A 99,106-nucleotide genomic window follows, 5' to 3' on the forward strand; every position below is an offset into this window, starting at 1 on the left:
GTCACTGCTTTACAAACACAAATGTACATAACAGCCTACTCCTGAAAATCGCCGTTATCTTAATCTAATTAAGAACAATTATCAATACTGCTATAAAAAACCACCGCAAGTGGCTGTTGCAGCAATAAAAAAAGCGAAACAGTCTGCACTATTTCGCATTTTTGAGACTTGCAACTATGGGATTTGTCGTAAAAAACCACCTGTACAGTGGCCTTCCAATCAAATCTTAGTGGCTGCTATCTTCTTCCATCGCTTCGAGCAGGGTTTCCTGCAGTTCGACCGGAGAAATCACGATGCCTGGTTCATCCGCATGCGGGAATACCGCGATGGACAGCTCATCACCGTCTAAACCAGAAGTCCATTTGTCGAGCCAGGTGCTGATATCAACGGCCTGCGCTGAGCAATTGGCCCAATCGCCTTCAATCCACAGCTGCGCCACTTCGGCATGTGGCCACACCGGAATACAACGCTCATCTTCAGCCGTAACCAGGACAAAACCTTCTTCATCGGTCAGGATCCAGATCTTTTCCAAATCAGCTACTGCGGTAATAAAATAATCGTAACGCTGTTCAGCGTCCAATTGGGTCACTTTTTTCAGTTCGTCCGCAGACAGGGTGTATTCCATAATTTTACCTTTCACTTGGTTATTGGTATACCCGTCATCCTTGAAGATGCGGGGTTGTTGGCCGCCTTCGCTCACCCCAGTCGCATAGAACAGCTATGCTCCTGGGGATTCGTTCAGTTGCCGCCTACCCGCATCGTCAATGATTTTGGGTATATACCCGTCATCCTTGAAGATGCGGGGTTGTTGCCATCTCTCGTCCGCCCTGGTCACATAGATAGCTATGCTCCCAGGGACGCACTCATTCGGCGCCTACCCGCATCTTCAATGATTTTGGGTATAGATATCCGCTATGATGACCCAAACTCTGAATTTCGCCTAGTCCTTTGTGCTGCGGACTAAGGCTTTAACCGCACTGGCACCTGGCTATAACAAATATCCAGCGCACCATTGCCTTTGTGTTTAAAGAATTCATTACCGCGTGCACGGCGCTGTGCCAGAGCGTCGATAAAAGCCGGGCTACTGGTGTCCTGCCATTGCAACGCTAAACGGGCACTTTCGGGTAAATCACTGCCGAGTGTAGCGCTGACAATCTTACTCCGTGCCTTCACATCAGCAATGATACCGCCGGTCTGTGCCGGACCATAGTTGACGCCGTTTAACAGCTCAGCGCCCCACACGACTTTGGCAAACACCGACATATTCTGATCCAAATGCCTTGGTGCCTGACCACGCATCAAAGCAAAATCGGTGGTGCCACTATCGGCATTGGTGTCGCGCGCCAGATTGACGGTCAATGGGCAACTCAGCAGCCATTCCTGACCGCTGTCACGACCGACCGCAAATCCCTGATTAAAACCTGTTTCAGCAGCAAACATTTCCGGTTTTTGCACTAAGGTATAGCGATCGGCGGCTTTTACCGGCCAGCTAAATTCGGCTTTAACCCCAGGCCAGTTTTGGTTGGTGAGTGTTGGGTGTTTTTCATCTTCCGGTAAACCAGCTTGTAGCACAAATTGATCAATCACCCGGTAAAACGTCAGCCCCTGATAAAAACCAGCCCGCACTAATTGCCGGAAACGCTCCGTGTGACGTGGTGCAAACTGATCGGCCAGTTTAAACACCACAGTGCCATGCTCCAATTGCAGATACACCAGTTCCGATTGCGGTAGATCCAGCCACACTTCGTTTACAGCGACTTTTGCTGCGACTTCGGCAGCATTCACCTGACATATCCAACAGAAACCCGCCGTTAGCCAGGATAATTTACTTACCAACTTCATCCGTTAAGTTCCTTGTTGAAAAACCAAATTGAACATTACTGTGCGCAACAAACATTTCGTATCAATCAGTGCGCATCAAACGGCTGGCATCGGCAGCAACTGATCGGCAGCCAGCAATAACACCGCATAACGGCCACCTTTGGCGATAAACACCATCAGTACAAACAACGACAAGCGCATCCGCATCACACCGGCGACGATGGTCAGCGGATCACCAACCACCGGTAATGCGCTGAGTAACAAGGCCGGCGTGCCAAAACGGCCAAACCAGTGCTCAGCGCGCGCCATTTGTGGCGGTTTCACCGGAAACCATTTGCGGTCCGAAAAACGCAGCGCCTGTGAGCCTAACCACCAATTCACACAAGATCCCAACACATTGCCAAAAGTGGCGACCACCCAAAGCAAAAGCGGGGTAAACCCGTGCCACCACATGCCCGCCATCACCACTTCTGAACTGCCTGGCAGTATAGTTGCTGAGGTAAATGCGCTGGCCAACAGCAATAGCCAGGGCCAGAAAAACCAGTCCGTCATCTGTTACACCAACAACATCAACACAAAACGGATCCAGAATGCCCAGAGCACCACACAGCTGATTAAAAACAGATTAAAGCGGCGTCGCACGTGGTTCGAAGTAATATGCACGATGCTATGTAACAAGCGCAGTGCTATATAAAGCGCACCAAGCAGCACAAACACCAGATCGGCCAGTTGAAAGTGCAGGACAAATAACACGCCAAACATAAACAACATCGGCATCTGGAACTGATTGTCGAAATTGCGGCTGGCGGTGATCACCCCTTCATTGGCGCCGGCCAAATCCATGGTCCGAAAAGCGCCCAAACTAATTTCTTTATTTCTGGCCGCACTAAAACGCCGGCGCCCCATAATCACCATAATGACGCTGATTAACAGCACCTCCGCCACCACGGTTAACACTAAAAGTTTATCCACAATCTGCCCTCCTTCTATTTGTGATCTCAGAGTAATGCATTCAGCCCCCTGACTCCACCCCAAACTGTATATGGCGCGCTAGCTGCTGAAAGGTCGACCAGCCACTTCTGTAATGGCAGAGCATCCGGTTATACTGTGGCCTTTGCTAATTTCTGCGGACATACCATGGCACAGTTGTATTTTTATTATTCGGCGATGAATGCCGGCAAATCCACGGCCTTATTACAAAGTGCCTATAACTATCAGGAACGTGGCATGAACGCGGCTATTTTTACCGCGGCGCTGGACGATAGGTACGGTATTGGTAAAGTCAGTTCGCGGATTGGTCTGGCGATGGATGCCCTGTTATTTGACGCAGATTTGAATTTCCTGACGAAGTGCCAGGACTTAAAACACCAAGGACGGCTCGATTGTGTGCTGATTGACGAAGCGCAGTTTTTGTCAAAAGCGCAGGTACGTCAGCTCACCGATGTGGTTGATAACTTACATGTGCCGGTGCTGGCGTTTGGCTTACGGACAGATTTTTTGGGCGAAACCTTTGCCGGCAGCCAGGCGCTGTTAGCCTGGGCCGATAAACTGATTGAACTGAAAACGATTTGTCACTGCGGCCGTAAAGCCAACTTTGTGGTCAGGCTGGATCAGGATGGCCATGCCTCAACGGCAGGTTCGCAGGTGCAAATTGGCGGCAATGACACATACGTTTCGATGTGCCGCAACCACTTTAAACAGCTGGTGTGGCAACCTTCGGACCCGGATAACAGTATTTAAAGTTGTTTAACTGGCACGCACGACCGCCGGTACTTCACTGACCGGCTTAAATACCGGCCGCACCGGGCTGGGATTTTTATCCAGGTTTTTGTCGGCAGTTTTATGTCCGGCATCGACCAAATCGCTGATTGGACTGCTGTGATTAAAGCCTGTCGGCGCTTCGGTGATCAGCTTCACTATTTGCGCCACGGCGAAGTTTTCGCAGTGGTGTTCAAGCTGACGTAGTAACTCGGACATTTCTTTCCACGACATCGATACTTCATCGGCAGCCATAATCCGCGGATGGGCGGTTTGGCGCACGTTTTCACCGATCAGCAGCTCTTCATACAATTTTTCGCCTGGTCGTAAACCAGAAAAACAAATTTCAATGTCACCTTCCGGGTGTTGCTGATCTTTCACTTCCAGCCCCATCAGATGCACCATCCGGCGCGCTAAATCAGCAATACGCACCGGCTCGCCCATATCCAATACAAACACATCACCGCCCTTGCCCATGGCGCCCGCTTGAATCACCAACTGGGCCGCTTCCGGGATGGTCATAAAATACCGGATAATTTCCGGGTGGGTCACCGTCAGCGGGCCACCATTGCGAATTTGCTCACGAAATAACGGTACCACCGAACCAGACGAGCCCAGCACATTACCAAAACGCACCATACAAAAACGGGTGTGATGCTGACGCGTCGACAAGCCTTGTAATACCAGCTCTGCCAGACGTTTCGACGCGCCCATAATATTAGTTGGCCGCACCGCTTTATCGGTTGAAATCAGCACAAAAGTTTCAACACCGGCCGCAATGGCCGCTTCAGCAGCACACCAGGTGCCAAACACGTTATTGCTGACGCCTTCGACAATATTGTATTCAACCAGCGGCACATGTTTATACGCCGCAGCATGGTACACGGTTTGTACCTTAAAGCTCTGCATCACTGCTTGTACCCTGGCTTGTTTTTGCACGTTGCCAAGAATAGGTTTTAACTTTACATCGACACCAAGCTCTTGAATATAAGCAGCTAATTCTTGCTCAATGCTATATAGCGCAAATTCTGATGCTTCAAATAGCACCAGCATCGTCGGTTCGTATTGGACGATTTGGCGACATAATTCCGAGCCAATCGAGCCACCGGCACCGCTGACCATCACCACTTTTTCTTTAATATTGGCGTGCATCAGTTTTAATTTTGGTGCCACCGGATCACGGCCAAGCAAGTCTTCAATTTTGACATCTTGTAATTCATCAATCCGCATCGAGCCATCAACAATATCGCTCATGCCCGGCACTGTTTGTACCGGAATTGGTAAATTATCTAAGGATTCAAGCACTTCACGACGCCGTGCCCGACTGGCAGATGGCATCGCCAATAAAATACGGCTGACATTTTTTGATTTTACGATAGCAGCAATTTGTGCCGGGCTACCAACATGCATGCCAAGAATGGTTGAGCGTTGTAAGGTTGCATCGTCATCGACAAAGGCCACAGGATGAAATTGTTCGCCGTTCAAAAGTGCCTGCGCCAACTGCCGACCAGAAGAACCGGCCCCATAAATCAGCACCCGTTGTTTATGACCATTGTGCCGCTGGAATAAAAACATCCGCGCCACCAAACGTAAACCACCGCTGGTCACCAACGCCAGAATGGCATACACGAACACCAGATTGCCTTTATCGGCAATACCAACCAACTGAAATAACATCACCAGGATCATCGCGTTACTCAGAATACCCGCCAGCACAGCACCAAGCGCATGTTGCCCGATATAGCGAATAACCGCGCGGTATAACCCTAATTTGGTGAAAGCCAGAATCGTCGCTGGAACAGATAGCAGAAAAATTGGGAAGGTTTGCAGCAATGCCGCGAGAGGAATTTCCTGTGTAACGTAAACAGCAACCAACATTGAAAATGTTAAAAATCCAACATCAGCAATTACTGAAATTGCACGTTTGGCATAACGTGGCAAAGACAAAAGCCATTCAAGCATGCATTAAACTCCCAGGTTCCGTGTTGATGACAAGCTGAAGACAACGGAAAGCGTTGCTAGTATAACGGATAACGCCATTGTTACACCATCGAATGCTACAGTCTGTCACTTAACCTTATCTGAACTTGATTTCAAACCATTCGCAACTGCAATAACGACTTGTTGCCACAATTGCACGCTTTGGTCTTGGTAAAATTTGATAGCGGTTTGCGCTTCGACTGCTTTCGCCAAAGTATTTGAACTTAAAAATAAAGCTTCCAGCTGCACCGCGTCAACATCTGGCTGCAACAAACAATCCGCCTGTTGATATTCGCCGAACAAGGCTTCGTATTTATGGCTCCAACTGGTACCCAGGCAAGAGATGCCGGAAGACAAAGCACTGACACAACCGTGGAACCGCGAACAAACCACCAGTTTACTGCTGGCAATCCAGCCTTTCACTTGACGCGGATCCGGCTCGTTGATCACCCGCAGTGGCGGCTGAAATTTACTGGCAATCAACTGACAGATGTCGGCATCTGCTGCACCTTCATGGTTCAGTAACACCGGCTCAAGTTGCTGGCTGAAGGCTGTATGCACCGCTAATTCCAACACCCGCAGATAATTGGCCTGCCATTGCTGATTGCGATTTTTTTTACTCACCATTGCCGCGTTCGGAATGATCAGGCACAGCGGTTTTTCTGGCAATTGCTCCGGCAATAGCGGCTTCACCAGATTGGTAAAATCAGCAAACTGCTGCAGGTTTGCTCTATCGCCCAACAATGAATGCAGATGCTGAAAACTGGCATCGTCGCGCGGGCAGACCAGCCAGGCCGCTGGTAAAGCAGCTTGCAGCTGCAGTCGTTCACGCTGCCCGGTAAAAGGACCAAAGGCCTGAGGTAACAATACATAACCTTTTTGATGGCGCTGCAGTCTTAAGATTTCATCGGTCAACACCTTGATGTTACGGCCACCCCATTGGTCACCATAAGCAAAACCAGACGCATCCAACACCCAGTCGATATCCACTTCAAACACCACACCAAGCCAATGGCGCAGGAAACTGCGCAAACGCTTCGGCAGCCAGTAACTCAGTGCATTAAAATCGTAGCCCCGAAACCGTAACGGTAATTTTTGCAAGGCACCTAATAATGCGCGTGCCTGATAAGGCGAGTTTTTATTCGGCGCCAATGCAATCTGCGCTTGTGGCCAGTGTTGCTGAATTTGCGCTAAACAAGCATGCAGCATCAACTCAGCACCTTTGTTGACGAACTGCACCCCACGAATTTCGATAATCAACCGCTTGATTCCTTGTCTGACTTACTCGTTTTAAATTCTAGTTTTTAGTGACAACTGGTTTTTGTGGATCCGGCTGCAATAACAACTCAGCCGGTTTTTTCTGCGAATAGGCAATACCACCATTGGGATCCGCATAGCCATAAGCAATCAGCATCACCGGACGTTGATAAGGTTGTAATTGCAGCCGTGTTGCCATTTTTTGTTCGCGGCTTTCAATGTCCGGCCAGTTAATCGGACAACTCGCTAAACCTAAAGTATCCAGCGCCAACATCAGCTGCATACTGGCAAGTGCTGCATCAATGTAAATGACGTGCCGGTCGCGTTCTTCCGGGTAAGCACTTAAATCCCCGACCACCACCAATAACGAAGGAATATTCTCCGAAAAACCGGTGGTGCCCATAGCGAAATCTGCCACTTCCGCAGCCGTTTGCGGGTCGTCCAGATGAACAAAATAATAAGGCTGACGGTTGCAGGCAGAAGGCGCCAGACTGGCAGCTTCGATCGCTTGTTGTACCAGCGATGGCTCAACCGGCTGTGATAAAAACCAACGCACGGAACGGCGTCTTTTAAACAGTTGTAGTAAAGCATCGTAGCCAACTCCGGCGGTCGGCAAATTTTCATAGGTGTAAGGAACTGATGCCGGCAAACTAAGCTGTGCTAAACGCGCTACGGCCACCGGGCTGAAGTCGGTAAATTGTTGCCTGGCTTTGTCAATCAACGGCTTACTGCCGACAATGGCGAAATACTCACTGAGCACTGCAAAAGCCCACTTGAGTTCGGCTAAGTCCAGCATGGTGACTTTGTGACAAAACTCAACCACAGTCTCCAGAATATAGTCTTCGGCAAACACTGCCCGCCGTGGCTGCATAATCAAGCCTTTTTCCAGGCGGTGAATATTACGGCGCAGCAAAATACTGCTGCTCGCTTGTTCAGACAACGACTGTTGGTAAGCTAAACGACCTTTGAGGACTGCATGTTGTTCGCGGCGAAAGCTGGCAGAAAAGAAGGTGTAATAAAGGCTGCTGGTGAATGGGGAGAAGGCACAGAACCCAGATACAATGAGTTTAAATTTACGGATTTGTTGTTTAATCATCAACTTTTGGCTGACTGATAACCCAGCAGCAATTTTACGAAGGAGCATAAGAAGCCTTGAACAGTGGACTGCCAACAAGCCATTTATTCAGTCCGGGAAAAACAAACATCAGGGAATCACTGACACTCTCGAATAACAAATGAAATCTCTGGTTACAATTAAAGCCGGACTTTATGGTAATGCGAGCCCAGATCGCCACTCTTTTTATCACCAACCATGCTCATTTGGATGTCGGTTATGGGTCCATCCGACGGTGAACAACCGATGATGCCGAATGGCACAAGCTATTTCACGATGGCTTTAACTTTCAAGACAGTTTGTACTAAATTCAGGATAAAAAAAAGCTCAACAAGTAGTCTGTTGAGCTTATAAATGAAATTGAATCTAGTCCACGGTTATAATATCGAATTCTGTCGAAAATAGCTGCAATTATTTTGCAGAATTAGTAAGTTTTAACCAACTAAATCTGCTGTAAAAACGCAAGCTATATAACTGAACTGACTAAAAATAATCGCTTCACTTTATGTAAAAAAAACGGACCCGAAGGTCCGTTTTTGGAACACTAACTAATTACTTAGTTTGAACTTTAGAATCGTTGTTAACGATTGCGCGTTCACGTGAACCAGCGTCTACGTATGCAGAGTAAACAGTTACTGAATCTTCTGGAGCGTTCGTTACGATACGCAGAGAAGCTTTACCGTTAGTCAGACCAGCAGCGCCAACTGCAGTGCGAACTGCACCAGCGATTGAAGTTACTGAATTTGCAGTAGCAGTACCAACTTTCAGGTTAGTAACCAGAGCAGTACCGTCTTCACCCCATACGTCAACGTAGATATCGCCAGCTACTGAAGAGCTGTTGGTTACGTTGATGATTTGGCCATACTGAACTGTGTTCAGAGTACCGAATACCATGTATGGAACGTTTACAGTTGAGCCGTTCAGAGTCCAAGAACCGCCTGACTTAGTCAGTACAACAGTACCAGCAGGAGCTGTGTGAGCAACAGTTGCTTCAACAGCATATGAACCTGGGTTCAGAGTAACCAGAGATTTAGCTGGAGCAGCAGCAGAAACGTTTGCAGTCACAGTTACAGCAACCGGAGTAGCAGCAACTGGAGTGTCAGTGAACGTCAAAGTACGCAGGTCTGTAGACAGCGCTTTAGCAGTAATAGCTGAACCGCCAGCAACAGCTAACTGAGCCAATTCTGGAGCAGAAATTGTGCCGTTTGCATCTTGGTCAACCCAAGTGAAATCGCCAGTTACTTTATACTTGATAGTGCTACCAACCAGAGTAGCAGCTAAAGTATAAGTATCGTTGTTAGTAGGAGTGATGGTTAAAACGTCAGCACGTGGAGTAACACCGCTGAACAATTTACGATCTTCGTTTACATCTACTTCAGCGTCAAACGGAGTAGTTGCTACAGAGAACTGTTCTTTAACAACCAACAGCTTACCAGTGTTAGTTGTTGCAGCGTCTAATACGTCGTTAGCAATAGTTTTTGCTGCATAAGTTACGTTAACAGCTTTGCTTGCTGCAACAGAAGCTTTAGTCAGCACAACACCAGCTAAACGAATAGAACCGTCGATAGTTGTAGGAACTACAGCCTGGTCGATTGCTGTAACGCGGAAACTTACGCTGTTAGCAGTACGGTTCAGGTAACCTAAAGTGATACCAGCTGACAGGTCTGGAGCGCCAGCTAAACCAACTAAAGTTGGGTTTGCACCAGTCAGAACAACTTCACCACCAGTGAAAGTGAAAGTGATAACGTCGTTTAAAGAGTATTCAGCTTTTAACTGAACATCTAAAGCTGCCAGAGAGATAGAAGTTGCACCAGCAACACCCTGTGCAGAGTAGTTAGTCTCTGGGTTTGGAACAACAGCAGCAATAGCGTTACCAGCTGCAGCAGCCAGAGCCAAAGCTACTAAAGATTTTGTAAAGATTGTTTTCATTAGAACTTTCTCCAATTTCATGAAATTGAAACATCTGGCATCGTGCCTTAGCTTCTTTTTTAGTTAAGAAACTGGGGCTAACCAATTTCCTCGTGACATTCTATTACCGTGACAACTTTTGTCAACGGTAAATTTTTAAAAAATCTCAGGAAAATAACAGCTAATTGCTGTTTTTTTCATCGGGCAACTGTAGAAGCTCCAGGCCACTTGCCAGTTTATTCCGTACATTTTGCCATTGACTGGTATTGTCAATGACGCGTGGCGTAATCAACAATAACAGTTCTGTTTTCGTTGTGGAATCTTTTTGTGATTTGAATAGGTTACCAATAATTGGCAAATCGCCTAAAAGTGGTACTTTCGTTTCAGAACGGTTGATATTTTCTGACATCAGGCCGCCGAGTAAAATGGTCTGACCGCTTTGTGCTATCACTTCGGTTTTTAATGTCCGTTCAAAAATGGCCGGGTTGGTTGTCGCTGAAGAAAGCTCGGCGTCCCCGGAAATACTTTGATCAATTTCCATTACGACCAACCCTTGGGCACTAATCGAAGGTGTGACCGAAAGTTCGATACCTGTGCGGCGATAGCCCTGACTATTAACCTGACGTACTTCGTTCGGGTCTAACGGGTTCGATGTGGTTGCAGTCACTATAGGAAGGTCAGTGCCCACGGCAATAGTTGCAGTAACACCATCACGCACTACAATTGACGGACTACTTAATACATTGACCCGGCCATCCTTTTGCGTCAGCTGACCTAATATTTTATCCACTCCGGCCGCATCGCTATAACTAAAGGAAGTACCACCAATCTCGGCTAACCCAAAAGCACCAATATCCCCCAGATTAAACCGGCCGTTTTTTAAAGCAAATTCAATGCCCATCGCAAATTCATCGGTTAACGTGACTTCAGCAATGGTCGCTTCGAGGATAATTTGTTTTGGCATGGTATCGAGGCGTTGAATCATCGGTAACAAGCTTTGGTAATCTTTGCCTGATGTATAAAAAATTAAAGCGTTCGCGCGTTCATCGACCGTCATCCGGACGTTTTCATTCTGGGCGGAACTAACACCGGGCTTGCCTGTTGTCGCCGCAGCGCCAGTACGGATATTGGATGCGTTGCCAGCATTGGCTTCAGGTGTTTCCGACATTGCAGAGCTGGTATCACGACGTTGATTGACCTGCTCATTTTCCTGCCCCAGCAATGAAGCCACCGATTGGCCTAAATCTGAGGCCCGGGCATACCGCGGGTAAAACATAAAATACTGTTTGTCGGTGCCCTGACTAGGCTTATCCAGCTGCGCCGCCCAATAATTGACGCGTTCGACGTAAATTTTATCGGCAGCAAACATGGCGATAGCACCAATTTGTTCAATTGGGATCAATACCAAATTGCGGTTACCTGGCTTGTTGATATCAACCGGCAACCCTTCACTCGCCAGTAACTCGGCAATTTTTTTACTGAAATCTTCGGCGGTAATATAAGTTAAACGGAGTAAACCGACATGTCGGCCGCGCACTGATGGGTTATCCAACATATTTAACAGTTCAATTGCCCGTAAAATATCGTTGCGCTCACCGGTAATATAATATGCACTCTGACCATCAGCAGGCATCACCTGGGTATTGCTTAAATCGCGGATGGTGCGTTCGATCGACAGATCCTGATTATATAACACCGGCACTAACTGGGTAATTTGTCCTGGCACATTCGGTACATCAGCCGGGTTACGACCGTATCCCAGCACCGAAGATCCAGGTTTGCTGGCATCTTTTGGATGGATAAAGTACACATTGTCTTTCAGCGAAACTGCGATATTGCGACTGGCCAATAACTCAGAAATCAACACAAACAGTTGCCGGGGACTCACCGCTTCCTGCACATTCAGGCTCAGGGGGTCGCTCAGATTGGCGATACCATCGGCAATCACGTAGTTTACTTTTAATAACTCACCAAATACCGTATGGATCAGCTCGTCGCCGGCCATCGCATCAACGGCGATAGTCAGCTCCCCTAAATTACTAAAGCGGGACGACAAATCGAGCTGGCTTTGTAACCGCTGCCGTTGATTGGCTAATGGCGTAAGTTGCTGATACCCGGATTGCGTCAATTGGCTCTGCTCAGCAGCCGCTAACTCAGGCTCTGTCGCCGTGATGTCCGAGGCTCCTGATATTTTGGCCGCAGGAATTTTTACCGGACCGGTCGCGGTGGCGCAAGAAGCGAGTACCGATAAAGCCAGTAGTGACAGACTGGTGTGTTTAACAAATATCTTCATAAAAAACCTACTGTTAAGGAGCCACTGCAGGTGGCTGCTTTTTCTCAAATAAGCGTAAAGTGACAGTCGCATCACCTTGTTGGATAGTGACAGAGCTGCGATCAATGGCAACAACAGATAATTCGGTATTCCCCTGAGCAAGCCCCCAATGCTGCAGCTTGCCACTGACAGTAGCGGCTGCTGGCTGCACTGCTAAGATGGCGTAATATTGCTGCTTGTTCTGGTAAATCGCATAAAGCCCCAGGTAATAATCGCCCAGTTGTTTGGCATCAACTGGCTTGTTGCTGGTTGCATGTTGTTGATCGTCGGCAGGACCTGCCTGCTGATAGCTTTGTAACTGACTGATCAATTGTGCCGGCACCACAGGTGCTTGCTGAACCTCAGGTAACGAAGCTGGCTGCCAGGCTTTGTCCAGATGCGGCAAAGGCGACCAGACACGCAGCCAGAGGTCAACCACGGCAATCAGCATGGCTATGGCCAGCCAGATGTAATGCCCCGCTTGTAACTGGAATCGATTCATTGCGCGGACTCCAACTGATAAAGCACATCAATCGTCAATTGCTGCTCGGCCTGATTGTCCATCTTAAGCCCCCCGCTCTGATTGATTTGACTCGCTTCAATACTCGCGCTTGGGAAACGTTGTTGTAAGGTAATACCTGCAAGCGCCAGTTGATGCAATTTCCCGCTCAGCCGCAATTGGATCCTGCCGATCTGAAAACCAGCGGCAGCAAATTCCCGTTCGCCAACCCAGTCGAATAATTCAACTTTCACTTGCTGCTGCTCAAACAACAGCTGCCAGCTGTTTTGTGTCTGCAGCGCCATCGCCTGGGCATTTTCGGCGACAGGCAGCTGTTGTTTTAAATCGGCTAACCGTTGTTGTAAGGTGGTTAAATCCTGATGAAGCGGTTCGGCAATTTGTTGTAATGCAAATACCTTGGCCAGTCGCTGGTTGCTGATGCTGAGTTCGTCAAGCTTGGCCGATTGTCCTTGATACCAGGGTTGAACCACAAACTTCAGCAGCAACAGCAATCCGAGAACTGCCAACAATAATGGCTTATTTTTCAGCATCGGCAGCTCCGGCAGTAAGTGTCACCTGAATATGGAACTGCTCTAACTCATTTGCTCTGCGGGTTGGTGCTGCAAACACAGCGGCTGCAACGCCCGGAGTTTTCTGTAAGTTGCTCAGAACATCTGTGGCACGGACAGCGGTACCACGCAATTGCAATTGTAAGCCCTGCTGCTCCACCACCGACAAATTTACATTCGCCCCAACTAACGCGGTAATCAACTGCCAAACCGGTGCGATCATCGTCGTGTTTTGCTGCTGAGTGGCCACTGCTGAGATTTGGGTGGTAAGTTGTTGATGTTGTTGCTGCGCAGATAACAGTTCATCCATCTGCGGGCCTAAAGCATCAATATCAGCTTGCCGTTCGGTCAGTTGCCAGTTGACTAACCAGCTACTCGTCAATAAATGTAATACCAGCACCAGCGCAGGGATCGCCAACAGCGGGCGCCAGTCAGGTAGCACATGCGCAATTTTTGCCTGGTAAAAGAGTGCAGCGAGTTGTTTCGCTGACAACTTTTTTAGCCCCTGAACATACAAGCCCGCCAGAGCGGTCGCAGGCAGATCAACATGCGGCACCGTCTCTGACACCCCTTGCGCCAGACGAAACATGGCTAAGTTTTGTACCAAAGCGTTGGGGCGCTGTGAAATAACGCCTTGCGCGCCACAAAAGATAAACCAATCAGGTGCAGTCTGAATTTGCATCGTCGCCGGCCATTCAGTGCGCGACAACGCTAATAACAAAGATTCAGGCAGCAAAAAACAAGGGTGTTGCAAAGCATCGAGCAAGCTTTGATCAAACACATAACTGGTAACACGCCGCTGATTATGCTCCGCTTGAGCAATCAGATGCAGTGCATGCGATGGATAATCTTGCTGTAGTACAGCACGCAAGTCGTTGGCATCAACAATTGGATAATACCTTTGGTATTCTGCGTACAACGACCGGGGGATAATCCGGAACAAACCGATGGCAGGGTTTGACGCACCCGGTTGCCAGCTACCATTGCTATAGTGTAAAGCGGTACAGAATGTAGTGCTTTGGATACCAACAAATCGGGCCACAAACCAGTGACTCCATTTTTGCCAGACATTAAATGAAGGTTCAGGGACTGACGGAGAGGTCTGCATAACTGTTTTTATAATAATCCCAAAATTGAAGTGGTTGTTCCGCTGTAGGTTCCAAATTTACGGAAAACTGCCGCGAAAGCTTAACACCGTTTCGATCGACTGTGAAGCGCAGCTGCAGGCCCTTGCTGGTGGTGAAACCGACAAATTCATCTTGTTCGATACCGGTTAACTGGCTAAATCGGTCCGGGGTTAAGGTGCCTTTGTCACGCTCTGCTAATACCTGTTTTAATTGTACCGGGTCGATATAATACCGAAGCATTTGTTCCGGCATCGCATACAGGTTTTGATATTTTTTGGGGAACAAAGTGATATAAGGTGAAATTTTTTCGATCAAATCAGGCGTAAACCCTTTAATTACACGAAGCTCGGAAACATCCTGAATCGTACTGTTACGCACTATGACTGACGTAGTATAATCAGCTTGTTCGGCGCCACCAAAACGGGTCTCGTCGTCGCTATCCTGCCAGTCGTCGATGGCTGCGACTAAACTACGAGCCAATACGTCGTCATTCGTGATCCCCTGCAACATGGGGAGTAATCCTGCTGGCGACAACAACGATTGCAAGCCACTGGTATCTTCTATTTGCACTCTGGCTTCGCCAAATAGAAATTCGGCATTGTCAAACGACCAGCGTTTTGGCAGTTCCATGGCACCATCAATGTAACGACGGCGGTGGTGCGTCAGCAGGGCAAACAAGGTTTCAGCTTCAACACTATTGAGCATGGCAGTCGCTTCGGCACGGGCTATTGCAAGCTCAGCCAGTTTGACATGGCGTTGTGCAGATGCATGAATTGCCAGCAACATCACCATCAAAATAGCGCTGAGCAGTAGCACCTGTAATAACGCTATGCCCTGATTTATCGAATATTTCATATAAAATCCTGGCTTTGATCTGAACGCTTTAGCAATGACTGGGTTCGTTCGGCGACCGGCAATTGCCAGTTAAAACCTGACAAATTTATAGAAACAAGAATAGGGTGAGTACGCTGTATCAGAGCGTCATGCTCTGGCAACCATTGATAATTAATTTTAAGAACGTTGCCGGCGTCATCAATCCGCTGATTGATGTCCAATGCTGATTCGGTGTAATACGCAAATTCAATGGATAATTGATCTTCCGACACCACCAGGCGATGGGCAAATGGTAATTGCTGTTGCGCCCTGACTAACGGCGCTTCAGCCAGGGATGCTTCTTCATACACCAACTGATATTTACCGTCAGGTCGGATTTCCTTAAAAACCCGGATGACAGCGGGTGCGCCGGGATTAAACACAGGGGCCACTGTCACAGCGGTGAAACCTTCAGTACGGCCAAGAAAATAGAAGCTCTGCTGCTGATTTGACATCACCATATACGGTACTATGCCGTGCAGCGCAGTCGAGACCAAATCATAACGACGCAACTGTTGAAAACCGCTGTCAATCTTGCTCAGATTGCGTTGCCACTGGGCTTGATAAAGCTGATAGCCGTACATTGCCGTCGCCAATACCACCAGCAGGATACTGGTCGCGATCAGCAATTCGACCAGGGTAAAGCCGGCTGCTACTCGGCGAATGCGTTTTGTGCTGTCCATGCCAGTTCCTTGTATGACAGCTGCCGTTGTTGGTTGTCCAACGACAAGGTCAGATTGACCTGATAGAGCCGATATCGTGGCTGATAAGTTGTTGCCAACATTGTTTCTGGGTCGATAATATTTGGTGGTGATGCAAAAAGTTGACTGGTCGCTTGCCATTGATAACTGATCCCGGAAAAAGCACCGTCGCCATGCAAGTTTTCCAACGGATTACTGCGAATTTGCGTTCTGATGGTATCCATAATCAATGGCAGCGGCGCCAGCATGTTGACGACATTTGCGGCCTTTTCGCTACTTTGGCGCGCAGTTTTGAAACTGACGGCAGTCAAAGCAAGTACTGCAAACATAATCACTGCCGCGATTAAAACTTCAATTAAGGTAAAACCACGGTTATTGCGCTGCATAGCCATCAGACAGACTGGGAAGTTTAAGTTCAAGGGCCCGCTTACCAGCCTGTACATTTAACAATGTCGCTGAATAAGCGCCGGTTTTATTGATTACCAGCTGCTGCGGTGGAAAAAACAACTGCTCAAAGTGCAGTTGCTGTTCGCCAGGCTGAACGTTCAACATTTTTCCATCAAACTTTAATGTAATGACAGTGCCACGGAAAAATGCCCGTTGCGACTGCTGCTGCAGTAAATCTTCGACTTGTTTCAGTTCCGCAATACGTTGACTCCGGCTTAACTGCTCTGCCCCAAGTGGCCCCACCAGCGCCATCACCGCGCCCATCACCGCGATCACCACCAACAGCTCGATCAGCGTAAAGCCCCGGCGTGGCATGGTTAAATACCAACGTCAGTGGTGCCGGTGATGCTGAGCATCATAATCACCACCACGCCACCAACGATGCCGCCCATCACCACGATCAGCAGCGGTTCTAGCAGGCTGGTCATCCGGGTAACCCAGGACGAGAACTCGCGTTGGCTACGTTCGGCGATTTCGCGGAAAATCCGCGTTAATTCACCACTTTCTTCGCCAACCGCCAACAAGGATGCAAAAAAATCCGGATACAACAAAGTTTGACGTAACGCCCCACTCAGCGCATCACCCCGTTTAATTTTATTGATCGCAATTTCCAGCTCGCGCCGCACCAGCGAATTTTTAATATTGCCACACGACAACATCAGCGCTTGATCAACCGAAACTCCGGCATTGAGCATCATCGCCAAACCGCTGTTAAAACGGATCCGCTCGACCAGCACCACGGCTTGTTTGAGCACCGGCAAATTCAACTGCCATTTTTGAAAAGAGTGTTGGAATTCAGGTTTTTGCAGTGCATGCTTCAGCAAAAATACCCCGCCGATGATCGCACCAAGCAAATACCATTGATACTGCCGCATCCAGGCCGAACTGCTTAACAACAGCTGGGTATACACTGGTAAATCTGTTTTGCCCTGAAACATGGTTTCAAGATTTGGTACCACATAATTAAAAATAAACACGATGGAACTCAGACATACAAACAGAATGACCATTGGATAGGTCAGTGCCTGCGTGACTTTTTGCTGTAAGTCGCGTTTAAATGCCAGATCGGCAGCAAGGCTACGAAACACATCCGGTAATTTGCCGGTGGCCTCACCAATGCTGACCAAATTGACATAAAGCGAGTCAAACAGTTTATCATCGGCCAGTTGCAGCGCCTGCGACAATTGTTTGCCGCCGCGCAGTGACTTGCTGATTTTATCCAGCAGTGTGGCCAGACCCGGCTTTTTATTGGTGCGATTTAAAAGCTCAATGCCTTTGTCAATTTTTAATCCGGCATCTAACAACACCGATAGTTCAGTGGTTAAAAATTCCAGATCAGATAACGAAACTTTGGCTTTGCCAAACGAAAAACCGGAACTTTCCAATTGCAGTGGCTGTAAAGTTTTGACCAATACACCTTGCTGACGCAACATCTGGCGGGCGCTGTCAATTGAATCAGCGCTGATGTCACCACTGACTTTGGCGCCGGATTGATCAAAACCGCTGTATTGGAAATTGATCATCAGCCGGCAACCCGCAACACTTCTTCAATGGTGGTGGTGCCCTGAATGGCCTTTAGCAAACCGTCTTCAAGCAAAGTCCGGCCACCTTGCTCTTTATTAATCACCCGGGCCTTCTGAATAAAATTCTGATCTTTGGGGACTGCTTTAATTGCGTCTGAGCAGCGTAAATATTCGATCACGGCCACCCGCCCCTGAAAGCCGGTATGATTACAATGCTCACAGCCTTTTGCCTGTTTCAGTTGCAATGGCACCTGGAACCGTTCAGCCAAAGCCGGTAATGCGTATTTATGCTCAAGCTCGGCCTGGTTTTCAGCTGACACAGCGCAATGCGGGCATAACCGGCGAACCAGTCGCTGTGCCACAATCGACACCAGCGCCGCATTCAGTAAAAACTCTTCCACCCCTAGATCCAGCAGTCGGGTATAAGCACTGGGCGCATCGTTGGTATGCACTGTTGAAAACACCAGGTGACCGGTTAACGCCGATTGCATCGCAATACCGGCAGTTTCTTTATCGCGGATTTCACCGAGCATAATGATGTCCGGATCCTGACGGACGATGCTGCGTAAACCGGCAGCAAAGTCAAAACCGATGTCACTTTGTACCTGCACCTGATTAATACCATCCAATTGATATTCAACCGGATCTTCAAGCGTGATGATTTTCACGCCCGGCGTATTGAGTTTATTCAAAAAGGTATAAAGACTGGTGGTTTTACCTGAGCCGGTCGGGCCGGTCAGTAAAATAACGCCGGCGGTGGTTTGCAAATCCTGCAGGATTTTCTGTTCTAAATCGGCAGAGATCCCCAGCACTTTCATATCGTAGTTGATGGCGTCTTTGCGTAGAAAACGCATCACAATACTTTCGCCATCATTAAGCGGAAGTGCCGATACCCGGATATCAAGGTCAATACCGCCAATCCGCATTTCAATTTTACCGTCTTGCGGCCGGCGCTTTTCGGCAATATCCATATTGCTGAGAATTTTTAACCGGGTAATCACCGGCAACAATAAACCGCTTGGAATGCTTTCGACATCCTGCAACACACCATCAATCCGGAACCGGACTTTACCACGGCCCTGGCTCGGTTCGACATGCATATCCGAAGCGCGCTGGCGCAAAGCGCGGGTGATCAATGCGTTGAGTAAGTTTACCGTCGGCGCTTCTGACGCCAGTTCGCGAAGGCGCGCCTCTTCAACGGAGGTCAGTTCACCGCTCAGCACCGGCGCTGAAGTTTGTTCGGCTTTACTGCGCAGAAAATGCAGAATGTCTAAAGTACTGACCACCACCTGAAACGACGGTGCATGTTGATTTAATAATTCATGGATATCGCGGTTTAATGGGCTGCTGGTGGCAAATAACCAGCCCTGTGCCGTTTTCTGAAATGGGATCCAGCTTTTTTCTAATAACGCTGCCAGCGGCAAGGTATAAGCCTGTTGCGGTAATTCCCAGTCAGCGACTTCCGCTTCGCTCAGCATCGGTAACGACAATAGTTTTGCATACAACAACGGCAGTGATTCAGACGAAAAACTGCCCATGCTGACCAAAATCTGTTCCAGCTGTCCACCAAATTTGCGCTGATAACTCAGGGCTTTTTCTATGTCAGCTTCAGCAACCTGAAATTGTTGCTGGAGCAGCGAAATAAGTGGGTTCATTGATGAACGATATCCGCTGCCGATTTACCCTCACCACCTTGTTTGCCATCGGCACCATAAGACATCAGACTATAGGCTTTGCCATTGCTGCCTGGCTTGGCATAGACATAAGGATTGCCCCATGGATCCAGCGGCACATCTTTTGGCATATAAGGGCCATCCCAGCCTTTTTTGTCGCTTTTAATCAGTTCATTCAGTTGATCAGGATAAGCGCCAATGTCCAGCCGGAAGGTATCCAGTGAGGTTTCCATCATATCCATCTGCGCTGCAGCTATTTTGATTTTGGATGACTCTTCTTTGCCAAACATCTCCGGTGCAACCAGCGAAGCCAACAACCCCAGGATCACGATAACGATTAATAACTCGATGAGGGTAAAACCTTTGCGCAAATGTTTCATCATTAACTCTCTAAAAAATCAATAAAAACTAACTGCATTACACTTTATAACCCAGCATTCTAAGCGAAATCACTTTGATTGCAACCGGCCACAACCGCAGTGGTGTTTTTGGCAGCAAAGTCCAGAGTGACGGATTTTCGGTGTATAAACACCGGTAGAACTTATGACTGGCTTTTTGCTCAGAGTTCATTTTATGTTCGTGTTTTTTAAACACATAGTCGTAACCCTGTACCCTTCGGCTGGAGTTGGAAATTCGCTGGTAACTGTGATCCTGGTGAATAATATAAGTGACTTCAGAAATCCGGCAACCTGGACCAAATTGTTCCACTAGCCTAATCCAGGCATCGTAATCTTGTCTGGCCTGCAAGTCGTCATCAAAGCCCCCGATAGCACGCATCGACGACAACAATGTAAACAATTGATTACCAATAACATTGGTATGCAATAGGTCTTGTAAAGTGATCAGCCGGTTCTTTTTTCGGCTGGTAATTTTTAACGAGTCGTCAATGTAGATACAACTATTGGCACTGATAAATGCCATACCAGGATTGACATACCAGGCTTTGACAAAAAGTTCGACCCGATTTGGTTTAAATTCATCGTCATCGTCAAGCCCGGTGACAAACTTTCCGGTCGCCAGCGCAATCGCTTTGTTACGGGCGGCACAAGCGCCGAAAGATTGCGTTGTCAACACCAGTTTTATCCGATGATCAACGGCTGCCAGTCGCTGAATCTTTTCTTGCACGTCAGGAGTCGAGCCATCATCAGAAATGATTACTTCAATATTGCTATAGGTTTGGGCAAGGCAACTGGCAACCGCACGCTGCAACAGATCAAATCTGTTGCAGGTTGGGATGTAAATACTGACTAAATCTGCAGTTTCTTGCATGCTTTATTCCGATCCAATACAAATTGCAACCTGTTCAAACTCCAGGTTACTACAATCAAATTTATTCGATGATCTGCAGGTATTCACGGCTAACATTTTACGCAGACGCTAATAACACGACTTCCCGGAGCACCGCGCAACTTTTGGCGATTTCTGCGGCGGTCAGAGTCGGATGTACCAAAAACATCAGACTGGTTTCACCAAGTTCTTTAGCATTTCGGAGGCGCTCAACAGGTTGCCAACCGGTATGTTCAAATGCTTTCTCCAGATACACTTCAGAGCAGCTGCCTTGATAACATGGAACTCCACGCTGCACAATTTCTTCAATGATGCGGTCCCGATCCCAGCCGTTGACAAGCAATTCTGGTCGTATAAAAAAATAATGTTTGTATTCGGCGTGTTCACAATCCGCTGGAATTACCGACTGTCGTAATAAAGGTAAATCTGCAACGGCCAGATCCAGCGCTTTTGCATTGGTTTGGCGCTCCGTTGTCCATTGCGCCAATCGTTTTAACTGAATTCTGCCAATCACCGCCTGGACTTCCAACATACGCCAGTTGGTTCCAAAACTGTCATGAACCCAGCGAAACCCTGGCGGATGTTGTTTTTCGTAGACCGAACTGTAGCTTTTCCCATGGTCTTTAAATGACCACATAAAAGACCAACATGTTTTGTCATTCGTGGTGACCATACCGCCTTCACCGCCGGTGGTCATGATCTTATCCTGGCAAAACGACCAGGCTCCGATGTGGCCGATTGAACCAACACTGCGGCCTTTATAGCGGGCGCCATGGGCCTGGGCACAATCTTCGATGACATAAAACGAATGTTCAGCGGCCAGCGCCATAATCGGGTCCATGTCAGCAGGCATACCGGCTAAATGCACAACGATGACGGCTTTAGTGCGGTCGGTCAGCACGGCTCTGATACTGTTGGCGGTGATATTCTGACTGTTTAAATCGACATCAGCGAAAACCGGAATGGCCCCTGCATTAACGACACAAGAAACCGACGCCAGAAAAGTTCTTGGGGTAACAATCACTTCGTCGCCAGGGCCAACACCAAGTGCTTTAAGCGCTACATCTAGGGCTAAGGTGCCGTTGCTTAAACTGACGGCATATTCAGTTCCGCACCAACTTGCAAACTCGCGTTCAAACTCACGACATTCCTGTCCTGTCCAGTAATTCACTTTATTGGATAAAATGACCCGCGACACCGCATCGGCTTCTTCCTGAGTAAAAGAAGGCCAAACAGAGAAAGCTGTATTTAACATATCACACCACTACTTATTCATTTTAATTAGCTGAGCGGGCACGCCAGCCACAATTTGCCTGGTCAAGACTGGCTTAACCACAGCTGCCCCCGCTCCAACAATGGAGAATTCTTCTAAAGTAATTAAATGGCGAACCGCGGCGCCAATACCAACCCAAACCGCCGTACCGAGCCGGCATCCACCACCAAGGCTTGCGGCCGGGCTTAAATGCACCGCATCGGCAAGTTCGCAATCGTGTTCCACGACTGCCCTACTATTGATAATGCAAGCCTTCCCTAATTGCGCGCCTGAGTTAATCACCGCTCCGGCAAGCACTACACAACCGTCACCTAACACCACATCACAAGCAATGACTGCACTTGGATGACACACTGTAGCGATTGGCAGACCGGCTTGTTGCAACCATTGCTGTTTTTCCAGCCGCCGTACGTTATCACCAATAGCCACAACCGTTGGTAAACCAGATGCAGCCAGGGCAGCTGAATCGCCTACGACAGGGAAACGGCCATTACATTGCAAAGTTGGGTATGCATCGTCATAAAATTGAATGAGCTGCCACAAGCCGCTGCTTAATGCTGCATCGGCAATAACCCGGCCATGTCCACTAGCCCCCAAAATTGCCAGTATTTTCATCGTTCTGATTTTCCGGTAAATTTTTCAGTGGTGACCACACCATCACTACTGATACCTTCACGTTTAAATACTTTTTGCACCGTAAGAAACAGGATCCTGATATCCAACCATAAGTTCTGATGTTCTACGTACCAGACATCCAATTCAAATTTCTTTTCCCAGCTAATGGCGTTACGACCATTGACCTGAGACCATCCGGTAATTCCGGGACGAACCAGATGACGTTTCGACTGTTCTTGGTTATATAAAGGAAGATACTCTGGCAATAATGGCCGTGGGCCTACCAAACTCATGTCCCCTTTGAGAACATTCCAAAGCTCCGGCAGTTCATCAAGACTGGAAGACCGTAACAAACTCCCAAATGGCGTTATCCGTTGCGCGTCACTAAGCGGCTGTCCTTGGGCATCCACTGCATTGATCATGGTGCGGAACTTGTACATATGAAAGAGTTTACCGTGTAAACCTGGCCGTGCCTGGCAAAAAAGCACAGGTGAGCCTAGTTTAACGCGCACTAATATAAAAATCAGCAACAGGAATGGTGAAAGCAGCAATAAGGCTATTGCTGCTGCGGCGAAGTCGAGCAGTCGTTTCAACGTAAAATATCCTGATAAAACTGTAATAAATGTTGTTGATAGGACCTGCGTTCGAAACGTTCGGTCACCAAATGCAGGGCATTTTGCCCTTTTTGCCTGAGCTCTGCATTACTTATCTGAAGAATACCGGCCATTTGAATGTGCAGTGCTCCGCTATCCTTCACAGGTACAATCCAGCCATTTACATCTTGCTGAACAACTTCATTTGATCCGGAAACATTCGTTACCAGACTTGGCTTTGCCATAGCACATGCCTGTAACAACACATTAGGAAAACCTTCGCGATAGCTGGGCAACACAAAAACATCAGCAGCACTTAATGCAGGTCTTACATCCGCCTGGAAACCAAGCCAGATGATTCCGGGCACCTGCCTTATTTGCTGCAGTGTGGCTTCAGTAATTGGCTTCTCATCGTCCAGACCACCAACGATCAACAATGCTGTTTGCGTCTGATCTAGCGCTGCAAAGGCCTGACAAAGCTCCTGCAGTCCTTTATCGGCGTTTAACCGGCCGATAAAACAAAATACCTTTTTATCCTGTAGTTGATACTGCTGCCGAAGCTCAGCAGCCGCAGTTTGCACCTGCTGGTTTCGCCAATCAAAATAGCCCAAATCAATACCCGCAATATTCCCGTTGCCGATGACCTTGAGCGGTTTTTGGCAAATTGGCGTTAAATCCGACAAAACGCCTTGCCCTTCAGGAACGATGTTGGTGTTTAATTTACAAACAAACCAATCAATCGTCTGGAGCAGTCGTTGCTTAAATCCGCCGCACGCGGGAAAAATAAGGCCGGTAAAGGTATGGATCCGTACCGGTACTCTTGCAATGAATCCAGCTATCGCACACACCATTCCCGCTTTTGGGGTATATGAATGGACAACATCAGGCCGCAAGCGTAGCAATAACAACACCATGTTCCAGATTGACTTCAAATCCTGTAACGGCGCAATACCGCGGGCCATTTCAACCGTCGCGAAGTCAACGCCTTCACTGCGTGCGAATTTTGCGATGCGTTCGGGATTTGAGCTGACCACAATAACGTGAAAATGCTGGTTCAAAAATCCTGGTTGCGACGACAGAATGTACTCAAAAGTATCTGGCACCGTGGTCACAATAAACAGTTTCTTTTTCAATCTGCCACAGACTCCTGCTGATGGGCCAGCCACGCCTGAAACATCAACACATTCCACAACTGCGAATGCCAGTTGCGGCTGCCAGATAAATGCTCCAGCCACAACTGTCTGATATATTCCACATTTAATATCCCTTGTTGTTGCAGCAAGACCGGGTCAAGCAACTGTTCAGCCCACTCGCGTAAAGGTCCACGCAGCCAGGCGGCAACCGGCACCGCAAAACCCATTTTGGTTCTTTCAATCAGCTGTCGTGGCACATGGCGATATAAAACTTGTCTGAGGCACCACTTTGTCTGTCCATCACGTAACTTAAACTGTTGTGGTAAAGCGGCAGCAAACTCAACGACTCTGTGGTCAAGAAATGGCACACGACCTTCAAGCGACACTGCCATTGCGGCTCTGTCCACTTTCACTAAAATATCGTCTGGCAAATAGCTGAGCGAATCCAGGTACATCAGATGTGGTATATAATCGATGTCAGCCGTCAGCGACTTTTCAAGCATAAGTCCGGGCGTAAAAGTACCGTCTTTTACATATTGTTCTGGACGAAGGCTGTGCGAAATCATCGCCAGATAACGGGAAATACCGTCATCTGCTGCCAGCAATCCCGAAAACTTGTGCAGTTTGTCACCGATATTAGCCGTACGATACCGGGATGGAAACAGCGGCTGAAAAGGCGATAAAACCGAATTCCATTGTGATGCACTGAATGTATTGATGATGCCTTTACCACACTGCCTTAATAGTTGTGGTGTTGCACCAAGACGATTCTGCAGTTGTTGTGCAAGTGTGTAGCGTTGATAACCACAAAACAGCTCATCACCGCCATCTCCGGATAACGATACTGTCACATGTTGTTTTGCCATCGCAGAAACCAGATAGGTCGGAATTTGTGACGAATCTGCAAAAGGTTCATCATAAATTGCCGGTAATTTCGGGATCACATTTAAAGCATCTTGTGATGAAACATAAAGTTCCGTGTGGTCCGTACCTAAGTGTTGTGCAATCGCTAATGCATGTTCGGCTTCGTTAAACTCTTTATCGTCAAATCCGATAGAGAAAGTACGGACCTTCCGGACTGAGTGTTTTTGCATCAGTGCCACAATAGTGCTTGAATCCACACCGCCGGATAAAAACGCCCCAAGTGGTACATCTGAAATGAGTTGTTGCTCTACTGCGTTACCGAGAACTTGCTCCAGTGCATGAACAGCATCTTCAGCGGTCCCTTGCCATGGATGTACAGCGCTTTTCTCCACCACATCGGATAGACACCAGTAATTGTGATAGTGAGGAGAAGCAGAACCTGGGCTTAGCGTTAACATTTGCCCCGGCATTAACTTACGGATCCCCTGATAAATGGACAATGGTGCCGGAATGTAATTGTGGCGGAAATATTCGATCAATGCCTGTCTATCGATATTTGCTGTAAATGCCGGGTGCGCCCGCAGTGCTTTCAGCTCTGAACCGAATAAAAAATGTCCCCCCTGGAAGCCATAATACAAAGGTTTCTCACCAAGACGGTCACGCACGAGGATCAATTGCTGCTGCAGCTGATCCCAGATTGCCATCGCAAACATACCCACGGCACGGTTTAAAGTCGCTTCAATCCCCCAGCGCTCAAAACCAGCAAGTAAGGTCTCAGTATCTGAATGCCCACGCCAGTTTAATAGTCCAGGCATGTCCAGTTCCTGACGCAGCAACAAGTGGTTGTATATTTCACCATTAAAAATCAGGGTATACCGCTGCGATATCGATGTCATGGGCTGATGACCAGCCGAAGATAAATCCAGAATAGCGAGGCGGCGATGCACAAACCCTAAGCCGGTCTCAGGATCATGCCACAGGCCGCTATCATCCGGCCCCCGGTGTTCAATAGCTTTCCCCATTCTGGCAAGCACTGTGGTGGGTGCATCGATACCGATACTGACAAAACCTGCAAAACCACACATAAACTAAGACTCCAACACACTTTGGTACAAACGATCATATCGCTGCCGAACCGCTTGAATCGAAAACAATTCTTTTACCCGCATCGCAGCGTTAGCGCCGAGCTGCTGCCGTGATCCGGCGTCCATCGTTAACAGATCTCGCAACGCCACTGCCAATGCATTCACGTCCGGGGTTGCATACAATACTGTATCAGCCCCCAATACTTCGGCATCCCCGGCTTTTGTTGCCACTGCAGCTAACCCAACTGCCATGGCCTCAGCCAGACCATTTGGAAAGCCCTCGGTTCTTGATGGCATGCAATATAAATCAAATGCTCCTAGACATGCAGATATATCTGAACGTTCGCCAAGTAACAATACACGGCCGGTCAGTTGCAGCTTTGCTATTTGTGAACCGAGCTGCTGATTACTGGCTTCGCAATCACGCCCCACTAACACCAGGCATAACAATGGGAATTCAGCCGCTAAAGAAGCAAAAGCTTCAATCAACAAATCCTGACCTTTATCCGGATGAAATCGGCCCACGGAACCTAAAATCATGTTTTTGTCGTTAAATAACCATTGTTCACGCAACAATTCACGAGCGCTGGCAGATTGAAATCCATGAAAATCTAAGCCATTAGGGATGACCAACAATTTGTCGGCGCGGTAACCATAAGTAATATGACTTTTTCGGGCGGCTTCGGCAACGCAAACAATTTTTGAAGGGATGGAACCCGATAATAACGCGCACAACTGCATAATTTTATGGGTTGCCGGTCGACCGATGGGGGTATAAGTGCCACGGATCCCCCACATAATCTGACGACATCCGGCTAATTTTGCAGCCAGGCCGCCAAACAAATCCGCATGATACATCCAGGTTTGAACAACATCTGGCTGCAACTGGTTGAGCAACTTCACTAACTGAAAAAATCGTCTGATAACACCAAACACCGACTTATCTAACTCAAGGCAGTCGACTTCAATCCCGGCGTTGCGAAGTTCTGCGCCAATCGGTCCCAAAGTGGTCAACGAGATAACCCGTTCTTTCGGGCTTGATGTGGCTCTGGCAATTAATAATCTTTTAAGCATCATTTCAGCGCCACCTACATCAAGGCAGGTGATAATGTGAACAACAAGCACAATAATCCTTTTCAGACTCTGGTTTTTTCAAGGAGATAACTGGTAAAGCTGGCACCGATCAAAGGCACTAACACCCAGGAAAATAACATAATCCTATCATAATAAGGTATACCGCTAAACAACATTGCCATACAGTTTGCCAAGATAAATATTTGATAAACATTAAATAACAACTTGTTTTGTTTAACCTCGTTGTAATAAGAACGCATCGTTAAACACAACATGGGGAGACTGGATAATATCAAAAATAATGGTTTGAACCCCAGGACAAACTCCGTTTCCGTCGCTGCAGCAACCCGATAAAAAACCTTAATGTTCTCTGGCAGAAAGTCAGTAATTTTCATCGGTATATCAGCAGCATACAGTATCGCGATAATTAACCAGCTTATCGACAGCGTTGACAGTTGACGAATAAAGACAGAAGCAATCAACACCGGAATATAAAAAAGAAAGGACGCATGAAACAGTGATGCAAACATGACCTTCCCGAAACTCGTCAGTCTGCGCTCACTGTAAAAGTAAAAAGATAAGAAGAACAACATACTAAAACCAACACCTTGTCGTAAAACCAAGGTTGTTAATGAATTAAATGACGGATACACAAAGCAAATGATAAAAAATAAAACAGCAAGTACTGCCGAGCTTGAAACTTTATAAATCGGCGCGATTAGACTGCAAAAAAATAAAAAATAGCAGGTAATCAAAAAAGAAGGAAAATCAAAAAACCTGGCATACAAAAGCATCATGCTATAAAAACCAGGGTCTATTTGTGTATAAAGGTTATTAAAGCTCAGCATCCGGTCAAATTGCAGCTGGTACACTCCGATGTCACCATCCACGCCCCAACTACCGACGCTAAGTACTTGAATACCGTACAAGGTTGTCGCAGCAATTGCGATTAATAACATAAACGCCTTCGCAAGGCTCAGGCTCAATGAAGGCATTTTTAAGGCAAATTGGTGTGGGTCGGAAAGCTGGCTCATCGCGTAATTTTATTCAGACAGGTCAGCCAGCTATAGTAAGCGATACGCAGTAGAACGCCAAACAGTGTTTTGGCGCTCAGCGCCGAGATAAATCGTAGCGTCCTGACATTATGAACTACCAATTTCGCAGCTCTGGCACGAAGTCCTTTTTTTGCACTGAGTCGATCATCGCCTGCATATTCATATTCTCTGACAATCAGCGCACTGATGAAGATCCGGTGTTCAGCGTTGAGCATGCCAAAATACGATAACGACTCGCTCCCTCTCAATTCTGCCGGATAAGGATAAGACAAAATGACCTGGCGTTTAATCACCGGCAAACATTCACCGGGCGTCCCCTGATTGATTATTTGTTTTAATCCGATATAACCTGCCGGCAAATCAGGCCCGATCTGTATTTTGTGCTGATTATCTCTGCAACGGAAAAAGACAGCAGCATCGTCATGATGTTCCACCAATTCGGTAAGCATCACCATCCCGTGCTCGACAATAAAATTGTCATCCGAATCCATAAATGCGACCCAAACACCACGGGCGAGCTCAGCTCCGCGATTTTTGGCGGCTGTCACTCCCTGATTTTTTTCAAAACGTTCGACGACGATCAATCTCTGTGCAATTTCATCGGCATAGTTACTGGTTAAAAACTCAGACGTCTGATCCGTAGACGCATCATCGACAACCACAATTTCACAGGCAATTCCCTGTTGGATCAACTGTAACGAGGCATCTAGAGAGCGACCCAGTAAATGCTTCCGATTGTAGGTTGGTGTGACAATCGACAACGTATAATCAGACACTGGCATGGGGTAACTCCGAATGTTTAACTGATGTCCATTGCGCGACAAATTTACGTGCAACTCTTTGCTGCTGATGCATCTCAAGTGCATATTCACGTGACGACAGGCCAATGGCTGCTAGCTCGGATTTACGTCTAACCAGATCGCATAAAGTCTCGAAAATGTGCTGACTATCCGGCTTCAGATTAACCACTGGAGATTGTGCAATCCCGAAGGCAGCCAGGCTCTCTGGCTCGGCACCACTCAGTAATACCCGACCACGCGACAACACCAACGCGCCAGACACCCCGTAGGAATAGGCATTGGTCTGATCAATCACAAGATGTGCACCGTCGATGTTTTGCATCAGTTCAGTAAAGGATATCCGGTCTGTTACTTTCACCGCAACAGCGTCGGGCATCAAAGCCTGCAACCGCTCCAGTGCTGGCAGAATAAATTCATTTCCTTTAAATGCAGCACGTTGATTATTCCCGGGAAAATAGATGTTGACCTTGTCGTCAACCTGCAACGGTACCCAGTTGTCACTAATTGCAATTGGAATGGGGATCACCGGACACAGTGTTGGCTGGCCAACGTACCCGCACTGATACTCATACATAATAGGGATCACGCCGTTAACATGCGCTGCGAGATAACGATTCCAACGGATCGTGCTGGCTTTTAACCAAATTTTGTAACTGTCTACCAACCCGACTTCGGCGCTATGAGTGGAGTAACGGAACCGGCTGCTATAGTCCTGCCAATAGAAACAATCATCACCCGCAGCCAACAGGAAACTGCGGTGGTTATTTCGCATGAGTCGTCGTATCACAAATTGGTTGATACCCAACAAATTACTAAATATCAAAGGGTTAACAAACTGAACTACATCATAATCACGTAAAGTAAATGCCAGTTTAAGCTCTACTACGATTTTTTTGATCAGGGCGCGAATAGAACGACGACCGGTCTGTGGATCCCGGCTCGAAGGGATTTGGATATCCGCAGCGACATTTTTCCAGCCATCGCCATTTGAAACGACGGTAACCTGATGCCCAAGCTCAAGCAGCCCAGCTTTTAAATTGTGGTGAACCGAGCTGAATTCACCCACTAATAAAATTTTCATGGTGACGATTATACCTGTTGTTGCTCAGCAGAAGCAGAAGGTCGGAAATAACGGTACATAGCAAAACCCATCGTTAGCCAGTACAGTAAATAATTTACTGCATAGGCCATTGACGCACCCTCTAATGCAAACCATCGAATAAACAGCACTGTCAGCACATAAAGTGAAATGGCGAAAAGAATCTCAGTGCTAATATAAAGCGCGGTCATCGCTTTACTTAGCATCAGGTACGATAACAACCAGCTACCAATCTTCAGAAAATCACCTACAAGCTGCCATTGAAAAAGTGACGCCATTGGCAAAAAATCTTCAGTAAACAAAAGCTTAATCAGAAAATCCCGCATCAGATACATGCAGCAGGCTGCAACTGCAACCAAGGGTAATATCAGCAGATAGCCGGAAAAAATTTCACGGCGTATCGCCGAAAAGTCGTGCAGCGACGCCAGCTTTGGCAGGTAATAAAGACTTAGAGTTGTCGTTACAAACATCAGATAGGCGCCTGACAATCGGTTCATCGCCTCCCACATGCCGGCGCTTTCCCACGACAACTGCTGCCCTATCAAATCACGGATCAAAATTTGACAAACCGGAACACAAACAGCCGTCGTGAATGCCATCGCCATAAACTGCAATAATTGTCTGGCGACCAACGGGTCGACCCTGCCAATCAATGACCGCCAGTTAAACCAAGGTTCGCGGCGAAGTAATCCAAGGGTGACGAACAACGCCAACCCTTGTTGAACCGCCAGTGCAAACAATGCACCACGTAAGCCAAACTGCCACGCAGCAAGCGCAGTGACCACAAATGTCAGTACACTTCCGGCAATATTAATCATAATATAACGACGAATATCAGCCTTACCCTGCAGAATTGCCAGCAGATAGGCATTGATACTTATCAACAAAATTGCTACCGCAAATAAATCAAACACTGCAGCATAGGACTGATCCTGCAGGAAGTAGCCGGCCAGTTGCGGGCTAAACATCCATAACAACACCATACATACCAGAGTCATTGCCAGAATGATACTGCCTGCAGTTTGCCAGACCTGCCGCTGCAACTCGGGTTCCTGCTGATATTGTGCTGTGTACTTGGTCACACCGTTAGTCACGGCACCACTAGCAAATGTGGTGGCCATCTGCATCACATTCTGTAATTGTCCAATCGCGGCATAACCAGCAGGACCAGCATAAATTGCCAGTACTTTATTAAGCCCCAGCAAGGTTAACATCCTGATCGCAACGGCTGCGGCGTTCAGCAGACTGGTCTTTAGCAGGTTCATCCGGCCGGTTAACCTGAAAAGCTATTTATGGCAGCAATCACCTGGTCAATCTGGTCCTGTGTCAACGTTGGCCCGATCGGTAAACTCAAAACCTGCTGATGCAGTAGTTCAGTGATCGGTAACGAATACTGAAATTGTCCCTGATATGCCGGCTGTTGATGTGGTGCCACCGGGTAGTGGATCAATGTCTGTACACCAGCATCGGCAAGGTGTTGTTGCAATCTTTCGCGCTGCAGACAACGCACAACAAATAAATGCCAGACATGGCCTTCCGGTACTACAACCTGCGGCAATATCACCGCGTTATTCCGCATTTTTGCTAAATATTGTGTAGCAACAGACTGACGGATCTTGGTTTCATCGGGCAAGTACTGCAATTTCACCCGTAGCATCGCGGCCTGAATCTCATCAAGACGACTATTAACACCCGTATAAAGATTCAGGTACTTTTGATGAGAACCGTAATTGCGTAGCGCCTTCACACAGTCAGCGAGCTGGTCATCATTGGTCGTGACTGCACCGGCATCGCCTAGCGCGCCGAAATTTTTCCCCGGATAAAAACTAAATGCGGCGGCATCAGCAAAACTACCGGCTTTTTGTCCTTCAATCGCAGCACCATGAGATTGGGCACTATCTTCCAGCACCAGCAAACCATGTCGCTTTGCCAGTGCCATCAACTCAGGCATCGGTGCCAGTTGACCATACAAATGTACTGGCAAAATCACCCGCGTTTTGGCGGTAATAGCCGCTTCAACCGTGGCTAAGGTGAGGTTAAAAGTCCCGGCGTCCGGTTCTACCAATACCGGTACCAAATTATTGGCGGTGATCGCGAGCACTGAGGCAATATAAGTATTGGCAGGCACGATCACTTCGTCCCCGTCAGCTAATAATTTCAGCTCTTTCCAGGCACGTAACACCAAAATGAGCGCATCAAGACCATTAGCCACGCCGATTGCATGCTTGACTCCACAATATTGCGCGAATTCACTTTCAAATTGCTTTAGCTCATTCCCCATAATGTACCAGCCAGAGTCGATTACCCGGCCGCAGGCATCTTTTAACTGCTGGCTGTACTGCGCATTTATGTCTTTTAAATCTAAAAACGGAATCATATTAATCCTGCAAAAAACGAATTATTCTGGCGGGGTTTCCGGCAACCACAGCGTTTGGCGGCACCGATTTTGTGACAACAGATCCGGCACCGACCATGGCATTCCGGCCGATGATAATACCGGGCAATATTGTGGCGTTGGCACCAATCGATGCGAAGTCTTCAATAACAGTGTTCAAAAACTGTTCTGGATACACTTTGGAACGCGGGGTTTTGTCATTGGTAAATGTTGCGTTCGGCCCGATAAATACATGATGACCTATCCTTAAACCATCCCACAGATATACCCCCGATTTCACTGTGACGTGGTCACCGACGATGACATCAGCTTCAATCAGCGTATGAGCACAGATATTACAGTTCTTGCCAATGCGAGCGCCTGCCAACACCACAGAAAACTGCCAGATCCGGGTATCGTCGCCGATCTGAGTGGCAGCAACGTCGGCCAATGGATGAATTTTCACCATTATCTAATTTCCGTTGCGGCTAAAAATTCCTGATAATCACGGATATAATCCGCCTCATCATAGTAATCGCTGGCTAAAACGAGCAGTACACAGTCTTCTGAAAAATCATACATTTCGCGCCACACACTATGACCTAATAACAGGCCCTGACACGCTGACTCAAGCCATACCTCTTGCTTCTGGTGGCCGTCGTCCAACACAAATCTACAACGACCAGAAAGACATATGACCAGTTGCTGCAATTGACGATGCGCATGGAAACCACGTGGATGGTCGGCATGTAACTTAGTTAAGCAATAGACTCTTTTAATATCAAAAGGTACGTTTTTAAGTTGTTCTAGCGACAACAAATCACCGCGTAAATCACTTAACAGATCCAAATTTACTAACTGGTGCATCTGAGTTTCCTGTCCCGAACTACAGCCAACAAATAATCGCCGTAATTGTTTTTTTCCATTTTTCCGGCTTGCGCTAGCATCTGTGCTTCAGTCAACCAGTTCTGATTAAATGCAATTTCTTCCAGACACGCAATTTTAAAACCTTGCCGGTGTTCGATAGTCTGAACAAAGGACCCCGCATCGAGCAGGCTGTCGTAAGTACCGGTATCGAGCCAGGCGAATCCACGGCCAAGCAATTCTACCGATAACTCACCTCGCGCCAGATAAATCTGGTTGATGGTGGTGATTTCTAATTCACCTCGTTCGGACGGTTGAATCGAATGGGCAATATCCACGACGTTATTGTCATAAAAATACAACCCTGTCACGGCGTAATTCGATTTCGGCCGACTTGGTTTTTCTTCTATCGACACGGCAGTTTGCTGTTCGTCAAATTCCACCACGCCAAAACGCTCCGGATCGGTCACACGGTAACCAAACACCGTAGCGCCGGATGTTCGACTGGCCACCATCTTCAGTTTCGGACTAAAGCCTTGACCATAAAAAATATTGTCACCAAGCACCAAGCACACCGAATCTTGTCCGATGAAGTCTTTTCCCAGAATAAAAGCCTGCGCCAGCCCCTCAGGTTTTGGCTGAATGGTGTAACTGAGAGCAATACCAAAATCTGTCCCATCGCCCAACAACCGCTGAAAAGCAGCCTGATCTTCCGGCGTGGTAATAATTAAAATATCACGAATACCAGCGAGCATCAGCACCGATAACGGATAATAGATCATCGGTTTATCGTAGATTGGCAACAGCTGTTTCGACACGCCACGGGTAATCGGGTACAACCGACTGCCTGAACCACCTGCCAGAATAATACCTTTCATCATTGTATTCCTGCACCAAGCCGCTGTAGCTGATAACTGCCGTTTAACACCGCCTGTGACCATACAGAGTGCTGCAGGTACCACATGACGGTTTTACGTAAACCACTTTCAAAGGTTTCTTGTGGGGTCCAACCGAGCTCAGCTGCAATTTTGCCAGCATCAATCGCATAACGCAGATCATGGCCAGGTCGATCCGTGACATAAGTAATCAAGTCACGATAGTGGCTGACACCGGTCGGTTTTTGTGGAGCCAACTCTTCGAGCAAGCTACAAATGGCTTCAACCACTTCAATGTTCTGCTTTTCGTTGTGACCACCGATGTTGTAGGTCTCGCCGACACCACCCCGTGTCACCACTTGATACAAAGCCCTGGCATGATCTTCAACATAAAGCCAATCGCGGATTTGATTACCTTTGCCATAAACCGGCAGCGGTTTACCCGCCAATGCATTCAGAATAATCAGCGGGATCAGCTTTTCCGGAAAATGATAAGGACCGTAATTGTTTGAACAATTGGTGATCACGACCGGCAACCCATAGGTGCGATGCCAGGCGCGGACTAAATGATCGCTGGCTGCTTTGGAGGCAGAATACGGGCTACTTGGCGCATATGGTGTTTGTTCAGTGAATAAATCATCGGTGCCATGCAAATCGCCGTACACTTCATCAGTCGAGATGTGATGAAAACGAAATGCTGCTTGCCTTGCTGAATCAAGCGACCGCCAATACTGGCGGCACGCTTCAAGCAAGCTGTAAGTGCCAACAATATTGGTATGAATAAAGTCAGCCGGCCCATCAATAGAGCGGTCGACATGGCTCTCTGCCGCCAGATGCATCACCAGATCAGGCTGATAAGATTGCAGTACTTCTGACACGCTGGCGCTCTGTGTGATATCAAGCTGCACAAAGCTATATCGCGGATTGCTGCTGACATCGGCCAGCGACTGTAAATTGCCGGCATAAGTCAGCTTATCAAGATTCATCACTGAATCATTCGTCTGTTGAATGATATACCGAACCAGCGCTGAGCCGATAAAACCGGCTCCGCCTGTCACTAAAATTTTCAAATTTACTCTCTTTCTGTCAAAACTTTACCACGGTAGTTCTGCTGTTCCCTGTGCCTACAAACGTAAGTCACTTTCAGCAACACTCAACACATATTTTAAGTCGTACAGCACATGGTCGTTTTTACCAAAGGCACGAATGCCGCTGGCTGCCAGTTGCCGGAATTGCTGATGTGCCACGGCCAAAATCACTGCGTCGTAACTGCCTGGCACTGGTGTGGCGACCGGGGTCAGGCCATATTCGTGTTGTGCTTCTGCTGCATCAACCCAAGGATCAAATACATCAGGCTGCATGCCGTATTCCTTGAGCTCAGCTAAAATATCAACCACTTTGGTGTTACGGATATCGGGGCAATTTTCTTTGAACGTCAGACCCAAAACCAGCACTTTGGCGCCGGAAACAGTGATTTGCTGTTTAATCATCTGCTTCACCAATTGCGACACCACATACTTGGCCATGCCATCATTGATCCGGCGTCCGGCCAGAATGACTTCCGGATGATAGCCAAGCGCTTGCGCTTTGTGCGTCAGGTAATACGGATCAACACCAATACAATGCCCGCCAACCAGGCCCGGACGGAACGGCAGGAAATTCCACTTGGTACCAGCGGCTAATAACACTTCTTCGGTGTCGATCCCCATCCGGTTAAAAATGACAGCCAACTCGTTAATTAACGCAATATTCAAATCACGCTGGGTGTTTTCAATCACCTTGGCGGCTTCAGCGACTTTAATGCTGGAGGCTTTGTAAGTACCGGCGGTAATGATGCTGCGATAAACACCGTCGACAAATTCGGCAATTTCCGGCGTCGAACCTGAAGTGACCTTTTTAATGGTGGTGACCCGGTGTTCTTTATCACCCGGATTAATCCGCTCCGGGCTGTAACCGGCATAAAAGTCCTGATTAAATTTCAAACCGGAAATGCGTTCAATCACCGGAATACAATCTTCTTCAGTCGCACCAGGATAAACCGTGGACTCAAACACCACCACATCACCGGCGCTAATCACTTTGCCCAGCGTTTCCGAAGCTTTAATCAGCGGTGTTAAATCGGGTTGCCGATGTTGATCGATGGGTGTTGGAACTGTAACGATATAAAAATTCGCTTGCCGTAAATCTGCTACATCGGCGCTGTAAGTCAGCTGGGTTGCTTCAGCCAGTTCTTCCGGGCTTACTTCCAACGTATGATCCTGACCAGATTTCAGCTCGGCGATACGTCCTTTATTGATATCAAAACCCAAAGTGGCGAACTTTTTACCAAATTCCACTGCCAGCGGTAATCCGACATAACCAAGGCCGATAATGGCGATTTTAACAACGTCCGTTTTTATCATTGTCCAGTACCTTTGTTGACTGCAGGAGTCTTATTGGCGAATAGTAATAAATACAACATGATGAATATCAAAAATAAAAAGCAATGCACCACCACGGTGAGCAAAACGATCACTGATCGGAACGGCCCGGATTTCACTTCTGGCAAATATGGCGGATCGATCATTTTGAACACATAATCCTTGCGCGCATTGGCCATCGTCAATGTTTTGGTGTGCTCTTCAAGCAAACTGAATAGTAAGTTTTTAACTTCCACCAGTTGCGTTTTGTCCATTTGCTCGTTGATATACTTGATTGCTGACTCTGCTTCCGCAATGTCCTGAGCACGCATCACGTCATTTATTTCTTTGATGTATAAAGACAACCAAGCCTGGCTCAGCTTTGGCGACACAAATTCAAACGAAACGGTGACAATGCCGGTTAACTTGTCCTGACTGCTGCCGAATCGTTTCACAAATGCTTCATAACCTTCTTGCATTGACGGCTCTGCCGTTCGTAATTCAACATCCGGCCGGATCCAACGACCCGTTTCTGTGTCAATAAGCTCTGGATCTAACAACAACTGATCGGTGTGCTGGTCCCAGCGATAACCGGCGACGATCGGGGTCAGAATTTGGTATTTTTCAGCAAAATCACTAAAAAACTGCCGCGAACGCATGGTTTCCAGTGCAATCACTGATTTCTTTTCACCACCAGCACCAAGGCTGATCCCAGCAATTGCAGAAACACTACTTAATTGACTGGCGAGTCCACCGGCTTTGCCTTGTGATTCATTTGCGGCAACTATTCTTGCTTCCGAGCGATAAAGATTCGGTAGCTGCAAACTATAAAAAACGGCACATCCAACACTGATGATGAGGGACAGCAACAACCAGACTTTGTTTCTCCAGGCGAGCTGGAATATCAACGTCAGACTCACCTGATCATCCCGATACTTTTCCACTTCAGCTATCCCTTTGTTAATTCGTAATATTATTAACGGCGGCAAGTGCGACAACACTTTGCGAAATGATCGACGTTACTTTGGTCCATAAAGATAATCTGGTGGTGTAGTCGGTATCCAGCGGCACAACGATGGTATCACCCGGCAGTAAAGTCTGAGTGCTGACTTCAAACCATGAACCCCGGTTTGGTACAAACACTGAACCATCGGCTCTGATTACGTAGACACGCTCATCGTCAGCCCGTTTGCGGTAACCACCAGCCAGCTGCAAATAATCATCAACCGACATCCCACTGCGGAACCTATGACTTGACGCGTGTTGAACTTCGCCAACAACCGACACCGTGGTCTGATTGTAAGGCACATATAGCTCATCCCCTTCTTCCACTAACATATCAAAGTCAGGATCGGCTTTAAGTACCGCGTTCAGATCGATAACCAACCGACCAATTGGCCTGGCTTTTTCAATTTCTGCAATCATCATAATTGCATCTTCCGGTTTGGTCTGAGCGGTTTCTTCTTCGGCAGAAAGGTTTTTGGCCGCGATATCAGAGCGCAGTTGTTGCATCAGTTTTGAGAGTTGCATCGATTCCTGTTCACGAATTTGCTGTCTGGTAAAAATAGTCCCTGCCGCAAAAGCATCATTGGTCAGGCCGCCAGCGCGGGCTAACACTTGCGATAACTTTTCGCCTTGCTGAATGGCATAGGTCCCTGGAAATTTTACCTGTCCGGAAATTCTGATCGTGCGTTCGATGTTCCAATCAGGAACGGCAAACACAGTCAACCGGTCACGACTGAACACCGGTTGCTTAGCAGCACCTTGCAGTACATCCGTCAGATTGACCGCGATATGCTGGATCCGTAAACCAGACTGAACTTCACTTTGACTGACAGAACGGGTGATTTCTGCTCGTTCCAGATAAGCGCTGTCGTTTAAACCGCCTGCTGCAATCAGCAGTTCGGCCACAGTTGCATTTTCGACCAATGGATATTCGCCTGGCACTTTAACTTCACCCTGCACCGTCACGAGCTGCGTTGCAGAATTAAACTTGGCTTGTTGTTTGAGCTTCTGCAGCAACGGATACAACAACTCAGTGCGGGTCAGATGCGCTGATAACTTCAGCGCCTGAGCATCAAAATACAATTGCTTAAACAAGTCATTCAACAAAAACTTCAGATAAGCCTGATGCTCTGCTTTTTGCGGTACTTTCGGCAGTTCTGGCTTAATACCTGGCTTGCGAACCGGTTCAACCACTTTTTCTGACAAAATCGAAAACGCCTGTGTGGATAAATTGGCGACATCTAGTACAAAAGGTAATGGCGCTTTTTCGTCCAACTCCGGCTCGGTTTTGGCGAACAGTTGGCGCTCCGGGTACTGTTTTTTTAGTTTAGTAAACAGATACTGATCAAGTTCAGGCCGGGCGTAGGTTTCTTCACCATGATGGAAAATCAGAATCAAATCACGGGCTGATAAATTCAGGTTATCTGCACTTTCCGGATGGGTAATGGCTTTACCCAGATTAAATTGTACAACCTTTAACTCACCGAGTTCGGAAGTCTCACGCACGACCAAGGCATAATCCAAATCGACAGTTAAATGCAAATCTGACCACAGTGAATTCAGCAGGTTGCTGACTTTGATCCCCGGAAACCAGGCATATTGACCAGGACGTACCACGGCCCCTGCCATCGTGACGATATTTTCGACCCGCTTTGAGGTCAGACCAATTCGCAGTACATCACCACTTTTAACCAGCACCTGTTGATCGGCGGTTTTGGTTAAATCGAGATTTAATAGGGTACGGACATTCAGTTCATTAAACCGCTCTAACACCACCGAACGCGGAAATGCACCTGCTTTGCTACCGCCGGCCATTTCAACCAGCTGCCGGACAGACTCGCCGGCTTTTACTTCGTACAAGGCCGGCCGTTGTACTTCACCAGCAACTTCAGCCATCGCTTTAACCGGTGCCACAAAAATGACATCGCCGTGGCGTAAATGTACATCCTGGGTCGAATCACCACGCAATAACAAACTATACAAATCAAATTGCGCGACTTCAGCTCCTGCTCTCTTGATACTGATTTCACGCAAACTGCCAATGTCGCTGACGCCACCGGCCACGAACAAAGCCTGAGTCACGGTCGACAATGCCGATACGGTATAACTACCGGGAAACTTCGCTTCGCCAGCAACAAACACATTGATCGTACGGAGTTTACCCATACTAATGGCCACTTCAACGCCAATATTTTCTGCAGATAATCGACTACTGATAAGAGCCTTGGCCTTGGCAAAACTCAGGCCTGCGACCTGGACCGGACTGAATCCAGGAATATGTAAACTGCCATCCCGGTTTACCGTGACGGTTTCCTCGGCAGTTTGTTTACCGTAAACCTGCACCAGTAATTCGTCATCTGGTCCCAAAATATAAGTATCTGGTACCGGAACATTGCCGACCGGCGCAAAAGTGCTGATCGTTGAATCAAATAATTTCATGCCATATCGTTCAGGCACTGTCGGGTCTTTTTCTTCTTCGTCCGATTTTAGTTGTTCGTCAAAGCGTTCCATTGGCTGCAACGGATCTGTCGGGTCGATATCCGTTTCTTCACCTGGCAATTTGGTGGTTTTTGTAGGTTTTTCGGTAAGCACCGACAAGTCAAAGCCGTATTGTTTGGCAATTTTTTGTTGCTCAGCGCGTGGGAGTTTTTTCAATTGTGCAATCATGGCCGGAGATGGTGTGGCTGCATACGAGGGAGCTGCGAAACTGAGCACAACCAACACAACCATCAACTTTTTAACTAAATCCAACACGCTTTTACTCCAGAATCAGTATTCGTTTTTCCGAAAAATAACAGCCGAATTGCCGATGACATCGGCATCATAAGGCCGATGGCCATTCCGGCCATTTCAGAAAGGACTGCCATTCTACACGCGATAACAAAAGATAGGCGAGCCTTTTCCATGTTACCTTTTGTTATCGATTAAAGAGTAATCAACAACTAAAGCACTAAATTATTACACTGTTTGGCGTATACCCGTCATCCTTGAAGATGCGGGGTTAGATCCGGACTAGACAAATAGTGCCGGACCTCGCTTCTACTACAGATCAGAACTGCTTCACACTGTCACCACGGCCAATGGCATAATAGGTAAACCCCAGCTCTCTTAAGCGCGAAGGTTCAAACAAGTTGCGGCCATCGACGATCACTGGTTGTTTTAACTGTTGTTTTAACACAGAAAAATCAGGTGAACGGAAGCTTTTCCATTCGGTGCAAATCACCAGCACATCAGCATTTTGTAAAGCGGCTTCTTTGGTTCCGACCAGCTTTAAGTCAGCACGGGAACCATAAATGCGCTGAGTTTCTTCCATTGCTTCCGGATCAAAAGCCTGCACTGTGGCACCGGCCTGCCATAAACTTTCCATCAGTACCCGGCTGGACGCTTCACGCATATCATCGGTGTTGGGTTTAAAACTCAAACCCCAGATGGCAATGGTTTTCCCTTGCAAATCACCGGCAAAATGCTGCTGCAAAAAGCCAAACAGCTTGTGTTTTTGCTGATTGTTGACCGCTTCAACCGACTTAAGCAGCTGAGTGTTGTAGCCGGTTTGCTCTGCGGTTTTAATCAGCGCCTGCACGTCTTTCGGGAAACAGGACCCACCATAACCACAGCCAGGATAGATAAAATGATAACCAATCCGTGGATCCGAACCGATGCCATGACGGACTTGTTCAATGTCCGCACCGAGCAATTCGGCTAAATTCGACATCTCATTCATAAAGCTGATTTTCGTCGCCAGCATACAGTTAGCGGCGTATTTGGTCAGTTCAGCACTGCGGATATCCATCACGATAATTTTGTCGTGATTGCGGTTAAACGGCATATAAAGCTCACGCAACAGTTTCTCCGCCCAAGGATTATCAGTCCCCAGAATAATCCGATCCGGACGCTGACAATCAGCAACCGCCGCCCCTTCCTTCAGAAATTCCGGGTTAGACACAACGGCGAATTGAAGATCCTGTTGTCGGGTTTTCAGCGTCGTTGTCAGCACTGCTTTGACTTTGTCACCGGTGCCAACCGGTACTGTCGACTTATTAATCACCACTTTAGGGCTGGTCATATGTGTAGCGATGGTGCTGGCAACCGCTAAAACGTACTTTAAATCAGCGGAGCCATCTTCGTCCGGCGGCGTGCCAACGGCAATAAACTGCAATTCGCCGAAGGCAACACCAGCAGCGCCATCGGTGGTGAACTGCAGCAAACCTTGCGCGACACCTTGTTGTACCAGCGCCGATAAGCCGGGTTCATAAATCGGAATAATACCGGCTTGTAAATCAGCGACCCGTTTGGGATTGACGTCAACACAACAGACCTGATGACCAGCTTCAGCCAATACCGCAGCCTGCACCAGTCCCACATAACCAATCCCAAAAACAGTAACTTTCATGAACTTTCCTGTGTATGAAGGCCTACGCCTATAAATCAATTGTGGCTAATATACCACGGCATCGCAATGTCTAAACCGGCGCTTAAAGTATGGCTTGGCACGTATCCGAGCAACTGCCCTGCTTTACTGACATCGGCTTGTGAATGACGGACATCGCCAGCGCGAAACTCGCGATATACCGGCGAAGACGGGTATAACACGCCATTTTTGCTGAGCGTTTGCTGAATGGAGCGGAACAGGTCATTAAGCGTGGTGCGATCGCCGACGGCCACATTAAACACTTCACTTTGCCCCAGTTGCGTGGTCGCGGCCAGAATATTGGCCTGCACCGCATTGGCGACAAAACAAAAATCACGGCTGGTTTCGCCATCACCATTAATGGCAACGTCGTCACCTGCAATCATTGCCGCTGTCCATTTTGGGATCACCGCCGCATAAGCACCATTTGGGTCCTGGCGTGGGCCAAACACGTTAAAATAGCGCAGGCCGGTGCTGTGAAAGCCATAACAACGCGAAAATACATCGGCATACAGTTCGTTGACGTACTTAGTCACGGCATAGGGCGACAATGGCTTGCCAATGTTGGCTTCGACTTTTGGTAAGGCCGGATGGTCGCCATAAGTTGAGCTGGACGCTGCGTAGACAAAACCTTTGACACAAGCTTCTTTGGCCGCTTGTAACACGTTCAGAAAACCACTGATATTGGTGGCGTTCGTGGTAATAGGGTCGTTAATAGAACGGGGAACCGAACCTAAAGCTGCTTGATGCAGCACATAATCAACCCCCTGCACTGCTTGCTGACAGGCCGATAAGTCACGGATATCACCTTCAATCAAGCGAAAACGTTGCCATTGTTCAGCGCTGACTAAACTCTGCACTTCCGCCAGATTGTGCCGATGGCCGGTAGCAAAATTGTCGAGGCCAACCACGGTCTGGTCCAGCTTCAACAAAGTTTCTAATAAATTCGAGCCAATAAAACCAGCACAGCCTGTCACCAGCCAGGTTTTTGGCGACGCTTGTAACAGCTGCTGTTGTTGTTGATATTTCATACAATCCTTCCAGAAAAACCTAAAACACCGGCCAGGCCGGTGCAGTTCAGAAATAGTCGGTGATTAACGTTTAAAATATTGCTTAATGGCGTCGGTGATCCGAAGACAAGCCTCGCCATCGCCATATGGGTTATGGGCGAAACTCATGCTTTGATAATATTGGCTGTCGGTCATCAATTTACTGACTTCACTGACAATCACCGCTTCATCGGTACCCACCAGTTTCACGGTACCGGCAGCAACAGCTTCCGGCCGCTCGGTGGTGTCACGCATCACCAGCACCGGTTTGCCCAGCGAAGGCGCTTCTTCCTGAATACCACCGGAATCGGTAAGTACCAGATAACTACGACTCATCAGATAGACAAACGGCAGATAATCTTGCGGCTCAATTAAATGCACATTCGGCGAGTTACTTAATAAACGGAATACCGGTTCACGCACATTCGGGTTCAAATGCACCGGATACACCACGTCAGCATCCGGAAAACGTTCAGCAATAGTTTTAAGCGCGGCACAGATGTTTTCAAACCCTGAACCAAAGCTTTCGCGGCGATGGCCAGTCACCAGAATTAACCGGCGGCCGTCTGCGCCATAAGGAAATTTGCTGGCAAAATCAGCAGAAAGTGCTTTGTCGGCATCAATTTTCGCGACCACCTGGTGCAGCGCATCGATGACCGTATTGCCAGTGACAAACACTTTGGCCGGGTCGACATTTTCCGACAACAGATTTTGTTCTGAAGTTGAAGTTGGTGCGAAATGCAGGGTGGTGATGGCGCCGGTCAAACGACGGTTGGCTTCTTCCGGCCATGGACTGTAGATATTGCCGGTACGCAGACCCGCTTCGACATGCCCAACGGCGGTTTTTTCATAATAACAAGCCAATGCCGCAGCAAAAGTAGTGCTGGTATCACCATGCACCAACACGATGTCGGGTTGGAAGTCACGGAGGACTGGCTTGATATTTAATAGGATACTGGTGGAAACATCATATAAATCCTGGCCAGCTTTCATAATGGCCAAATCATATTCGGGGACGATATGAAATAATTTCAGCACCTGATCTAACATTTCACGATGCTGGCCTGTCACACAGACCCTGCTCTCAATCGCTGGATCTTGTTTTAACAAATTGACCAAAGGGGCCATTTTAATTGCTTCAGGACGGGTTCCGAACACACTCAGCACTTTTAACATAAGCAGATTCCATAGCTTAGCTTGCAACAGCTTGCAGCTTATCAAACCTCAGTTAAAAGTAACAGCGTTGCGGATGAACTCAGGGGGATTCTGGTTTGCGCACAAAATATGGATAAAACGGGAGCAGCACAACAATCTTTATGACCAGTCTTTGTAACCAGCGAAGTTGGATTTGCCACAAATGATTGCGTTAACTGGTTTGCTGACGATGCAGATTGATCAAAAGTTCGGCTTCGGCGCGCGGTAATTCACATTCGCGCATCACTTCTTCGAGACCTGCGCCTAATTGCACCATCTTCACCGCGCGGCTGTAAAGCCTGGAATCAGGGTCAAATAACTGGATTTTTTGCTGATGTTCGGTCAGTTGCTCCAGCTCACTGGCCAGCGCCTGCTGATTAAACTCGATAGTCTGTAGGGCTTGTTCTAATTGCAGAATACGCTGACCAACGCCAATGACGCCGCTGCGCAGTTCTTCTAATTCGGCGCTTTGATTGGGTTGCTGTGCACTGACGCCGGCAATACGTTCTGCCAGCTGCCTGATTTGTTGCTGCTGCAATCGATGCTGCCAGACAACAAAAATAACCAGCAGTATTGCTACTGCCGGGATCACAACCATAGTTAACCATTCAAACGTCAGAGGCACGGGATACGACCGGTTAAATATTGGTAATTTCGTCCCACTCTTCGTCACTGAGCAGTTTGTTCAAATCAACCAGGATCAGCAATTCGCCATCGCGGTTTGAGACGCCCTGAATAAACTTGGCGCTTTCGTCGGTGCCGACATTTGGCGCCGTATCAATTTCTGAACCACGTAAATAAACCACTTCCGCCACGCTATCGACCAGAATACCAATCACTTGCTTATCAGCTTCGATAATGACGATCCGGCTGTTCTCAGTGACATCAGTTGGCGGTAAACCAAAACGGGCACGGGTATCGATAACGGTGACGACATTACCACGCAGATTGATAATACCCATCACATACATCGGCGCACCCGGCACCGGAGCGATATCGGTATAACGCAATACTTCCTGCACCTGCATCACGTTGATGCCGTACGTTTCTTCCTGCAGTTTAAAAGTGACCCATTGTAAAACCAGATCATTTTGTTCTTTGGTCTTTACTGATTGCGCCAATAAATTACTCATGTATCGCTCCTTTACCTCAAAACCTCAAACCTTGGTCCGTGCTCAGTCAGAACTGCCAGCGCCCTGCGCTAACAACGCAATCATCGCATCTACATCTAACAAAGCACACATATGCTGTTTTATCAATCCGGCTAACCAGGGTCTTTTCCCTTCAATGGCGCGCCACTTCACATCATCTTGTTCTAACGCTACGGTGTTGACCAACGATTCGCAGGCCAGGCCCCATGAACTCTTACCCAACATAATAACATATTGATAGTTTAGTGTTTCTGCCAGATTTTGGTCATATTTTTCTGGCATGACCCACATTGCTGTATTCACAACATTAATCTTTTGTTCCCGATACAGCATCACACCTTTGTACCAGGCTGGCTTACCGGGCAAAGTATTTAAAGTGGTGATTTTATGAATACCACCCAGCTCTTTCAGCGGCAACGCTACTTTTAATCCGGCCACCGAGAAAAACAGTGCCTGAAAGCGGCCGGAGCGATATTCTTTGACTGCCGCCGCCGCAGGGGCTTTTGGCGGTGGCGTGGTGATCACGGGGGTCGTCAGCGCTGGCGCCGCTACTTTCGCCGCCGGTTGCGACACTGGTTGTGACACTGGTTGTGACACCACAGGAATAGCTTTTGCCACAATAGTTTCAGGAATGACTTTGGCACGAACCGGCTCGGTTTTAACCGGCGCCGGTGCTGCAACTTTCATCACGACTGCTGGTTTTTCCGGCTGAACTGTAGCCAGCAACTGATTTAATTGCTGCTTTTTAACCTCCGCCGCCACACTGACTTCGGGTTCCTGTTCTTCCGTCAGCAATGCGTTTAAATAATTGCGCATCACTTTTTGACTGGCGACCAGTTCACTCATTGCCTGACTCCGGGTTCAACTGCAATAAATAAGTGAGCAACGTATTGTATGCAAACACCCCACGCGATTTCGGGGCGAATACCGGTGGCGGCGTCTGCGCCAGACTGGCATCACGCATTTTGGTATCGATTGGGATCACCGCCGACCAGACTAAATCCTGATATTTACTTTTCAGCTCTTTATAGGCTTCCAGCGATGCTTTGGTTCTTTTGTCGTACATGGTCGGCACTATTGTGAACTGATAACCAGGCTGAGTATTACTCTGCATTAATTGCATGGTTGCCAGCATCCGATCCAAACCTTTGAGCGCCAGAAATTCGGTTTGTACCGGGATTAGGATCCGGTCACAGGCCGCCATGGCATTCACCATCAGCACCCCAATCACTGGCGGACAATCGATTAATACATAATCATATTCGTCACTAATTTTTGCCAGCGCCTTCTTCAGAATCAGCCCCATGCCGCCTTTGTCACCCAGGGAGCGATCCAGCGTAGCCAACGCCATGGAAGACGGCAGAATATCCAGATCGGTCATGCCACTTGGACATAACGACTGCATGATCTCTTCTTTGCTAATACTTTTACCACGGATGAAAATGTCGTAAACACTGTTCTCCAGCTCTTCAGCATCAATGCCAAAATAGTAGGTTAATGACGCATGGGGATCGGTATCAATCAGCAATACCCGATGACCGCGCCCTGCCAGCAGAGCACCCAGTGTTACAGTTGTGGTCGTTTTACCGACACCACCTTTTTGATTTGCAATAGTCCAAACGACCAATTAATTATTCCCGTTATTTTTCTTTGTCGCATCAACTTCAGCATCAACCGCTGAAGTAATCTTAATCCCACCATGCGGTAGCCGGATGACTTTGATGACGCCGTCATCGGTCTGCGCAGGAGCCTGCAGAACTTCTGCCGCCTGCTGCACACTGGTTACTTCTGATACAGAATTTGCTGCATTCAGCGGTTTTGCTGCAAATTTGGAAATGGCGATCACCACTTTGCGGTTTTCGGCACGGCCTTGCGCGGTGGAATTGTCAGCAAAAGGTGCAAATTCGCCGTAACCTTCGGCCGCTAATCGTTCCGGCCTGACGCCCAGCCGTTGTAAATCCCGCAAAATTGCCGTGGCTCTTGCCATCGACAACTCCCAATTGGAGGCATAAATTTCATTGTTCATCGGCTGATTATCGGTGTAACCGCGAACCCGCACCACATTAGTGGTCTGGTTAAGAATAGTCACAATTTCCGCCAGCAACACCGAAGCGGACGAAGTTTGTACACCACTGCCACTTGGAAACAACAAACCACTGTTTAATTGAATCGTTAGCCAGTCTTCATCATTTTCAACTTTCGCCACGCCTTCTTCAATCAAATTTGCCAGCGACTGCGTCAACTGTTCCTGCAGCGAAACCAAAGGGTTGCCGTATTCGGGTTGTTTCAGTACCGGCTGCTCAGTGGCATCGGCCATAATTTCCGGGCCGGACGGCGTCTCCAAAGAAGATCCAAACTTTTGGTAGTCACTACGGGGTTGATTGTCGGTTAACACGTCGTCGCCTTTGACCCCAGTGTCAGGCTTCACTGGTTTTTCAAAAACTTGCGATAAGGTACTGGAAATCGTTTTGAATTTTTCTTCTTTGGCAATCGCCAGCGAATACAACACCACGAACAGCGCAAACATCAGCGTCACATAATCAGCATAAGAAACCAGCCACCGATCCAATGGATCTTTGTCCTGATGCTCCTGAAAACGATCTCTGCTGCGATACATCAGATCACCCGACCCGGTAAGCCGCAAGTTTACGTTCAATCACCCGCGGGTTTTCGCCATTAGCAATAGAGACCACACCTTCGACAATCAATTCCTGGTACAAGGTGCGTTGGATCACAATACTTTTCAGCTTATTGGAAATGGGGATAAACACCAGGTTGGCAAAACCGACACCATACACTGTGGCCACAAATGCGGTGGCGATGCCATGACCCAACAGTTCTGGTTTGTCGATATTCTGCATCGCTTGAATAAGACCCAGCACAGCACCGATAATGCCAATGGTTGGGCTATAGCCGCCCATCGCTTCGTAAATTTTGGCAGAACGTAATAACCGCTCACGTTCGAGGGTCAGTTCCGCGTCCAGCGCATCCTGCAAAATTGCCGGTTCAACACCATCCACCAACAAATTCAAGGCATTATGCAAAAAGGGATCAGTTTCCTGTAAGGCTTCGGCTTCCAGTGATAAAAAACCATTGGTACGTGCTGCAGTCCCCCAGTTGATCAAACGCTCAACAGTAGCGTTCAGAGGTACATATTGTGCTTTAAACACCCAGCCCAACATTTTGATGCCAACGGTAAATTGCGGTAAAGGCGTCTGAAAGATTACAGCGCCTAAAGTGCCACCTAACACTATCACTAAGGCGGGTAAATCAAACAAGGTCGATAACAAGCCACCATGCAAGGTGTAACCACTGGCAACTGAAACCAACCCCAGAATTAACCCGGCAAATGCAAGCTTATCCATGCCCAACTTCCGCGACCAATCTGCTGGCAACGTCGGCCAGATTCACTTCAGCATCAGCCAATCCGGCACTGGTAACAGCTTGCGGCATGCCGTACACCACACAACTTGCTTCATCCTGTGACCAGATTTTCGAACCAAACTGTTTCAGTAACCGACAACCATCCCGACCGTCCGATCCCATACCTGTCAGCACAATAGCTAACACTTTATCGCTAAACACTTTCGCCGCAGTTCCAAAGGTAATATCAACGCTCGGCTTAAAGGTGATCCTTGGCGAGTCGTCATCTTTGATCCGTAATTTTGCTTGTGAATCAGAGCCTTCCACCAACATTTGTTTGCCACCAGGTGCCAGATAAGCCACTCCGGGGCGCAGAATATCGCCGTCAGCAGCTTCTTTCACTTCAATTTTTGCCAGTGAATTCAAACGACTGGCAAAAGCCCCCGTGAAAGCCGCTGGCATATGCTGTACCAGCACTATCGGTAACGGGAAATTTGCTGGTAAAGCGGTAATAATAGTTTGCAAGGCGACCGGACCGCCGGTCGATGTACCGATAGCGACCAGCTTATATTGTTTACCGGATGGTCTGAAGTTTGCTGAGCTGACAGCTTCAACCGGTTCGGTTCGCTCCGTGCTGCGCAATAACTCAGCACGCGCCAGCGGTGTACGGGCCAATGCTGATGGCGCAGGCCGCACCGGTGGTGGTGTTGCCGTTGTTGCGGGCCGAACAAACAACCGACGCCGCGCCACCGCCTTGACCCGTTGCCGCAGAACTTCAATCGCTTCGCCTTTGTCGCGGGCAATATCTTCAAATTTTTTCGGCAAAAAGTCGACGGCGCCAGCATCCAACGCATCCAACGTTGCTTTGGCTCCAGCATGAGTTAACGATGAAAACATCAGGATCGGTACGCGTTGAGTTTTCAAAATCTCCCGCACCGCCTGAATGCCATCCATCACCGGCATTTCCACATCCATGGTGATGACATCCGGCTTGAGTTCGGCGGCCTTTTCGACCGCCTCCTTACCGTTGTTCGCGGTGCCAATCACCAGTAATTCCGGATCGGCAGCCAGGATTTCCGTCAGTCTGCGACGGAAAAAACTCGAATCATCTACCACTAACACCCTGATCGACATAGATGACTCGCTTATGAAGTTAAGTTGTTAAACCGATCAAACTTAATTTTCGACTTTTTCGCATAGTGTTTCAGTAAGTTTGGCACATCGAGGATCAGCGCAATACCACCATCGGACGTAATTGTCGCACCAGCCATCCCAGGAGTTCCCTGCAACAGGGCATCCAGCGGTTTAATCACCACTTCTTCCTGACCGACTAAGGCTTCAACCACAAAACCAACCTGCTGGGTGCCAATCTGTACGATGACCACATGGCCCTGTTCACGGCGAAGTTTCCGATCAGAACCCCGTACCAGCCAATGCTCGAGATAAAACAACGGAATGGCTTTATTACGTACCACAATGGTCAATTGACCATCCACAGTATTGGTTTTCGACAAATCGAGGTGGAAAATTTCGCTGACGGTTGCCAGTGGTAACGCAAAAGGTTGTTTTCCGACAATCACCATCAAGGTCGGCAAAATCGCAAGTGTGAGAGGAACTTTGATTTCAAGCAAAGTGCCCTGACCGAGTTTTGAGTGGATATGTACGGTACCATTGAGTTGGTTGATTTTGGTTTTCACCACATCCATCCCAACACCACGACCTGAAATATCCGAAATCTGTTCTTTGGTCGAGAAGCCTGGCGCGAAAATTAAGTTAAATGCTTCGGTGTCAGACATCCGGGCAGCAGCGTCTGGATCTAAGACACCACGCTTAATCGCAATGGCTTTTAATTTTTCCGGATCCATACCGGCGCCATCATCCTGAATCGTCAACAGAATGTGGTCACCCGCCTGTTGTGCGGCCAGCTTCACCAAACCAGTTCTGGATTTGCCATTGGCCGCGCGCACATCCGGCATTTCAATACCGTGGTCAACCGAGTTGCGGACTAAGTGGACCAGCGGATCGGCCAGTGCTTCAACCAGGTTTTTATCCAGGTCAGTGTCTTCGCCTTCCAGCACCAGATTGATATCTTTGTGTAATGAGCGCGCTAAATCGCGAACAACCCGCGGGAATCGGCCAAATACTTTTTTGATCGGCTGCATCCGGGTTTTCATTACGGCACCCTGCAAGTCTGCAGTCACCACATCCAGATTCGAAATGGCTTTACTCATTTCTTCGTTTTGCGCCACGCTGGATAAGCTGACCAACCGGTTACGCACCAGCACCAACTCACCCACCATGTTCATAATTTGATCAAGACGTTTGGTATCAACCCGCACTGTGGTATCGGCTTGTGCAGCGTTACCACCACCTTTACCATCATCGCCATCACGATCTTTTGCTGCACTGGCGGCGACCGCAGGTGCTGGCGCTGGCGCCGAAGCTGCAGGTTTTGGCGTTTCAACCGGTTTGGCAACTTCAACTTTCGGTGCCGGTTTGGCAACTGGAGCGGCAGGTTTAGCCGCTGCTTTTTCAGCTTCAGCCGGACCTACCGGTGCTTTACCTTTGCCATGTAATTCGTCAAGCAGTGATTCAAACTCATCATCGCTGATGTCATCAGGCGCTTTGGCTGCAGGTTTTGCAGCTGCTGGTGCGGGCGTAGTTTTTGCCGGAGCCGCCACAGCAGCAGTTTCACCAGGCACAAACGAACCTTTGCCATGCAGTTGGTCAAGGATCGCTTCAAATTCGTCGTCGGTGATATCTTCAGTGGCACTTGGCGTAAAACTGACCGGTGCAGGTGCTGGCGCAGCTGCGACCGGCGTTCGGCCTGGGGCACCTGAGCCATGTAATTCATCAAGCAGTCTTTCAAAATCATCTTCATCGATGTCATCAATTGCACCGGAAGTTGTTACAGATATTTCGCTTTCAACTTCTAGTTCCACTGCCGCATCAAAAGTTTCCAGGCTCATTGCTGGTTCAACAGCATGGTGCTGTTCATCGGCAGATGCTGGCTCACTTAAACGGTGTAATGCATGTAAGACTTCTGGGGATGCGGGTTCTAGCGGCTGGCGATTTTGCACATTAGCAAACATGCCATTAATAGCGTCAAGCGCTTGCAGTATGACATCCATTAACTCAGATGTGACACGCCTTTTGCCAGTGCGTAAAATATCAAAAACGTTTTCGGCACCATGGCAAGCGTCAACTAATTCAGTTAACGACAGAAAACCGGCGCCGCCTTTTACCGTATGAAAACCACGAAATATTGCATTTAATAAGCTGGCATCGTCGGGGTTATTTTCTAGTTCGACCAACTGCTCCTGCAACAGCTCAAGGATCTCGCCGGCTTCGACTAGGAAATCCTGTAAAATGTCCTCATCTAAATCAAAGCCCATGCTAGCCTACCTCTCTTAGAAACCTAAACTCGATAATAAATCGTCTACATCGTCCTGACCTGATACCACATCATCGCGCAACTCAGCATCAATGATTGGGCCTTCGGCTTCATGTCCGGCTTTGGGCTTTTTAACCACCACAGGACGGTCTTGCTGCGGCAAATTAGTATGACCAAAAGCCGTTAACAGACCAATCAGACTGTCTTCAACTTCACGTACCAGTTCAATCACCCGCCGCAAAATTTGTCCGGTTAAGTCCTGATAGTCCTGCGCCATCAGCACTTCGGTCAAAGAACCCTGCAACGCGTTGGCATCCGTGGAGGCCTGATTCAGAAAATCATTAAGACTATGGCATAACTCTTTGAATTCACCAAGTTTTAGGTCACGTTTCATTAAGCGCTGCCAATCAGGCAAAATAAGCCCGATCCTGGAGTTCAGTTTGTCGGCGATAGGTAAACATGATTCGACGGCATCCATGGTTTTATTGGCAGCTTGCTCAGTCATATCAATGACATGAGTCAACCTGCGTTTTGCGTCTGGTATGTCTTCGGATAACAAATTGTCAATAGAAGGGTCAACTTGAAAACTTTTTAGTGAGTCGTGAAGTTGCCGGGTTAATTTTCCAACTTCAGCGAACAATTCTGAGGAGCCTGGCACCGCTAGCCCCTGCACTAATTCGTTTGCGGCTTCCTGCTGCTCCATCTCTAACAACTGCACAAGCTCACGAGCCTGTTCTAAGGTAATCATAGGTGCCGTAATTGCAGACATGGCGCCACTCCTGTGTCAGTTACGGTTAACCCAGACGTTCAAATACTTTTGATAACTTCTCTTGTAAAGTGGCTGCAGTAAAAGGCTTCACGATATATCCGTTCACACCGGCCTGAGCAGCTGCAATAATCTGCTCTTTTTTGGCTTCTGCGGTGACCATCAACACTGGGATGTGTTTCAGTCTGGCATCAGCGCGAATGGCACGAAGTAAATCAATACCTTGCATTCCAGGCATGTTCCAATCGGTGACGACAAAATCGAAATCACCATTTTGCAACATCGGTAATGCTGTGCTGCCATCATCCGCTTCCTGGACATTGGTAAATCCAAGATCGCGTAACAGGTTTTTGATGATGCGTCTCATAGTAGAAAAGTCGTCTACCACAAGAATTTTCATATTCTTATCCAAAATCCCCTCCGACGAGATACCTCAATGGTTATTCTCAAGTATTACAACCAGTCCTGCATCCGGGCTCTAAGCCGCACCAATGCCTGACTATGGATTTGACTGACCCGAGATTCGCTGACGCTTAACACCTCGCCAATCTCTTTCAAGTTCAGTTCGTCATTATAATAGAGTGACAATACTATTGCTTCCCGCTCGGGTAAGCTACTGATATTTTTTATTAAAGCTTGTTGAAAAGCATCACTTGCCTGCTCTTCGTATAAATGGTCATCTTGCTTGTCGTTGGCTGTCACCAGCACATCATCAGAAATACCTAAATCTTCAATCCCAATAATGCGGCCACTGCTGACATCACTGAGCATATGATGATATTCATCTAAAGTTATATCAAGTTTTTCAGCAACTTCAACATCTTTTACGTCTCGGCCGAATTCTGCTTCCAATTCGGCGATTGTTTCAGCAATTAATCTGGCATTGCGATGAACAGAGCGGGGTGTCCAATCGCCACGGCGCATTTCATCCAGCATTGACCCACGGATCCGAATGCCGGCAAAAGTTTCGAAACTCGCGCCTTTGGTATTATCAAAATTCTTGGCCGCTTCAATCAAACCAATCATGCCAGACTGAATTAAATCATCGACCTGCACACTGGCGGGCAATCGGGCTAACAAATGATAGGCGATTCGCTTGACCAGCGGTGCATGTTTTTCTACCAACAACTGCATCTGATTTGCAGCACCATAGGCTGCCAGCCGACTATTCAAGCCAACCCCCTGGCTTCAGTTTGTGCGTGCACGAGTTGCTCCAAAAAGAATTCCAGGTGTCCTGAGGCGCTGGGGGGCACCGGCCATTGCACCGCGCGGGTTGCCAGCGTTTTGACGGCCAGCGAAGCAGGCGTTTTTGGGAACGCGTCGACAAAGGCTTTTTGTTTACGAGCCGCTTTACGCACATTTTCATCAAATGGAATGGTCGCAACAAGTTCCAGCGTAACATCTAAAAACCGGTCGGTAACACGACTTAGTTTGGCAAACAATTCCTGACCTTCACGTAAACTGCGTACCATATTCGCTACAATTTTGAATTTCTGTACCGCGTGTTCACGGCTGAGAATTTTCATCAGCGCATAAGCGTCAGTGATAGACGAAGGTTCGTCACAGACCACCACTAACACATCTTGCGAAGCACGCGAAAAGCTGAGCACCATGTCGGAAATACCAGCGGCGGTATCGACCAGTAACACGTCAAAGGCTGTTTTGAGTTCGCTAAAAGCCCGGATCAGGCCAGCGTGCTCGGCCGGGCTGAGTTCAGTCATCGACTGGGTACCCGAAGTTGCCGGAACAATCTTAATGCCAAAAGGACCGGTGACCAGAATATCGTCCAGTTCAGCTTCGCCGGACAACACATGGGAAAGATTCCGCTCCACCCGCAGGCCGAGCATGACGTCACAGTTAGCAAGGCCAAGATCGGCGTCAAGCACCAACACTTTTTTGCCCATTTGTGCCATCGCCATGGCCAGATTCAAAGTGACGTTGGTTTTACCCACGCCGCCTTTGCCACCTGTCACTGCAATTACTTTTACCATCTGCTGCTTCATTCTTCTCAGGCCACTGGCTTGATCGTAAGTTAATTCATGATTATGCATAGGTCTCTTCCGTTCGAGTAAGCCCATCCTGATACCACTGATGACCCGAACTATTGTGTGCCATGCGCAGTTGTTCTGCCTGAGCCACCATCGTTGCTGCTTCGGCAATATCGATGTCCTCAGGTACACGTTGACCGTTCGTCAAATAACTGACCGGTAAAGCATTTTGAATTGCTACATTAATGATTTCACCGAGACTTAAGCATTCATCAAGTTTGGTGAAAATACAACCCGCCAGAGAAATTCGTTTAAAGTGGTCAACTGTCTCTTGCATGACACGCGCTTGCGATGTCGCAGACAATACCAGATAACTTTTTATTTTGACACGCGAATTATGCACTAACGATGCGAGATTTTCAGCTAATCGGACGTCCCTTTGGCTCATACCGGCGGTGTCGATCAAAATTAATTTACGTTGCTGAAGTTGGGTTAACAATAGCGCAAGTTCTTCATGATCGCGCGCTTGTTTTACCGGGCAACCGATAATCCGGCCAAAAGTGGCTAATTGTTCAAAAGCACCAATCCGAAAGGTATCGGTGGTGATCAACGCGACCTGCTCAGCACCATGGCGTTTGGCAAATTGCGCAGCGAGTTTGGCCACCGTCGTCGTCTTGCCAACACCCGTAGGACCCACCAACGCAATCACGCCACCACGACGCATAATATCATCATTGGTGGTGGTTAACTGGCCAGCTAATAAATCCAGCGCACAGCTCCAGGCATCGCTGTCGCTGATATCTTCTGGCATAAAACAAGCGAGCTGATCCGCCATTGCTTCGGTCAGACCCAGTTGCCGTAGTTGTTCGATAACCAAGGCACGAACCGGTTCCCGTCTTGCCAGGTCTTGCCACATCAGGCCAGAGACCTGGTGCTGCAGTAAATGTTTCATCGACAGCATTTCCTGACGCATCGCGTCAAATTGTTGCTGCATCAGACTGGCTTGTTGTTTTTGAAAGCTCGAAAGCTCTTGTAAATTGATACCCGCGGCGGCGGAATTCTGACGCTCTGGGGATGAGCTGTTTAATTTCTGACCAAAGGGGCGAATGGCGTCTTCAGCCGCAGCCGGCTTAGCCGTCAAAGGTTTGACGACGGCCTGTGGTGTCTCTGGTGCCGCTTTTTGCTGTTTAATCATTTGCCGGGCTAACAAGGCCCGCAACGAATCGGCCGGTGGATTGCTGTCTTCGTCATCGTCTCCCACCCGGATATCTAACTTTGACGCACGCACATTGCTGACAGGAGCAATATCTGGTTCAGCCGCCTGAACCTTGGCTGGCGGGGCTTCCGGGTCAACCGCCGCGACGATTTCGACGCCGCCGGCCACCTTTTTATTCGACAGAATAATGGCATCAGGGCCAAGAAATTCTTTGACTTCGGTCAGCGCTGTGCGCATATCTTTTGCGACAAAACGTTTAATTTTCATGCTTTAACTCCTAACTCGCCTGCCCTACCACACTGACGATCCGAACCTGTTTGTCGTCCGGAATTTCCTGATAGGACAAAACCCGCAGTCCTGGAATGGTGTACTTCACGAATCGTGCCATCACAGCGCGCAAAATGCCGGAAGTCAGTAATACCGCTGGATCACCGGCCAGTTCCTGTTGCTGGCTGGCAGCGCGCAGTGAATCCTGAATACGCTCAGCGAGGCCCGGTTCGATGCCGGATCCGTCGTTGCCGGCAGCCTGCATCGATTGATGCAACATTTGTTCAAGCTCAGGCGCAAAGGTCATCACGGCGATTTCAGTCGCAGCTCCCGCCACTTCCTGCACAATCAGCCGGCGTAACGAAATACGGCAAGCGGCGGTTAATACATCAATATCCTGACTGCGCGCGCCGTAATCCACCAACGTCTGGACGATGGTGCGCATATCGCGGATCGGCACGCCTTCATGCAATAAATTTTGCAGCACTTTCACCACGGCCGTCAGCGGCAAAGTATCCGGCACCAAAGCTTCCACTAGCTTCGGCGACGCTTTGGCCAACATATCCAATAAGTTCTGCACTTCCTCGTGGCCGAGTAAACTGGCCGCGTTGTTACTCAGTATTTGACTCAGGTGAGTGGCGACGACAGTCGCCGCATCCACCACGGTATAACCCAGCGTCTGCGCGTGTTCGCGCTGATTTTTGGCGATCCAGACCGCTTCGAGCCCGAACGCCGGATCTTTAGTCGCAATGCCTTTGACAGTGCCAAATACCTGGCCTGGATTAATCGCCAGTTCGTTGTCATGACGCAGTTCAGAACTGCCACTGGAGACCCCCATCAACGTCACCCGATAGGTGTTAGGTTCCAGATCCAGATTGTCGCGGATATGCACTGCCGGGATTAAAAATCCCAGCTCTTGCGATAATTTTTTACGCACACCTTTGATCCGCGTTAACAATTCGCCGCCCTGCGATTTATCCACTAACGGGATCAAGCGGTAACCCACTTCCAACCCGATAATGTCCACCGGTTGCACGTCGTCCCAGCCAATTTCTTTTTGCGGTTGTAAATCGTTGCTCGGCACCAGTTCAGTTTTACGATTGACCAGTTCAGATTTTGGCGACGTTTGTTGTTTGTGGATGTAATACGCCGCACCACCAACGACGGCAGCTAAGGATAAAAACGCCACATGAGGCATGCCTGGTACTATACCCATAATACCAAGTAAGCTGGCAGCCATGGTCAGCACCTTAATGTTGCCAAGCTGACCGGTCATTTGCTCGCCCATATCAGCGCTTTTGTTCTGACGGGTCACAATAATTGCAGTGCCGATGGACAGTAATAAACCAGGAATTTGCGCCGCCAAACCGTCACCGATCGTCAACAAGGTATAAATTTCCAGCGAACTGCTGAATGTTAAATCATGTTGGATCATCCCGATAAACAGGCCGCCAATCAGGTTAATAGCCACGATAATCAGACCTGCTATCGCATCGCCTTTTACAAACTTGGTGGCACCGTCCATGGAACCATAGAAGTCCGCTTCTGCTGTGACTTCTTCCCGGCGTTTTCGTGCCTGATCCTGATCAATGAAACCCGAATTTAAATCGGCGTCGATGGCCATCTGTTTACCAGGCATCGCGTCGAGGGTAAAACGCGCTGTTACTTCAGCAATCCGACCTGCACCTTTGGTGACAACAACAAAGTTGATAATGGTTAAGATCGCAAACACAATAATACCAACGGCGTAATTGCCACCGATCACCACATGACCAAACGACTCGATCACGGCACCGGCAGCACCAGGACCATTGTGACCTTCCAGTAACACAACCCGGGTACTGGCGACGTTCAGCGCCAAGCGTAAAATTGTTGCGACCAATAGCACGGAAGGAAAAATAGCAAACTCAAGTGGCTTGTTTACATAGATGGTCACCAGCAACACCACCAGTGCCAAAGCAATATTGAACGAGAACAGGACATCCAGCATCAGCGGTGGCATTGGTAATACCACCATCGCCAGTGCTGCCATGATTAACAGCGGCGTACCAAAACCTTTCAGATGGACAAGGTGTTTTCGATCAAACTGGTTAAAAACCTGGTTTAGCTGCATAACGGACCTGATAAAAAATTGACGTTCGAAGCCTGTTACGCAAAAACTGTTCCATAAAATCGACAATCGTATCAAGCAAATGCAGGATGTTCAGAAAACCAGCGTGTGGCAACATTTGACGCTGGATTAATGACGGAAACCTTCAGGAATTGGCAGCTCTTTTGCCAGAGTTTTGGGTCTGGATGCTTTGCCTTTACGGTAGGCTTTGAGCTGATAGACATAAGCCAGCACCTGTGCCACCGCTGCAAACAGCTGTTCCGGGATTGGGTGATCAAGCTCGGTGGTGAAATAAATGGAACGGGCTAAGGCCGGTGATTCAACAATCGGTACTTTATTGGCATCGGCAATCTGGCGGATATACAGCGCCATTTGATCAACACCTTTGGCCACCACCACCGGCGCCCGGAATTTGCCGTGTTCATACTTTAAAGCCACAGCGTAATGTGTCGGGTTGGTGACCACCACATCAGCCGTTGGCACCGCTTCCATCATCCGCCGCCTGGACATCTGAATTTGCATGCGGCGAATACGGCCTTTCACTTCCGGATTACCTTCGGAGTTTTTGTATTCGTCTTCCACTTCCTGTTTGGTCATCATCATTTGTTTATGGTGATTCCAGGTCTGATAAGGCGCATCAACGGCGGCAATAATCAACATGCTGGAACACAAGCCAAAAAACATCCAACTCAGTAAATACACGGCGGCAGCAATATCCTCCGGCGAGCTCATTAACGATAGCGCCATGATGTCGTCAAAAAACACCACCAGCAGCACATAAGCAACACCGGCCACGATGACGACTTTTAACACACTTTTAAACAGCTCAACCAACGCCTGCAACCCAACCATCCGTTTGAGGCCAGCCAAAGGGTTTAATTTGCTTGGTCGAAAACTGGCACCATACCAGGTAAAGTTGTAACCCCCGAGCAGGATATTACCCAGTACCCCGGCAACGGCAATCACCAGAAATAGTTTAAATAACGGGATCGACACCTCCGTCAGTGCCGCCCCCATGGCAGTAAACATGGCGTTTTCATCAAAAATATCTTTGTAATTCAGCGATAACAACCGCTTGCAAACCGTCAGCGTGGTATTGGCGACTTCTTTGCCGAAAATTAAAATGCCAACGCTACTACCAAGTAACACCAAAGCCGTCGCCAATTCTTTCGAGCGGGCAATATTGCCTTTTTCGGCAGCCTCATCGAGCTTTTTACTCGTGGGGTCTTCGGTTTTTTCCATGTCACTGTCAGCAGCCATCCGGCATTCCTCCCGTTAGCAGCCGATCAGCTGACAGGTATACTCGATACCGTGTTGCCAAAGCAGATTAAAGTGATAAGCAAAAGTGTCCATAGTCAGCCACATAATCAATAAGCCTGCGATCATCGTCACCGGAAAACCAATCGAAAAAATATTCAGCTGCGGCGCGGCGCGGGTCATCACGCCAAAAGCCAGATTGACTAACAGCATCGCGGTTACCGGTGCCAGCACTATCGCCAGCGACGCTGAAAAAATCCATAACCCAAATTCGGCGATGGTCCAGTAGTGCGACACATCCCACCAGCCACCGTCAATCGGCAGCGAGGTGAAACTGAACACCACCATTTGGAACATAATTAAATGGCCATCAGCAACCCAAAACAGCAAGGTCGCGAGAATTAAATAGAACTGACCAATCGACGGCACGCTGACGCCACTGGAAGGATCGACCATCGACGCAAAAGCTAAACCAGTTTGAGTGGCCAGAATTTGACCGGCCTGAATAAAGGTATTAATAAACATCAGCGAAATAAAGCCCATCGCCATGCCGATAATCAACTGTTGCATTACCTGAATAACGGTATTAAAAGACATCAGATTGACGTCTTTGACCGGCGGGATCACCGGCATAATGATCAAAGTAAACATCACCGCCAGGCCCATTTTAATCCGGATCGGTACGGTTTTAGCGCCAATGCCGGCCATCAACCCAAACATGGCAGCGATGCGGGTTAGCGGCAACAAAAAGTCCGCGATGCCCTGCATCAGCACTTGCAGTGGAAATTCCACCTTAGCTCACCACGGTCGGGATGCTCAGATACAAACCGATGGTAAAGTCCATCAGCGTTGTCGTCATCCAGTGGCCACCGTACATCAGCGCCAGCAAGGTGACGATCAGACGTGGCAGGAAGCTTAAGGTTTGTTCGTTGATAGAGGTCGCAGCCTGGAAAATTGACACCACCAAACCGACCGCCAGCGACGGCAGAATAATGATACTGACCATCAGGATCACCATATACAGCGCGTTGTTCAGTACATCGACAAAAACTTCTGGTGTCATGTTCCTACTCCGTAACTGGTCGCTAGTGTGCCCATCACCAACAGCCAGCCGTCAACTAACACAAACATCATCAGCTTAAACGGCAAGGCGACAATCATCGGTGACAACATCATCATCCCCATCGCCATCAACACGCTGGCGACCACCAGATCGATAATCAAAAACGGGATAAAAATCATAAACCCTATCTGGAAAGCTGTTTTCAGCTCGCTGGTGACAAAAGCCGGGATCACGATGGTGATAGGTAAATCTTTGTGGTTTGCCACAGGCGGATGACCGGCGATTTCGGCAAAGGTATCTAAATCTTTGATCCGGGTTTGCTGCAGCATAAAAGCCTTGATCGGAACAATCGCTGCATCCAGTGCCTGAATCGAAGTGATATCTTCTTTCAAATACGGCTGAATGGCGCTGTCGTTAACCTGCTTAAACACCGGCGCCATGATAAAAAACGTCATGAAAATGGTGATGCCAATCAACACCTGATTCGACGGGCTTTGCATCAGGCCAATGGCCTGACGCAAAATGGCCAGCACGATAATGATGCGGGTGAAACAAGTCATCATGATAATCATCGCTGGCAGGAAGCTCAGCGCGGTCATCATCGCCAGCACTTGCAGCGTGACGCTGTACTCCTGACTACCGTCAGGGTTGGTGGTAATTTGCAGGGCAGACATAGCGCCGTTATCGGCAAATACTGCCGGGCTTAGCAGCACCAGCAGTAACAAAAACAATCGGAGCATGACATCAGTCTATTTTTTCAGGAACGATTGTAGCTGTGTATGAAAATCTGATGCCAACTTTTCTTCGGTGAGGGGCGTTTCGAGGTCGAACAGGAAATTTACGGTATGGGCGGTGACACCAATCACCCGTTGTTTTCCTTGCATTTCAATAACTAACAGTCGTTCTCTGGTACCAACATTCAGTGTAGCAACCACCCGAAAATGTTTTGAACCTGGTAGTCTGAGCTGCATTTTTTTATAGAAAAATGCCAGCAATACCACCAGCCCAATCACCAGTGCCAAAGAAATGACGATTTGACCGATCCCTGGTATTGCCGCCGGATTTCTGGCAGTCTCCTTGGCAACCCCAGTCGCCGTGTCCTGCGCCAAAGCACCAACGCTACCAAATACAGTCAACAGTACCGTCGACAACGCGGTCAGAAAAGCCGGAACTCCGGCTGTCAATCGCGGCATTAACGTAACTTCTTAATCCGTTCAATCTGACTAATCACGTCAGTTAAACGAATCCCAAATTTATCGTTCACCACCACCACTTCACCGTGGGCAATCAAGGTACCGTTGACCAGTACATCCAGCGGTTCACCGGCGACCCGCTCTAATTCCACCACCGAACCCTGGTTCAGTTGCAGCAAATTACGGATACTGATTTTCGCCCGGCCCACTTCCATCGAAATGGTGACCGGAATATCGAGAATGGTTTCCAGTTTGCGTTTTTCGTCAGCAGTGATGAGGCCTTTATCTTCCTGCAGCTCTTCCAGTTCAACGGCTTCAGCGCCGTCACCACCTTCGGCTTCCGCCAGGGCTGCTGCCCATTCGTCCATCGTATCTTTATCGTCAGCCATTACCATCTTTCCTCTGCACGTTCAGACAAAATTAAATCGGCTTCCAGTTCACTGATATCAGCATCGCTATCTAAGCGACGGCCGCCTTTGGTAAAGACGTGTAGCTCAGATTTAACCGATTCAGGCCGTTTAATTTTCTCAATAATTTTCAGCGCTACATTGTCGCGGGAGCGCCCCATTTTGGCGCGATAGGTCGGTAAATCTTCGACCAGTACCGTGATATGTTCCGGAATTTCCACCGGAATAATGTCACCCGCCTGCATGTTCATCACTTGTTCTAAAGTCAGTTCAACATCCATCATTTTGGTGGTCAGATTGACTTTGACATCCATAATTTCGTCGCGAAGGGCCTTACTCCAGCGCAAGTCGGTGTCTTCTTTGTCACTTTGCACACCGGCATCCAGCAGTTCGCGGATGGGTTCCAGCATCGAATACGGTAAAGCCACGTGGAAATCACCACCGCCACCATCCAGTTCAATATGGAAGGAGCTGATCACGACCACTTCAGTTGGACTGACAATGTTGGCCATCGCCGGGTTCACTTCGGAATCAAGGTATTCAAACGACACGTCCATCACCGGCGCCCAGGCTTCTTTGTAATCTTCAAAGATGAGCTTCAGCAACATCTGGATAATACGGCGTTCGGTTGGCGTAAATTCGCGGCCTTCAATTTTGGCGTGATAACGACCATCCCCACCAAAGAAGTTATCCACCAGGATAAACACCAACCGCGCTTCCATCGTAATGAGGCCAGTGCCTTTGAGCGGTCTGAACCGCACCATATTTAAGCTGGTCGGCACAAACAGTGTGTGCACATATTCACCGAATTTAATCATCTGCACGCCGTTGATCGATACTTCAGCAGTGCGGCGCATCATGTTAAATAAGCTGATGCGCATATGGCGGGCAAAACGTTCGTTGACCATTTCCAGAGTCGGCATCCGGCCCCGGACGATACGGTCTTGCGAAGAAAAGTCGTATTCAAAAGCCGAGCGTCCGCCCGGTCCGGAACCGTCATCTACCTCTTCTTCTTCAACGTCATCAACACCATGGAGTAGCGCATCAATTTCGTCTTGTGACAGTAAATCAGTCAAGTTGGTTACCCTCGTTCGGTCTTACCGGTATTACTGCATAACAAAACCGGTAAATAATACTTCTTCGACCACCGTCGATCCGGCGACTGCCGTCAAAGCGTCCTGCACGTTTTTTAAGGTCAGCGCTTTTAAGGTGTCTTTGCCAGCTGCGGTGATTAAATCGTCGGCATTGGCCATGCTGAATGTTTTCAGCATGGAGCTTTCAATCAACGGAATATGTTGTTTTGCCAGTTCTTCGTTACTTTGTCCACGCACCAACAACTGCGCCTTGATTTGTACTAACCGGTCGCGTGAAGCACCAGGTACGTTAAAGACAAAAGGCCGTGGCATCGACACGTATAACGCCGTGCCCATCGACACCGCACCCGCCTCACCCGTGGCCGCTCCTTCTGCCGCCGGTTCAGCAGCTGCGGCGGCTTCGCCTTCAACTGCGGCCGGTGGCGGCGCATCTGAGCCACTCAACATAAAATAACCACCAGCACCACCACCCAGCAGGACCACCGCCGCAGCGATGATAATTATTTTTTTCTTTTTCCCACCGCCATCAGCGATTTGCAGGTCTTTTTCAGCAGCCATAAGTACTCCGGTTATTAGGGTCTGTTGACCTTTTTTCTATTATTTACCGCATGTCCGACCAAAAGCAATCAACCTGTCACCAACAGCCAGATTTAACCGCAGATCACGCGTAATAATCGACCATCCGGTCCGACACCCTGACGATTGCCTGCTGCTGCAGTGGTTCATCACCGATATCCGTGCCCTGATCAAGCCCCTGATTGCGTTCGCGGGTCTGACGTTGTTCAGCAGAACCTTCACGCTGCTGGCTCACCTGGCCCTGAGTCAGCTCAATACCTTGCTCTTCCAGCATTTCCCGCAGCCTTGGCATTTGTTGCTCTAATGCTTCCTTGGCGCCAGCTTGTTGCACCACAAACTGTACTGAAAGTTGTTCCTGTTGCATCTGCACTTTAATTTGCATACTGCCCAGTTCTTCCGGCGCTAATCTAATCTCGGCACTTTGGATCTTCTGATTCACCTGAAACATCACCCGCTCTTTCAGCTGAGCTGCGGCAGTTGGCTCCAGTAAATTCAGCGACGGTTGTTCATTGTTGCTCAGATGGTCGTTTAACTTCGCAGCGAACAACTGTGAAGCAGCCTGTTGCTGTTGCTGCCCAGTCGAAGAGCCCATCGCGCTACCGCTACTGCTGATTGGCCGCTCTGTTTGCAGCAAGGTATTAAAAGCTGTCGGGGTGTCGGTATGCTGACCAGACAACACAACACTCAGCTCAGACAGTTTCGGTGATTGCTGCGCGGCCAGCTCCTGCAGCGGTTGGCTTTGTGTTTGTTCAGCTTGTTGTTGCTTCTGAACTAAAGATGCGGCGGCATTGGCGGCCTTTTGAAACTGAGCAAAACTTGGTGCTGCATTTTTTGCTTCCCTGGCTGTTGTTGCTGCAGTTGTCACACCTGCCAATATCGTACCTGGTGTTGTAAAGTCAGGGCTCACGTCAATCGGCAGCTCCACATCCACCGGCGCCGTGACCGAAGATTTGTGGCCTTTGCCATCGATCTGACTGAGCTGTGCGGCCACTGATCCGGCGCTGAGCTGTTGCATGACGCCCGAAGTCACAGGCGCTGCACTTGTTGTGGTTGCAGCAGTGCTGGCCAGAGTTTGTTGTTCAGTTGGAGTCGCAGCTTGTTGCTCGCTTGCTGCCCCAACCTGGCTTTGCTGATCTGGTTGATCAGTTTTAAGCAGTTCCCGCACATTCATTTGTTCAGCCGGTAGTTCAGCCGATAGTTTAGCCGGATGCGTATTGACCACTCTGTCTGAGTCAACGCCACTACCAGTGAGCTTCGCCTGGATGCTTGCCGCATCAACAGCGGCATCATCAGCCTGGTTGGCGGCAGATGGTGTCGTGGCGTCTTGCTTTCCTTCCGCAATATTGGCCAGAGCTGCATCCGCCAGCATTGTCGCGGCTTCACCAAGGCTAGCCAGTGCTGTACCGCTGGTGGCATTTTTTTCGCCCTGCAACTGTTCGGCTGTTTGAGCGGCATCGGCCATTTGCAAAGCCATCGTTGCTGCTTGCTCCGTCACCGGAACGCCCAACAAATCGGCGGCCACTGATTCAGCCGTTGTTAACAGACTTTCAGCGGTTGATGCAGTGGTCGAAGGCGCTGAAGATTGAGATAAAATTGCATTAAAATCATGAGATTGACTGATAATAGCCAGCCACGGACTTTGATTGGTTGGTTGCTCTTTATCAAGAGCTACAGTGTCAGTCTGACTGACCGCGGCCTCTTCGCTGCCTACAGTGATGGTTGATGCTTGCTGTGCGGCAACAGCGTCGGTTGCCGCCTGAGAATTGCAGTCACCTGGGGTGTCGGCCAGTATTTTTTCAGCCAAAGCTTTGGCAGCAAGAGCACTCTCCGCCTGACTTTCTTTGGCAGTTTGCGCTTGTTGCATCACCAAAGCGGCAACTTCCTGCCCGGTTTTTTTATCAGTCACTGCGTTGCTTTGTTGTTCCTGACTATCCAGCTCCGCATCCAACAATTCACTGAATTCAGCCTCGTCGTCAGCCGCATTCTGGCGCCAGGTCTCGTCAGCGGCCAGTTTGCTGTTGTCTGCAGATAAAAGCTGAAATGACTTATCAATGTGCATGCTGACTCCGGGACTTATCACTGGCAGAATTGCCGCTACCGTTATGTGTCGTTGAATGTTCCAATGACGATTAACTATTCAAAATCCGCGCCACATTCTTCAAATCGCGCTGAATTTACCTGGTTCACTGATTTTATTGCTCGGTCGCCTGCAAACGACGGAAAAACTGCTGTGTGGCCATTTCGTCCAGCATTTTTTGTTCTTGTTTTTGTACCCGGACATAAGCAGCCTGCAGCTCTTTATCAATCAATAAATCCAGTGCTTTACGCTTTTTCTGCATCGCCAGCCAGGCGCTGCGGCGCATATCGGCGACGCGTTGCGCTTGTTGCACCTGCATATTTTGTTGCGTCAGTGCTTGATCGAGCTTGGTAATGAAGTTCAGATATTGGTTAAATTGGCGGCTGGCGATACCTTCGGCACCACGTTGCTGACTCTGCCGGATATAGTCGGTGCGATAATTGGCAAGCCCGGTATATTTCTCGACCGCCAGCTGCGCAAACTGGTGCGCCTGCACAAATTGCGCTTGCAGTTTTTCTTCTTTTTCCAGCTGAACTTTTGCCAGCAATTGCAGTTGTTTTAACGCCATGCTCAGAATCCTCTACCGGCTGGGATCAAACCTGCCAGGCCCGTTAAGCTGTCGTCGTAAGGCACGACATCGGTCATGCCTTGTTGCAAAAATTTGTTAATTCGCGGCATCAGACTAATCGCCTGATCCAGCATCGGATCCGAACCTTTGACATAAGCACCGATGGCTATCAGATCCTTGCTTTGACTGAAACTGGCATACAGCTGTTTAATATTTCGAGCCAATAATTGATGTTCCATACTGGTGACGGCCGGCATCACCCGGCTAATCGAACGTTCAATATCAATAGCTGGAAAATGGCCACTGTCGGCAAGCTGGCGCGACAGCACGATGTGGCCGTCTAAAATGGCCCGGGCGGCATCGGCAATCGGATCCTGTAAATCATCGCCTTCTGAGAGCACAGTATAAAAAGCCGTAATCGAACCCTGGCCTTCAGCACCGTTGCCCGCACGCTCCACCAGCGCCGGTAATTTGGCAAACACCGATGGCGGATAGCCTTTGGTGGCCGGTGGCTCACCCACGGCCAAGGCAATTTCCCGTTGCGCCTGGGCATAACGGGTAATGGAATCGAGCAGCAGCAACACATCCAAGCCCTGATCGCGGAAATATTCCGCCACCTGTACGGCGGTTTCACAGCCTTTAAGACGCATTAACGGTGACACATCAGCAGGCGCTGCGACCACCACCGAACGACTGCGACCGACATCACCGAGAATTTCGTCGATAAATTCTTTGACTTCCCGGCCCCGTTCGCCGACCAGCCCTACCACTATCACGTCAGCAGCGGTACCGCGGGTCATCATGCCCAAGAGCACCGATTTACCAACACCGGAGCCTGCAAACAAACCCATCCGCTGACCTTTGCCGACGGTGATAATGCTGTTGATCGCGCGCACGCCCACATCCAGCGGTTGCTTGATGGGTCGGCGTTGTAGTGGATTAATCGGTGGTTTTTTACCTTTACTGAATTCATTGGCGAGCACCGGGCCTTTACCGTCCAGTGGTTTACCGGCGCCATCAATCACCCGGCCAAGCAGCGCCATACTTAAGGGTACACCACGGTGATCCTGCAGTGGGGTAACACGGGCTCCCGGAACCACACCGGTGACATCGTCTTTAGGCATTAAGAAAATACGATCTTTGGCAAAACCAACCACTTCGGCTTCGAGCAGACCGTTGGCGGTTTCAACCACACAGGTTTGGCCGATCGCCGCCGAACATCCAGTCGCTTCCAGGGTTAGGCCAACCACCCGCACCAGACGACCAGCAACCACCGGCCGGTTTGGTTTAATGTATTGTTGTTGCTGCGCAAGGCGCTCTGCCAAAGTCATTGGGTTGGTCGTCGCACTGCTCATGAAAGTCCCTGCAAGCTCACGCCTGCGTCAATCTTCTGCCGCCTGTTCAGGCTTGATAGCGGGTTCTTGCAAAAAATGCTCCAGACTGCTTTGCAGCCGGGTTTTTAAGGTGCGGTCGACACTGGATTCAGTACTTTCCACCCGGCAATCACCGCGTTCCAGCGCCGGTTCACTGCGGATTTGCCACAACCTTTCGGCAATGTCTTCAGGGCTGTAATGCTGCTGAATAACAGCGACATCTGCCGGATGCAATTTGATAATCAATTTATCAGCCTGATAAGGTAACGCATCCACCGCTTCACGTAAGGTATTTAAAATACACTGTGGATTGGTTTTAACTTCAACCCCAATAACCGCTTGCGCCATCTGCAGCGCTAAATGCAGCAAAGATTGTTCAACTTCGGCGTCAACTTTTTGTAGCGGTTGTTGCAGCTGATTCATAAGAAATTGCAACTGTGCCAGTTGATCGCGGATCAACTGCTCGCCTTCGCTCAAACCTTGTTTTTTGCCTTCGGCCTGGCCTTGTAGCAGACCATCCTGATAACCCTGCTCACGACCTTCACTATAACCCTGACCAAAGCCCTCTTCTTTACCCTGACTGCTCCCTTCATCAAACGCCGCCTGGCGAATTTGCTCGATATCGTCGGCCGTCAGCGGTTTAATCACCAGTTCTTCTTCGTTTTTGGCCGACAAGCGTTCGCCCGGCTCCGGCCGTTTTTTGTACAGAGCATTGGTTTTGTACAGACTGGCTGGCGAAACTACCGGCATCGTAGATTCAGTTGGCGCAGCTTTTTGTGCCGGCGCTGTTTTTGCGGCCGGTTCGTCATCACTGATCCGCGGTGGCTTATCCCAATCGTTCAAGATGTCCATGACTCCCGGATCTGGCTTAAAAGGCCGGTTTTGCTGAAACATATTTGTCGTCATTTATCACTGCTCAATGCTGACACCTGGGTTGAATGGCCGGATTTCACGCGGTGGCATTGTTTAAACGACCGCTACAAAACCCGGAGCATATATCATTACCGACATCCTTACAGGAAGTCTTCGCCACCGCCACCGCCCAACATAATTTCGCCGGCATCGGCCAGACGACGGGCCGTTGACAGAATTTCTTTCTGCGCAGTTTCCACTTCGCTGACCCGCACCGGGCCCATCGCTTCCAAATCGTCAGCCAGCATTTCGGCGGCACGTTTGGACATATTTTTCAGAATTTTCTCTTTCAGGTTTTCGTCAGCGCCTTTGAGTGCTTTCATCAGCACATCTTGCTGCACTTCACGCAGAATGGCCTGAATAGCCCGGTCGTCCACTTCCAGTAAGTTTTCGAACACAAACATTAAGTCCTGAATTTGCTGCGCCATTTCTTCGTCGTGTTCGCGGATAGAATCCATCAATTGACCTTCGACGTTGGTGTCGAGGTAGTTCATGATATCGGCAGCGGCTTTGAGGCCACCCATCTTCGCGGCCTGGGCACCAGCTTGACCAGCAAACTGTTTCTCCATGATCTCGTTTAATTCTTGCAGTGCCGCTGGTTGTACTTCTTCCAGGTTGGCGATGCGCATCGTTAAATCGAGCCGGACTTTTTCCGGGAACTGCGACAAAATTTCCGCCGATTGCTCGGGTTCCAGATAAGACAATACAATCGTTTGGATCTGCGGGTGCTCGTTGCGGATGATATTCGCGACCTGCTTCGAGTCCATCCATTTCAGCGAATCTAAACCTTTGGCGCCACCACCCAAAATAATCTGGTCGATTAAGTTCGAGGCTTTTTCTTCACCCAACGCGGCCGTTAAGGCGCGGCGGATAAAGTCTTCGCTCTGGAAGCCGATGGTACTAAAGTTCTGAATCTGTTCGATAAACAGCCGGTGCACTGCTGAGATTTTCGCCTGGTTCAGATCTTCAATCGAAGCCATCGCCATACCGACTTTCTGCACCTGCTTTGGCTCTAAATGTTTCAGGATCTGGGCGGCATCCTCTTCTGACAAGCTCAGCAGCAGGATGGCGGCCTTTTCAACCCCGTCTAATTTACCGACATCAAAGGCCGGTTTTTGAGTGGTATCAACGTTACTCATCTTCAGCTAACCAATTTTTCACGACCAGAGAGGAAAGTTCAGGTTCATTGGCAACCAATGCCCGCACCGCTTTTAATAAGTCTTCATCACCATGTAAGTCTGGCAGCATCAAGGTACCATCGGCGGCAAAGCCGACAGACTTGGCGTCAAACTCTTTACTCAGCATGTCGATGGTATCATCACCCAGGTCCAGACCACGCGATAATGAATTCTCATCGTAAGATTCGCTGGTATCTTCAGGGTAGATTAGTTTTTTGATCATTGGTTTCACGATGGCCATGATGAGCACAATAATCACCAGCGCCGCCAGCACCAATCGCATCATTTCCATAAACCAGGGTTGTTCAAATATTTCGAGTTGTTTCTCTTCGACCAGCGCTTCTCGGGTGAACGGTACTGAAACCACTTCAATGGTGTCGCCACGCTGCACATCAAAACCGATACCACCTTGTAGTAGCCTGCGAATATTTTGCAGTTCAGCCTGAGCCCTGGCTGCTGGCGCGGCGGCCGCGTCACCAACCGGTGGCGCCATTTTATAATCCACAGCGACCGACACACTTAAACGTCTGATCACGCCAGATTGCTGCGTTGAATGGCTGATAGTGGTATCAAGTTCATAGTTGCGGGTTGATTCTTTGCTATTGCGCCCTGGCACCACCGGCGGATTACCATCGGTTGCTTTTTCCGGGATGTTTGAATCTAACGGCGGTTGATTCGACAATGCGCCCGGAATACCCATCGATCCGCCACCCACGCTGTTTTCTTCAATGGTCATTTCACTGCGCACTGCTGGCAAATCCGGGTTAAACCGTTTTTGCGTTTGTTCAGTGGTGGTGAAATCCATCAGCAAGTCGACTTGCGCGGTGTAGTTATCGATGCCCAACACCGGGATCAGGATAGAGTCAATTTTCTGACGATATTCTTCTTCGCGTTTTTGTTCAATTTCATACTCACGGCGCGAGCGTGCTGAGCTGGCATCTTGCGAGCCGCTATTCAGTAAACGACCGTTTTGATCGGTAACCGTGACTTTGGCAGGCTCCAGTCCCTGCACCGCAGAAGCGACTAAATCAACAATCGCATCCACTTCGCCATCTTTAATGGTTTTGCCACCTTTGGCGGTAATCATCACCGTCGCAGATGGCAGCTTTTCAGTACGGGCGAAAATATTTTCTTTTGGAATGGCCAGTAATACCCTGGCGCGGGCGATGCTTTGGAACTCTTCAATGGTGCGGGCTAATTGCTGTTCGCGGCTATGTTTTAACCTTTCCATTTCCAGCCGCTGACTCACGCCAAAACCGCTGTCCTGCATCAGAATATCATCACCGCTGTTCGTTTCCGGTTGAATACCGGCACGGGTCAGCCCCAGTTTCAGATCCTGATAACGATCACCGGGCACCAGAATCACGTTCCCTTCCAGTTTGTAGTCAACTTTTTGCCCGTCCAGATAATCGAGATGCTGAATAAGTTCAGCCGTTTCGAAGGTACCGAGCGGGCGCATTTCCGGCTCGCGTGCCCACAGAATAATTAAAATAGCGATGGCAATACAAATGGTTAACGCGACAATCAGCGTGACTTGCCGCACGATATCCATGCCACCCATCGAGCCCAGGAAACCAGACTTTTGTTCCTGCTGACTTTGGTCAGCCATCGGCGCATCGCCAAAGTCACTACTGCTTAAAGTCAGTTCAGTTGAGGTAGATTCAGCCACAGTTTATTCCCCCTTACACCGGCATCGACATAACTTCTTTATAAGCTTCGACCAGCTTATTCCGAATTTGCACTGTTGCTTCAAAGGCAATCGACGATTTTTGACCGGCAATCATCGCCTGGGCTAACGACACATTGGGGTCGCCCATTTCAACTGCGGTCGCCAATGTGTTGCTTTGCTGTTGTAAGCCATTGACATTGTCGATGGCCTGTTTCAGTAAACTGGAGAAGTCAGATTGACTGCTGTTCTGAACCTGCATTTCCTGCGGGCGGATATCATTAGAAATGTTGCGGGCCTGGTTGGCATACGACTGCATTTCCTGAAATAAAGCGGCGCCTTTGATGTCCATTACTGTTTACCTGTTGCGGTGGTGTAAAACCAGAATAAGCAGATAAAGCACAAGGCGTGCCACAATTTATTTGTTTACTTTCAATCAGTTATGAATGATTTCATCTGTCAAAAAGCTGACAACTGGAGCGGTGAGCAGAAATGGTGAGCAGAAAGAGAAATGCTGGGCCTTGCTGTGAGCTTGACGTTGAGGCTAAACCCAAACGCGAAAAATAGCCAAAACACCCAGCAAATGTTGATCATCCGCTGAGCGTTTTTTACCACGGCCAAAAACGGTTTAAGCTGGTAACTGAATACCAGACTCACGCATCCGCGCCAGCTTATATCTTAACGTCCGGGCACTGATGCCAAGCTTTTCTGCGACATCTTTACGCCGATTGGCACAAGCGCGCATCGTTTCCAGAATGATCCGGTGTTCTTGCTCGTAGACTTCTGATTTAAATACACTTAAGTCCGGATCTAACACCATCGACACCGGCTCGTCACCTTGCCAATCGCTGGGGCCTGAACCTAATTCCAGCAGAATATCGTCGGCGGTAATATCCGGCGCGGTGTGCACAATCAAGGCGCGTAGCATCACGTTATCCAGCTCGCGCACGTTGCCCGGCCAGTCGTGTTGCAATAATTTGCGCTGCGCAGCAGCGGTCAGATTCGGCACCGGTTCGCCCTGTTGCTGGCAATGCCGCTCTAATAAATGCCGGCATAACGGCAACACGTCTTCAATCCGATCGGCCAGCGCCGACCAGGTCAGTGGAAACACATTCAGCCGGTAAAATAAGTCTTCGCGGAACAACCCTTGTTGCACGGTCTGGCGTAAATCGCGGTTGCTGGTGGCAATCACCCGCACATCCAGCTTGATGGTTTTGCGACTACCCAGCCGCTCCACTTCCCGCTCCTGCAGCACCCGCAGTAACTTCGCCTGCAGGTTTAAATCCATTTCGCTGATTTCATCCAGCAAAATAGTGCCTTGCTGCGCCTGTTCAAATTTACCCGGGCAGGCCTGAATAGCACCGGTAAAAGCACCTTTTTCGTAGCCGAACAACGTCGATTCCAGCATATTTTCCGGAATAGCGGCGCAGTTAATTGCAATAAACGGCCCTTCGTGGCGCGGTGATTGCTGGTGAATATAACGTGCCAGCACTTCCTTGCCCGAACCGCTTGGCCCAAGGACCATCACGCTGGCATCAGAGCGCGCTACTTTCGCGGCGAGTTTGACCAACTGCTGACTCACCGGCGCTGCAACGATTGGCTCAAAAGCGGCCACCTCATCTAAAGGCACATAACGACTCACCATATTCACCAATACTTGTGGCGAAAATGGCTTCGCCAGATAATCGACGGCACCTAAGCGAATGGCTTGTACAGCATCGTTGACCGTGGCGTACGCCGTCATCATCAACACCGGAATATTGTTGTAATTCAGTTTGATGGATTTCAACAGCTCCAGGCCGGAAATTCCGCCCATTTGCACATCGCTAATCACCAGTCTGATTTTATGCTGCTTCAGTAACTGCATCGCCTGCTCGGCGCTGTCTGCAGCAATCACCTGATATTGCGCCAGGCTTAATGTATCGACCAGTGCTTCACGCAACCCGGCGTCGTCTTCCACCACCAGAATTTTAGTGTGCTGCATTGTGCTGCTCCTCGGTTGAATTTATTGCTAAAGCCGTCGATTGGTACACCGGCAAAATCATTTCAAAACGTGCGCCACCGGATTTGCCGGTGATACACCGAACCCGGCCATTGTGGGAATGTGCCACCGCCTGCACCACGGCCAAGCCAAGGCCAGTGCCATTGCTGCGCGTGGTAAAAAACGGGTCAAAAATTTGTTGTTGCAGATGAACTGGCACACCAGGGCCATGATCTTCTACCGCTAATGTCACCAATTGGCCATCCAGACTTGCGATCGCCGACACTTCAATCCGCGCGCCGGGGCCTGCATGTTGCAAGGCATTTTGAATCAGGTTACCAACAGCACCACATAAGGCAGTGTGATTGCCGAGCACCGGTAAATCCGGCTCCGGTAATTCAACCACCAGCTCGCCGTCCTGCTGCTGCACCATGGCTTCAACCGACTGATGTACTTCACTGAGCAACTGCTGCATCGACAGCCGTTCCACCTGCTGTTCACGGCCAGAGCGCGCAAACAACAATAAATCATTCACTTGCTGCTCTAAATCCTGCAGTCGGTTCAGCAATTTATGCTGGAATTGCTGACGGGACGTCTGGTCGAGTTTTTGATTGGTCAGGTTTTGCGCGTAAAGCATGGCGCTGGATAACGGCGTGCGGATTTGATGCGCCAAAGACGCCATCATTTTGCCAAGGGCTGACAATCGTTGTAAATGGGCAACACGGCTTTGCAGTTGCCGGGTTTCAGTTAAGTCGGTTAGCACAATCAGCTGACCAGGTTCCGGCTGTAGCGAAGTAATCGCCAGTTGTACCCGGCGGCCATCATAGAGCGACACTTCCATACCATCGTCACTGCGCGGCCGGAAACTGCGGGTGATCACATCCAGCCAGCGCTGTCCGGTTAAAGGTTCACCGAGCATCGAAATGGCGACCGGATTGGCTTGTTGCACAAAACCACGCGCATCCAGCACCACGACGCCAGTCGGCAAGACCTGTAATAAATGTTGTAAGCGGGATAATTCGGCTTGTTCGGCTTGTTCGGTATTAAATTGGGGGCTAACCGGATCGGCGAATTGCTCAGCGGCAAGCTTAGGCGCTTTTGGCCAGGCGATGACGGCAGCAGAAACCACCGCCGGTTCTGGCAGCGTTGCCGCTTGAGATCCAAGCATGGCCAGTTCAAACAACGGCTGATAACTGTCGGCATTGCTGCCTGTCGCAGGCGCTGTTGCCAGGGTGGCGAAGCTGTTCATGGTGATCTCCGTTAGTCTTTAACACTAACGGCAATAAGCACAAAGCATGCCACACAAAAAGTTGTTTTAAATCAGCTGATTAAACTTAATTTTTGAGCCAATATTTTGACGTTTGTGAAATAACGGCTGTTAATCAGCAGCATCCAGCTCGTCGCGTCCTAAATTGTATTTACGCATTTTCTCCACCAAAGTGGTGCGGCGTAAGCACAAGATATCCGCAGCGCGTGCCACCACAAAATCATGCCGTTCTAACGCCTGGCTGATCAGCGTAATTTCTAAATCGGCCAAAAACTGCTTTAAATCGACACCGTCATCCGGCAATACGTTAAAGCCGTTGTTGTCGCTATGCTGGGCAAAATGGGCGTCACCTTCGCTGTCATCGTCCTCATTAAACTGGAACAATTCATTGATGGCGTCGCGCTCTAACAAAGCTTCCGGATAATGCGGCACATAACTATCAACTTCGATATGGCGATATTTCAGCGGGAGTTCGGCGACATCAATCACCTGATGCGGAAACATAATACCCAGCCGCTCAACAAGATTTGCCAGCTCACGCACGTTGCCGGGCCAGCCGTGTAATTTCAGACTGGCGATCGCCCGTTCAGTGAACTTAATGGCTGCTTGGCCGTGTTGCTCCAGCCGCTGCTGCAATTCCTGCAACAACAGAGGCAAATCGTCCGGACGGTCTTTTAATGCCGGCGTTTCAATTGGAAAAACGTTCAGTCGGTAAAATAAATCTTCGCGAAAGCGGCCTTCTTCGATCATCCCTTCGAGCTGACGATGGGTTGCGGCGATGATCCGCACATCAGCGCGAATGGGTTGGTTGCCGCCGACCCGTTCGTAAATCCGCTCCTGCAACACCCGTAATAATTTAACCTGCATCGGCAGTGGCATATCGCCAATTTCATCTAAGAATAAGGTGCCACCTTGCGCGAGCTCAAAACGGCCTTTGCGGGTCGAAATGGCGCCGGTAAAAGCACCTTTTTCGTGGCCGAATAATTCACTTTCTAATAGCTCTGCCGGAATAGCACCACAGTTGATGGGTACAAATGGCCCGTCGGCGCGATGCGATAACACATGAATATTGCGCGCCACCACTTCTTTACCAGTCCCGGAATCGCCAAGGATCAGCACATTAGCGTCGGTGCGTGCGACTTGCTGAATGAGAAACCGGACTTGTTGCATCTGGGCTGAAATACCGACCATGCCGACAAATCGCGCTTGGGATTCCTGTGCACGTTGGCCGGGTAATAACCGGTGATATTCCTGGCAATCGCGCAGATGCTGCGTCAACGACGCATACGCAAAAGGCTCGCTTAACAGGCCCACGACATTGGCATGCCGCAATAGAGGTTTCAGTGTTTCGCCAAGCAATAAAAAGGCGGTGGCAGGATGTTGTTCGATGAGCTGTTCGTGTTGCTGGCCGACTAAAGCCCCCAGCAGCACCACAGCTTTGGGGTCAATCGCCAGCTGCGCCAGCAATTGCGTTTCATCAACAATTTGATGCGCTTCAGCGACAAAATTCAGAATGATACTCAGCCGTTGAGCACGTTGCTCTTGCTGATCAAGAATAAATAATCTGGGGATCATGGCGCTGGACTTTTTCTTGTGCTTTTAAAGCATTTTTGCAAAGCCAGCGCTGTCATGCAAGGTAAAACGCTAACTTTTTGACGCTACTGTCAAAAAACCAGCGTTTTAGGGGCATTTAATTACTTTTTATCCATTAAGCCAGCAGCTGCAGTGCTTGCTGCTCCGAAACCCGCCCTTGCGCTGCCACCGCATAAGATGCTTGTTCACGGATACTGGCTTGCGCCTGTTCGGTCGAAGCTTTGGCGTAATCGAGATCCTGAATACGGCTGATCGCCGCTTGTTGATTGACATTCTGGGTACTTAAATTGCGACCAGCGGAACTTAATGCATTTTGGGTTGCGCCCAGATCGGTGCGGTTGTTGTCAATTAACTGACTAGACTGGCGGATTTTCGACAGCGATTCGGCAGCTTTGGCAGAAGATGATAAATCCACACTAAAAGCACCACTGTCGGTGAGCTTCGTTTGTAAATCCTGAGTTTTGATATTGATACTGCCATTGCCGGTGGCGATACCGATATTGCTATCCTGATCAAATAACTTAATGCCGCCAAATTCAGTATTTTTAATCTGATCCTGAATGCCTGCTGCGTACGCATCGGCTTGTTTTTGCAGCGCTTGACGATCTGAGCTGGTTAACAAACCATTACCAGCCTGCACCGCCAGCCGGTCGATTTCATTCAGGCCATCGCTGATCCCTTGCAAGCCCTGGTCGGCAACCATTGCCAGCGAAATACCATCGTATACATTACGCTCGCCCTGCACCGTCGCGCCGTTGAGCTGCGTCAAGCGGTTGGCGATTTGCAAGCCTGCGGCATCATCAGCAGCGCTATTGATACGCTTGGCCGTTGCCAGTTTTTTCAGCAGGTTTTCATTTTCAGAATTGTTTAGTTTTAACAGCGATTCGCTTAAAGATGGGCCACCGATATTCATCACGACTACTCCGACGATGTGGGTTCTGGGTTGAGTTTAGCCCAATTCAGGGTCAAGCCAAAGCATTCATTTGTGCTTTTTTTCGCCAGCAGGCTGGGCATATAAAACATTAGCGCTAACTACTTCAGCTAAAAGCACTTTTAAAAAGTGGAATAGATTATGCTATTGTTTCAACATCGCGACATTAGGCGGCGAAACTCAGCGGCACAGCGCTCGCAAGTCGAAAAGGGGCACATATGTTTAACGGCAAAAATATCTTCATTACCGGTGGTACCGGCTCTTTTGGTCATAAATATACCCAGACGCTGCTTGAGCGATACAAACCGAATAAAATCATTATTTACTCCCGCGACGAGCTGAAGCAGTACGAGATGCAGCAGAAATATAATGCCTCTTGTATGCGTTATTTTATTGGCGATGTGCGGGATCAGGAACGGTTGATCCGAGCGATGCGCGGCGTCGATTACGTGATCCATGCCGCAGCGCTGAAGCAAGTACCAGCCGCCGAATACAACCCGATGGAATGTATTAAAACCAATATTAATGGCGCCGAGCATGTGATTAATGCCGCGATTGAAAATAACGTCGAAAAAGTCATCGCCCTTTCTACCGACAAAGCCGCAAATCCAATCAATCTGTATGGTGCGACTAAACTAGCGTCAGACAAGCTGTTTGTCGCCGCCAACAATATTGCCGGTGGCAGCAAACCGCGTTTTTCGGTGGTGCGTTACGGCAATGTGGTGGGTTCCCGTGGCTCAGTAGTACCATTTTTTGAAAAGCTCCGTGACAGCGGTGCCGACCATATTCCGATCACCCACCTGGAAATGACCCGCTTTTGGATTAGTCTGCAGCAAGGTGTTGATTTTGTGCTTAAAAATTTCGAACGGATGCTGGGTGGTGAAATTTTCGTCCCTAAAATTCCATCGATGCGGGTGGTCGATTTAGCCAAAGCAATAGCGCCAAATCTGCCGATCAAAGAAGTGGGAATTCGCCCGGGTGAAAAACTACATGAAATGATGTGTCCTGGGGATATGTCGTACAACACCTACGAATATGATGACCATTTTGTGATTGCCCCTTCGATCCAGTTTTCCAATCGTGGCAACAATTTCACCATTAACGCGCTGAAAGAAAATGGTCGGTTGGTAGCGCCTGGCACTGAGTATGTGTCTGATAAAAATCCACATTTTCTAACGGTGGAAGAATTAGTCGCCTTTAATCAGGCTGCTATGACATGATCCCCTACGGCCGTCAGAATATTGACGAAGCAGATATCGCTGCAGTACTTGACGTACTGCAGTCGGATTTTTTAACCCAAGGGCCGAAAGTTCCGGAATTTGAACTGGCGGTCAGTCAGCTGTGTCAGGTGAATTATGCTATCGCCGTCAATAGCGCCACTTCTGCGCTGCATCTGGCTTGTCTGGCATTAGGTGTAAGCAAAGGTGATATCGTCTGGACCAGCCCCATCAGCTTTGTGGCTTCGGCCAATTGCGCCCTGTATTGCGGTGCGACCATTGATTTTGTGGATGTGGATCCGGACAGCGGCTTAATGTCGGTCGCAGCTCTGGCCGAAAAATTACAACAAGCCGCAGCCGAGCAAAAATTACCCAAAGTATTAATCCCGGTACATCTGGCTGGCCACAGTTGCGAGATGGCGGCAATTCACGCCTTGTGTCAGCAGTACCAGATTAAAATAATTGAAGATGCGTCCCATGCCATAGGCGCAAGCTATCAGGGTAAGCCGGTTGGCGATTGTCAGTTTAGCGATATCTGTGTGTTTAGTTTCCATCCGGTCAAAATTATTACCACCGCGGAAGGCGGTATGGCGCTGACCAACGACCCGGCGCTTGCTGCGCAAATGCAGCTGCACCGAAGTCATGGTATTACCCGCGACCCGCAGGATATGACCGAACCCAGCCACGGCCCTTGGTATTATCAACAAATTGAACTGGGTTTTAATTACCGGCTGACTGAATTGCAGGCCGCGCTTGGGTTAAGTCAGCTTCACCGCTTGCCACAATTTTTAGCCGCCCGTCAGCAAGCTGTTGCGCAATATCAGCAGTTACTGCAAGATTTACCGCTACAATTGCCATCAGCCGCCTTCGATGGTGTCTCGGCCTGGCATTTATACATTATTCGACTGGACGATGCCGACCGTCGGCTGGCCGTGTTTGAAGCTCTGCGCGCAGCTGGTATTGGCGTGAATGTGCACTATATTCCCATTCACACCCAACCTTATTACCAACAGCTGGGTTTTCAGTGGGGTGATTTTCCGGGGGCTGAGAGTTTCTACAGTAAAATCATTAGTCTGCCAATGTATGCCGATTTAACTTATCCGATGCAGCAGCAAGTGGCGACTGCGCTAAAAGATGCGCTGTTACCGATTTTAGCGACCACCACCACGCAACAGGACTAACCACGATGAAACTTGCCGTGATCCCGGCGCGGGGTGGCAGCAAACGGATCCCGCGTAAAAATATCAAACTGTTTAACGGTAAACCGATGATTGCCTGGTCGATTGAAGCGGCTTTGTATAGCAAGATGTTTGACCAGGTGCTGGTGTCAACCGACGATGCTGAAATTGCCGAAGTCGCCGCGCAATATGGCGCGGCGGTGCCATTTATCCGCCCTGCCACTTTGGCCGACGACCTTACCGGCACTTCTGCCGTGGTGCGCCATGCGATCGACTGGGTCACCCAGCAACAATGGCATGCTGAACAAGGCCCGTTAGATATTGTTGCCTGCATTTATGCCACTGCCCCACTGTTAAGCGCCGCGTTATTGCAACAAGCGATGGCGTTATGGGCGCAGCAGCCAGCGCTGGATTACATCTTTTCCGGTTGTCGATTTAGTTTTCCCATTCAGCGGGCTTTATATCGGGATGCAAATGGCGCCGTTGCTCCGGTGCAACCGGATGCCATTGGCAAACGCTCGCAGGATTTAACCGAAACCTTTCATGATGCCGGCCAGTTTTATCTGGGCCGGGCGCAAAGTTGGTCGGAAGCGCGGCCGGTATTTTCGAAGTCATCGTATCTTTTTGAATTACCCCAACATCTGGTGCAGGATATCGACACCCTTGACGACTGGCGACGTGCTGAATTATTGCATCAGTTGATACTCAATCAAGTGGCACCGCCAAGCGCCAAGCCACCAAAGGCTGACTGATGCAGGTACTGTTTCGGGTTGATGCGTCGCTGTTGATTGGCTCTGGCCACCTGATGCGCTGCCTGACACTCGCCCGAGCCATGCGTGAACGCGGCTGGCAGGTTCGGTTTTGCTGTCGCGAACACCCTGGTCAGCAAATTCAGTTTATAGAGCATCAGGGCTTTGCTTGTCTGGTACTGCCGCTATTCGCTGTTGCAACTGAAATCTCACTATCCAGTACTGTACAACAAGGCGACCGCCAATGGTTGGGTGCCAGCGAAGCTGAAGACGCTGCCGCTGTCATCGATGCATTACAACAAGCAGCGCTAAAACCCGATTTGTTGGTGATCGATCATTATGGACTAGGCAGCCTGTTTGAAACAAAATTGCGTCAGTATTGCCGCAATATTCTGGTGATTGATGATTTGGCCAACCGCCAACACAACTGCGATTTTTTACTCGATCAAAATTTATTACCGGACGCCGATGGCCGCTACCAAGCTTTGCTGCCAGCTACTTGCCTACAATTTATCGGACCAGCTTATGCATTGCTGCGACCAGAATTTACCCAAGCCTCGACGTCAGAAGCTTCAGAACCGGCGCAAGCTATTGCGCTAACAAGAGATTTTTCAGCAACACCCCATCAACTGCTGGTGTTTTTCGGCGGCAGTGATCTCGACAATCTCACTACACTCGCCATTGCTGCGTTACAACAACTTCAGAATTTAGACTGGCTGGCCGATATTGTGGTTGGTTCAGCCAATCCGCACCTTCCGGTGTTGCAGCAGCTGTGTGAAGGGGACCATCGGCTAACCCTACATGTGCAAACGCCAGGGATGGCGATGCTGATGGCTAAAGCGCAGCTGATGATCGGCGGCGGCGGCTCGACCCACTGGGAAAGGTGTGCCATGGCATTGCCAGCACTGGTGGTCAGTCTGGCGCCAAACCAGCAGCCAACCAGCAGTTATCTGGCTGAACTTGGCGCTTGTGTTTACTTAGGTCATAGTTCCGAACTTAGCCGTGACCGATTAAGTACTGAAATCACAGCGCTGCTGCTGCAACCGGCAACACTGCAAGAAATGGCCGCAGCCGCTTCAAAGCTGGTGGCGCCGGAAGGTAGTTGTCAGCGACTGCTTGATGCATTGGCGAACAGACTGGAACATCAATCAAGTTAAGCGTTAGCGATTCAATCGCATAAACTTTGCTACAGCAGCAACAAAACTTCGATCCGGGCTTCTAGCTGCAGGATCCACAACTAAGAGTAGAGTTTTATGGCAGTAACCACCATCCAACTGGGTCATGTTCAGGTCGGCGCCGCACACCGGCCTTTGATTATTGCCGAATTGTCCGGCAATCATGATCAATCACTCGACAAAGCCCTCGCCATGGTGGACGCCGCCGCAGCTGCTGGCGCCCAGGCAATTAAACTGCAAACCTATACCGCCGACACCATGACGCTGGATATCGACAGCGGCGAGTTCTTTATCGATAACCCGGAAAGTCTCTGGGCCGGCACTTCGTTGTACAAGCTCTATCAAATTGCCCACACGCCGTGGGATTGGCATCAAGCCATCTTCGAGCGCGCCAATAGCCACGGTATGCTGGCCTTTAGCACCCCGTTTGATTTAACCGCAGTCGACTTTTTAGAGTCGCTCAACGTGCCTTGCTACAAGATTGCCTCTTTTGAAAATACCGATCATGCGTTATTAGCGGCGGTCGCGAAAACCGGCAAACCGGTGATTATGTCCACCGGTATGGCCAGCATTGCCGAGCTTGCCGATGCGGTGGATGTATTAAAACGTCACGGCTGTAACGAGCTGATGTTGCTTAAATGCACCAGCAATTATCCGGCGCGACCGGTTGATGCAAACTTGCTAACCATCCCCCATCTGGCGCAGTTATTTGACTGTCAGGCCGGGCTTTCCGACCACACCACTGGCATCGGCGTATCCATTGCCGCCGTGGCACTTGGCGCTACCGTGATTGAAAAACACTTTGTACTGGATCGCAGTGAAGGCGGTGTGGATGCCGAGTTTTCGCTGGAACCGTTTGAGATGAAACAGCTGGTCGACGAAACCGAACGTGCCTGGACCGCGCTGGGTAAGGTGCATTATGGTGTCACCGACAAAGAAATTGCTTCGCGTAAACATCGCCGCTCCTTGTATATCAGCACTGATTTAGCAGCGGGCACTGTGCTAAGCGCAGAAAATTTACGCGCTATTCGGCCTGGTCTTGGCTTAGCGCCGAAATACCTGGAGTTGGTGCTTGGACGGCAAGTGAAAGCGGATGTTAAACGTGGTACTGCACTTAGCTGGGATTTATTACTTTGACTGCTGAAATCCTGGATATCGAACCAAGCGACAGCATGTGGCACCAGCAAAAGATCAGCGAATTTTCGGTCGAACTACGACCACTGCAACGGCAGCAACTTGAATTATTACGCCAGTGGCGCAACGATCCAGTGATTGCAGCGCCAATGTTGCAGCAACAACTGATTAGCGCAGAAATGCAGCAACAATGGTTTGCGCGTGTTCAACAGGATAAACGTCAGGCGCAATTTGTGATTTACTACAAAGATGAAGCCATCGGCGCCTGTAATTTAAAAAGTGCCGATGGCCTGGAACTTGGACAAAGTGAAACCATTGAATCAGGCTTTTATCTGGCACACCCACGATTTCGCGGCACCCTTTTAGCATTTTTCCCGGCGCTGGCGCTGAATCAGTATTGCTTTAAAAGCCTGAACTGTAAGACACTGTTAGCACAAGTGAAACTGAGCAATAGCGCCGCTTTGCGCTTTAATGAAAAACTCGGTTATCAACGCCAGCCCGACAATGTCACAGTGCAGACTGGCGACGAATTAGCTGGCTTTGAACAGGTTGAGCTGGCGGTATTCACACTGAATAATGAAAATCATCTACAAGCAGCGGCAGCCTTTGCCCCATTTATCCGGAACTAATATGACAGCAGCCACTCATACCGACCTTCAAATCAGCAACACCGGCCGCTTAAAACATGCTTTTGCCACGGCGCTGGCGATTGATGTGGCGCGCATTAGCGATGATTTAGCTTATAACAGCATCGCCGAATGGGATTCGACCGCCCATATGCTGCTGATTGCTGAACTGGAAAATTGTTTTAATCTGATGCTGGATACCGACGACATTATCGATATGAGCTCGGTGCAAATGGCCAAAACCATTCTGAGCAAACACGGCGTGGTGTTTGAGCATATCACCACTGATCCCGCAGGTTCCGATTAATGGGTGCGGCAGCCGACTTTGACACGCCAATAAGCCTCGTCACCGGCGCCAGCCGTGGCATTGGTGCGGCAGTGGCACTGCGGTTGGCGGCGTCAGGTCATCATGTGCTGTTAACCGCCCGTAATGAGCTTGGATTATCCGTCATCGCTGAACAATGCCGTAAGGCCGGTGCGGCTTCAGCGACCGTGCTGCCATGCGACTTAACTGATCAAGCCGCAGTGCTGCAAATGTTTAATCAAATCAAACAACAACATCAACGATTAGATCATCTGGTCAATGCCGCCGGCATGATGCAGGACAGCATGCTGGGCATGACCAGGCTCGCTGATCTACAGGCATTATTTTCGCTGAATGTCAGCGCCAGTTATCAGTGTTGTCAGCTGGCCGCGCGGCTGATGTCACGACAAAAATCAGGAAATATCGTTAATTTAGCATCGAAAGTTGGCGAAAGTGGTGCTATTGGCCAATCCGCCTATGCTGCCAGTAAAGCGGCGGTGTCGGGACTCACCAAAGCATTGGCCAAAGAGCTGGGGGCACTCGGAATTCGGGTGAATGCCGTGGCGCCTGGTTTTATTGAAACAGATCTCACGGCGCATTACAGCAACGATCAAAAACAACAGCTGTGCCAGCAAATCAGCCTTGGCCGCACCGGTCAGGCCGATGAAGTCGCTGCTTTGGTGCAGTTTTTATGTTCAAAAAACGCCAGTTATATCAGCGGCCAAATCATCGCGATTGATGGTGGTTTTAGCCTATGAGCGACCCGAAGCCGACAGACATGATCGACGATGTGCTAACTCAGGCACAGCAAGCATTGCAGGAACAACAACCGTTGCAGCGCCGGCGCCATTTTGCCCGCCAGCTCGAGCAGTTTGGTGATGCCACTGCATTAATCCTGAATGACGGCCAGCACATTAGCTACCAGACGCTGGCACAATTGGCCGACCATTTTGCGCAAAACTTTGTCCGATTTGATGTCTGGCCACATCAGATTTGCGCGCTGCAATGCCGCAATAATTTAACTTCAGTCGTCGCTTATTTAAGTTGTCTGCGCCATCAACGGCCCTTATTGCTGCTGGATCCAGCACTTCCCGTCGCTCAGCTCGACGAACTGACCAAGCGTTTGGAAATTGCGGCGCTGATTAATGAACAAGGCGAAATGACCCGCATTAGTTCTTCAGCCTTTCGGGCAAGAGCTGATTTAGCCTTATTACTCAGCACTTCAGGCAGCACCGGTAGTCCAAAATCGGTGATGCTATCGCAAGTGAATCTGCAGGCGAATGCACTTTCTATCAGTCAATATTTACCCATGCTCGACACCGATGCCGCCATCACCGCCTTGCCGTTGCATTATTCCTATGGCTTGTCGGTGTTGAACAGCCATTTATTGCTGGGCGCCAAAATAGTCCTGACCGATTATTCAGTGATGAACAAAGAATTCTGGCAACTGGTCAATCAGCAGCAGGTGACCAGCCTGGCCGGTGTGCCCTTTAGCTATCAAATGTTAAAAACCTTACGCTTTGAACGGTTACCACTACCGGCTTTACGTTACCTGACCCAGGCCGGTGGCAAGTTAACCTCCGAGCTCACCAGTTACCTGCAGCAGCTCAGTCAGCAGCGGCCCATTCCGATTTATCTGATGTACGGCCAAACCGAAGCCACCGCCCGCATCGCTTATCTGGCACCCGAATATCTGCCCAACCATGCCGATTGTATTGGCCATGCCATTCCGGGCGGCGAATTGCTGCTGCGCGAGCCGCAGGATCGTTCACTGATTGAAAAAGCGCTGACTGCCGGTGAGCTTTGTTATCGCGGCGCCAATGTGATGCTGGGTTATGCCACCAATTCCGCTGAACTGCGCACCACGCAGCAGCTCGAAGAACTGGCGACCGGCGATCTGGCCGAGCGATTGCCGAATGGTCTGTATCGGATTGTTGGCCGGTTAAACCGGATGCTAAAACTGCAGGGTAAACGCTGGACGCTGGATCATCTGGAAGCCACGTTTAGCAGTCAGGGCTTCAAAGTCGTTTGTACCGGCCGCGACGATTTACTCGTGGTCGGAGCCATTGACCCTAACGCCGCGTCAAAAGCACCGGCGCACATCAGCAATTATTTACAGCAGCAACTGCATCTGCACCCAACATTATTTAAAGTTCTGTTATTACGCGATATTCCGTATACCAGCAGCGGCAAAATTCACTATCAGGCCATTTTTAACTTAGCCAGCGGAGGCAATAGCGATGCAGCTGGCTGATGAACTGCCATATGCCCTGATTGCCACTGATAAAACACCACGGTTGCTGGCAGAGCTGCAGGCGCTGACGTTATGGCATCAGCAGCAATGTCCGGCCTATCAGCAGTTAGTGACCGCGCAGTGGCCAGATTTTGCCGTGAATGCTGCCGGCAATCACCACAGCGTCGACCATCTGGCGCAACTGCCCTATCTCGCCGTACGTTTATTTAAACAGCTGGAACTTCGTTCTGTTGCCACTGAAGCGGTGTTTAAAACCTTATATTCCAGCGGCACCACCGGTACTCCATCCAGAATTTTTCTTGATCGCGACAGCGCCGCTGTGCAATCGAAAATTCTGGTCAAAATCATGCAACATTGGCTGGGTAAAGCCCGTTTGCCGATGTTAATCCTGGACCATCCGGGTGTGGTTAGCGATCGCAGCAGTTTTTCTGCCCGTGGCGCTGGCATTCAGGGCCTGAGTTTTATGGGGCGCAACCATTGTTACGCCTTGAACGCCGATATGAGTCTGAATTGGCCGGCGCTTGAGCAATTTGTTGAAACCTATGGTGATGGGCCCGTGTTGTTATTTGGTTTTACCTTTATGGTCTGGCAACATTTGCTGCAGGCATTAAAGCAAAGTGGCCGTCGAATTCATTTGCCAGAAGGTATTTTGCTGCATAGCGGCGGCTGGAAAAAACTCGAAGATCAAGCCGTGAGTAATCAGCAGTTTAAGCAAACGGTGGCCGAACTTACTGGCGTTTCCCGCGTGCACAATTTTTACGGCATGGTCGAGCAAATCGGCGCTATTTTTGTCGAATGTAGCAGCGGTCATCTGCACTGCCCGGTCTATGCTGATGTACTGGTGCGCCGCCCCGGCAGCTGGCAACTGGCAGATATCGGCGAAACCGGCGTGTTGCAGCTGCTATCGACCTTACCCCGCAGCTATCCAGGGCATAGTTTGTTGACCGAAGACAGAGCGCAACTGCTCGGCGAAGACAATTGCAGTTGTGGTTTAGCGGGTAAATACTTCCGTATTCTGGGGCGTTTGCCACAGGCTGAAGCGCGGGGTTGCAGTGATACTTTTGCCCCGGCTATTCAGCGCAAAGCTATGCCTGAACTCCAGTCAGGCGTTCAGGCAGAAACTCAGACAGGAGGTGCACTATGAGTTTTACCGTGCTAAATCCTGCCACTGAAACAGCGGTGCTGCGCATTCCTTTTGCACCAGAAGATTTCGCCTATTGTCAGGCTTTATCGGAAGCACTACTCAAGGATCCGCAAAGCCGTGATTATCCGGATTTAATCGCGCTTGGATTCTGGTTACGCCAGGCAAATTTAAAACCGCTGTTGGCACAATATCAACAAACCGATTTTTTCCGCCATCCGTTAGGCCTGGTCTTTCATAGCGCCCCGGCTAACGTCGACAGTTTATTTGTCTATTCAGGTATTTTAAGTTTGCTCTGCGGCAACCAAAACGTCATTCGACTGTCCAGTCGCAGTGGTGGCAGCACGGCTATATTGATAGATAAACTCCGTTACCTCGCTAGCGAATTTCCGGCACAAAATGCCCGTTTTCAGTTAATCCAATGCAGTTATGACAGCCCACAATTAACAGCACTGATTGCAGAGGTCGATAGCCGCGTATTGTGGGGTTCAGACCAAGCTATTCAGGCGCAGCGCCAATTAGTGATGCCAGCACACGCCCGCGAACTGAGTTTTGGTCATAAGTTTTCGTTGTGCTTATTGGATGCTGAAGCATTATTGAAGGCCGATGAGACGCAATTCCAGCAACTGCTGCAGCTGTTTTATCGCGACCAACTGACCTTTTCCCAGCAAGGTTGTTCTTCTGCTAAAGCCGTGCTTTGGCTTGGCGATACCGCTCAAGTACAACAAGCCCAGCTGCGGTTCTGGCCAGCTTTCACCGGGCTGGTGGCGCAAAAACAACCGCTCAATGCCAGCGAGCAATATCAGGCACTCGCCAATGCACAGCAGCTAATCATGAGTAGTGAAACTCAGCTGACATTGACCCAGCAACAAACAATTTCCCGGATTAAAGTTACCCAGTTGGAACCAATATTTACCCAACAGCATCAAGGCTGTGGTTTGTTTCTGGAATTACCACTCACCGACTTACAGCTGCTAAACCCAATGCTAACCCAGGCACATCAGACATTAACGGTGTGGGGTGTGGATGCAATGCAGCTGAAAAACTGGCTGAGTTCCGTGCACACAGGCCTTGACCGGGTGATGCCAGTTGGTCAGGCACTGAGTTTTAGTCCGGACTGGGATGGCGTGAATTTGATTGAGCAGTTTAGCCGCAAGGTGGTTTGTTTGTTGTAAATTTACTACGACTACCAGACGATTACCGTCGTTAGCTGAATAAAGTCTCAGTATCCGCAGCTGGATACCGCAGGTTCAGGTGAACAAATGCCGAGGAAGGCTGAATATTCCGACAAAAATGCATTGTTGGTCATGAAAGAACAAATTAGGTGTAAATTAATTTCAGCCGTGGACGATAACCTTGATAGGTCATGTCTCTGACCTTATCCGTATTCTGAATCAGGAATTTCTATGACAAAGACAGTATATGTTGGCATGAGTGCCGATTTAGTTCACCCAGGGCATCTGAATATCCTGCAAAAAGCGGCCGAACTTGGCAACGTTGTCGTAGGCTTATTAACCGATCAGGCGATTGCCAGTTATAAACGCGTCCCTTTTATGACTTTTGAACAACGTAAAATTGTCATTGAAAATATCAAAGGCGTCACCCAGGTCATCCCACAAACCACACTGGATTACGTTCCTAATCTGGAGCAACTGAAACCTGATTATGTGGTGCACGGCGACGACTGGAAAGATGGCGTTCAGGCCAAAACCAGGCAAAGAGTGATTGATGCATTGGCACAATGGGGCGGTAAACTGGTCGAAGTGCCCTACACGCAGGGGATCTCTTCGACCCGCTTGCATGCCGCCATGAAAGAAATTGGCACTACGCCGGATGTTCGTCTGCGTTCACTGCGTCGGATGTTGGCGGCAAAACCACTGGTCCGTTTTTTAGATATTCACAACGCACTGTCTGGTTTAATTATTGAAAACACAAAAGTAAATACACCACATGGCCCGCAGGAATTTGATGGCATGTGGGGCAGCAGCCTCACCGACTCTACCGCTAAAGGTAAACCTGATATCGAAGCGGTAGACGTATCGTCCCGCATGGTGACCTTAAACGAAGTGCTGGAAGTCACCACCAAACCGATTATTTATGACGGCGACACTGGCGGCAAAACCGAACATTTTGTGTTTACCGTTAAAACCTTGGAGCGCCTTGGGGTGTCGGCGGTGATCATCGAAGATAAAACCGGCCTGAAGAAAAATTCGTTATTTGGCACCGATGTCGAACAAACTCAGGACAGCGTAGAAAACTTCTGTGCCAAAATCCGCGCTGGCAAAAATGCTCAGGCCACCCGTGATTTTATGATTATCGCCCGCATCGAAAGCCTGATTTTAGGCATGGGCGTTGATCACGCGATGCAAAGAGCGGAAGCTTTCCTGGATGCAGGAGCCGATGGCATTATGATCCACAGCCGTGAAAAAACGCCAGATGAAGTGTTTGAATTCTGTAAAAGATACAATCAGCTGGAAAACCGCAAAACCCTGGTGGCCGTGCCATCAAGCTACAACAAAGTAACAGAAAAAGAGCTGACAGAACATGGCGTGAATGTAGTGATTTACGCCAATCAGCTACTGCGCAGTGCATATCCAGCCATGATAAAAACTGCCGAATCGATTCTGACGCATAGCCGTTCGGCTGAAGCCGATGCCGATATGATGCCCATACAGCAAATTCTTGAGTTGATCCCGGGAGGCAAGTAAATGATTAGCCCGGCTGATTTCTCAGCTGAGCTGCATAAGCTTGGCATCCACTTTTTTACCGGCGTACCTGATTCGTTGTTGCAAAGTCTGTGCGCCTATATCGACGATACTTTGCCAGTAGGGCAACACACGATCACCGCCAATGAAGGCAACGCATTAGCCATGGCGGCAGGATATTATCTCGGCACCGGCAAACCTGCTTGTGTTTATATGCAAAATTCCGGATTAGGAAATGTGGTGAATCCACTGACTTCACTGACTGATGCTGAAGTCTATCGCATTCCTGCCTTACTGATTATTGGCTGGCGCGGAGAGCCTGGCGTTAAAGATGAACCACAGCATGTGAAACAAGGCCGGATCACCCCGCAAATGTTGAGCTTGCTGGATGTTCCTGCTTTTAGCCTGCATGCCGAAAGTGACTTTCAAACGGTCCTGGCACAAGCGACAAGCACGATGCTGAATTCACAATGCCCGGTTGCGATCCTGGTGCACAAAGACACTTTTTCTGCCTACAAACCAGTGAAAGTTTCGGAGACGAAAACTCAATTTAGCCGCGAAGCTGCCCTCAAAACATTATTGCAGTTATCCGAAGCTGATACGGCATTCGTTGCCACGACCGGCAAAACCTCCCGTGAACTCTATGAGCTCAGAGCGCAGGCCGGACAATTACAACGCGACTTTTTAACTGTGGGTGCGATGGGCCATGCCAGTTCTATCGCACTGGGCCTGGCATTGGCAAAACCAGAGCAGAAAGTCACCTGCCTCGATGGCGATGGCGCTTTGTTAATGCATCTTGGCGCGGCCGCTATTATTGGTCAAAGTAAGGCGACGAACTTGCTGCATGTGGTGTTGAATAACAGCGCCCACGAATCTGTTGGTGGCCAGCAGACTGTGGCCGGCAAGCTGGATCTTAAGTCAGTCGCACTGGCGTTTGGTTACCAAAATTACTTCCATGCGGCCTCAGCACCAGAATTAGAGATGATTTGGCAGCAATGTGCCACGACGTCAGGGCCGAATATGCTGGAAATCACTATCGCCTGCGGTTCCAGAGCAGATTTAGCCAGACCTAAAAGTACTCCGGAACAAAACAAACAGGCATTTATGGAACATCTTGCTCATGCCGGCAGCTAACATGTGGACCCATCACCAACCGGTACGGATTTGCAGTGGCCCGTTGCAGCAGACGCTCCAACCAGCGCTGCAAATGTTGCTGTCCGCTGAGCAAATTAAAGCGCAAGCAGCGGTGTTGCTTGTCACCACCGCCGGCTTTACCAAACGTGGCATCACAGCGCAACTTGCTGCATGGCTGTTCCCACTACCGCTACTGATTATTGATGAGGTGACTGCCAACCCGGATATCGACAGTATCGACAGCTGGATAAATCAGTATGCAACACAACCGGTTGCCGCAGTGATAGGTTTAGGTGGTGGTAGCGCAATGGACGCTGCTAAAGCGGTGGCGCTGATGCTGACGCTTGCTGAAACAACACCAGCACCTTTAGATCAGCTTTTCAGGGGGAAGAACATCCTTCAGCCAAGCTCCAGGCTGCCGTTACTGTTAATCCCAACCACGGCCGGGACCGGTTCTGAAGTCACGCCTTTTGCCACTATCTGGGATGATAAACAGAAACAAAAGTTTTCGTTAAGTGGCACCGCAGTCTATCCGGATGTGGCGTTGTTGGATGCCAGCCTGACGCTAAGTTTGCCAGCCGACGAAACGCTGTTTTCTGGCCTGGATGCGTTATCACACAGTTTAGAGTCATTGTGGAATAAACACCGCACGCCAATTAGCGAGGCTTATGCCCAGCAAGCGATTGCCCTGCTGGCACGCCATTTTCCCACCGCCTTAATATCACCGTCCGATCTTGCGGCTCGTCAGGCGATGCAAACCGCCAGTTTGTTAGCGGGGCTTGCCATCAGCACTACACGTACCGCGATAGCCCATGCTATTAGTTACCCACTAACCAGTCATTATACAGTGCCACATGGTTTGGCCTGCAGCTTTACACTACCTGCTTTGTTGGAAATGGTGCAAGCTTCGGCCGAATTAAAACATCTGCAACCGACGTTGGGACAAGCAAGTGACTTACTGCGAAAACTGCCTTTATATCAGGCGCTACTGGCAAAAGTTGATTTTACGCAGATTTACAGCCGGACTGATGAGATGTTTCACCCTGATCGGGCTGCCAATTTTATCCTGCCATTCGCAGCACCGGATTTGATCGCGCTGCTACAACGCAGTGAAGTTTTACTTAAAACAGCACCAGTGCCACCAGAGCTGATAGCACTAATAGCGTAAGCAATGCCGTCGAGATGATAAAAGCTGAGCTCAGTGCTGCGGTGACACCTGATGGAAAAGACCGGGTGATACATGAGAACGGAGCCCGGCTTAATTTAGTTGCAGGGATCGCCCATTGTTCGGTCAAAGTCGCTTTAATTTCATGATAATAGGTACTTGCAACCACAATACAGTCGATAGTCTCAATACGGTCTTGCAGCTGTTTGGGGCTAATGACCGGCAACCCGCAAAACCTGCCGCCATGCAGCTTAGTGTTGTTGTCGCAAACTGCCACCACCACAAAAGCCCCGCCCAGATTTGCCAAAGCTTTTTCTCCACCTGAACCTGCGGCAAATATCACTGTCCGCAGCGGTTTTACATAACTGGCGCCTAGCAGATGGTCGTGATATCGATACTTTTTGTAGCCAAATTGCCAGCAGCACGCGGAAAATATCTGACTTACACCATGACGGAATGAACTCAGCGCTGCTGCGCCAGGACGCTGATATTTCAGCAATAATCGGTGCCGCCAGTGCAACTGCTGCCATAGCTCCGTCGCAACGCCTACTTCCACCGCGACAGTCCCAGCTTTTATTGCATGACCATAGTCGAGCCACTGTTGAGTCGTCAGCTGATGCAACCGGAATATGCCAACATCGGCCGGCTGAAACAATGTAGGGTTTTGCAGCCAGGCCGCATACAAGGCCGGCACTGGTAAACTTTTAGGTTGAGGCTGTGCCGGTTTCGCGGTGAAGTTATTACTGTGCCGGCGGTATTTCACCAGCACATCTGGGAAAAAATACAGACCGTCACTGAGTAAAGCCCGGAAATACATCAGATGATCTTCATAAGCAGGCTCGGCTTTTGGCGTACCAAACAGCTGATAGATATCCCGACGATATGCCAAAGCAGCCCCGATAAACGGCAATGGGAAAGGATGTTGTAGATAATCTTGCAGTGCCATGGTCTTTGGCCACAGGTGCGGATCATTCTGCAGTCGATATTGCACGGTGCGGCTTCCGGCAAAAGGTTGCCCAAGCTCGTCAATTTCTTCCAGGCCATGCGCCACCACCGCGGGTCTGCCGCTGGCAAGCCACTCCTCAACAATTCTGCTGACCCGGTTTGTCGCACAAATATCATCCCCGGCCGAGGCGACTATCAGTTCACCTTGCGCCAGGTTTTCCATAATATGAATAAAATGGCGGCCAATTCCGAGGTTCTGTTCATTGCGATTGATTGTCAGTTGATGTGGCCCCTGATACTCTGCAGCAAGGGCCTGAACTATAGTGTATGAATCATCTGCCGATGAATCATCTGAAACTATGATCTGCAGATTGCCATAATCCTGCGCCAGTGCAGCGGTCAGCGCCTGTGCAATAAAGTCTGCTTGCTGATAACAAAACACAAACAACGACACTTTTGGCAATAAATTCATGATCATCCAATTAATTTTGAATTCAGTTCAATAAAAACAACTGCGAGGTCTAACAAACTTTTTTAGTATGCAAACCGGCTTCTTTAAAGCTTTCAAAACTGGATTCCTGCAAATGCGCATAATCAGTGATTTGCATCTGCTGTTTTGGGACCCGCCAGTCGCCGTAAACAAAGGTCAGGTAGGCTTCGCGGTCTTGCGGTACCGGTACTTTTATACCGTTCCAGTCTAACCAGTCTTGAGCATTAAAATGCACGGCTGGCGCATACCACATGCCAAGGCTTGGCATATGCCTGCTCATGCCATCTGATTCCTTCCGGACACTAAAAGACACCACAAAAGGCCTGACCTGCTCTGAATCCCGCCAACGCAGCAATACACTCTGGATTTGCTCAGTCACATCACACAGCACGTCGATTGACCAACCTACCGGCAAATCCAGCTTTGTCAGCTGTGCCTCCAGCCAACCCGAAAACATCGACGCAGTTTCAGCAGTGATGGCAAAATCGACATCATCATCCCAGGGGATCACATCACCATCACGCACCAAACCAAGCAGAGTGCCAAAGTCGACCCATAGCATCAGGTTGTCCTGACGGGCTTGCAAAGTTATCGCGGCAATTAACTGGCGCGCTAACACCATTGTTGGTGCATGTTCAAACGGCCGGATTGCTTTGAGCTGTTCTTTTGCTGGAACCACAACCAGTCCTTCGTTGATATGAAGGTCGTCAATCAGCTGCTTTTTGACATCAGCCACCCACTGCGTCGTGATCACAATTTCATCGTAAACCAGCCTGGATAAGGCCTCGACGCCATAAACAGGCACACCTGCATAGTCACTGCCGTGTTTACTGGCATCGTTGTCAATAAAGCCAACAAACTGACACTGCTCCCGCAGATTGTTCATGTAAATTACGGCGCCTGGACCAGCGCCAAATAACAGTGTTCTGCGCATAAAATCGCCTTTAATTAATAATGATCACAGCAAAGCAGTAGTTTACTGCCACACCAGTACCAGAACATAACCGGTCTACAGTGGCAGGGCGAGAGCGTGAGTGTTCGTTTTTTATTCAAGTTGCTAAACAATCGTTCTAGCGAACGGAAAAGACCCGCCCTCGATGTTGTCAGCGTTTTACCTCTTCGCGTTTCATTGTCTTGGTATGCATGCGCAATATTTTTACCTGCACCTTAGGTTCACTTTCGAGTTTGTATTGTTTTTTAGTACTTGTGCTTCATTTGTCGCACCATAAATCGCCAATAATTATTATCTTTTTTTAGTTTAAATGTTAGCATTTGAGGACTTTTTTCGAAAAAAGTCAAACCCCAAAAAAAACCAAGTCAATTCATTACAAGTATCAATCTAGGAGAGAATTCTATGAAAAAAAACATAGTGACTGTTTTGCTTTTTGTAAGTGCAGCTTTTTTACCAAAGACGCATGCTGGGACCGCTATAATCCCGAACTATCATATATGGGATGGTGGAGGAAAATCTTGCTTTAACATCTCTAATGTGTCCACTACCAGTGCTTTGGTTAATGTACAGTTGTTTAATCGTACAGGCGCTCCATTTAACGGAAGCGTTGCTTCGAAATATATCATTGACCAGATAGGTATTCCTTTTACCTTAGAGCCAAAAAAAACAGCCTTCTTTTGTCTCACCTCTGGAGGCGGTACGTCTCCAGGTTATGGTGTAATCGAAAGTCAGGCACTTGAACCAGCCGCAGGTCAGGTATTCTTGGTAGCTCATGGGTATTATTCAAGTGCAGTTCCAAACACATCGCAAGCCTTTAGTATTCCGATCAATGGTGGATTACCATTCTAACGTAAGCGTAATATCAACCACCTATCAGTATGGTTGTTGTTCCGATCAGTAAAGCAGCAGTTTAGCCAATGCTTCCGGCGTGTTGGCGAACGGCTGCGTTTCAAACAGCTCAGTCAGGTATTTGTATGGTTCGAAGACATTGATTTTGGCGGTTTCGACCATGCAGTAAAGCACGGAGCTGCCAGTGGAGCCGGTTCTGGAGTTGGAAACAGCTAGGCTTTGCGGCCTATAACGAAGGGTTTTACAGTGCGCTCGGCACGTTGTTGTCGATATTGAGTCGGCCATCTTAGAGATATCTGATGAGCTTCGGCCAATGGTTTTGGTTGTAGTTGATGGCTTTGCCGACCAGACTTTCTTTGGGAATGGTGTCTTTGGATTTTTCCAGCCATTCCAACAGTTGCTGAAGCAGAGGTACTGCAACTAACTGACGTTGTTGCTGTTTAACCTCGAACGATTGGATTTTCAGTTTTATTTCCACCGCATACAACTTCTAGATTTGGTTAGTCGCCCAATCCGCTTTGCCGGTTTTGCCTTTCCCTTGAGCCTGCTGCGCTTCGATAAACTTGCGACGCCCCAGCGCCTAGCAACCGGTTAAGGTGGCTGATGTTTGTTCGTAACTGGCATAACTGCTACCTCGAAGCAAATTGCCATGTTTTTTGCACTGTAGTCAGAAAATCCATCACTGTATCGACCGTATCCCTGATAAACGCTGTAACTATGTTGACCATATACAAATGTTGACGTAATTTAATTAGTAAATATCGAGTTGTGCAAGGAGCATTAATTAGCTTATGAAAATCTATCAATGTATTCACACGTACCCAGCTTACTCAGACCAGCTTGATCAAAAATTAGCTAATCTAGCTCCAGGTGAACTCACCTTTGACAATGTCCACAAAATTCTGCTGGCAGACGGTTTTTATGAGTCCTACATCCTTACTCCGCCAGCGGACTCTGGACATGAAGTATTTTTCACTTTATGGAATTATCCCAAACTACAAAAATTATGGGCTGCCGAAAACGGATTGCCAGAAGAAGCACGCTTTCGAGAAATCCGGATTGCCCAAATAAAAAAATTCCAGCCGGATATCATTTTTGATTTCTCTCCTTTTGTAGATGTTAATTTTATAGATGCTCTCCACGAGGTTTATGGAGAGAGCGATATGAAATTTATCTGCTGGAATGCATATATTAAAGAGGAGGTGATGACATTTCCAAAATATCATGCGCACGTATCTCTCCATACCCCATACATTGAACACTGGCGCCAAATGGGCTTGCAAGCCTTTGAATTACAGCCAGGAATTCCTGAACATTGGCCGAAAGCAGATGGTAGAGAACGCGAAATCGATGTTTTATTTTACGGACAGTACCTTAACAATGTATTCAAAAATAGGCGAGGTTTTGTAAGCACTCTTCTTGAGATGAAATCAAAAACAGCACTAAATATTGATGTGCACTTACAAATATCACCAAGCGCCGACACTTCACACATTCAAGATTATCTGGATTTAGTGAAACTGCCTATTTTTTCAAATGAACTCTACAAAAAAATCAGAAACTCAAAGATTGTAGTAAATAACTATACCGACTACAACGGGGACTATAAAAGTAATGCTCGGGTGTTTGAAGCTCTTGGTAACGGCGCCCTTTTATTATCTGAATATGGCGTTTATCCGAGCGGATTAACACCAGGGATAGATTTCCTGACATACAAAGATATTTCGGAGCTACCATCATTAATCGAGAACATTTTAAGCGACTGGGACAATTACAAAATAATCGCGGAAGCAGGAAGAAATAAAGTGAACAACATCTACAGCAGAGAAAAGCACTGGAACTATTTTGAGATTGCAATTAACTCGATTAAATAAAATTGGCATAAGCAATAGTGAAATTTCTTACCGAACAATCACAACATAAAAATTTCAAAAAATTAAACCCATGAAATAAACAATACAATCTGAAATGTAAATCAGAAGTTTAATTGTTTAAATAAGGAATCACATGAAAAAAAATATATTTTTATATGGCGCATCAAGCATGGGTTTAATGTACTTGCCCACCGCGGCAATATTGTATAACGTCCTTGGATTCATCGATGGCGAACCTAATAAAAAAGGTAAGAAACTAGCTGGATTGCCGATTTTTCATATCAGCGAGTTGGCGACACTTACTTTTGATTTAATCGTAATCACAAGTAGTTACCATAAAGAAATATCAGAAAAATTAAAATCTCTCACCCAGAAATCAATTAGTTATGTTTGTGATTGTGAAGATATCTCAACTCTACATAATGAACTAAATCAGTATCGAGTTAAACACCGTCTTGACAGACTAAAAAATGACATACCTTTAATTGATAATATTTCATTAGATAATGAATTAATCAAAGATTGCAAACTCATTGTCAACCGGCGTATGTTACTCCAACTATTGCCAAAAAACGGAGAGGTTGCCGAGCTAGGGGTTGCCCAAGGGCATTTTTCAAAACAAATTCTGGAAATATCGCAACCGAATACTTTGCATCTTGTTGACGTCTGGGCTTCAGAGCGTTACAACGAAGACAATTATATGAACCTTCGAAATGAGCTATCACATCATGGAGAAAAAATTGTATGGCATAGAAATTTGTCTACTGAAGCAGCTAGAGATTTTCTAACACATAGTCTGGACTGGGTATATATCGATACCGACCATAGCTATTTAACAACAAAGCAGGAGTTGTTAGCTTATCAACACGTAATTAAGCCCGGCGGATACATATGTGGACACGATTACACTATGGGTAATTGGGCTGCAGACTATCGTTATGGAGTAATCGAGGCTGTGCATGAATTTTGTGTATCGCAACGGTTTAGACTTGTGTGGCTCACAATGGATCTCCAAGAAGGACAAAGTTTTGCGATTCAAAAGTTGTAAAATTTAATATTTCCAAAAAAGTCAATTACGGATTAATTTGAGAGTATGTAAAATTTTCTGTGTAAGTGGCTGTTTATCATAGCGATACACGGTCACCGTACATGATAATGAACTGATTCATCGCCGGTTTCCAGTCCCTAAGTGGCATTGTCCACTTCTTCGCAATTT

The 99,106-nt window shown here is 48.7% G+C and carries 95 protein-coding genes and 1 pseudogene (1 of these 96 running past the window's edge); 18 read left to right on the forward strand and 78 right to left on the reverse strand.

Annotated features, from left to right (window positions below; translation table 11 throughout):
- The 5 genes from EOE67_RS03430 to EOE67_RS03450 form a co-directional block, all read right to left on the reverse strand.
- Positions 1–29 carry the start of a bacterioferritin-associated ferredoxin gene (locus tag EOE67_RS03430; RefSeq protein ID WP_127697648.1) on the reverse strand. It extends 184 nt beyond the left edge of the window, so only the first 29 of its 213 coding nucleotides appear in the window; its start codon is at positions 27–29; its stop codon lies beyond the left edge, outside the window.
- Positions 30–226: 197 nt separating this feature from the next.
- A complete protein-coding gene (locus EOE67_RS03435; protein WP_068063749.1) occupies positions 227–625 on the reverse strand; it encodes a DUF2750 domain-containing protein in 399 nt (132 codons plus the stop codon).
- A 335-nt stretch (positions 626–960) separates the two neighbouring features.
- Entirely contained in the window at positions 961–1,842 is an 882-nt protein-coding gene (locus EOE67_RS03440; protein ID WP_127697649.1) for a peptidylprolyl isomerase, read from the reverse strand.
- 75 nt (positions 1,843–1,917) lie between these two features.
- Positions 1,918–2,373 carry a YqaA family protein gene (locus EOE67_RS03445; protein WP_127697650.1) on the reverse strand — a complete coding sequence of 152 codons (456 nt, stop codon included), beginning with the start codon at positions 2,371–2,373 and terminating at the stop codon, positions 1,918–1,920.
- Positions 2,374–2,376: 3 nt separating this feature from the next.
- Positions 2,377–2,793 (reverse strand): MAPEG family protein, encoded by a 417-nt coding sequence (locus EOE67_RS03450; RefSeq protein WP_127697651.1) that lies wholly within the window; start codon positions 2,791–2,793, stop codon positions 2,377–2,379.
- 165 nt (positions 2,794–2,958) lie between these two features.
- Between EOE67_RS03450 and EOE67_RS03455 the strand changes: the two genes are divergently transcribed.
- Positions 2,959–3,561, forward strand: a complete 603-nt coding sequence (locus tag EOE67_RS03455) for a thymidine kinase (RefSeq protein WP_127697652.1) — start codon at positions 2,959–2,961, stop codon at positions 3,559–3,561.
- 6 nt (positions 3,562–3,567) lie between these two features.
- On the opposite strand, the gene EOE67_RS03460 is transcribed toward EOE67_RS03455, so the two are convergent.
- From EOE67_RS03460 to EOE67_RS03805, 70 genes are all read right to left on the reverse strand, one after another.
- Positions 3,568–5,541 carry a polysaccharide biosynthesis protein gene (locus EOE67_RS03460; protein WP_127697653.1) on the reverse strand — a complete coding sequence of 658 codons (1,974 nt, stop codon included), beginning with the start codon at positions 5,539–5,541 and terminating at the stop codon, positions 3,568–3,570.
- Positions 5,542–5,646: 105 nt separating this feature from the next.
- Entirely contained in the window at positions 5,647–6,819 is a 1,173-nt protein-coding gene (locus EOE67_RS03465; RefSeq protein ID WP_127697654.1) for a polysaccharide pyruvyl transferase family protein, read from the reverse strand.
- 37 nt (positions 6,820–6,856) lie between these two features.
- The gene (locus EOE67_RS03470; protein ID WP_240652702.1) at positions 6,857–7,960 is read right to left on the reverse strand and encodes a nitroreductase family protein; all 1,104 of its coding nucleotides are present in this window, start codon (positions 7,958–7,960) and stop codon (positions 6,857–6,859) included.
- 522 nt (positions 7,961–8,482) lie between these two features.
- Positions 8,483–9,859: a hypothetical protein gene (locus EOE67_RS03475; protein ID WP_127697655.1), complete on the reverse strand. Its 1,377-nt coding sequence runs from the start codon at positions 9,857–9,859 to the stop codon at positions 8,483–8,485.
- Between the two features lie 160 nt (positions 9,860–10,019).
- Complete coding sequence (locus tag EOE67_RS03480) at positions 10,020–12,131, reverse strand: secretin N-terminal domain-containing protein (protein ID WP_164852204.1); 2,112 nt, start codon at positions 12,129–12,131, stop codon at positions 10,020–10,022.
- A 13-nt stretch (positions 12,132–12,144) separates the two neighbouring features.
- A complete protein-coding gene (locus EOE67_RS03485; protein ID WP_127697657.1) occupies positions 12,145–12,651 on the reverse strand; it encodes a hypothetical protein in 507 nt (168 codons plus the stop codon).
- On the reverse strand, positions 12,648–13,199 hold the full coding sequence (locus EOE67_RS03490) for a hypothetical protein (RefSeq protein WP_127697658.1): 552 nt from the start codon (positions 13,197–13,199) through the stop codon (positions 12,648–12,650). Before EOE67_RS03490 ends, EOE67_RS03485 begins: the two co-directional genes overlap by 4 nt.
- A complete protein-coding gene (locus tag EOE67_RS03495; RefSeq protein WP_127697659.1) occupies positions 13,186–14,259 on the reverse strand; it encodes a PilN domain-containing protein in 1,074 nt (357 codons plus the stop codon). The genes EOE67_RS03490 and EOE67_RS03495 overlap by 14 nt, the downstream gene beginning before the upstream one ends.
- A 40-nt stretch (positions 14,260–14,299) precedes the next feature.
- Positions 14,300–15,199, reverse strand: coding sequence for a type II secretion system minor pseudopilin (locus EOE67_RS03500; protein WP_127697660.1), 900 nt, complete (start codon positions 15,197–15,199; stop codon positions 14,300–14,302).
- Positions 15,196–15,900 (reverse strand): PulJ/GspJ family protein, encoded by a 705-nt coding sequence (locus EOE67_RS03505; protein WP_164852205.1) that lies wholly within the window; start codon positions 15,898–15,900, stop codon positions 15,196–15,198. Before EOE67_RS03505 ends, EOE67_RS03500 begins: the two co-directional genes overlap by 4 nt.
- Complete coding sequence (locus tag EOE67_RS03510) at positions 15,870–16,304, reverse strand: type II secretion system protein (RefSeq protein ID WP_164852206.1); 435 nt, start codon at positions 16,302–16,304, stop codon at positions 15,870–15,872. The genes EOE67_RS03505 and EOE67_RS03510 overlap by 31 nt, the downstream gene beginning before the upstream one ends.
- The gene (locus EOE67_RS03515; RefSeq protein ID WP_127697663.1) at positions 16,291–16,680 is read right to left on the reverse strand and encodes a pilus assembly FimT family protein; all 390 of its coding nucleotides are present in this window, start codon (positions 16,678–16,680) and stop codon (positions 16,291–16,293) included. Before EOE67_RS03515 ends, EOE67_RS03510 begins: the two co-directional genes overlap by 14 nt.
- Before the next feature lie 2 nt (positions 16,681–16,682).
- Positions 16,683–17,888, reverse strand: a complete 1,206-nt coding sequence (locus EOE67_RS03520; protein ID WP_127697664.1) for a type II secretion system F family protein — start codon at positions 17,886–17,888, stop codon at positions 16,683–16,685.
- On the reverse strand, positions 17,888–19,543 hold the full coding sequence (locus EOE67_RS03525) for a GspE/PulE family protein (protein WP_127697665.1): 1,656 nt from the start codon (positions 19,541–19,543) through the stop codon (positions 17,888–17,890). Before EOE67_RS03525 ends, EOE67_RS03520 begins: the two co-directional genes overlap by 1 nt.
- Positions 19,540–19,941: a type II secretion system major pseudopilin GspG gene (gene gspG / locus EOE67_RS03530; RefSeq protein ID WP_127697744.1), complete on the reverse strand. Its 402-nt coding sequence runs from the start codon at positions 19,939–19,941 to the stop codon at positions 19,540–19,542. The genes EOE67_RS03525 and gspG overlap by 4 nt, the downstream gene beginning before the upstream one ends.
- Before the next feature lie 37 nt (positions 19,942–19,978).
- The gene (locus EOE67_RS03535) at positions 19,979–20,830 is read right to left on the reverse strand and encodes a glycosyltransferase (protein WP_127697666.1); all 852 of its coding nucleotides are present in this window, start codon (positions 20,828–20,830) and stop codon (positions 19,979–19,981) included.
- A 97-nt stretch (positions 20,831–20,927) separates the two neighbouring features.
- Positions 20,928–22,103 carry a DegT/DnrJ/EryC1/StrS family aminotransferase gene (locus tag EOE67_RS03540; RefSeq protein ID WP_127697667.1) on the reverse strand — a complete coding sequence of 392 codons (1,176 nt, stop codon included), beginning with the start codon at positions 22,101–22,103 and terminating at the stop codon, positions 20,928–20,930.
- A gap of 9 nt (positions 22,104–22,112) precedes the next feature.
- Positions 22,113–22,736 carry an acetyltransferase gene (locus EOE67_RS03545; protein WP_127697668.1) on the reverse strand — a complete coding sequence of 208 codons (624 nt, stop codon included), beginning with the start codon at positions 22,734–22,736 and terminating at the stop codon, positions 22,113–22,115.
- Positions 22,733–23,329, reverse strand: coding sequence for a sugar transferase (locus tag EOE67_RS03550; protein ID WP_127697669.1), 597 nt, complete (start codon positions 23,327–23,329; stop codon positions 22,733–22,735). Before EOE67_RS03550 ends, EOE67_RS03545 begins: the two co-directional genes overlap by 4 nt.
- Complete coding sequence (locus EOE67_RS03555; protein ID WP_127697670.1) at positions 23,326–24,462, reverse strand: glycosyltransferase family 4 protein; 1,137 nt, start codon at positions 24,460–24,462, stop codon at positions 23,326–23,328. Before EOE67_RS03555 ends, EOE67_RS03550 begins: the two co-directional genes overlap by 4 nt.
- On the reverse strand, positions 24,459–26,411 hold the full coding sequence (asnB, locus tag EOE67_RS03560) for an asparagine synthase (glutamine-hydrolyzing) (protein WP_127697671.1): 1,953 nt from the start codon (positions 26,409–26,411) through the stop codon (positions 24,459–24,461). The genes EOE67_RS03555 and asnB overlap by 4 nt, the downstream gene beginning before the upstream one ends.
- Before the next feature lie 3 nt (positions 26,412–26,414).
- Positions 26,415–27,488: a glycosyltransferase gene (locus EOE67_RS03565; RefSeq protein WP_127697672.1), complete on the reverse strand. Its 1,074-nt coding sequence runs from the start codon at positions 27,486–27,488 to the stop codon at positions 26,415–26,417.
- Between the two features lie 59 nt (positions 27,489–27,547).
- Positions 27,548–28,519 carry an EpsG family protein gene (locus EOE67_RS03570; protein WP_127697673.1) on the reverse strand — a complete coding sequence of 324 codons (972 nt, stop codon included), beginning with the start codon at positions 28,517–28,519 and terminating at the stop codon, positions 27,548–27,550.
- A complete protein-coding gene (locus EOE67_RS03575) occupies positions 28,516–29,322 on the reverse strand; it encodes a glycosyltransferase family 2 protein (protein WP_164852207.1) in 807 nt (268 codons plus the stop codon). The genes EOE67_RS03570 and EOE67_RS03575 overlap by 4 nt, the downstream gene beginning before the upstream one ends.
- Positions 29,309–30,421, reverse strand: coding sequence for a hypothetical protein (locus EOE67_RS03580; protein ID WP_127697675.1), 1,113 nt, complete (start codon positions 30,419–30,421; stop codon positions 29,309–29,311). Before EOE67_RS03580 ends, EOE67_RS03575 begins: the two co-directional genes overlap by 14 nt.
- An 8-nt stretch (positions 30,422–30,429) precedes the next feature.
- Positions 30,430–31,704, reverse strand: coding sequence for an O-antigen translocase (locus tag EOE67_RS03585; protein WP_127697676.1), 1,275 nt, complete (start codon positions 31,702–31,704; stop codon positions 30,430–30,432).
- Positions 31,705–31,712: 8 nt separating this feature from the next.
- On the reverse strand, positions 31,713–32,816 hold the full coding sequence (locus EOE67_RS03590; RefSeq protein WP_127697677.1) for a DegT/DnrJ/EryC1/StrS family aminotransferase: 1,104 nt from the start codon (positions 32,814–32,816) through the stop codon (positions 31,713–31,715).
- Position 32,817: 1 nt separating this feature from the next.
- A complete protein-coding gene (locus tag EOE67_RS20950; RefSeq protein WP_164852208.1) occupies positions 32,818–33,282 on the reverse strand; it encodes an acyltransferase in 465 nt (154 codons plus the stop codon).
- Positions 33,282–33,680: a sugar 3,4-ketoisomerase gene (locus EOE67_RS03600; RefSeq protein ID WP_127697678.1), complete on the reverse strand. Its 399-nt coding sequence runs from the start codon at positions 33,678–33,680 to the stop codon at positions 33,282–33,284. The genes EOE67_RS20950 and EOE67_RS03600 overlap by 1 nt, the downstream gene beginning before the upstream one ends.
- A complete protein-coding gene (gene rfbA, locus EOE67_RS03605; RefSeq protein WP_127697679.1) occupies positions 33,668–34,555 on the reverse strand; it encodes a glucose-1-phosphate thymidylyltransferase RfbA in 888 nt (295 codons plus the stop codon). The genes EOE67_RS03600 and rfbA overlap by 13 nt, the downstream gene beginning before the upstream one ends.
- Entirely contained in the window at positions 34,555–35,622 is a 1,068-nt protein-coding gene (gene rfbB, locus EOE67_RS03610) for a dTDP-glucose 4,6-dehydratase (RefSeq protein WP_127697680.1), read from the reverse strand. The genes rfbA and rfbB overlap by 1 nt, the downstream gene beginning before the upstream one ends.
- Positions 35,623–35,676: 54 nt before the next feature.
- Positions 35,677–36,954 carry a Vi polysaccharide biosynthesis UDP-N-acetylglucosamine C-6 dehydrogenase TviB gene (gene tviB, locus EOE67_RS03615; protein WP_127697681.1) on the reverse strand — a complete coding sequence of 426 codons (1,278 nt, stop codon included), beginning with the start codon at positions 36,952–36,954 and terminating at the stop codon, positions 35,677–35,679.
- Positions 36,951–37,895 (reverse strand): Wzz/FepE/Etk N-terminal domain-containing protein, encoded by a 945-nt coding sequence (locus EOE67_RS03620; RefSeq protein WP_164852209.1) that lies wholly within the window; start codon positions 37,893–37,895, stop codon positions 36,951–36,953. The genes tviB and EOE67_RS03620 overlap by 4 nt, the downstream gene beginning before the upstream one ends.
- Before the next feature lie 16 nt (positions 37,896–37,911).
- A complete protein-coding gene (locus EOE67_RS03625; protein WP_240652703.1) occupies positions 37,912–40,611 on the reverse strand; it encodes an SLBB domain-containing protein in 2,700 nt (899 codons plus the stop codon).
- Between the two features lie 394 nt (positions 40,612–41,005).
- Positions 41,006–42,346, reverse strand: a complete 1,341-nt coding sequence (locus EOE67_RS03630) for a UDP-glucose dehydrogenase family protein (RefSeq protein WP_127697683.1) — start codon at positions 42,344–42,346, stop codon at positions 41,006–41,008.
- Positions 42,347–42,381: 35 nt separating this feature from the next.
- Positions 42,382–43,395 carry an SDR family oxidoreductase gene (locus EOE67_RS03635; RefSeq protein WP_127697684.1) on the reverse strand — a complete coding sequence of 338 codons (1,014 nt, stop codon included), beginning with the start codon at positions 43,393–43,395 and terminating at the stop codon, positions 42,382–42,384.
- 63 nt (positions 43,396–43,458) lie between these two features.
- Entirely contained in the window at positions 43,459–44,589 is a 1,131-nt protein-coding gene (wecB, locus tag EOE67_RS03640) for a non-hydrolyzing UDP-N-acetylglucosamine 2-epimerase (RefSeq protein WP_127697685.1), read from the reverse strand.
- A gap of 190 nt (positions 44,590–44,779) precedes the next feature.
- Positions 44,780–45,232: a DUF2802 domain-containing protein gene (locus EOE67_RS03645; RefSeq protein WP_240652704.1), complete on the reverse strand. Its 453-nt coding sequence runs from the start codon at positions 45,230–45,232 to the stop codon at positions 44,780–44,782.
- 13 nt (positions 45,233–45,245) lie between these two features.
- Complete coding sequence (locus EOE67_RS03650) at positions 45,246–45,740, reverse strand: chemotaxis protein CheW (RefSeq protein ID WP_068063806.1); 495 nt, start codon at positions 45,738–45,740, stop codon at positions 45,246–45,248.
- A gap of 42 nt (positions 45,741–45,782) precedes the next feature.
- Positions 45,783–46,604: a chemotaxis protein CheW gene (locus EOE67_RS03655; RefSeq protein WP_127697686.1), complete on the reverse strand. Its 822-nt coding sequence runs from the start codon at positions 46,602–46,604 to the stop codon at positions 45,783–45,785.
- A complete protein-coding gene (locus tag EOE67_RS03660; protein ID WP_068063811.1) occupies positions 46,597–47,385 on the reverse strand; it encodes a ParA family protein in 789 nt (262 codons plus the stop codon). Before EOE67_RS03660 ends, EOE67_RS03655 begins: the two co-directional genes overlap by 8 nt.
- Complete coding sequence (locus tag EOE67_RS03665) at positions 47,386–48,375, reverse strand: OmpA family protein (RefSeq protein WP_127697687.1); 990 nt, start codon at positions 48,373–48,375, stop codon at positions 47,386–47,388. It lies immediately after the preceding gene.
- Between the two features lie 4 nt (positions 48,376–48,379).
- Positions 48,380–49,123 (reverse strand): flagellar motor protein, encoded by a 744-nt coding sequence (locus tag EOE67_RS03670; RefSeq protein WP_127697688.1) that lies wholly within the window; start codon positions 49,121–49,123, stop codon positions 48,380–48,382.
- Positions 49,116–50,255: a protein-glutamate methylesterase/protein-glutamine glutaminase gene (locus EOE67_RS03675; protein ID WP_127697689.1), complete on the reverse strand. Its 1,140-nt coding sequence runs from the start codon at positions 50,253–50,255 to the stop codon at positions 49,116–49,118. The genes EOE67_RS03670 and EOE67_RS03675 overlap by 8 nt, the downstream gene beginning before the upstream one ends.
- 11 nt (positions 50,256–50,266) lie before the next feature.
- On the reverse strand, positions 50,267–52,516 hold the full coding sequence (locus EOE67_RS03680) for a chemotaxis protein CheA (RefSeq protein ID WP_127697690.1): 2,250 nt from the start codon (positions 52,514–52,516) through the stop codon (positions 50,267–50,269).
- A gap of 15 nt (positions 52,517–52,531) precedes the next feature.
- Positions 52,532–53,284 (reverse strand): protein phosphatase CheZ, encoded by a 753-nt coding sequence (locus tag EOE67_RS03685; protein WP_127697691.1) that lies wholly within the window; start codon positions 53,282–53,284, stop codon positions 52,532–52,534.
- 25 nt (positions 53,285–53,309) lie between these two features.
- Positions 53,310–53,681: a chemotaxis response regulator CheY gene (gene cheY, locus EOE67_RS03690; protein ID WP_206099418.1), complete on the reverse strand. Its 372-nt coding sequence runs from the start codon at positions 53,679–53,681 to the stop codon at positions 53,310–53,312.
- Positions 53,682–53,734: 53 nt separating this feature from the next.
- Entirely contained in the window at positions 53,735–54,454 is a 720-nt protein-coding gene (locus EOE67_RS03695) for an RNA polymerase sigma factor FliA (RefSeq protein WP_127697692.1), read from the reverse strand.
- Positions 54,451–55,332: a MinD/ParA family protein gene (locus tag EOE67_RS03700; protein WP_127697693.1), complete on the reverse strand. Its 882-nt coding sequence runs from the start codon at positions 55,330–55,332 to the stop codon at positions 54,451–54,453. The genes EOE67_RS03695 and EOE67_RS03700 overlap by 4 nt, the downstream gene beginning before the upstream one ends.
- Entirely contained in the window at positions 55,325–56,752 is a 1,428-nt protein-coding gene (gene flhF, locus EOE67_RS03705) for a flagellar biosynthesis GTPase FlhF (protein WP_127697694.1), read from the reverse strand. Before flhF ends, EOE67_RS03700 begins: the two co-directional genes overlap by 8 nt.
- A gap of 10 nt (positions 56,753–56,762) precedes the next feature.
- On the reverse strand, positions 56,763–58,865 hold the full coding sequence (gene flhA, locus EOE67_RS03710) for a flagellar biosynthesis protein FlhA (RefSeq protein ID WP_127697695.1): 2,103 nt from the start codon (positions 58,863–58,865) through the stop codon (positions 56,763–56,765).
- 126 nt (positions 58,866–58,991) lie between these two features.
- Positions 58,992–60,122 (reverse strand): flagellar biosynthesis protein FlhB, encoded by a 1,131-nt coding sequence (gene flhB, locus EOE67_RS03715; protein WP_127697696.1) that lies wholly within the window; start codon positions 60,120–60,122, stop codon positions 58,992–58,994.
- Positions 60,123–60,137: 15 nt separating this feature from the next.
- Complete coding sequence (gene fliR, locus EOE67_RS03720; protein WP_127697697.1) at positions 60,138–60,911, reverse strand: flagellar biosynthetic protein FliR; 774 nt, start codon at positions 60,909–60,911, stop codon at positions 60,138–60,140.
- 1 nt (position 60,912) lies between these two features.
- Positions 60,913–61,182, reverse strand: coding sequence for a flagellar biosynthesis protein FliQ (gene fliQ, locus EOE67_RS03725; protein ID WP_068063835.1), 270 nt, complete (start codon positions 61,180–61,182; stop codon positions 60,913–60,915).
- Complete coding sequence (gene fliP, locus EOE67_RS03730) at positions 61,179–61,922, reverse strand: flagellar type III secretion system pore protein FliP (RefSeq protein ID WP_127697698.1); 744 nt, start codon at positions 61,920–61,922, stop codon at positions 61,179–61,181. The genes fliQ and fliP overlap by 4 nt, the downstream gene beginning before the upstream one ends.
- Before the next feature lie 9 nt (positions 61,923–61,931).
- Positions 61,932–62,375 carry a flagellar biosynthetic protein FliO gene (gene fliO, locus EOE67_RS03735; protein ID WP_127697699.1) on the reverse strand — a complete coding sequence of 148 codons (444 nt, stop codon included), beginning with the start codon at positions 62,373–62,375 and terminating at the stop codon, positions 61,932–61,934.
- Positions 62,375–62,764: a flagellar motor switch protein FliN gene (gene fliN, locus EOE67_RS03740; protein WP_127697700.1), complete on the reverse strand. Its 390-nt coding sequence runs from the start codon at positions 62,762–62,764 to the stop codon at positions 62,375–62,377. Before fliN ends, fliO begins: the two co-directional genes overlap by 1 nt.
- Positions 62,764–63,858 (reverse strand): flagellar motor switch protein FliM, encoded by a 1,095-nt coding sequence (fliM, locus tag EOE67_RS03745; protein WP_127697701.1) that lies wholly within the window; start codon positions 63,856–63,858, stop codon positions 62,764–62,766. The genes fliN and fliM overlap by 1 nt, the downstream gene beginning before the upstream one ends.
- Before the next feature lie 30 nt (positions 63,859–63,888).
- Positions 63,889–64,434: a flagellar basal body-associated protein FliL gene (gene fliL / locus EOE67_RS03750; RefSeq protein WP_127697702.1), complete on the reverse strand. Its 546-nt coding sequence runs from the start codon at positions 64,432–64,434 to the stop codon at positions 63,889–63,891.
- A gap of 103 nt (positions 64,435–64,537) precedes the next feature.
- Positions 64,538–66,511, reverse strand: coding sequence for a flagellar hook-length control protein FliK (locus EOE67_RS03755; RefSeq protein ID WP_127697703.1), 1,974 nt, complete (start codon positions 66,509–66,511; stop codon positions 64,538–64,540).
- 133 nt (positions 66,512–66,644) lie between these two features.
- Positions 66,645–67,097 (reverse strand): flagellar export protein FliJ, encoded by a 453-nt coding sequence (gene fliJ, locus EOE67_RS03760; protein ID WP_127697704.1) that lies wholly within the window; start codon positions 67,095–67,097, stop codon positions 66,645–66,647.
- A 2-nt stretch (positions 67,098–67,099) separates the two neighbouring features.
- Positions 67,100–68,452, reverse strand: a complete 1,353-nt coding sequence (gene fliI, locus EOE67_RS03765) for a flagellar protein export ATPase FliI (protein ID WP_127697705.1) — start codon at positions 68,450–68,452, stop codon at positions 67,100–67,102.
- A gap of 27 nt (positions 68,453–68,479) precedes the next feature.
- Positions 68,480–69,376 (reverse strand): flagellar assembly protein FliH, encoded by an 897-nt coding sequence (gene fliH / locus EOE67_RS03770; protein ID WP_127697706.1) that lies wholly within the window; start codon positions 69,374–69,376, stop codon positions 68,480–68,482.
- Positions 69,377–69,483: 107 nt separating this feature from the next.
- Positions 69,484–70,521 carry a flagellar motor switch protein FliG gene (gene fliG / locus EOE67_RS03775; RefSeq protein ID WP_068063852.1) on the reverse strand — a complete coding sequence of 346 codons (1,038 nt, stop codon included), beginning with the start codon at positions 70,519–70,521 and terminating at the stop codon, positions 69,484–69,486.
- Positions 70,514–72,229 carry a flagellar basal-body MS-ring/collar protein FliF gene (fliF, locus tag EOE67_RS03780; RefSeq protein ID WP_127697707.1) on the reverse strand — a complete coding sequence of 572 codons (1,716 nt, stop codon included), beginning with the start codon at positions 72,227–72,229 and terminating at the stop codon, positions 70,514–70,516. The genes fliG and fliF overlap by 8 nt, the downstream gene beginning before the upstream one ends.
- 13 nt (positions 72,230–72,242) lie before the next feature.
- Positions 72,243–72,578 carry a flagellar hook-basal body complex protein FliE gene (gene fliE / locus EOE67_RS03785; protein ID WP_127697708.1) on the reverse strand — a complete coding sequence of 112 codons (336 nt, stop codon included), beginning with the start codon at positions 72,576–72,578 and terminating at the stop codon, positions 72,243–72,245.
- 276 nt (positions 72,579–72,854) lie between these two features.
- Entirely contained in the window at positions 72,855–74,210 is a 1,356-nt protein-coding gene (locus EOE67_RS03790; RefSeq protein ID WP_127697709.1) for a sigma-54-dependent transcriptional regulator, read from the reverse strand.
- Positions 74,197–75,456 (reverse strand): sensor histidine kinase, encoded by a 1,260-nt coding sequence (locus EOE67_RS03795; RefSeq protein WP_240652705.1) that lies wholly within the window; start codon positions 75,454–75,456, stop codon positions 74,197–74,199. The genes EOE67_RS03790 and EOE67_RS03795 overlap by 14 nt, the downstream gene beginning before the upstream one ends.
- A gap of 129 nt (positions 75,457–75,585) precedes the next feature.
- Positions 75,586–77,049, reverse strand: a complete 1,464-nt coding sequence (locus EOE67_RS03800; RefSeq protein ID WP_127697710.1) for a sigma-54 interaction domain-containing protein — start codon at positions 77,047–77,049, stop codon at positions 75,586–75,588.
- 133 nt (positions 77,050–77,182) lie between these two features.
- Entirely contained in the window at positions 77,183–77,980 is a 798-nt protein-coding gene (locus tag EOE67_RS03805; protein WP_127697711.1) for a flagellin, read from the reverse strand.
- Between the two features lie 236 nt (positions 77,981–78,216).
- Between EOE67_RS03805 and pseB the strand changes: the two genes are divergently transcribed.
- The 14 genes from pseB to EOE67_RS03875 all read left to right on the forward strand — a co-directional run bounded on the left by pseB (position 78,217) and on the right by EOE67_RS03875 (position 92,783).
- Complete coding sequence (gene pseB / locus EOE67_RS03810; protein WP_127697712.1) at positions 78,217–79,218, forward strand: UDP-N-acetylglucosamine 4,6-dehydratase (inverting); 1,002 nt, start codon at positions 78,217–78,219, stop codon at positions 79,216–79,218.
- On the forward strand, positions 79,215–80,396 hold the full coding sequence (gene pseC, locus EOE67_RS03815) for a UDP-4-amino-4,6-dideoxy-N-acetyl-beta-L-altrosamine transaminase (RefSeq protein WP_127697713.1): 1,182 nt from the start codon (positions 79,215–79,217) through the stop codon (positions 80,394–80,396). The genes pseB and pseC overlap by 4 nt, the downstream gene beginning before the upstream one ends.
- Positions 80,397–80,401: 5 nt before the next feature.
- Positions 80,402–81,145, forward strand: a complete 744-nt coding sequence (pseF, locus tag EOE67_RS03820; RefSeq protein ID WP_127697714.1) for a pseudaminic acid cytidylyltransferase — start codon at positions 80,402–80,404, stop codon at positions 81,143–81,145.
- Positions 81,145–82,299, forward strand: coding sequence for a UDP-2,4-diacetamido-2,4,6-trideoxy-beta-L-altropyranose hydrolase (gene pseG / locus EOE67_RS03825; RefSeq protein ID WP_127697715.1), 1,155 nt, complete (start codon positions 81,145–81,147; stop codon positions 82,297–82,299). The genes pseF and pseG overlap by 1 nt, the downstream gene beginning before the upstream one ends.
- A 96-nt stretch (positions 82,300–82,395) precedes the next feature.
- Positions 82,396–83,454: a pseudaminic acid synthase gene (gene pseI / locus EOE67_RS03830; protein ID WP_127697716.1), complete on the forward strand. Its 1,059-nt coding sequence runs from the start codon at positions 82,396–82,398 to the stop codon at positions 83,452–83,454.
- On the forward strand, positions 83,451–84,080 hold the full coding sequence (locus tag EOE67_RS03835; protein WP_240652706.1) for a GNAT family N-acetyltransferase: 630 nt from the start codon (positions 83,451–83,453) through the stop codon (positions 84,078–84,080). The genes pseI and EOE67_RS03835 overlap by 4 nt, the downstream gene beginning before the upstream one ends.
- 1 nt (position 84,081) lies before the next feature.
- Positions 84,082–84,384, forward strand: coding sequence for an acyl carrier protein (locus tag EOE67_RS03840; protein WP_127697717.1), 303 nt, complete (start codon positions 84,082–84,084; stop codon positions 84,382–84,384).
- Complete coding sequence (locus EOE67_RS03845) at positions 84,384–85,139, forward strand: SDR family NAD(P)-dependent oxidoreductase (RefSeq protein WP_127697718.1); 756 nt, start codon at positions 84,384–84,386, stop codon at positions 85,137–85,139. Before EOE67_RS03840 ends, EOE67_RS03845 begins: the two co-directional genes overlap by 1 nt.
- The gene (locus EOE67_RS03850) at positions 85,136–86,635 is read left to right on the forward strand and encodes an AMP-binding protein (RefSeq protein ID WP_240652707.1); all 1,500 of its coding nucleotides are present in this window, start codon (positions 85,136–85,138) and stop codon (positions 86,633–86,635) included. The genes EOE67_RS03845 and EOE67_RS03850 overlap by 4 nt, the downstream gene beginning before the upstream one ends.
- Positions 86,622–87,779, forward strand: a complete 1,158-nt coding sequence (locus tag EOE67_RS03855) for a LuxE/PaaK family acyltransferase (protein ID WP_127697719.1) — start codon at positions 86,622–86,624, stop codon at positions 87,777–87,779. The genes EOE67_RS03850 and EOE67_RS03855 overlap by 14 nt, the downstream gene beginning before the upstream one ends.
- On the forward strand, positions 87,776–88,951 hold the full coding sequence (locus tag EOE67_RS03860) for an acyl-CoA reductase (RefSeq protein WP_127697720.1): 1,176 nt from the start codon (positions 87,776–87,778) through the stop codon (positions 88,949–88,951). Before EOE67_RS03855 ends, EOE67_RS03860 begins: the two co-directional genes overlap by 4 nt.
- A gap of 231 nt (positions 88,952–89,182) precedes the next feature.
- A complete protein-coding gene (gene aepX, locus EOE67_RS03865; RefSeq protein ID WP_127697721.1) occupies positions 89,183–90,484 on the forward strand; it encodes a phosphoenolpyruvate mutase in 1,302 nt (433 codons plus the stop codon).
- Positions 90,485–91,615, forward strand: coding sequence for a phosphonopyruvate decarboxylase (gene aepY, locus EOE67_RS03870; protein WP_127697722.1), 1,131 nt, complete (start codon positions 90,485–90,487; stop codon positions 91,613–91,615).
- Between the two features lies 1 nt (position 91,616).
- A complete protein-coding gene (locus tag EOE67_RS03875; RefSeq protein WP_164852210.1) occupies positions 91,617–92,783 on the forward strand; it encodes a phosphonoacetaldehyde reductase in 1,167 nt (388 codons plus the stop codon).
- On the opposite strand, the gene EOE67_RS03880 is transcribed toward EOE67_RS03875, so the two are convergent.
- Together EOE67_RS03880 and EOE67_RS03885 are read right to left on the reverse strand one after the other, a co-directional pair.
- On the reverse strand, positions 92,737–94,197 hold the full coding sequence (locus EOE67_RS03880) for a glycosyltransferase (protein ID WP_164852211.1): 1,461 nt from the start codon (positions 94,195–94,197) through the stop codon (positions 92,737–92,739). The genes EOE67_RS03875 and EOE67_RS03880 overlap by 47 nt on opposite strands.
- 49 nt (positions 94,198–94,246) lie before the next feature.
- Positions 94,247–95,149 carry a nucleoside-diphosphate sugar epimerase/dehydratase gene (locus EOE67_RS03885; RefSeq protein WP_127697725.1) on the reverse strand — a complete coding sequence of 301 codons (903 nt, stop codon included), beginning with the start codon at positions 95,147–95,149 and terminating at the stop codon, positions 94,247–94,249.
- A gap of 420 nt (positions 95,150–95,569) precedes the next feature.
- Between EOE67_RS03885 and EOE67_RS03890 the strand changes: the two genes are divergently transcribed.
- Positions 95,570–96,016: a hypothetical protein gene (locus tag EOE67_RS03890; RefSeq protein WP_127697726.1), complete on the forward strand. Its 447-nt coding sequence runs from the start codon at positions 95,570–95,572 to the stop codon at positions 96,014–96,016.
- 45 nt (positions 96,017–96,061) lie between these two features.
- Here the strand turns inward: EOE67_RS03890 and EOE67_RS03895 are convergent.
- A pseudogene (locus EOE67_RS03895) lies at positions 96,062–96,641 on the reverse strand (IS66 family transposase); the annotation flags it as partial.
- 166 nt (positions 96,642–96,807) lie between these two features.
- On the opposite strand from EOE67_RS03895, the gene EOE67_RS03900 reads away from it, so the two are divergent.
- Positions 96,808–97,890 carry a glycosyltransferase family protein gene (locus tag EOE67_RS03900; RefSeq protein WP_127697727.1) on the forward strand — a complete coding sequence of 361 codons (1,083 nt, stop codon included), beginning with the start codon at positions 96,808–96,810 and terminating at the stop codon, positions 97,888–97,890.
- A 133-nt stretch (positions 97,891–98,023) separates the two neighbouring features.
- Positions 98,024–98,938 (forward strand): class I SAM-dependent methyltransferase, encoded by a 915-nt coding sequence (locus tag EOE67_RS03905; protein ID WP_127697728.1) that lies wholly within the window; start codon positions 98,024–98,026, stop codon positions 98,936–98,938.
- Positions 98,939–99,106 lie beyond the last annotated feature (168 nt).

It is taken from the genome of Rheinheimera riviphila (assembly GCF_004005945.1).
Classification (GTDB): domain Bacteria; phylum Pseudomonadota; class Gammaproteobacteria; order Enterobacterales; family Alteromonadaceae; genus Pararheinheimera; species Pararheinheimera riviphila.

Bases quoted from the DNA above. Each gene is read 5' to 3' on its own strand.
- EOE67_RS03435 (WP_068063749.1), bottom strand. From the start codon at position 625: ATGGAATACACCCTGTCTGCGGACGAACTGAAAAAAGTGACCCAATTG.
- EOE67_RS03440 (WP_127697649.1), bottom strand. From the start codon at position 1,842: ATGAAGTTGGTAAGTAAATTATCCTGGCTAACGGCGGGTTTCTGTTGG.
- EOE67_RS03445 (WP_127697650.1), bottom strand. From the start codon at position 2,373: ATGACGGACTGGTTTTTCTGGCCCTGGCTATTGCTGTTGGCCAGCGCA.
- EOE67_RS03455 (WP_127697652.1), top strand. From the start codon at position 2,959: ATGGCACAGTTGTATTTTTATTATTCGGCGATGAATGCCGGCAAATCC.
- EOE67_RS03460 (WP_127697653.1), bottom strand. From the start codon at position 5,541: ATGCTTGAATGGCTTTTGTCTTTGCCACGTTATGCCAAACGTGCAATT.
- EOE67_RS03470 (WP_240652702.1), bottom strand. From the start codon at position 7,960: ATGCTCCTTCGTAAAATTGCTGCTGGGTTATCAGTCAGCCAAAAGTTG.
- EOE67_RS03475 (WP_127697655.1), bottom strand. From the start codon at position 9,859: ATGAAAACAATCTTTACAAAATCTTTAGTAGCTTTGGCTCTGGCTGCT.
- EOE67_RS03480 (WP_164852204.1), bottom strand. From the start codon at position 12,131: ATGAAGATATTTGTTAAACACACCAGTCTGTCACTACTGGCTTTATCG.
- EOE67_RS03485 (WP_127697657.1), bottom strand. From the start codon at position 12,651: ATGAATCGATTCCAGTTACAAGCGGGGCATTACATCTGGCTGGCCATA.
- EOE67_RS03490 (WP_127697658.1), bottom strand. From the start codon at position 13,199: ATGCTGAAAAATAAGCCATTATTGTTGGCAGTTCTCGGATTGCTGTTG.
- EOE67_RS03500 (WP_127697660.1), bottom strand. From the start codon at position 15,199: ATGAAATATTCGATAAATCAGGGCATAGCGTTATTACAGGTGCTACTG.
- EOE67_RS03505 (WP_164852205.1), bottom strand. From the start codon at position 15,900: ATGGACAGCACAAAACGCATTCGCCGAGTAGCAGCCGGCTTTACCCTG.
- EOE67_RS03510 (WP_164852206.1), bottom strand. From the start codon at position 16,304: ATGCAGCGCAATAACCGTGGTTTTACCTTAATTGAAGTTTTAATCGCG.
- EOE67_RS03515 (WP_127697663.1), bottom strand. From the start codon at position 16,680: ATGCCACGCCGGGGCTTTACGCTGATCGAGCTGTTGGTGGTGATCGCG.
- EOE67_RS03520 (WP_127697664.1), bottom strand. From the start codon at position 17,888: ATGATCAATTTCCAATACAGCGGTTTTGATCAATCCGGCGCCAAAGTC.
- EOE67_RS03525 (WP_127697665.1), bottom strand. From the start codon at position 19,543: ATGAACCCACTTATTTCGCTGCTCCAGCAACAATTTCAGGTTGCTGAA.
- gspG (WP_127697744.1), bottom strand. From the start codon at position 19,941: ATGAAACATTTGCGCAAAGGTTTTACCCTCATCGAGTTATTAATCGTT.
- EOE67_RS03535 (WP_127697666.1), bottom strand. From the start codon at position 20,830: ATGCAAGAAACTGCAGATTTAGTCAGTATTTACATCCCAACCTGCAAC.
- EOE67_RS03540 (WP_127697667.1), bottom strand. From the start codon at position 22,103: ATGTTAAATACAGCTTTCTCTGTTTGGCCTTCTTTTACTCAGGAAGAA.
- EOE67_RS03545 (WP_127697668.1), bottom strand. From the start codon at position 22,736: ATGAAAATACTGGCAATTTTGGGGGCTAGTGGACATGGCCGGGTTATT.
- asnB (WP_127697671.1), bottom strand. From the start codon at position 26,411: ATGTGTGGTTTTGCAGGTTTTGTCAGTATCGGTATCGATGCACCCACC.
- EOE67_RS03565 (WP_127697672.1), bottom strand. From the start codon at position 27,488: ATGATGCTTAAAAGATTATTAATTGCCAGAGCCACATCAAGCCCGAAA.
- EOE67_RS03570 (WP_127697673.1), bottom strand. From the start codon at position 28,519: ATGAGCCAGCTTTCCGACCCACACCAATTTGCCTTAAAAATGCCTTCA.
- EOE67_RS03575 (WP_164852207.1), bottom strand. From the start codon at position 29,322: ATGCCAGTGTCTGATTATACGTTGTCGATTGTCACACCAACCTACAAT.
- EOE67_RS03580 (WP_127697675.1), bottom strand. From the start codon at position 30,421: ATGAAAATTTTATTAGTGGGTGAATTCAGCTCGGTTCACCACAATTTA.
- EOE67_RS03585 (WP_127697676.1), bottom strand. From the start codon at position 31,704: ATGAACCTGCTAAAGACCAGTCTGCTGAACGCCGCAGCCGTTGCGATC.
- EOE67_RS03590 (WP_127697677.1), bottom strand. From the start codon at position 32,816: ATGATTCCGTTTTTAGATTTAAAAGACATAAATGCGCAGTACAGCCAG.
- EOE67_RS20950 (WP_164852208.1), bottom strand. From the start codon at position 33,282: ATGGTGAAAATTCATCCATTGGCCGACGTTGCTGCCACTCAGATCGGC.
- EOE67_RS03600 (WP_127697678.1), bottom strand. From the start codon at position 33,680: ATGCACCAGTTAGTAAATTTGGATCTGTTAAGTGATTTACGCGGTGAT.
- rfbA (WP_127697679.1), bottom strand. From the start codon at position 34,555: ATGAAAGGTATTATTCTGGCAGGTGGTTCAGGCAGTCGGTTGTACCCG.
- tviB (WP_127697681.1), bottom strand. From the start codon at position 36,954: ATGATAAAAACGGACGTTGTTAAAATCGCCATTATCGGCCTTGGTTAT.
- EOE67_RS03630 (WP_127697683.1), bottom strand. From the start codon at position 42,346: ATGAAAGTTACTGTTTTTGGGATTGGTTATGTGGGACTGGTGCAGGCT.
- EOE67_RS03635 (WP_127697684.1), bottom strand. From the start codon at position 43,395: ATGAAATATCAACAACAACAGCAGCTGTTACAAGCGTCGCCAAAAACC.
- wecB (WP_127697685.1), bottom strand. From the start codon at position 44,589: ATGTTAAAAGTGCTGAGTGTGTTCGGAACCCGTCCTGAAGCAATTAAA.
- EOE67_RS03650 (WP_068063806.1), bottom strand. From the start codon at position 45,740: ATGAGTAATTTATTGGCGCAATCAGTAAAGACCAAAGAACAAAATGAT.
- EOE67_RS03655 (WP_127697686.1), bottom strand. From the start codon at position 46,604: ATGAGTGAACTGGTCGCCAGTCAAAAAGTGATGCGCAATTATTTAAAC.
- EOE67_RS03665 (WP_127697687.1), bottom strand. From the start codon at position 48,375: ATGTATCGCAGCAGAGATCGTTTTCAGGAGCATCAGGACAAAGATCCA.
- EOE67_RS03670 (WP_127697688.1), bottom strand. From the start codon at position 49,123: ATGGATAAGCTTGCATTTGCCGGGTTAATTCTGGGGTTGGTTTCAGTT.
- EOE67_RS03675 (WP_127697689.1), bottom strand. From the start codon at position 50,255: ATGTCGATCAGGGTGTTAGTGGTAGATGATTCGAGTTTTTTCCGTCGC.
- EOE67_RS03680 (WP_127697690.1), bottom strand. From the start codon at position 52,516: ATGGGCTTTGATTTAGATGAGGACATTTTACAGGATTTCCTAGTCGAA.
- EOE67_RS03685 (WP_127697691.1), bottom strand. From the start codon at position 53,284: ATGTCTGCAATTACGGCACCTATGATTACCTTAGAACAGGCTCGTGAG.
- cheY (WP_206099418.1), bottom strand. From the start codon at position 53,681: ATGAAAATTCTTGTGGTAGACGACTTTTCTACTATGAGACGCATCATC.
- EOE67_RS03700 (WP_127697693.1), bottom strand. From the start codon at position 55,332: ATGCATAATCATGAATTAACTTACGATCAAGCCAGTGGCCTGAGAAGA.
- flhF (WP_127697694.1), bottom strand. From the start codon at position 56,752: ATGAAAATTAAACGTTTTGTCGCAAAAGATATGCGCACAGCGCTGACC.
- flhA (WP_127697695.1), bottom strand. From the start codon at position 58,865: ATGCAGCTAAACCAGGTTTTTAACCAGTTTGATCGAAAACACCTTGTC.
- flhB (WP_127697696.1), bottom strand. From the start codon at position 60,122: ATGGCTGCTGACAGTGACATGGAAAAAACCGAAGACCCCACGAGTAAA.
- fliQ (WP_068063835.1), bottom strand. From the start codon at position 61,182: ATGACACCAGAAGTTTTTGTCGATGTACTGAACAACGCGCTGTATATG.
- fliP (WP_127697698.1), bottom strand. From the start codon at position 61,922: ATGCTCCGATTGTTTTTGTTACTGCTGGTGCTGCTAAGCCCGGCAGTA.
- fliO (WP_127697699.1), bottom strand. From the start codon at position 62,375: ATGCCGCGATTGACAGCCGGAGTTCCGGCTTTTCTGACCGCGTTGTCG.
- fliN (WP_127697700.1), bottom strand. From the start codon at position 62,764: ATGGCTGACGATAAAGATACGATGGACGAATGGGCAGCAGCCCTGGCG.
- fliL (WP_127697702.1), bottom strand. From the start codon at position 64,434: ATGGCTGCTGAAAAAGACCTGCAAATCGCTGATGGCGGTGGGAAAAAG.
- EOE67_RS03755 (WP_127697703.1), bottom strand. From the start codon at position 66,511: ATGCACATTGATAAGTCATTTCAGCTTTTATCTGCAGACAACAGCAAA.
- fliJ (WP_127697704.1), bottom strand. From the start codon at position 67,097: ATGGCGTTAAAACAACTGCAATTGCTGGCAAAAGTTCAGCTGGAAAAA.
- fliI (WP_127697705.1), bottom strand. From the start codon at position 68,452: ATGAGCAGTGCGACGACCAACCCAATGACTTTGGCAGAGCGCCTTGCG.
- fliH (WP_127697706.1), bottom strand. From the start codon at position 69,376: ATGACGACAAATATGTTTCAGCAAAACCGGCCTTTTAAGCCAGATCCG.
- fliG (WP_068063852.1), bottom strand. From the start codon at position 70,521: ATGAGTAACGTTGATACCACTCAAAAACCGGCCTTTGATGTCGGTAAA.
- fliE (WP_127697708.1), bottom strand. From the start codon at position 72,578: ATGGACATCAAAGGCGCCGCTTTATTTCAGGAAATGCAGTCGTATGCC.
- EOE67_RS03790 (WP_127697709.1), bottom strand. From the start codon at position 74,210: ATGCAGCACACTAAAATTCTGGTGGTGGAAGACGACGCCGGGTTGCGT.
- EOE67_RS03795 (WP_240652705.1), bottom strand. From the start codon at position 75,456: ATGAACAGCTTCGCCACCCTGGCAACAGCGCCTGCGACAGGCAGCAAT.
- EOE67_RS03800 (WP_127697710.1), bottom strand. From the start codon at position 77,049: ATGATCCCCAGATTATTTATTCTTGATCAGCAAGAGCAACGTGCTCAA.
- EOE67_RS03805 (WP_127697711.1), bottom strand. From the start codon at position 77,980: ATGAATATCGGTGGCCCATCTTTAAGCGAATCGCTGTTAAAACTAAAC.
- pseB (WP_127697712.1), top strand. From the start codon at position 78,217: ATGTTTAACGGCAAAAATATCTTCATTACCGGTGGTACCGGCTCTTTT.
- pseC (WP_127697713.1), top strand. From the start codon at position 79,215: ATGATCCCCTACGGCCGTCAGAATATTGACGAAGCAGATATCGCTGCA.
- pseF (WP_127697714.1), top strand. From the start codon at position 80,402: ATGAAACTTGCCGTGATCCCGGCGCGGGGTGGCAGCAAACGGATCCCG.
- pseG (WP_127697715.1), top strand. From the start codon at position 81,145: ATGCAGGTACTGTTTCGGGTTGATGCGTCGCTGTTGATTGGCTCTGGC.
- pseI (WP_127697716.1), top strand. From the start codon at position 82,396: ATGGCAGTAACCACCATCCAACTGGGTCATGTTCAGGTCGGCGCCGCA.
- EOE67_RS03840 (WP_127697717.1), top strand. From the start codon at position 84,082: ATGACAGCAGCCACTCATACCGACCTTCAAATCAGCAACACCGGCCGC.
- EOE67_RS03845 (WP_127697718.1), top strand. From the start codon at position 84,384: ATGGGTGCGGCAGCCGACTTTGACACGCCAATAAGCCTCGTCACCGGC.
- EOE67_RS03850 (WP_240652707.1), top strand. From the start codon at position 85,136: ATGAGCGACCCGAAGCCGACAGACATGATCGACGATGTGCTAACTCAG.
- EOE67_RS03855 (WP_127697719.1), top strand. From the start codon at position 86,622: ATGCAGCTGGCTGATGAACTGCCATATGCCCTGATTGCCACTGATAAA.
- EOE67_RS03860 (WP_127697720.1), top strand. From the start codon at position 87,776: ATGAGTTTTACCGTGCTAAATCCTGCCACTGAAACAGCGGTGCTGCGC.
- aepX (WP_127697721.1), top strand. From the start codon at position 89,183: ATGACAAAGACAGTATATGTTGGCATGAGTGCCGATTTAGTTCACCCA.
- aepY (WP_127697722.1), top strand. From the start codon at position 90,485: ATGATTAGCCCGGCTGATTTCTCAGCTGAGCTGCATAAGCTTGGCATC.
- EOE67_RS03875 (WP_164852210.1), top strand. From the start codon at position 91,617: ATGTGGACCCATCACCAACCGGTACGGATTTGCAGTGGCCCGTTGCAG.
- EOE67_RS03880 (WP_164852211.1), bottom strand. From the start codon at position 94,197: ATGAATTTATTGCCAAAAGTGTCGTTGTTTGTGTTTTGTTATCAGCAA.
- EOE67_RS03885 (WP_127697725.1), bottom strand. From the start codon at position 95,149: ATGCGCAGAACACTGTTATTTGGCGCTGGTCCAGGCGCCGTAATTTAC.
- EOE67_RS03890 (WP_127697726.1), top strand. From the start codon at position 95,570: ATGAAAAAAAACATAGTGACTGTTTTGCTTTTTGTAAGTGCAGCTTTT.
- EOE67_RS03900 (WP_127697727.1), top strand. From the start codon at position 96,808: ATGAAAATCTATCAATGTATTCACACGTACCCAGCTTACTCAGACCAG.
- EOE67_RS03905 (WP_127697728.1), top strand. From the start codon at position 98,024: ATGAAAAAAAATATATTTTTATATGGCGCATCAAGCATGGGTTTAATG.